The 82360-nt window shown below is 53.5% G+C and carries 67 protein-coding genes and 1 pseudogene (1 of these 68 only partly in view); 43 read left to right on the top strand and 25 right to left on the bottom strand.

What is annotated here, in order from left to right; genetic code table 11:
• Positions 1–481 precede the first annotated feature (481 nt).
• The gene (gene mdtD, locus BTJ39_RS10420; RefSeq protein WP_078002623.1) at positions 482–1888 is read left to right on the top strand and encodes a multidrug transporter subunit MdtD; all 1407 of its coding nucleotides are present in this window, start codon (positions 482–484) and stop codon (positions 1886–1888) included.
• On the opposite strand, the gene rbsR is transcribed toward mdtD, so the two are convergent.
• The 9 genes from rbsR to budA form a co-directional block, all read right to left on the bottom strand.
• Complete coding sequence (gene rbsR, locus BTJ39_RS10415; protein ID WP_422386035.1) at positions 1885–2886, bottom strand: ribose operon transcriptional repressor RbsR; 1002 nt, start codon at positions 2884–2886, stop codon at positions 1885–1887. The genes mdtD and rbsR overlap by 4 nt on opposite strands.
• A 5-nt stretch (positions 2887–2891) precedes the next feature.
• Positions 2892–3821 carry a ribokinase gene (gene rbsK / locus BTJ39_RS10410; RefSeq protein WP_078002621.1) on the bottom strand — a complete coding sequence of 310 codons (930 nt, stop codon included), beginning with the start codon at positions 3819–3821 and terminating at the stop codon, positions 2892–2894.
• Between the two features lie 58 nt (positions 3822–3879).
• Positions 3880–4758 carry a ribose ABC transporter substrate-binding protein RbsB gene (gene rbsB / locus BTJ39_RS10405; protein WP_078002620.1) on the bottom strand — a complete coding sequence of 293 codons (879 nt, stop codon included), beginning with the start codon at positions 4756–4758 and terminating at the stop codon, positions 3880–3882.
• A gap of 65 nt (positions 4759–4823) precedes the next feature.
• Positions 4824–5795, bottom strand: coding sequence for a ribose ABC transporter permease (rbsC, locus tag BTJ39_RS10400; protein WP_078002619.1), 972 nt, complete (start codon positions 5793–5795; stop codon positions 4824–4826).
• 1 nt (position 5796) lies between these two features.
• On the bottom strand, positions 5797–7299 hold the full coding sequence (gene rbsA, locus BTJ39_RS10395) for a ribose ABC transporter ATP-binding protein RbsA (RefSeq protein ID WP_078002618.1): 1503 nt from the start codon (positions 7297–7299) through the stop codon (positions 5797–5799).
• A 7-nt stretch (positions 7300–7306) separates the two neighbouring features.
• Entirely contained in the window at positions 7307–7726 is a 420-nt protein-coding gene (rbsD, locus tag BTJ39_RS10390; protein ID WP_078002617.1) for a D-ribose pyranase, read from the bottom strand.
• Between the two features lie 188 nt (positions 7727–7914).
• Positions 7915–8688, bottom strand: a complete 774-nt coding sequence (locus BTJ39_RS10385; RefSeq protein ID WP_078002616.1) for a (S)-acetoin forming diacetyl reductase — start codon at positions 8686–8688, stop codon at positions 7915–7917.
• 22 nt (positions 8689–8710) lie between these two features.
• Positions 8711–10390: an acetolactate synthase AlsS gene (alsS, locus tag BTJ39_RS10380; RefSeq protein ID WP_078002615.1), complete on the bottom strand. Its 1680-nt coding sequence runs from the start codon at positions 10388–10390 to the stop codon at positions 8711–8713.
• Positions 10391–10408: 18 nt separating this feature from the next.
• Positions 10409–11188 (bottom strand): acetolactate decarboxylase, encoded by a 780-nt coding sequence (gene budA, locus BTJ39_RS10375; protein WP_078002614.1) that lies wholly within the window; start codon positions 11186–11188, stop codon positions 10409–10411.
• A 103-nt stretch (positions 11189–11291) separates the two neighbouring features.
• Between budA and BTJ39_RS10370 the strand changes: the two genes are divergently transcribed.
• The gene (locus tag BTJ39_RS10370; RefSeq protein WP_078002613.1) at positions 11292–12170 is read left to right on the top strand and encodes a LysR family transcriptional regulator; all 879 of its coding nucleotides are present in this window, start codon (positions 11292–11294) and stop codon (positions 12168–12170) included.
• A gap of 3 nt (positions 12171–12173) precedes the next feature.
• Here BTJ39_RS10370 and BTJ39_RS10365 read toward each other — a convergent pair whose 3' ends face one another.
• Positions 12174–12587: a YgiW/YdeI family stress tolerance OB fold protein gene (locus tag BTJ39_RS10365; protein WP_277869771.1), complete on the bottom strand. Its 414-nt coding sequence runs from the start codon at positions 12585–12587 to the stop codon at positions 12174–12176.
• A 195-nt stretch (positions 12588–12782) separates the two neighbouring features.
• Between BTJ39_RS10365 and qseB the strand changes: the two genes are divergently transcribed.
• On the top strand, positions 12783–13445 hold the full coding sequence (gene qseB, locus BTJ39_RS10360; protein ID WP_078002611.1) for a quorum sensing response regulator transcription factor QseB: 663 nt from the start codon (positions 12783–12785) through the stop codon (positions 13443–13445).
• Positions 13442–14791, top strand: a complete 1350-nt coding sequence (gene qseC, locus BTJ39_RS10355; protein ID WP_078002610.1) for a quorum sensing histidine kinase QseC — start codon at positions 13442–13444, stop codon at positions 14789–14791. The genes qseB and qseC overlap by 4 nt, the downstream gene beginning before the upstream one ends.
• Before the next feature lie 103 nt (positions 14792–14894).
• Here the strand turns inward: qseC and kup are convergent, their stop codons facing one another.
• Complete coding sequence (gene kup / locus BTJ39_RS10350) at positions 14895–16763, bottom strand: low affinity potassium transporter Kup (protein WP_078002609.1); 1869 nt, start codon at positions 16761–16763, stop codon at positions 14895–14897.
• 256 nt (positions 16764–17019) lie between these two features.
• Between kup and ravA the strand changes: the two genes are divergently transcribed.
• The 18 genes from ravA to glmS all read left to right on the top strand — a co-directional run bounded on the left by ravA (position 17020) and on the right by glmS (position 37958).
• Positions 17020–18510: an ATPase RavA gene (gene ravA / locus BTJ39_RS10345; RefSeq protein ID WP_078002608.1), complete on the top strand. Its 1491-nt coding sequence runs from the start codon at positions 17020–17022 to the stop codon at positions 18508–18510.
• Entirely contained in the window at positions 18510–19967 is a 1458-nt protein-coding gene (gene viaA / locus BTJ39_RS10340; RefSeq protein WP_078002607.1) for an ATPase RavA stimulator ViaA, read from the top strand. The genes ravA and viaA overlap by 1 nt, the downstream gene beginning before the upstream one ends.
• 84 nt (positions 19968–20051) lie before the next feature.
• Complete coding sequence (gene ovoA, locus BTJ39_RS10335) at positions 20052–22181, top strand: 5-histidylcysteine sulfoxide synthase (RefSeq protein WP_078002634.1); 2130 nt, start codon at positions 20052–20054, stop codon at positions 22179–22181.
• Positions 22182–22364: 183 nt separating this feature from the next.
• A complete protein-coding gene (gene asnC, locus BTJ39_RS10330; RefSeq protein WP_078002606.1) occupies positions 22365–22826 on the top strand; it encodes a transcriptional regulator AsnC in 462 nt (153 codons plus the stop codon).
• A 181-nt stretch (positions 22827–23007) separates the two neighbouring features.
• The gene (mioC, locus tag BTJ39_RS10325; RefSeq protein WP_078002605.1) at positions 23008–23451 is read left to right on the top strand and encodes an FMN-binding protein MioC; all 444 of its coding nucleotides are present in this window, start codon (positions 23008–23010) and stop codon (positions 23449–23451) included.
• A gap of 400 nt (positions 23452–23851) precedes the next feature.
• Entirely contained in the window at positions 23852–25741 is a 1890-nt protein-coding gene (gene mnmG / locus BTJ39_RS10320) for a tRNA uridine-5-carboxymethylaminomethyl(34) synthesis enzyme MnmG (protein WP_078002604.1), read from the top strand.
• A 126-nt stretch (positions 25742–25867) separates the two neighbouring features.
• Entirely contained in the window at positions 25868–26482 is a 615-nt protein-coding gene (gene rsmG, locus BTJ39_RS10315; RefSeq protein ID WP_078002603.1) for a 16S rRNA (guanine(527)-N(7))-methyltransferase RsmG, read from the top strand.
• A 679-nt stretch (positions 26483–27161) separates the two neighbouring features.
• Positions 27162–27545, top strand: a complete 384-nt coding sequence (gene atpI / locus BTJ39_RS10310; protein ID WP_078002602.1) for a F0F1 ATP synthase subunit I — start codon at positions 27162–27164, stop codon at positions 27543–27545.
• Between the two features lie 8 nt (positions 27546–27553).
• A complete protein-coding gene (gene atpB / locus BTJ39_RS10305) occupies positions 27554–28372 on the top strand; it encodes a F0F1 ATP synthase subunit A (protein WP_078002601.1) in 819 nt (272 codons plus the stop codon).
• Between the two features lie 48 nt (positions 28373–28420).
• Complete coding sequence (gene atpE, locus BTJ39_RS10300) at positions 28421–28660, top strand: F0F1 ATP synthase subunit C (RefSeq protein ID WP_003849523.1); 240 nt, start codon at positions 28421–28423, stop codon at positions 28658–28660.
• Positions 28661–28752: 92 nt separating this feature from the next.
• Entirely contained in the window at positions 28753–29223 is a 471-nt protein-coding gene (gene atpF, locus BTJ39_RS10295; RefSeq protein WP_078002600.1) for a F0F1 ATP synthase subunit B, read from the top strand.
• Between the two features lie 14 nt (positions 29224–29237).
• A complete protein-coding gene (gene atpH / locus BTJ39_RS10290; RefSeq protein WP_078002599.1) occupies positions 29238–29771 on the top strand; it encodes a F0F1 ATP synthase subunit delta in 534 nt (177 codons plus the stop codon).
• Positions 29772–29785: 14 nt separating this feature from the next.
• Positions 29786–31327: a F0F1 ATP synthase subunit alpha gene (gene atpA, locus BTJ39_RS10285; RefSeq protein ID WP_078002598.1), complete on the top strand. Its 1542-nt coding sequence runs from the start codon at positions 29786–29788 to the stop codon at positions 31325–31327.
• A gap of 53 nt (positions 31328–31380) precedes the next feature.
• Positions 31381–32253, top strand: coding sequence for a F0F1 ATP synthase subunit gamma (gene atpG, locus BTJ39_RS10280; RefSeq protein WP_078002597.1), 873 nt, complete (start codon positions 31381–31383; stop codon positions 32251–32253).
• A 55-nt stretch (positions 32254–32308) separates the two neighbouring features.
• On the top strand, positions 32309–33706 hold the full coding sequence (gene atpD, locus BTJ39_RS10275; protein WP_078002596.1) for a F0F1 ATP synthase subunit beta: 1398 nt from the start codon (positions 32309–32311) through the stop codon (positions 33704–33706).
• 84 nt (positions 33707–33790) lie between these two features.
• Entirely contained in the window at positions 33791–34210 is a 420-nt protein-coding gene (locus tag BTJ39_RS10270) for a F0F1 ATP synthase subunit epsilon (protein ID WP_078002595.1), read from the top strand.
• Positions 34211–34526: 316 nt separating this feature from the next.
• Positions 34527–35897: a bifunctional UDP-N-acetylglucosamine diphosphorylase/glucosamine-1-phosphate N-acetyltransferase GlmU gene (gene glmU / locus BTJ39_RS10265; RefSeq protein ID WP_078002594.1), complete on the top strand. Its 1371-nt coding sequence runs from the start codon at positions 34527–34529 to the stop codon at positions 35895–35897.
• A 228-nt stretch (positions 35898–36125) separates the two neighbouring features.
• The gene (glmS, locus tag BTJ39_RS10260) at positions 36126–37958 is read left to right on the top strand and encodes a glutamine--fructose-6-phosphate transaminase (isomerizing) (protein ID WP_078002593.1); all 1833 of its coding nucleotides are present in this window, start codon (positions 36126–36128) and stop codon (positions 37956–37958) included.
• An 86-nt stretch (positions 37959–38044) separates the two neighbouring features.
• Here the strand turns inward: glmS and BTJ39_RS10255 are convergent, their stop codons facing one another.
• The gene (locus BTJ39_RS10255; protein WP_078002592.1) at positions 38045–38764 is read right to left on the bottom strand and encodes a helix-turn-helix transcriptional regulator; all 720 of its coding nucleotides are present in this window, start codon (positions 38762–38764) and stop codon (positions 38045–38047) included.
• Between the two features lie 588 nt (positions 38765–39352).
• Between BTJ39_RS10255 and gcvA the strand changes: the two genes are divergently transcribed.
• The 3 genes from gcvA to BTJ39_RS10240 all read left to right on the top strand — a co-directional run bounded on the left by gcvA (position 39353) and on the right by BTJ39_RS10240 (position 41656).
• Positions 39353–40258, top strand: coding sequence for a transcriptional regulator GcvA (gcvA, locus tag BTJ39_RS10250; protein ID WP_078002591.1), 906 nt, complete (start codon positions 39353–39355; stop codon positions 40256–40258).
• Between the two features lie 74 nt (positions 40259–40332).
• The gene (locus tag BTJ39_RS10245; protein ID WP_078002590.1) at positions 40333–41160 is read left to right on the top strand and encodes a DMT family transporter; all 828 of its coding nucleotides are present in this window, start codon (positions 40333–40335) and stop codon (positions 41158–41160) included.
• 91 nt (positions 41161–41251) lie between these two features.
• Positions 41252–41656, top strand: a complete 405-nt coding sequence (locus BTJ39_RS10240) for a GFA family protein (RefSeq protein ID WP_078002589.1) — start codon at positions 41252–41254, stop codon at positions 41654–41656.
• Positions 41657–41759: 103 nt separating this feature from the next.
• Here the strand turns inward: BTJ39_RS10240 and BTJ39_RS10235 are convergent, their stop codons facing one another.
• The gene (locus BTJ39_RS10235) at positions 41760–42962 is read right to left on the bottom strand and encodes an MFS transporter (RefSeq protein ID WP_078002588.1); all 1203 of its coding nucleotides are present in this window, start codon (positions 42960–42962) and stop codon (positions 41760–41762) included.
• 61 nt (positions 42963–43023) lie between these two features.
• On the opposite strand from BTJ39_RS10235, the gene BTJ39_RS10230 reads away from it, so the two are divergent.
• A complete protein-coding gene (locus BTJ39_RS10230; RefSeq protein ID WP_078002587.1) occupies positions 43024–44016 on the top strand; it encodes an AraC family transcriptional regulator in 993 nt (330 codons plus the stop codon).
• Positions 44017–44294: 278 nt separating this feature from the next.
• Here the strand turns inward: BTJ39_RS10230 and BTJ39_RS25290 are convergent, their stop codons facing one another.
• Positions 44295–44564: a helix-turn-helix transcriptional regulator gene (locus BTJ39_RS25290; protein WP_277869772.1), complete on the bottom strand. Its 270-nt coding sequence runs from the start codon at positions 44562–44564 to the stop codon at positions 44295–44297.
• Positions 44559–44933: pseudogene (locus tag BTJ39_RS25285) on the bottom strand (autoinducer binding domain-containing protein); the annotation flags it as partial. The pseudogene BTJ39_RS25285 and the gene BTJ39_RS25290, both read right to left, overlap by 6 nt.
• 1202 nt (positions 44934–46135) lie before the next feature.
• Here BTJ39_RS25285 and BTJ39_RS10220 point away from each other — a divergent pair.
• The 5 genes from BTJ39_RS10220 to BTJ39_RS10200 all read left to right on the top strand — a co-directional run bounded on the left by BTJ39_RS10220 (position 46136) and on the right by BTJ39_RS10200 (position 58586).
• The gene (locus BTJ39_RS10220; protein ID WP_078002585.1) at positions 46136–52738 is read left to right on the top strand and encodes an Ig-like domain-containing protein; all 6603 of its coding nucleotides are present in this window, start codon (positions 46136–46138) and stop codon (positions 52736–52738) included.
• Positions 52739–52790: 52 nt separating this feature from the next.
• The gene (locus BTJ39_RS10215; RefSeq protein ID WP_078002584.1) at positions 52791–54287 is read left to right on the top strand and encodes a TolC family protein; all 1497 of its coding nucleotides are present in this window, start codon (positions 52791–52793) and stop codon (positions 54285–54287) included.
• 74 nt (positions 54288–54361) lie between these two features.
• Entirely contained in the window at positions 54362–55168 is an 807-nt protein-coding gene (locus BTJ39_RS10210) for an efflux RND transporter periplasmic adaptor subunit (RefSeq protein ID WP_078002633.1), read from the top strand.
• The gene (locus BTJ39_RS10205; RefSeq protein ID WP_078002583.1) at positions 55165–56481 is read left to right on the top strand and encodes an efflux RND transporter periplasmic adaptor subunit; all 1317 of its coding nucleotides are present in this window, start codon (positions 55165–55167) and stop codon (positions 56479–56481) included. The genes BTJ39_RS10210 and BTJ39_RS10205 overlap by 4 nt, the downstream gene beginning before the upstream one ends.
• Positions 56482–56483: 2 nt before the next feature.
• Complete coding sequence (locus tag BTJ39_RS10200; protein ID WP_078002582.1) at positions 56484–58586, top strand: efflux RND transporter periplasmic adaptor subunit; 2103 nt, start codon at positions 56484–56486, stop codon at positions 58584–58586.
• Between the two features lie 114 nt (positions 58587–58700).
• On the opposite strand, the gene BTJ39_RS10195 is transcribed toward BTJ39_RS10200, so the two are convergent.
• Positions 58701–58994, bottom strand: coding sequence for a YrhK family protein (locus tag BTJ39_RS10195; protein ID WP_078002581.1), 294 nt, complete (start codon positions 58992–58994; stop codon positions 58701–58703).
• A gap of 424 nt (positions 58995–59418) precedes the next feature.
• On the opposite strand from BTJ39_RS10195, the gene BTJ39_RS10190 reads away from it, so the two are divergent.
• The gene (locus BTJ39_RS10190; protein ID WP_422386034.1) at positions 59419–60162 is read left to right on the top strand and encodes an FCD domain-containing protein; all 744 of its coding nucleotides are present in this window, start codon (positions 59419–59421) and stop codon (positions 60160–60162) included.
• A gap of 4 nt (positions 60163–60166) precedes the next feature.
• Here the strand turns inward: BTJ39_RS10190 and BTJ39_RS10185 are convergent, their stop codons facing one another.
• Both BTJ39_RS10185 and BTJ39_RS10180 read right to left on the bottom strand, forming a co-directional pair.
• Complete coding sequence (locus BTJ39_RS10185) at positions 60167–60865, bottom strand: fimbria/pilus chaperone family protein (RefSeq protein ID WP_176110287.1); 699 nt, start codon at positions 60863–60865, stop codon at positions 60167–60169.
• Positions 60866–61200: 335 nt separating this feature from the next.
• Positions 61201–61434 (bottom strand): hypothetical protein, encoded by a 234-nt coding sequence (locus BTJ39_RS10180; protein WP_078002578.1) that lies wholly within the window; start codon positions 61432–61434, stop codon positions 61201–61203.
• Between the two features lie 449 nt (positions 61435–61883).
• On the opposite strand from BTJ39_RS10180, the gene BTJ39_RS10175 reads away from it, so the two are divergent.
• The 3 genes from BTJ39_RS10175 (at position 61884) to BTJ39_RS10165 (ending at position 67087) form a co-directional block, all read left to right on the top strand.
• Positions 61884–63038 carry a MerR family transcriptional regulator gene (locus BTJ39_RS10175; RefSeq protein ID WP_078002577.1) on the top strand — a complete coding sequence of 385 codons (1155 nt, stop codon included), beginning with the start codon at positions 61884–61886 and terminating at the stop codon, positions 63036–63038.
• A gap of 1 nt (position 63039) precedes the next feature.
• Positions 63040–63549 (top strand): GNAT family N-acetyltransferase, encoded by a 510-nt coding sequence (locus tag BTJ39_RS10170; RefSeq protein WP_078002576.1) that lies wholly within the window; start codon positions 63040–63042, stop codon positions 63547–63549.
• Positions 63550–64429: 880 nt separating this feature from the next.
• On the top strand, positions 64430–67087 hold the full coding sequence (locus BTJ39_RS10165) for an autotransporter outer membrane beta-barrel domain-containing protein (RefSeq protein WP_078002575.1): 2658 nt from the start codon (positions 64430–64432) through the stop codon (positions 67085–67087).
• A 149-nt stretch (positions 67088–67236) separates the two neighbouring features.
• On the opposite strand, the gene BTJ39_RS10160 is transcribed toward BTJ39_RS10165, so the two are convergent.
• Both BTJ39_RS10160 and BTJ39_RS10155 read right to left on the bottom strand, forming a co-directional pair.
• Positions 67237–67734: a GNAT family N-acetyltransferase gene (locus BTJ39_RS10160; protein ID WP_078002574.1), complete on the bottom strand. Its 498-nt coding sequence runs from the start codon at positions 67732–67734 to the stop codon at positions 67237–67239.
• 22 nt (positions 67735–67756) lie between these two features.
• Positions 67757–68059, bottom strand: coding sequence for a hypothetical protein (locus BTJ39_RS10155; RefSeq protein WP_078002573.1), 303 nt, complete (start codon positions 68057–68059; stop codon positions 67757–67759).
• A gap of 145 nt (positions 68060–68204) precedes the next feature.
• Here BTJ39_RS10155 and pstS point away from each other — a divergent pair, with 145 nt between their 5' ends.
• The 7 genes from pstS (at position 68205) to BTJ39_RS10120 (ending at position 75077) form a co-directional block, all read left to right on the top strand.
• Positions 68205–69227 carry a phosphate ABC transporter substrate-binding protein PstS gene (gene pstS / locus BTJ39_RS10150; RefSeq protein WP_078002572.1) on the top strand — a complete coding sequence of 341 codons (1023 nt, stop codon included), beginning with the start codon at positions 68205–68207 and terminating at the stop codon, positions 69225–69227.
• Between the two features lie 131 nt (positions 69228–69358).
• Complete coding sequence (gene pstC / locus BTJ39_RS10145; RefSeq protein ID WP_078002571.1) at positions 69359–70321, top strand: phosphate ABC transporter permease PstC; 963 nt, start codon at positions 69359–69361, stop codon at positions 70319–70321.
• A complete protein-coding gene (gene pstA, locus BTJ39_RS10140) occupies positions 70318–71205 on the top strand; it encodes a phosphate ABC transporter permease PstA (protein ID WP_078002570.1) in 888 nt (295 codons plus the stop codon). Before pstC ends, pstA begins: the two co-directional genes overlap by 4 nt.
• Positions 71206–71249: 44 nt before the next feature.
• Entirely contained in the window at positions 71250–72017 is a 768-nt protein-coding gene (pstB, locus tag BTJ39_RS10135; RefSeq protein WP_078002569.1) for a phosphate ABC transporter ATP-binding protein PstB, read from the top strand.
• Positions 72018–72100: 83 nt separating this feature from the next.
• Complete coding sequence (gene phoU / locus BTJ39_RS10130; protein WP_078002632.1) at positions 72101–72832, top strand: phosphate signaling complex protein PhoU; 732 nt, start codon at positions 72101–72103, stop codon at positions 72830–72832.
• Positions 72833–72954: 122 nt separating this feature from the next.
• Positions 72955–74190, top strand: a complete 1236-nt coding sequence (locus BTJ39_RS10125; RefSeq protein WP_078002568.1) for an MFS transporter — start codon at positions 72955–72957, stop codon at positions 74188–74190.
• A 128-nt stretch (positions 74191–74318) separates the two neighbouring features.
• On the top strand, positions 74319–75077 hold the full coding sequence (locus tag BTJ39_RS10120; protein ID WP_078002567.1) for a MurR/RpiR family transcriptional regulator: 759 nt from the start codon (positions 74319–74321) through the stop codon (positions 75075–75077).
• Here BTJ39_RS10120 and BTJ39_RS10115 read toward each other — a convergent pair.
• From BTJ39_RS10115 to yieH, 3 genes are all read right to left on the bottom strand, one after another.
• Complete coding sequence (locus BTJ39_RS10115; protein ID WP_078002566.1) at positions 75061–76440, bottom strand: family 4 glycosyl hydrolase; 1380 nt, start codon at positions 76438–76440, stop codon at positions 75061–75063. The two genes, BTJ39_RS10120 and BTJ39_RS10115, sit on opposite strands and share 17 nt — an antisense overlap.
• Positions 76441–76451: 11 nt before the next feature.
• A complete protein-coding gene (locus BTJ39_RS10110; protein WP_078002565.1) occupies positions 76452–78023 on the bottom strand; it encodes a PTS transporter subunit EIIC in 1572 nt (523 codons plus the stop codon).
• Between the two features lie 212 nt (positions 78024–78235).
• Positions 78236–78901, bottom strand: a complete 666-nt coding sequence (yieH, locus tag BTJ39_RS10105) for a 6-phosphogluconate phosphatase (protein ID WP_078002564.1) — start codon at positions 78899–78901, stop codon at positions 78236–78238.
• Positions 78902–79054: 153 nt separating this feature from the next.
• Here yieH and BTJ39_RS10100 point away from each other — a divergent pair, with 153 nt between their 5' ends.
• Positions 79055–80362 (top strand): NCS2 family permease, encoded by a 1308-nt coding sequence (locus BTJ39_RS10100; protein ID WP_078002563.1) that lies wholly within the window; start codon positions 79055–79057, stop codon positions 80360–80362.
• A 9-nt stretch (positions 80363–80371) separates the two neighbouring features.
• On the opposite strand, the gene BTJ39_RS10095 is transcribed toward BTJ39_RS10100, so the two are convergent.
• Both BTJ39_RS10095 and mnmE read right to left on the bottom strand, forming a co-directional pair.
• A complete protein-coding gene (locus BTJ39_RS10095; protein WP_078002562.1) occupies positions 80372–81112 on the bottom strand; it encodes a 4'-phosphopantetheinyl transferase family protein in 741 nt (246 codons plus the stop codon).
• A 444-nt stretch (positions 81113–81556) separates the two neighbouring features.
• Positions 81557–82360: the 3' portion of a tRNA uridine-5-carboxymethylaminomethyl(34) synthesis GTPase MnmE gene (mnmE, locus tag BTJ39_RS10090; RefSeq protein WP_078002561.1), read on the bottom strand. 561 nt of this gene lie beyond the right edge of the window; only the last 804 of its 1365 coding nucleotides appear in the window; its start codon lies off the right edge, out of view; the stop codon is at positions 81557–81559.

The following is an 82360-nucleotide window of genomic DNA, read 5'->3' as shown; positions in this document are numbered from 1 at the left end:
TAATTAAAACCTGACGGTTACGTAATGAATTTACGTGTTCACTCTTCAAGACTTGATACATCAAATAGTTTTGCGATATCAATCCTGCGAGTGCCCACACAGATTGTCTGATAAATTGTTAAAGAGCGTGCGACGCGGCGTGCAGCCTGCTGTCGCGAGGTGGCGTATATTACGCTTTCCTCTTTCAGAGTCAATTCATTTTTCAGAATTTTTCTCCGCTCCGGCGCCTGCCGGACTGACCTGCCAGCGTTGCCGCCGTGCCGTGTCAGTGGGTGCGCATTATAGGGCGCAGCGAGCCGCTGACAAGGGTTATTTGCAAAAAAAAGCGTAACAGCTGCTTTTTTATGCTTAAACGATTAAAAGGAACGCTTTATGGCTTATATATGCACAATACTACCGGCGGAAGCAGCGACATTTCCCTTGCTATCAATGCTATGATGTTACGATTGGCATTTCATATTGACGAGAAGGATGAGGTCAGATGATTAAATCCGCGCGCAGTATGGCCGGACTCCCCTGGATCGCTGCGATGGCTTTTTTTATGCAATCGCTGGATGCGACTATCCTGAATACCGCCATACCAGCCATCGCACGAAGTCTGAATCACTCCCCCCTGGCTATGCAGTCTGCGGTTATCAGCTATACGCTGACCGTGGCCTTACTCATACCGATTAGCGGCTGGCTGGCCGATCGCTACGGCACCCGTCGGGTTTTTGTTATCGCCGTATCGCTGTTCAGCTTCGGCTCCCTGCTATGCGCGCTCTCAGGCACCCTGACGATGCTGGTTGTTTCACGCGTAATTCAAGGGGTAGGCGGTGCAATGATGATGCCAGTCGCCAGGCTTGCTTTATTACGCGCCTATCCGCGCAGCGAACTGCTGCCGGTTTTGAACTTTGTCACTATGCCCGGCCTGGTAGGACCGATAATGGGCCCGCTGCTGGGCGGTATTCTGGTTACCTGGGCAACCTGGCACTGGATATTCCTGATTAATATTCCCATCGGGCTAATCGGCATCTTTTACGCCCGTCGCTACATGCCCAACTTCACCACGCCTAAGCGTCGTTTCGATCTGCTGGGCTTTTTACTGTTTGGCCTGGGACTGGTGTTTATATCCAGCGGACTGGAGCTTTTTGGTGAACGGATTGTCAGCTATACGGTGGCTTGCGCGGTGTTGTTTAGCGGCATTGTTTTACTACTGCTTTATATCGTGCATGCCCGCCGTCACCCCACCCCGCTGATAGGGCTGCCGATGTTCAAAACACGCACCTTTTCCGTGGGTATCGCCGGCAACATCGCCAGTCGTCTGGGTACGGGAGCTATTCCATTTTTGATGCCGTTGATGTTGCAGGTAGGCTTTGGCTATCAGGCAATTATTGCCGGCTGCATGATGGCGCCCACGGCGATTGGCTCAATAATTGCCAAATCAACGGTCACCCAGCTTCTTCGCTGGCACGGCTACCGTAAAACGCTGGTTGGCATCAGCATCATTATCGGCATCCTGATCGCAAGTTTCTCGCTGCAATCGCCGCAAAATAGCGTGATCTGGCTGCTACTGGCGCTGTTTGTGCTGGGTATGGCAATGTCGACGCAGTTCACCGCGATGAATACCATCACCCTGGCCGACCTGACGGACAATACCGCCAGCAGCGGCAACAGCGTGCTGGCCGTCACCCAGCAGCTCGCTATCGGCTTTGGCGTTGCGGTTAGCGCCGCCGCTCTGCGCTTTTACGAAAACTTTGACGCCACCACCGTCCAGCAATTTCATGCAACCTTTATCACCATGGGCGTCATCACTGTTCTGGCTTCGGCGGTATTTTTACTGCTGAAAAAAGGCGATGGTCGCAATTTGATTAGCGACAGTGAAAAGAAAAGCAAAAAGGAAGCCTAACGCACCGCTACCGAACCACGCACAACGAGTTCCGGCGTCAGCACTAATACCTGCCGGCTGGCGCCAGGATCAGCCAGCCGGTGCAGTAAAGTATCAATTGCCAGCTCACCTAAATCATCTTTCGGCTGATGAATAGTCGAAAGCGGTGGGCAAAGATAGCGCGCCAGCTCAATATCATCGTAGCCCATTACGGCAATATCGCCGGCGACAACCAACCCAGCCTCATGAATCGCGTGATAACCGCCTACCGCCATCGCATCATTACTGGTAAAAACGGCATGTGGCGGCCGTTTCAGCGCCAGCAGCTGCTTCATCGCGCTATATCCGCCAGAAAATTCGAAATCGCCATATACCAGATATTCAGCTTTAACGGGCAGGCCCGCCGCCGCCATCGCGTTTTGAAACCCCTCAAGGCGCAGCCGGGCTGGCGTTTTGTCCTGAGGCCCGGCAATGCACGCAATCTCCCGATATCCATTTTGGATCAGAAAGCGCGTGGCAAGCTCACCGCCTAGCAGAGAATTGTCCTGAATAATATCGCTGTCGCCATCAAACGGCGCCCAGTCCATCATCACGCTGGGAATTGAAGGGTAGCGCGTAAGAATATCGCGTGAAGGAGGATGACTTTCCGTACACATAATTAGCAAGCCATCCACGCGCTTTTGTAAAAGCGATTCCAGGCTGCGGTTCATGCGATCTTCATCGCCTTCGGTATTACACAGAATCAGACTGTAGCCGCGCTCATAGCAGCAGCGTTCTACACCGCGAACCACTTCAGAATAGAACGGGTTGCTACTGGCCGACAGCAGCATGCCGATAGTGCGCGTCTGGTTCATTTTCAAGCTGCGAGCCAGCGCAGAGGGGGCATAATTCAGCGCGCTGATCGCCTCCTCAACCTTTTCCCGCACCGCTTCGCTGACAAAGCGGTTGTTGTTAATGACATGCGAAACCGTCGATGTGGACACCCCAGCCTTGCGGGCGACATCCTTCATGGTAGCCACGCAAGTCACCCCTGCTGCTGCAGAAAACGATCGATCTCTTCACGTCGGGGCACTGAAGGCTGGGCACCTGAACGCGTAACGGCAATGGCGGCGGCGGCGTGAGCGAAGATAATCGCCTGATCCAGCGGCTGCGACTCCAGCAGAGCGGTAATCAGCGCGCCGTTAAAGGTATCGCCGGCCGCAATAGTATCCACGGCATCGACCTTAAACCCGGCGATCCGTTTACCCTCACCCTGTTCACTCAGCCAGACGCCACGGCTGCCAAGGGTGATAATAACCGTCGCAATACCTTTGCTGTGCAACGCTTCAGCCGCACGAGCCGCGCCGTTATCGTCGCTGACTTCAATCCCCGTGAGGATCTGCGCCTCCGTTTCGTTGGGCGTAATAATGTCTATCAGCGCCAACAGCTCGTCGCTAAGTTTTGCTGCCGGCGCCGGATTCAGAATCACCTTACCGCCGTGTTTCACTGCGATTTCTGCCGCCAGCTGCACGCTTTCAATCGGTGACTCCAGCTGCATTAGCAGCGCGTCAGCATCAGCAATGGTTTGCCGCTGCTTTTGCACTCGCTCCGGCGTCAAGGCGCCATTAGCGCCAGCATATATACCGATCGCGTTTTCGCCGTCACCGTTGACGTAAATCAGCGCTACCCCCGTGGCCTCGCCTTCAACCTCTTCAATCGCGGTAACATCTATTCCATCACGGCTGAACTGTTCACGCATCTGACGGCCGATATCGTCACTGCCAATGCAGGCGACAAAAGTAACATCTGCTCCCGCCCGCCCGGCAGCCACGGCCTGATTAGCGCCTTTGCCGCCGTAAGCAACCTGATATTGTTTACCGATCACCGTTTCTCCCGGGCGCGGGAACTGCGCCAGATTCAGGATATGATCGGCATTAATGCTGCCAAGTACAGCCAGTTTTCCGCGTTTCGTCATTACAGGACCGTCCAGGATAAAATTGAGCCGCCCGAGGTGCGAGCGGCAGATTAAATCGTTATTTCTGCGTAACCAGATTCAGATCAACCGGGATGATTTTTTGCACTTTTTCGCCTTTAAGCACTTTATCTGCGGTATCTACGCCAATAACGCCAATCTGATCGGGACGCTGCGCCACCGTAGCCGTCATCTTACCGCCTTCAACCGCTTTCACGCCATCAGCGGTACCGTCAAAGCCAACCACGATAACATCGGTTTTGCCTGCGGTCTGCAAAGCACGTAAGGCACCCAGCGCCATTTCATCATTCTGAGCAAACACCGCCTGCACGTCCGGATGAGCGGTCAGCAGGTTCTGCATGACGTTGAGCCCCCGGGTGCGATCGAAATCTGCAGGCTGGCTGGCGAGCACCTTGAAGTTATGCGCTTTAACGGCCTGGGCAAAACCTTCACCGCGCTCACGCGCCGCAGAAGTGCCGGCAATCCCCTGCAGCTCAATAATGCGGGCGCCATCACCCAGCTTTTTAGCGATAAAATCACCGGCCATTTTCCCGCCAAAGCGGTTATCGGAGGCCACGTGGCTGACCACCTCGCCTGCAGAAGCTACGCGATCGAGGGTTATTACCGGAATGTTGGCCTGATTTGCCATTTTAACGGCATTGCCCACCGCATCGGAATCCGTCGGGTTAATCAGCATCACTTTAGTTCCGCGCACCGTCAAATCCTGCACATTGGCTAATTCTTTGGCCGGATTGTTTTGCGAATCCAACACAATCAGGTTATAGCCAAGCTTATCGGCTTCCTTTTGCGCCCCCTCTTTAAGGGAGACGAAGAACGGATTGTTCAGCGTTGAAACGACCAGCGCAATGTTATCTTTTGCTAACGCACTGGCGCTAAAGGCCAGAGACAGAAGGACAGCCAGTGATGTCAGTTTTTTCATTTTGTACGTTCCTGTCAGGGTAGAACCCGGTCTGTATACGCAGTGACACAGAAACCGGGTAAGGTTTATTTGCTACTTTTGTTATCGATCAGAACCGCCACCAGAATCACCGCCGCTTTGACGATCATCTGGTAGTAGGAAGAAACGCTGAGAAGATTAAGACCGTTATTAAGAAAGCCGAGGATTAGCGCGCCAATCAGCGTACCGACAACCCGGCCTTTCCCACCGGCGAGACTGGTGCCGCCGAGCACTACAGCGGCAATCGCATCCAGCTCATAGCCGGTGCCCGCCGTGGGCTGCGCAGAAGAAAGTCGCGCCACTTCGATGGTGCTTGCCAGCGCAGCCAGCAGGCCACAAAGGGAATAAACGACTATTTTGACCCGATTAACGCTAATGCCAGAAAGACGCGTTGCGGCTTCATTACCGCCAAGTGCATAGATGTAACGCCCAAGACGGGTATGGTGCAGCATGTACCAGGCCAGCAGGAATACCAGCGCCATCAGCCAGACCGGAACCGGGATCCCCAGCAGCCGGCCAATACCAAACCAGCCAAACAGGTCGGCGTTTGCATCGAAGCCGGTATTGATCGGACTCCCATTGGTATAAACCAGCGTGGCGCCGCGCAGCAGTAACATCATGACCAGCGTAGCGATAAAAGCCTGAACTTTACCCTTTGCCACAATAATGCCGGTTACGGCACCGACCGCGGCGCCCAACGCCAGAGACGCAGCAACGGCCAGCAGGGCATTAACCTCAATGCCCACCAGCGACGCGGCAACGGCGCCGGTCAGCGCCAGCAGCGAACCTACGGAGAGATCAATACCCGACGTCAGAATAACCAGCGTCATGCCAACGGCCATAATGGCGTTTACCGAGGTCTGCTGCAGAATATTGAGCAGATTGTTTACGGTAAAAAAGTTGGGGCTGAGAAACGCTACGATGGCAATCAATACCAACAATGCAATCAGTGATTTCTGCTCAAGAAGCCAATCTTTGCTCAACCAGCGACGCTGAGAAGTAATAATTTGTGCGCTCATATCAGACCAGCTCCTCAGGTTGTTTACCGACCGCCGCCGCCATCAGGATTTCCTGAGTGGCTTCCTTTCTGGAAAAATTGCCGCTTAAGCGACCTTCATGCATGACCAGAATTCGGTCACTCATTCCCAATACCTCCGGCATCTCCGACGAGATAAGCAAAATACTCAACCCTTCGTCTTTGAATTGATTAATCAGCTGATAAATTTCTTTTTTTGCTCCCACGTCGACGCCGCGGGTCGGTTCATCAAGAATCAGCACTTTTGGCCTGGTCATCAGCCCACGGGCGATAGCGATTTTTTGCTGATTGCCGCCAGAGAGCAGGCCAACAGGCTGATCCATCGACGGCGTTTTAACATTGAACAAACGAATAAAATCGCCAACTGCCAGCTGCTCCTCGGCATGTTTCAACTGACCGCCGACGCGGCTGAAATAGCGCAGCGCCGTCAGCGACATGTTTTCTTTCACCGACATGCCGAGTACCAAACCGTCACGCTTACGATCTTCCGAGATATAAACGATACCGTTCTCCAGCCCCTCTTCAGGCGTACGCGTCTGCACGGCTTTTCCGTTCAAACGCATGGAGCCCGCGCTTTGTGGCAGCGCCCCGTAAAGTATTTTCATCAGCTCAGTGCGTCCGGCGCCCATTAGCCCGGAAATACCAAGAATTTCCCCCTGACGAAGGGAAAAGCTCACTGAATCAACGCCCGGTCCGCTAAGATTTTCAACTTCCAGCAGCACCTTACCCGGCGCTTTTTCGAGATGGGGATATTGATCTTCCAGCTTGCGCCCGACCATCATCTCAATTAGCGACTCTTCACTTAGTTCACTCACCGCCCGTTCAGCAATAAACTGCCCGTCGCGGAAAACGGTAACGTCATCGCAAATTTCAAAAATCTCTTTCAGGCGATGTGAGATATAAACAATGCCGCACCCCTGAGCCTTCAGATCGCGAATAACGTTAAATAGCGAAGCGGTTTCAGCATCCGTCAGGGCATCGGTGGGTTCATCCATGATGATGACGCGCGATTCAAAGCTGAGCACTTTGGCAATTTCAACCATTTGCTGATCGCCAATCGATAAATCCCCCACCAGCCGACGACTGCTAAAGCGCAGGTTTAACCGCTTTAGCAGGCTATCCGCCTGCTGATACATAGAAGTCCAGTTAATTTTGCCAAAGCAGTTGGTCGCCTCGCGGCCGAGAAAGATATTCTCGGCGACGGTGAGCTGAGGAATAAGATTAAGCTCCTGGTGAATAATGCCGATGCCGGCATCCTGCGATGCTTTTGGCCCGCTGAAGGCAGTTTCTTCACCCAGCCATTTCAGCGAACCGACATCGCGCGTATAAATGCCGGTAATGACTTTCATCATGGTGGATTTACCCGCTCCATTTTCCCCCACCAGCGCCATAACCCGTCCGGGATACACGCTGAGAGAGGCGCCGGAAAGGGCCTTCACGCCGGGAAAAGATTTTTCAATTCCGCTGAGCTGCAGTAACGGCTTCATCGCTACCTCAAAAAGTCACACCTGCATGAAGCAGGATATTGGCATAGGGCGTACATTCCCCGCTGCGAACCACGCCCAGGCTCTGACGGCTCTGCTGTTTGAAGGATTCGTGGCTGATGTACTCAATACTGATGGTGTTTCCCTGACGCTGCTGTAAGTCATCAATCAGCGCTAAAAGCTGGCGATGGATTTCCTCATTATGCTGACAAATTTCATGCGCCAGCGTAACGCGCTCAACCTGCATTTCGGTGGTGATCTGCTCAACCACCTGTAAAAATCCGGGAACACCCTGCGTCAGAGCCAGATCAATACGCTGCGGACCGGCGGGAATTGGCAGCCCGGCATCGGCGATGACCAGAGTATCTGTGTGGCCCATTCGGGCAATAAGTGCGGAAATATCGGCTTGTAGCAGGCTGCCCTTTTTCATTATCGACTCCTGAGCGAAACGTTTCGCTGACGCAGAGTGTCCGCCAATATACTCAGGCGAACAATGCACAAATAATGAATTTGTGATCGCCATCGAAACGTTTCGCTCGCGACAAATAACGCTATCAGGACAGGGGGAACTGGCAGGAAATACAAAGCAGACCGGAATAACCGGCCTGCCGGGGGGAATTAATTAAAAACCATACCGCCGTCGATGAGCAGCGCCTGGCCGGTCATATAGTCTGAATCCGGGCCGGCAAGATAAGAAACGCAGGCCGCCACGTCCTCAGGTTCAGAAAGGCGTCCCAGGGTAATACGTTTAGCAAATTCCGCAGTGCCGTAGCCGGCTGGCTTGCCAGCGGCGGCGGAGACTTCTCTGTCGATTTTGTCCCACATTGGCGTTTTAACAATGCCAGGGCAGTAGGCGTTAACGGTGATACCTGACGAAGCAAGATCGCGGGCGGCGGTTTGCGTAAGACCGCGCACGGCGAACTTACTTGAGCTGTAAACTGCCAGTTCAGGATTTCCGACATGGCCTGCCTGCGAGCTGGCATTGATGATTTTCCCGCCGTGGCCCTCGGCGCGAAATGCTTTGACCGCCGCCTGGATGCCCCAAATCACCCCTTTTACGTTGATATCGTAAACCTTATCGACAATTTCAGGCGTGATGTCTTCGATCAGCGTGGTAGGCGCAACGCCGGCGTTATTGACGATAACGTCAAATCCACCCAGCAATTCTCTGGCTTGTTCAACGGCGGCAAAAACCTGATCGCGCTTTGAGACGTCCGCGTTCAGCGCGCAGGCCTTACCGCCGGCGCGGGTAATTTCCTCGGCGACCTGATGCGCCGTTTGCGGGTTATAATCCACCACCGCAACCGCAAAACCGTCATGCGCCAGGCGCACGGCGATCGCTTTACCAATTCCCTGTCCTGCTCCCGTAATTAAAGCGACTTTATTTTTCATCTCTTTCTCCTTAGAGGTGCTTTCATAGAATCTGATCTAAATGCAGCTGGCCCATTAATAGCGGGTTATCGGCATAATCAACCGGAATGGCTACCAGCGCCGGGCCCTGCGTATCCATGGCTTTGCGCAGCGTCGGCTCAAGCAATTCCGCGCTTTCTACGGCAAATCCCGCCGCGCCAAACGCCGAGGCATACAGCTTGAAATCAACAGCGCCGAAATTGACGCCGGACACGCGCTGGTATTTCTTCTCTTCCTGCATCGCCACCATGTTGTATGCCTGATCGACCCAGATGATATGCAGGATATTGGCCTTCAGCCTGACCGCCGTTTCCAGCTCCATGCTGGACTGCAAAAAGCCGCCGTCGCCGGATACCGAGACAACTTTGCGGCTGGGATCAACCAGCCAGGCGCCGATGGCCCAGGGTAGGGCAACGCCCATCGTCTGCTGCCCGTTAGAAATCATTATCTGGCGCGCCCTGAAGCTATATAAATAGCGGGCAATCCAGATATGGAAGCTGCCCATATCGACGGTAAGGGTGACATCGCTGTTAATAATGTCCTGCATCGCCCGTACGATACGCAGCGGATGCAGAGCAAACTGGCTCAGCTTTTGCCCCTGAACCGACAGCAGATGGCGCTGTTTATGCCGATCCTCGAGAATGGCTGCGCTCTCGCTGCTCAGCGTCAGAGGGCTGCTAATACGCGCCGTCAGCTTATCCAGCGTCGCGCTGATATCACCGACCAGTTCGGTATCTGGCAGGTAACTGTTGTCGATCTCCGCTGGCTGAACGTCAATATGTACCAGGGTGGCGCCGCCCGAATTCCACATTGCCGGCTCATATTCAACCGGACTGTAGCCAATGGTGATGATCAAATCCGCCTGGCGCAGCAGGCGATCGCCCGCCTGATTATTGAACAATCCAATGCGCCCGGCGAAGTAGGGAAAGTGCTCTTGACCAACGGCGCCCGCCGCCTGGTAAGTGCTGGTAACAGGAATATGGCTTTTCGTTAGCAGGCGTCGGATGGCCGCACTGTTCTCGCACTGGCTTGCCATCAACCCCAGAAGTAACACCGGATTCTTTGCCCGACCGATATAACCGGCAACCGTCTCTATCGCGCTATCCGGCGCCGCTCCCAGCAGCACCGGATGCTTAGGAAGAATCGGCAGTCCGCTCACCGGATTATCCACAATGTCCTGCGGCAGGCTGATAAAAGCACCGCCGCCGCGCCCCTGCTCTGCGTGACGAAAGGCATTTGACACCACTTCCGTCAAAGCGCAGCCCTCGGTGACCTCAACGGCAAATTTGGTCACCGGACGAAACATGGCGACGGTGTCCATACTTTGATGCACCAATTTTGCGCTATCGGCGCGCTTCACGGCGCCTCCCAGCGCCACAACCGGATCGCCTTCGGTGGTTGCCGTCGCCATGCCGGTCACCAGGTTAGAGCAACCCGGCCCGGAGGTGACCAGCGCCACGCCCGCACGCCCGGTCAACCTGCCGACTGCGGCGGCCATAAAGGCCGCGTTAGCTTCATGACGTACCGGAATAATTTGGATGCGGGAATCCAGCAGAGAATCGAAGACCTTATCGATTTTTGCGCCGGGAATACCAAATACATGGTTAACGCCCAGCGTTTCGAGCTGTGCGACCAGCAGATCGGCACCGTGCTGCCATACGGGTGTTTCAGTCGGATTTTTCATTATCACTCCCTGAACAAACTAGCTCTCTACCGAACGAATCGCGGAATCAAGATTTTCAGGCGTCAGATTGGCCTGCAGGAAATCGCTGTCCTGCGGCAGGTCGATAACCAGCTTGCTGATTACCCCAAAGGTCAATACGCCCTCTTGCAGGCTGTAATCGAGCAGATGACCACCGCCCCGCCGATCGTCAGTAATAAAATGCTCGTGATAGCCCGCAACGTTAATTCCCTGCATATACTGGGGCGTGCGAAAACCGATCACCACACCGTGGCGCCGGTTAAAATTAAACACCGGCTGGTCGCCAAGTATTTCAGGCATTGAACGATAGGGCCGATGCTGGCAGGGTACGGTACGGGTGTCGGCCGAAAACAGGCCGTCGATGCGCAGCGCGCAAAACTTATTATCAGACTGCAGCTGCCGATCGATAACCTGATGAACATCCTGTCGGCTTGCCGGCTGGCTGAAACAATGGCGGTATTCAGGCTTAAAAAAGGTCATTACCGCAAACGGGGTTTTCTGATCGGGACGGGCGGTAGAGGCGCTGCCGTCGGCGCGCAGCTGGTAGACCCGGCTGTCGAAGGCGATCAGTTCGCCGTCGAGTTGATTAAAGGTCCCAAGGCCGAAATCCCCTTTGGTCAACAGGCTGGCAACGGTGGTATTTCCGTCATAGACCCCGCTCAACAATGCGCTCATTAATGACGTCTGATAGATAACGCTTTCTGGCTTAGCATTACTAAATGCATTAACGGTGGAAACTAATTGTTTCTCACATAAACAATCAGTTAATGGATAATTCATTTTATCCCTCGCGAACAAAATATAAGCTTTATTGCTTAAATCTTGACGCGATTAGGTGCAGGATACCAATATAAAAAGGCCCTAATTTGGAGACGTTTTTGATATGGAACTTCGCCATCTGCGCTATTTCGTTGCCGTTGCACAAACCGGCAATTTTACCCGCGCCGCAGAAATTCTCGGCATATCTCAACCCCCTCTCAGCCAGCAAATACTCCGGCTTGAGCGTGAAATAGGGACGCCGTTGCTAAAGCGACTTACCCGACGAGTTGAGATGACCGAAGCGGGAAAAGCGTTTTATGAAGACGCCCGGCATATCCTGGAACTTGCCGGGCTGGCGCTGGAGAAGGCCAAGGGCATTGCCCGCGGCATCAGCGGCGAGCTGTCGCTGGGATTTGCCAGCTCGGTCGCCTTTCATCCCGCCATATTCACGCTACTGACGGCATTTCAGACGCGCTATCCGGCAGTGACGCTATTAACCCATGAAGACAATATGGCCGCGCTGATGCATGACTTACAGGAAGGATTATTAGACGCGGCTTTCGTTCGCCTGCCCTGCGAGAGCAGTAACGCTTTCAATCTTACCCTGCTGGCCAGCGAGCAGATGCGGCTGGTGCTGCCTCAGGGCCACCGGCTTGGCGAGCGGCCGCGCCTGGCGCTCGGTGAAATGTCCGCAGAGAAGCTGGTGCTTTTCCCTCATCAGGTGGCGCCCAGCCTGCACGCCATGATTATCAGCGCCTGCGTGCGCGCCGGTTTCCAGCCAACGCTGGGCCAGCAGGCGCCCCAGGTCTTACCGGCTATCAGCATGGTCGCCGCAGGCTTTGGCTTTACCATCGTTCCGGCCTCGTTGGTAAATATCAGCTGCCCGGGAGTGACCTTTCATCAGATAGAAGACGCCACGCTCAGTACCGACATTGCCCTGGCGTGGCGCCGCTTTAACCGTTCGCCGGCGGTGAACCACCTGGTTTCCACCTTAGCGAGGTAAAACTTATCCCTGAACCTTGATAATCTGCTTAACATCAAGCTCTACAGAGTTGAAATCCTTATCGATTTTACCTTTAAGCTGCACTTTGTCCTGCGGGGTGATGGTTTGCCCCATCCAGCGCTTATGGTCTATTTCCACCAGCAGATTGCCGGTATTGTCGCGGAAAATATACTTATCGTCGCCGACGCGTTTCTCAATATGACCAGTGACGGAAACCCAGCTGTCATCGCTCATCTCACCAGCTTTAGCCGCAGTAATCGCACTGCCGTCCGGCCCGGCAAAACCGCCCTGAGTACCAACCTGCGTATGGGATGCATTCGGATCGACAAACCCACCTTGCTGCGCTGCGTAAAGGGGGGCGGAAGTCACAGCAATAATGGCCAGTGCGGCGGCGGTTTTCTTTAAAGATTTCATCATGTTCATCCTTTTAATCAAACTATCTCTTTGTTGATAGCGCCCATTAAAACATTCACTTCTTAACAACTTCTTAAGGCTGTCGGCCAGAGGGTGTTTTTTTTATAAATTGACTTATTACGCTAAAAACCAATGCTTAATGCTGTACAACTAAGCGGATCACTACGTATAACGCCGGCACTGACATGGAGAGCAACGATGCGCATCTTACTCATTGAGGACGATAGTTTGATTGGCGATGGCACCAAAGCAGGCTTAACCAAACTGGGTTTTAACGTCGACTGGTTTAGCGATGGCAAACAGGGTTATCACGCCCTGAGCGCAGCCCCTTACGATGCGGTGGTATTGGATCTCAGCCTGCCAGAAATGGACGGGCTCGACATCCTGGCACAGTGGCGTAAAACCGGCGCCGACATTCCGGTACTCATCCTCACCGCCCGTGACGCGCTGGAACAGCGCGTGGAAGGCCTGAGATGCGGCGCCGATGACTATCTGTGTAAACCTTTCGCATTAACGGAAGTGGGTGCCCGCCTGCAGGCGCTAATCCGCCGCCGCTATGGTCAGCTGCAACCGCAGCTCAGACATGGCGAGGTAACGCTGGATCCGGCGGCGCATACCGTGACCGTTGGCGGGGAGGCGCTGGCGGTAAAACCCCGCGAGCTGGCGCTGCTTGAGCTGTTTATGCGTAATCCCGGACGCGTACTGACCCGAACCCAGCTTGAGGAGAAACTCTATAGCTGGGACGACGATGTCTCCAGCAACGCGGTGGAAGTGCATATCCATCATCTGCGTAAAAAGCTTGGCAGCGATTTTATTCGTACGGTACATGGCGTCGGTTATACCCTGGGGCCTGGCGGATGAAAAAAATGAGCCTGCGCCTGCGACTTGTTGTCGGCTTCATACTGATTATTCTGCTATGCGGCGGCAGCGCCGCTTTGCTCTCCTGGCTGCAGACGCGGGAAAACGTCAATGAACTGTTTGATACCCAACAGCTGCTGTTCGCCCGCCGGCTGGCAACCCTTGACCCACATAATCTGACGCCGGACAGCCTTTCGGCAAAAAAAAGTAAAAAACTTCTGCACCATAACCGCGGCGACGTTGATGATGACGTGCTGACATTTGCGATCTTTACCCGCGACGGGCAGCGCGTCGCCGACGACGGCGATCACGGCCGAAAGATCCGTTTTGCGGCCGATAAGCGTGGCTTTACCGAAAGTCGCTTGATTAACGATGACGATCGCTGGCGTATCGTCTGGCTGAACAGTGCTGATAATCAGTACCGGATAGCGGTGGGACAGAAAGAGGAATACCGCCAGGATATGACCGCAGATATGGTTTCCGCCAGCCTCTATCCCTGGCTGTACGCTCTGCCGCTGATGGTCATATTGCTATTCTGGTTACTCACGCGCGAACTATCCCCGCTGCGCCGCCTTACCTACGCGCTGGAAAATCGCCCCCCCGATGCAGCGCAGCAGCTGAAAGCCGGGGGAATACCAAAAGAAGTTCTGCCGCTGGTTCAGGCTCTTAACGGCCTGTTTGCGCGAACTTCGCAGATGATTGCTCGCGAGCGCCGTTTTATTTCCGATGCCGCTCACGAGCTGCGCAGCCCGCTGGCCGCGCTGCGGGTACAAGCAGAGGTTGCCCAGCTGGCCGGTGAAGACATCGCCGCCCGTATGCGAGCGCTGGATAATCTGACCGGCGGGATCGACCGCGCCAGTCGCCTTGTCGATCAGCTTCTTGCCCTGTCGCGGCTGGATAACACCAACGATCTGGAAACCGCGCCAGCGGAAATGCAGAATTTACTCCAGCAGGCGATTGTCGAACAATATCAGGCGGCGACCCAGGCTGAAATCCAGCTATCGCTGGAGGCGCCGCCGCAGCCGGTCATGGTGCAAGGCAATGGGCTGCTGCTGTCATTACTGGTGCGCAACCTGCTGGATAACGCCATTCGCTACGGCCGCGTCGGCGGTAGCGTGCGGCTAGTGCTCAGCGCAAACCAGCTGCGGGTTCTTGATGATGGACCCGGCATCGACGAAGCGATGATTGAACGGATTGAAGAGCGCTTTTTCCGGCCGCCGGGCCAGCAGCAGCAGGGGAGCGGGCTGGGCCTGTCGATCGTCAGACAAATTGCCCAGCAGCATAATATGCAGATGTCGCTGGCGAATCGCGATGAAGGCGGGCTGAGCATAACGCTTAGCTGGACATAATGCGCCGCGTAACCGTCAGCGCCAGGCACTTAACCAGCGAGCGCGTAAAATAGCCGCCAGGTCTTCATCCCCGCCGGGTGGGGTGAAGGCCCGCTAAAGCGCTTTACACTTCGATTTGCGTACCCAGCTCAATCACCCTGTTGGGCGGGATCTCAAACTGATCGGGCGCGCGCAGCGCATTACGCTGCAATGCAAGAAACAGCTTGCCGCGCAAGCGCAGATACCAGGGACGCTTACCGATAATCAGTGATTCATGAGACATAAAGAAGGAGGTTTCCATCATCCGGCAGTTAAGCCCTTCCAGACCGCAGCGATGGAATATCTCCTCAACGTTCGGCGTTTCACGCCAGCCGTAGCTGGCGACCACCCGCCAGAAGGTTGGGGATAGCTGTTCAATGGTCACGCGCCGCACGTTATGCACATAGGGCGCATCTTCTGTACGCAGGGTGAGTAACACCACCCGCTCATGCAATACCTTGTTATGCTTAAGATTATGCAGTAAAGCAAAGGGGATAACATTCAGCGCGCGCGACATATAAACCGCGGTGCCCTGCACGCGCACCGGCGGTGATTTCTCCAGCGAGGCGATCATCGCCTCAAGCGAGTTACCGTGTTCGTTCATCCTGCGCAGCAGGCGGAAGCGTTCGCTTTTCCAGGTGGTCATGACGATAAACATCATCATGCCCAGGGTAAGCGGCAACCAGCCACCGGAGAACACTTTCACCAGGTTGGCAGAGAACAACGACACATCGATACACAGCATACCGACCAGAATCAGCGTCACCAGATAGCGATTCCAGCGCCAGTTTTTAATCGCCACCGTGCTGCACAGGATAGCAGTCAGCACCATCGTACCCGTCACCGCGATACCGTAGGCTGCCGCCAGGTTGCTGGAGTGTTTGAAACCGACAATAACCAGCACCACTGAGAGATAAAGCAGCCAGTTAATAAAGGGCACGTAGATCTGGCCGGACTCTTCTTCAGAAGTGTGGATGATACGCATCGGCGGCAGATAGCCGAGGCGCACCGCCTGACGGGTTAAAGAGAAAACGCCGGAAATAACCGCCTGCGAAGCAATTATCGTGGCAAGCGTTGCCAGAATCAGCAGTGGAATCAGCGCCCAATCCGGAGCCAGCAGGAAAAAGGGGTTTTTAATAGCCTCAGGGTGCTTTAACAACAATGCCCCCTGACCAAAATAGTTAAGTACCAGAGAAGGCAGCACCACGCTGAACCAGGCCAGGCGGATCGGGAATTTGCCAAAGTGCCCCATATCAGCATACAGCGCTTCCACGCCGGTTATCGCCAGCACCACCGCGCCAAGGGCAAAGAAAGAGACCGACTTATATTCAATAAAAAAGTTAACCGCCCAACTCGGGTTCAACGCCAGCAGCACTTCGGGATTAGTTGCAATCGCCCGGGCGCCAAGAACCGCCAGTACGATAAACCACAGCAGCATAACCGGCGCAAACATCTTGCCGACAATGCCGGTTCCGTGTTTCTGTATGACAAACAGCAGGGTAAGAACGCCGATAGCCATAGGTATGATGTAAGGGCTCAGCGAGGGGGAGGCAATCTCCAGGCCTTCAATGGCGGAAAGCACAGAAACCGCCGGTGTAATCACCACTTCGCCGTAGAAAAAGCTGCCGCCAATTAGCCCCATAATCACCAAAACGGCGGTAGCGCGGGCGCCGGTATTACGACCAGCCAGCGACATTAGCGTCAGGATCCCACCTTCACCTGCGTTATCCGCACGCATCACATAGCTGATATATTTCAGGGAGACGACTAATATCAATAACCAAAAAATTAACGAAAGGAAGCCAAACACGGCCTCACGTTCTACGCCGAAACCAAACTGGCCGGAAAGACACTCGCGTAAAGTGTAAAGGGGGCTGGTGCCAATATCACCATAAACGACGCCGATGGCAGCGACGGTAACAGCACCAAGGGACTGCTTTTTATCAGAACTCATAGACTCTTCTTTTGTTGGCGCTCACGGGCGCAAAAATGCGCAACAGGAGCCATCAAAAAGCGCACAGTATGCCTGAATCAACGTAAATGCCTACCCTTAAAAGTACTCAAGGCAGCGCAATCCCCTTCATGTTAACGTTTTAACACTAAAAAGCTGTCTGGTATCCACTATTTCAAGCATCATAGCCAGTAGTTTGTGCCGTCGCCAGCGTCGGGGGCGCAGGAGAGCTTAAAAGAAACAGGATGAATTACAGATTATGGCTGACTCTTCTTTATTAGCTGAACGTATCGCAAAATTAAGTAACGCGCTGGAAAAAGGGTTATATGAACGTCACCACGCCATCCGCCTGTGCTTGCTGGCGGCACTGTGCGGCGAAAGCGTATTCTTGCTCGGCCCGCCAGGCATCGCCAAAAGCCTGATTGCTCGCCGGCTCAAATTTGCCTTCCAGAATGCCCGCGCCTTTGAATATCTGATGACGCGCTTCTCCACGCCGGAGGAAGTTTTTGGGCCGCTTTCAATTCAGGCCTTAAAAGACGAAGGCCGCTATCAGCGGCTAACCAAAGGGTATCTGCCCAGCGCTGAAATTGTTTTTCTCGATGAGATATGGAAAGCCGGCCCGGCAATCCTTAATACGCTGCTGACCGCCATTAATGAACGTCGCTTTCGCAATGGCGACGTTGAAGAGCCGATCCCAATGCGGCTGCTGGTAACTGCCTCAAATGAGCTGCCGGAGGCCGACAGCGGGCTGGAAGCGCTCTATGACCGTATGCTTATTCGCTTATGGCTGGATAACGTTCATGAGAAGCATAACTTTCGCAGTATGCTGACCCATCAGAGCGACGAAAGCAGCAATCCGGTTTCGCCCTCACTGTGTATTACCGACGACGAGTATCAGCAATGGCAGTCAGGGATCGGCAAAGTTATTCTCCCTGATAACGTATTCGAACTTATCTTCCAGCTGCGCCAGCAGCTGGAAACCCTGCCGGATGCGCCCTATATTTCCGATCGCCGCTGGAAAAAAGCGATCCATCTTTTACAAGCCAGCGCCTTTTACAGCGGACGCAATGCCATCGCGCCTATCGATCTTATCCTGCTGAAAGACTGTTTATGGCACGATTTAGCCTCGCAGTCGCTACTGGAGCGGGAAATTGACAATCTGATAACCCAGCAGGCCTGGCAACAGCAGTCAATGATCCTGCATCTCCAGCAAATCAATGCCCGTCATCTGGCGCTGCAACAGCAACATAATCTCGGTCAGGCTATCCACCTGGAAAAGCACAGCAGCCTGTTCAGCCGTAAATCCAACTACGAACTACCGGAGAGCATCTCCGGCGATACGCTGGTGTTTATGCTGCAAAAACCGCTAAATCTGCACGATCTACAGGTAACTCATCTGACAATTGAGCGTGAAAGCCTGCAAAACTGGCTGCAAAAAGGTAGCGAAGCGCGCGGTAAGTTGAATGGCATCGGCTACGGCCAGCAGCTGGATTTGGCGGTCGATGCGCAGAACTGCCTGACGGTGCGCGATCTCAGCCTGCAATCTTCACGCCTTAACCTGCCGGATGCAACGGCACACACTATACCCACAGAGATAAAAGAAGCGCTCGACGAGGTTGAGACGCAGCTACGCGCTCAGCGGGCGCTGTTTGGCCAGCATCAGCGCTGTCTGTTTATCAGCGACGACTGGCTGGCGCGCATTGAAACCAGTCTGCAGCAGGTAGCTGAACAGCTTCAGGCCGCCCAGTGATGATCTCACTGGACACGCTCAGCGTATTTCTGGCAATCAGCGAACAGGAGCTGATTGACGAGCTGATAGTGGTCCTGCTGGCGTCGCCGCAGCTGGCGGCTTTTCTCGATAAATATCCCGGTCTAAAAAACGCCCTGCTGCGTGACGTACCGCGCTGGAAGGCTGAAATTCTCGATCGGCTGCAAACCACGTCGGCACCGCAAGCGCTGGCGCAGGAGTTCCATCTTTTCCAACAAAGCCAGACCGTTGATGCCGCTGCGTTCAACCAGCAGCTGCCAGCTATCCTCAACGCGCTGCAAAGCAATAGATCGCCGTTTGCTGAAGAAGCCGGCAAGCTGGTGGAAAATAGCGGTGGCACGGCTTTCAGTAGCGCTCAGCGCACCCTGTTTATACAACGCTGGCGCCTGAGCCTGACGCTGCAAACCCTGAGCCTCGATCAAACGCTGCTGGAGCAAGAGCGGGAAAAGCTGCTGGCGGAGCTGCAGCAGCGGCTGGCAATGAGCGGCCAGCTGGCGCCGGTACTGGCGGAAAACGAAACCAGCGCCGGGCAGCTGTGGGATATGAGCCGCGGCTCTCTGCAGCGCGGCGACTATCAGCTCATTTTGCAATATGGTGATTTTCTTAGCCACCAGCCGGAGCTATCGGCGCTTGCCGAGCAGTTAGGACGCAGTCGGGAGGCGAAGTCTACACCGGTACGCGATGCGCAGATGGAAGTTTTTCGCCAGATGGTTCGTGAGCCGGCCAGCGTTCCGGAAGAGGTTAACGGAATCCATCAGAGCGATGACATTCTGCGACTTCTGCCCCCAGAGCTGGCGACGCTCGGCATCAGCGAGCTGGAGATTGAATTCTACCGTCGGCTGGTTGAAAAGCGGCTGCTCACCTATCGTTTACAGGGCGAAGCCTGGCGGGAAAAACAGATCCTGCGCCCCGCGCACCATAATCAACGCCAGCAGCAGCCGCGCGGTCCTTTTATCATTTGCGTCGATACCTCAGGTTCGATGGGCGGTTTTAACGAACGCTGTGCGAAGGCTTTTTGCCTGGCGCTGTTAAAAGTGGCGCTAAGGGACCGCCGCCGCTGCATGTTAATGCTATTTGCGCATCAGGTTATCGTTTATGAATTAACCGCAGAGGATGGCATCAGCCAGGCTATACGCTTTCTCAGCCAACAGTTTCGTGGCGGCACTAACCTGGCCGCCTGTCTGGAGCAGGTGTTAAAACGCCTTGCAACGCCGGGATGGCAGGAGGCCGATGCCGTGGTCATTTCCGATTTTATCGCCCAGCGCCTGCCGGAAAAGCTTAGCGATGAAGTGAAACATCACCAGCTGCGGCTGCAGCAGAAATTTCACGCTGTGGCGATGTCCGATCACGGAAAACCCGCTATTTTGCGTATCTTCGACCATATCTGGCGTTTCGATACCGGCATCAAAAGTCGTTTGTTTCGTCACTTACGCCGCTGAATGACACAGAGAGGTCAAACGACTTTGCTATAGTCATGTTTGTGCTTTAAACAGATAAAAACGGAAAAAGCCATGACAGACGCAATGACACCAGCGGACAATTTGCCCCTTCCCACCCGTACTCTGTATCTCAGCGGGAAAAGTAGCGCTGAAAAGCGCCAGCAGTTGCTGAATTACTTCAACCAGACCTGGGAGCTGTATGAAAGCCTGTTCAGCTGCCTCAACGATCCCCGGGCCTGGTATACAAAAGCAATCCCGCTGCGCCACCCGCTGATCTTTTACTACGGCCACACCGCCACCTTTTATATCAATAAGCTGATGGCCGGCCAGCTTATTGATAAGCGCCTTGATGCTCATATAGAAGCGATGATGGCCATCGGCGTAGATGAAATGAGCTGGGATGATCTTGATGACAACCACTATGCGTGGCCGGACATTGCCCAGCTACGCGATTATCGTGCCCAGGTGAAAGGTCTGGTCACGGAAATCATCACAACCATGCCGCTGGAGCTGCCGATAAGCTGGAACAGCCCGGCATGGGTAATCCTGATGGGCATCGAGCATGAACGTATCCATCTGGAAACCTCCAGCGTGTTAATTCGCCAGCTGCCGGTTGAATGGGTGCAACCTCAGCCTCACTGGCCCTCTTGCCCGCAGGCGCGACACCGGCAGCAGGAGGTTCCGCAAAACCGCCTGCTGCCAGTCGCCGGCGGGCGCGTCACCCTGGGCAAAACCGATGATACCTACGGCTGGGACAATGAGTATGGCCGCCAGGTCCATGATGTCCGCCAATTTCAGGCCAGCCAGATGCTGGTCAGCAATGCCGAGTTTCTGCATTTTGTGCAGGATGATGGCTATCACAACGCTCGCTGGTGGGACGATGAAGGTCAGGGCTGGCGCGCGTTTTCTCAGGCCGTTATGCCAACGTTCTGGGTGGGACAACCTGAGCAGCCTGACACGCTCAAACTGCGCTTGATGACTGAAAACGTCGCGATGCCGTGGGACTGGCCGGTAGAAGTCAATCAGCTGGAGGCGGCTGCGTTTTGCCGCTGGAAGGCCGCGCAGACCGGACTGTCAGTCCAACTACCGAGCGAAAGCGAGTGGTATCGCCTGCGCGAAGCCGTGCCGGGCGATCAGCCTGAATGGCAGCTGCCGCCAGGTAATATAAATCTGGCCTGGTGGGCATCATCATGTCCGGTAGATACCTTTCGCCAGGGCGAGTTTTACGATCTGGTGGGCAACGTCTGGCAGTGGACCACCACGCCAACCAATGGTTTCGAAGGATTCAAAGTTCATCCGCTTTACGATGACTTCTCGACGCCAACCTTCGACGGCAAACACGCGCTGATCAAGGGCGGTAGCTGGATATCCACCGGCAACGAAGCCTTAAAGTCCTCGCGCTACGCCTTTCGTCGTCATTTTTTCCAGCACGCAGGCTTTCGCTATGTGGTTTCCGAACACCAGGAGAGCATGGCGCTTAATCCCTATGAAACGGATGCCATGGTGTCGCAATACCTTGAATTCCAGTACGGCCCGGAATATTTCAGCATCGCTAACTACGCCCGGCAGCTGGTAGAAATAGCTCTGCCGCACGCGCAGCAAAGAGGCCACGCCCTGGATATCGGCTGCGCAACCGGACGTGCCAGCTTTGAACTGGCCCGGCATTTTGACCAGGTGACCGGAATGGATTACAGCGCCCGCTTTATCGACGTGGCGCTGCAGCTGATAAGCGGGGAGGATTTCCGCTACGTCACGCCGACGGAGGGCGAGCTGGTAGAATATCGCCAGCTGCGTTTGAAAGAGGTGGGTATTGACAGCATCACCGCCGATAAAGTGCAATTTATTCAGGGCGACGCCTGTAACCTCAAGCCTCAACCACGGCATTACGATTTGGTTCTGGCCGCGAATTTACTCGATCGCCTACGCCAGCCGCGTCGCTTCCTGCAAGATATCGCAGCGATGATCCGCCCAGGCGGCGTGCTGCTGATCTCCTCGCCCTGGACCTGGCTTGAAGAATATACCGAGCGCAGCCAGTGGCTCGGCGGTCTGCGTGAAAACGGTGAAGCGCTGAGCAGCTACCAGGCATTGCAACGTCTTCTGGCCGCTGAGTTTGAAGAAATCGCGCCGCCGCAGGACGTTCCTTTTGTTATCCGAGAAACCGCCCGCAAATATCAGCATTCGCTGGCCCAGGTCAGCCTGTGGCGTAAGCGTTAAGACGATAAATGCGGTTAGCGGCAGTAAACGGCCCCGGCGCGATGGCGCAGACGAACGTTCTGTGACCGGGCGCCGGACTTACCAACGTCAGCGTTACAGGCAAGCGCTTTTTTCTTGCCTGTAACCTGTCGATCGCGCAAATTTAACCTGAATAAAGCGACAAATAACCAGGAAATTTGCTCCATGGCTGAAAATACGCAAATCGACGATCTGGATCGCGGCATCCTCAATGCGTTAATGGATAACGCCCGCACCGCCTATGCCGAACTGGCAAAGCAGTTTCATGTTAGCCCCGGCACCATCCATGTACGCGTTGAGAAAATGCGCCAGGCGGGCATTATTGAAGGCACCCGCGTTGAGATTAACCCCAAAAAGCTCGGCTATGACGTTACCTGTTTTATCGGCATCATTCTGAAAAGCGCCCGCGATTACCCTTCCGCACTCGCCCGGCTGGAAAGCCTCGACGAAGTCGTTGAAGCCTATTACACCACGGGTCACTACAGCATTTTTATCAAGGTGATGTGTCGTTCAATTGATGCTCTGCAGCAGGTGCTGATTAACAAAATACAGACCATTGAAGAAATTCAGTCTACCGAGACGCTGATTTCATTACAGAACCCAATCACCCGCACCATTAAGCCCTGAAGGGAATAAATTTATCCACATCAGCCCTTCAGCATAGAGGCAACCAACCCCTTTAATCATGGGGTTTTTCTTTATCCTGCGATGATCAACCGGCCGTAATAACCCCAATTATCCACAGGTAGATCTGAGCTTGATCACAGCTTACAATACGCTCCTTTATTAGCAGGATCCTGGGGCAGTTATGGCAGATATCACCTTCATTAGCGGTAGTACGCTCGGCAGCGCCGAATACGTGGCAGAGCACCTGGCAGAAAAACTTGAGGTGCAAGGCTACTCAAGTGAGATGTTACATGGTCCGGAGCTGAGTGAACTGCCCGCTGAAGGCCTGTGGCTGATAGTGACATCAACCCACGGTGCCGGCGATCTGCCAGATAACCTGCAACCGCTGGTGGATGAGTTGGTTGAGCAGAAACCCGATCTCAGCCGCGTACGCTACGGGGCAATCGGCATTGGCAATCGCGAGTATGATCTTTTTTGCGGCGCTATCGAGAAAGTAAATGAAGCGATGCAGGCATGTGGCGCGACGCTGCTGGGGGAAACGCTGAAGATCGATGTGCTGGAACATGAAATACCGGAAGATCCGGCCGAGGCCTGGCTGGCGGTCTGGCAGCAGCATCTGCAATAACGATACGATCGCAAAATCAAAGCGCCTTTTTGTGCGATCCTTTAACCTTTATCTGTGGATAACCCTGTCTTTTAACGGCTTAAAACCCGTTATTATCCAAAGAATAACTTTTACCTCCCCCTGTGGCTGTGAATAACTAGCCATTTAGATCCCAGCTTATTCCGGTTGGGATCACCGATCATTCACAGTTAATGATCCTTAATATCAGCTTGATCAAAAAGCCCTTTTTTCGCTTATCCACAGAGTGTCGCGATCCTAATAGAAGATCTAATAAAGAGATCTTTAAATAAAAAGATCTTCTTTTTAATACCTACGATCCTGGTGCTTTTACCGGTGAAGGAATTTAAGTAGAATCCACGGCCCGGGCATCGATCTCCCCATCGCTATGAGGTGCAGTACCATGTTTTATCCAGATCCTTTTGACGTCATCGTTATCGGTGGTGGTCATGCGGGCACAGAAGCCGCCATGGCTGCAGCCCGAATGGGTCAGCAAACCCTGTTATTAACCCACAATATCGACACGCTGGGACAAATGTCCTGTAACCCGGCGATCGGTGGGATAGGCAAAGGCCATCTGGTTAAAGAAGTGGATGCTCTTGGCGGGTTGATGGCAGCGGCAACGGATAAAGCTGGTATTCAGTTCAGGATACTAAACGCGAGCAAAGGTCCGGCGGTACGGGCAACCCGCGCTCAGGCCGATCGCGTGCTGTATCGCCAGGCTGTACGCAGCGCACTGGAAAACCAGCCCAACCTGATGATATTTCAGCAGGCAGTTGACGATCTGATCGTGGAAAACGATCGGGCGGTCGGGGTGGTTACCCAGATGGGGCTTAAATTCAGAGCCAAAGCCGTGGTGCTTACCGTGGGGACTTTCCTTGACGGAAAAATTCACATCGGTATGGATAACTATAGCGGCGGTCGCGCTGGCGATCCGCCTTCCATACCGCTGGCGCGCAGATTGCGCGAATTGCCTTTACGGGTTAGCCGCCTGAAAACCGGTACCCCGCCGCGTATTGATGCCCGAACTATTGATTTCAGCATGCTGGCCACCCAGCACGGCGATAACCCGATGCCGGTATTTTCATTCATGGGCAGCGTGGATCAGCATCCGCGGCAAATGCCGTGCTGGATGACTTATACCAATGAACAGACGCATGAAACGATCCGCAATAATCTCGATCGCAGTCCCATGTATGCCGGGATCATCGAAGGGATCGGTCCGCGCTACTGCCCGTCGATCGAAGATAAAGTGATGCGCTTTGCCGATCGCAATGCGCATCAGATCTTCCTTGAGCCTGAAGGGTTAACCAGCAACGAAATTTATCCTAATGGTATTTCCACCAGCCTGCCTTTTGACGTTCAGATGCTGATCGTTCGTTCGATAAAGGGCCTGGAAAATGCCAGGATCGTGCGTCCGGGCTATGCCATTGAGTATGACTTTTTCGATCCACGTGATTTGAAACCAACGCTGGAGAACAAGTTTATCCACGGCCTGTTTTTTGCCGGCCAGATAAACGGTACTACCGGTTATGAAGAAGCAGCCGCTCAGGGCCTGTTGGCTGGTCTGAACGCCGCGCGTTTCTCTGCCGACAAAGAGGGCTGGGCACCACGACGAGACCAGGCCTATCTCGGGGTACTGGTTGACGATCTCTGTACCCTCGGCACCAAAGAGCCTTATCGCATGTTCACTTCACGCGCGGAATATCGTCTGCTGCTGCGGGAAGACAACGCGGATCTGCGCCTGACCGCAACCGGCCGCGAGCTGGGGCTGGTGGACGATGCGCGCTGGGCGCGCTACAACCAGAAGCTGGAACAGATCGAACAGGAACGTCAGCGTTTGCGTGATACCTGGCTGCATCCAAAATCCAGCAACGTGGAAGAAGTTAACGCCTTGCTGAGCGCGCCGTTGACAAAAGAAGCAAACGGCGAAGATCTACTACGCCGGCCGGAAATGACCTACCAGCAGCTGATGACTCTTAGCTGCTTTGGCCGTGCGCTTGCGGATGAGCAGGCGGCGGAACAGGTTGAAATTCAGGTCAAGTACGAAGGCTATATTGCTCGCCAGCAGGAGGAAATCTCCCGCCAGCTGCGCAATGAAAATACCTTACTGCCTGTCGACCTTGATTATTTGCAGGTCAGCGGCCTTTCTAATGAAGTCAAAGCCAAGCTCAACGATCATAAGCCAGGCTCCATCGGCCAGGCTTCGCGGATCTCCGGGATTACCCCGGCGGCGATTTCCATTCTGCTTATCTGGCTAAAAAAGCAGGGGCTGCTGCGTAAATCCGCCTGACGAAACGTCTGAAGCCTCGGTCGTGGCAGTGCTCGTCTTTCTGCGGGGATTTGCATCCTCTCAGATGTTCTGAGCACTGCGCGGGTTTATTATTTTTAGTCAGTTCATAAATACCGGATTACATCAGTGATTGAAAAACTTTCCCGCCTGCTTGATGCCGCCCATATCTCGCTTGCCGATCGGCAAAAGCAGCAGTTGGTTGGCTACGTTGAGTTACTGCACAAGTGGAACAAAGCCTATAACCTGACCTCGGTGCGCGATCCCCAGCAAATGCTGGTTCGTCATATACTCGACAGCATTGTGGTGGAGCCTCATCTGCAGGGAGAGCGCTTTATCGACGTTGGCACCGGGCCGGGCCTGCCGGGTATCCCGCTGGCCATTGTGCGTCCTGACGCGCATTTTACCCTGCTGGACAGCCTGGGTAAGCGCGTGCGCTTTCTGCGCCAGGTGCAGCACGAGCTGCAGCTGGCAAATATCAATCCGGTACAAAGCCGGGTTGAGCAGTTTGACGAGCGTGATTTTGACGGCGTTATCAGCCGGGCTTTCGCTTCCCTGAATGACATGCTTAGCTGGTGCCAGGCATTACCTGCTGAAAAGGGGGCATTTTATGCACTTAAGGGACAGCTGGACGACAGCGAGCTGGCGGCCATGCCTCATGGGTTTCAGGTTGAGCGTATTGAACGTTTGCGGGTACCGGAACTTGATGGCGAACGTCACCTGATCGTTATCCGCAGGGGGTAGTTGATCGCTGAATCTGCAGATTTTCTTTCCCTAAACGTGCCAAATTTACCGGCTAAACGCCGCAAGTTTTGACCTCAAAGGCGCGAGGAAAAGTTAAAATCAGCGGCTGAAATTATCTGACACGCATGGCAACATTTAACTTTAATTTTACAATTAAGTATCATGTTAATTACTTTTTCCCCGTGGATGAAGCGTCGGGATAATCACGTGGTAAAATATTTTTTCCGCCCGGCTGCGCTTTTTATCGCTGAAAAATCGCCTGGAAATCTTGTGCTGGATGTCAATGCGCGCTTTTTATTATGAATAAAGGCCGTTTTGCGCGGTTATTTCTTTAACTGATTGTTTTTATTATATACAGATTATTCTTAACGGTAATTAATCCTAAAAATCTTTTATTTCTTACGATCTTTTCATTATAGAAGTGTGATCTTAAGCACGCTTTTGTGGCTGTTTTGCCGCGTATTAGCAGTAATTTTCAGTTAAAAGGCTAATATGTCAGTTTTATAAAACGCGGCTGTCGAAAGAAATTTAAATAATTGTTCACCTTTTCGCTACTTATCGATTGTAATCACAGGTGCGCCCCGTATAATTTGCTCGTTTTTTGCTGCTTGACTCAAAAGGACAAAGGCAGTGTCATACATCCCGTGGGGTAGCCAAACGGGCAGGAGAGTTCAGCGACATGTCTGCACCTCTGTATAGCAAGAGTTTAACCCGCAGGCTGCTGGGTACGCAGCTGGTAACTCTGATAATCATTGGCGCGCTGTTTTATGCCTTCAAAGGCGTAACCTGGGGAGCCTCCGCATTAGCGGGCGGCGTAGCGGCCTGGTTGCCGAACGTCGTTTTTGTACTTTTAGCCTGGCGCCTGCAAGGTCAGTCACCTGTTAAAGGACGCGTTGCCTGGACATTTGCTTTGGGCGAAGCCTGTAAGGTGCTACTGACCATTCTGCTTCTGATTGTGGCGTTGGGCGGTTTTAAGGCGGTATTTATGCCGCTTGGATTAACCTGGTTATCGGTGCTGATAGTGCAAATTGTCGCGCCGGCTGTAATTAACAACAAAGGGTAAGAGGCATCATGGCTGCAGGAGAAATCTCTACGCCGCAGGAGTACATCGGTCATCATCTGCATAACTTACAGATAGACCTGCGTACCTTCCAGCTGGTGGACCCAAGCCACGTCCCGGCGACGTTCTGGGTTCTGAATATCGACTCCATGTTTTTCTCCATCGTCTTAGGTCTGCTTTTTCTGGGGTTGTTTCGCAGGGTAGCGAAATCGGCCACCAGCGGCGTGCCGGGCAAATGGCAGGCGACGGTTGAGCTGGTAGTGGGCTTTGTCGATAGCAACGTGCGTGATATGTACCACGGTAAAAGCAAAGTGATTGCCCCTCTGGCTCTGACGATCTTCGTCTGGGTTTTCCTGATGAACCTCATGGACCTGTTGCCGATTGACCTGCTGCCATACATCGGCGAGCACGTTTTTGGTCTTCCCGCATTGCGCGTGGTGCCTTCTGCTGACGTGAACATCACGCTCTCAATGGCGCTGGGCGTATTTATTTTGATTCTGTTTTACAGCATCAAAATGAAAGGCATCGGCGGCTTTGCAAAAGAGCTGACGCTGCAACCGTTTAATCATCCTATCTTCATTCCAATCAACCTGATTCTTGAAGGCGTGAGCCTGTTGTCCAAGCCGGTTTCTCTCGGCCTGCGACTGTTTGGCAACATGTATGCGGGTGAGCTGATTTTTATCCTGATTGCCGGCCTGTTGCCATGGTGGTCACAGTGGATTCTGAATGTGCCATGGGCCATTTTCCACATCCTGATCATTTCGCTGCAGGCTTTCATTTTCATGGTCCTGACGATTGTCTATCTGTCGATGGCATCTGAAGAACATTGATTTTTTATCAACACTACTGCGTTTAACTGAAACAAACTGGAGACTGTCATGGAAAACCTGAATATGGATCTGCTGTACATGGCTGCCGCTGTGATGATGGGTCTGGCGGCAATCGGTGCTGCGATCGGTATCGGCATCCTCGGAGGTAAATTCCTGGAAGGCGCTGCGCGTCAGCCGGATCTGATTCCTCTGCTGCGTACGCAGTTCTTTGTTGTAATGGGTCTGGTGGATGCTATCCCGATGATCGCTGTTGGTCTGGGTCTGTACGTGATGTTTGCCGTCGCCTAGTAAACGTGTTCATCGCCGAACGGCTTACCGCAAGCGATGAACGGATTCTTGCCCGTGGGCAGAAAAGTTAACTTAACAAGAGGTATTGTGCTGTGAACCTTAACGCAACAATCCTCGGCCAGGCTATCGCGTTCATCCTGTTTGTCGCATTTTGTATGAAGTACGTATGGCCGCCGATTATGGCTGCCATTGAAAAACGTCAGAAAGAAGTTGCTGACGGTCTTGCTTCTGCTGAACGTGCCAAAAAAGATCTGGATCTCGCGCAGGCTTCTGCGACCGATCAGCTTAAAAAAGCGAAGGAAGAGGCTCAGGTTATTATTGAGCAGGCGAACAAGCGCCGCGCTCAGATTCTGGACGACGCGAAAGCGGAAGCCGAAGCTGAACGCACTAAGATCGTGACTCAGGCTCAGTCTGAGATCGATGCTGAGCGTAAACGTGCGCGTGAAGAATTACGTAAGCAGGTTGCGCTGCTAGCCGTTGCCGGTGCCGAGAAAATTATTGAACGTTCTGTGGATGAAGCTGCTAACAGCGACATCGTCGATAAACTGGTCGCTGAACTGTAAGGAGGGCGGGGCTGATGTCTGAATTAGCTACGGTAGCTCGCCCCTACGCCAAAGCCGCTTTTGACTTTGCTGTTGAGCATCAAAGCATTGAACGCTGGCAGCAGATGCTGGCTTTTGCGGCTGAAGTCGCCAGCGATGACCAGATGGCAGATCTCCTGTCCGGCGTTTTGGCGCCGGAAGCCACATCTGCAACGTTCATCGCTGTTTGTGGCGATCAGCTGGATGAAGCCGGTCAGAACCTGATTAAGGTTATGGCAGAAAATAAACGTTTAACCGCGCTGCCTGCGGTACTGCAGCAGTTCATCCAATTTCGCGCTGCCCATGAGGCGAGCGCTGAAGTGGATGTCATCTCCGCCAGTACGCTGAGTGACGAACAGCTGAGTAAAATCAGCGCCGCGATGGAAAAACGTCTGTCACGCAAAGTTAAGCTGAATTGCAAAATCGATAAGTCTGTAATGGCAGGCGTTATCATCCGTGCGGGTGATATGGTCATTGATGGCAGCGTGCGCGGCCGTCTTGAGCGTCTTGCAGACGTCTTGCAGTCTTAAGGGGACTGGAGCATATGCAACTGAATTCCACCGAAATCAGCGAACTGATCAAGCAGCGCATTGCTCAGTTCAATGTCGTGAGCGAAGCTCACAACGAAGGTACTATCGTATCCGTAAGTGACGGTATCATCCGCGTACATGGCCTGGCCGATGTCATGCTGGGTGAGATGATTGCCCTGCCGGGCAACCGTTACGCTATCGCCCTGAACCTGGAGCGCGACTCTGTTGGTGCGGTTGTCATGGGGCCCTACGCTGACCTCGCTGAGGGCACGAAGGTCAAATGTACCGGCCGTATCCTCGAAGTTCCGGTAGGCCGCAGCCTGCTGGGCCGCGTGGTTAACACCCTGGGTCAGGCCATTGACGGTAAAGGTCCGATTGAAAGCGACGTTTACTCGCCGATCGAAGTTATTGCCCCGGGCGTTATTGATCGTCAGTCGGTTGATCAACCGGTTCAGACTGGTTACAAATCCGTTGACTCAATGATTCCAATCGGCCGTGGCCAGCGTGAGCTGATCATCGGTGACCGTCAGACGGGTAAAACGGCGATGGCTATCGATGCCATCATCAACCAGCGCGACTCCGGCATTAAATGCGTCTACGTCGCGATTGGCCAGAAAGCCTCCACCATCTCTAACGTGGTGCGTAAGCTGGAAGAGCACGGCGCCCTGGCTAACACCATCGTCGTTGTGGCCTCCGCCTCTGAATCTGCCGCGCTGCAATATCTGGCGCCGTATGCCGGCTGTGCGATGGGTGAATTCTTCCGTGACCGCGGCGAAGATGCGCTGATCGTCTATGATGACCTGTCAAAACAGGCCGTTGCTTACCGTCAGATTTCTCTGCTGCTGCGTCGTCCGCCGGGCCGTGAAGCTTTCCCTGGCGACGTGTTTTATCTCCACTCCCGTCTGCTGGAGCGTGCTTCCCGCGTGAGCGCCGATTACGTTGAGCGTTTCACTAACGGTGAAGTTAAAGGTAAAACTGGCTCGCTGACCGCTCTGCCGATTATCGAAACTCAGGCTGGCGACGTTTCCGCGTTCGTTCCGACCAACGTAATTTCAATTACCGATGGTCAGATCTTCCTGGAATCCAACCTGTTTAACTCAGGTATTCGTCCGGCAGTTAACCCGGGTATTTCCGTATCCCGTGTTGGTGGTGCTGCACAGACCAAGATCATTAAGAAACTGTCCGGCGGCATCCGTACCGCGCTGGCGCAGTACCGTGAGCTGGCCGCATTTTCCCAGTTCGCCTCCGATCTGGACGAAGCGACCCGCAAACAGCTAAGTCATGGTCAGAAAGTGACCGAACTGCTGAAGCAGAAACAGTATGCGCCGATGTCCATCGCGCAGCAGGGTCTGGCGCTGTTTGCCGCTGAGCGTGGTTTCCTGAACGACGTTGAGCTGGCGAAAATCAGCAGCTTCGAAGCCGCACTGCTGGCGTTTGCCGATCGCGACCACGCCGAGCTGATGCAGAAAATCAACCAGTCTGGTGATTACAACAACGAAATCGAAGAGCAGCTGAAAAAGCTCCTCGAAACGTTCAAAGCAACCCAGTCCTGGTAACGTCTGGCGGCTTGTCTGAAAAGGCAAGCCGCAAGGCTTTGAGGAGAAGCTAAATGGCCGGCGCAAAAGAGATACGTAACAAGATTGGAAGCGTGAAAAACACGCAGAAAATCACTAAAGCGATGGAAATGGTCGCCGCCTCCAAAATGCGTAAAACGCAGGAACGCATGGCGGCCAGCCGTCCGTATGCAGACACCATGCGCAAGGTGATTGGTCACATCGCGCTTGGTAATCTGGAATACAAGCACCCTTACCTGGAAGAGCGCGACGTCAAGCGCGTCGGCTATCTGGTCGTTTCTACCGACCGCGGGCTTTGTGGTGGTTTGAACATTAACCTGTTCAAAAAATTGCTGACAGACATGAAAAGCTGGTCCGATAAAGGCGTTGAGTGCGAACTGGCGATTATCGGTTCGAAAGGCCTGTCTTTCTTCGGTGCTGTTGGCGGCGATATCGTCGCGCAGGTTACTGGCATGGGGGATCACCCTTCTCTGTCCGATCTTATCGGGCCGGTAAATGTGATGCTGCAAGCCTATGACGAAGGGCGTCTGGATAAGCTGTTTATCGTCAGCAACAAGTTTAACAACACCATGTCGCAGTCACCGGTGATCAGTCAGCTGCTGCCGTTACCGCCAGCAAAAGGCGAAGAAGAAGCTGAACTGAAAACCAAGACCTGGGACTACCTGTACGAACCCGATCCGAAAGCGCTGCTGGATACTCTGCTGCGTCGTTACGTCGAATCGCAGGTATATCAGGGTGTTGTAGAAAACCTGGCCAGCGAGCAGGCCGCGCGTATGGTGGCGATGAAAGCTGCAACCGATAACGGCGGTAACCTGATCAAAGAGCTGCAGTTGGTTTACAACAAAGCTCGTCAGGCCAGCATCACCCAGGAACTTACCGAGATCGTCTCGGGGGCCTCCGCGGTTTAACAGGTATATCCGGCCTGCGCGGCCTGATATGAACGAATTAGGTAGAGGATTCAAGATGGCAACTGGAAAGATTGTCCAGATTATCGGCGCAGTAGTTGACGTCGAATTCCCTCAGGACGCGGTACCTAAAGTGTACAACGCCCTGCGGGTTAAAAATGGTGACGTGACCCTGGTGCTGGAAGTTCAGCAGCAGCTGGGCGGCGGCGTAGTGCGTACTATCGCCATGGGCTCTTCTGACGGCCTTAAGCGTAGCCTGCCTGTAGAAGACCTGGCCGAGCCGATCAAGGTTCCGGTAGGTAAAGCGACCCTTGGTCGTATTATGAACGTGCTGGGCCAGCCTATCGATATGAAAGGCGAGCTGACCGAGGAAGACGGTAGCGCAGTCGAAGTTTCTTCTATTCACCGCGCCGCGCCGAGCTATGAAGATCAGTCAAACTCGCAGGAACTGCTGGAAACCGGCATCAAGGTTATCGACCTGATTTGTCCGTTTGCGAAAGGCGGTAAAGTGGGGCTGTTCGGTGGCGCAGGCGTAGGTAAAACCGTAAACATGATGGAGCTTATCCGTAACATTGCGGCTGAGCACTCAGGTTACTCGGTATTCGCCGGCGTGGGTGAGCGTACTCGTGAGGGTAACGACTTCTACCACGAAATGAGCGAATCCAACGTTCTGGATAAAGTTGCGCTGGTGTATGGACAGATGAACGAGCCGCCGGGCAACCGTCTGCGCGTAGCATTGACCGGTCTGACCATGGCGGAAAAATTCCGTGATGAAGGCCGCGACGTACTGCTGTTCATCGATAATATCTACCGTTACACCCTGGCGGGTACGGAAGTATCAGCACTGCTGGGCCGTATGCCTTCAGCGGTAGGCTACCAGCCGACGCTGGCGGAAGAGATGGGCGTTCTGCAGGAGCGTATTACCTCCACCAAAACCGGTTCAATCACCTCGGTACAGGCCGTATACGTCCCTGCGGATGACTTGACTGACCCGTCTCCGGCAACCACCTTTGCTCACCTTGACTCAACCGTTACGCTGAGCCGCCAGATTGCGTCTCTGGGTATATACCCGGCCGTTGACCCGCTGGATTCCACCAGCCGTCAGCTCGATCCGCTGGTTGTTGGTCAGGAGCATTATGACGTAGCGCGCGGCGTGCAGTCTCTTCTGCAGCGTTATCAGGAGCTGAAAGACATCATCGCCATTCTGGGGATGGATGAGCTATCTGAAGACGATAAACTGCTGGTGTCACGTGCGCGTAAGATCCAGCGCTTCCTGTCTCAGCCGTTCTTCGTCGCAGAAGTATTTACCGGTTCTCCCGGAAAATACGTCGCGCTGAAAGATACCATTCGCGGCTTTAAAGGCATCATGGACGGTGAATTCGACCATCTGCCAGAGCAGGCGTTCTACATGGTTGGCGCCATCGAAGAAGCCGTGGAAAAAGCGAAGAAACTGTAATTCTATACCCTGAACTACTCAGGCCACGCGGCGAACGCCCGGCGGCCTGAAGTATAAAGGGAATAGTTTTTCTGGAGGTTGGTTATGGCTAACACATTTCATCTGGATGTGGTCAGCGCGGAAAAACAGATGTTTTCCGGGCTGGTACAAAAAATCCAGGTGTCTGGCAGCGAAGGTGAGCTGGGCGTATTCCCGGGACATGCACCGCTGCTGACTGCCATTAAACCTGGTATGGTGCGCATCGTTAAAGAGAAAGGTGAAGAAGAGTTCATTTACCTTTCCGGCGGCGTACTGGAAGTGCAGCCGGCTATGGTAACCGTACTGGCTGACACGGCGATTCGTGGTAAAGACCTCGATGAAGCGCGGGCGCTGGAAGCGAAACGCAAAGCTGAAGAACGCATCAATGGTTCGCACGGCGATGTGGATTACGCTATGGCGTCGGCAGAGCTGGCGAAAGCGCTGGCTAAGCTACGCGTTATCGAGCTGACCAAAAAAGCGATGTAATCAGGTTCAGGCTGATAAAAGCCAGTCCCCAGGGGCTGGCTTTTTTATGGCTGCCGTTTACTCAGCGCCTGCTGTATCCTGCGAGAAAATAAATGCGCCTCAGGTTGCTTTGGCACATACCTTGTTTATCAGCTAAAAATAAGCGTAGTCTTAGGTTAGCGTTTTTGCGGTGACATCAGGCGGCTTATCTATCAGATGCGCCCTTTTTCAGCCCTTGTGGCACAAGGATCGCGGCTAATTTTGCCGTAAGAAAAATGTCGAATTTTCACCGCATAACTGGTTTACTCACAACATTCCATTAATGGACAGGAATCCTATGTCAAACAGCGCGATGAGCGTGGTGATCCTTGCGGCTGGCAAGGGAACTCGTATGTATTCTGACTTACCCAAAGTTTTGCACCCGCTGGCCGGAAAGCCGATGGTCCAGCATGTGATCGACGCCAGCCTGGCTCTTGGCGCACGCAAGCTAAACCTGGTATACGGGCACGGTGGCGATCTGCTGCGGTCAACGCTGAATGATAAGAGACTTAATTGGGTGCTTCAGGCTGAACAGCTGGGTACCGGCCATGCCATGCAGCAGGCCGCCCCGCATTTTGCCGATGATGAAGATATCCTGATGCTGTACGGCGACGTGCCGCTGATTAGTACCGACACCCTGCATCGTCTGCTGGCGGCTAAGCCGCAGGGCGGTATTGGCCTGCTGACGGTTATTCTGGACGATCCCAGCGGCTATGGTCGCATCGTGCGCGAGAACGGTGCGGTAACCGGCATCATCGAGCATAAAGATGCCAGCGACGCGCAGCGAGAGATCAATGAAATCAATACCGGTATCCTGGTCGCCAACGGCGCCGATCTGAAACGCTGGCTGAGCAAGCTGACCAACAATAACGCGCAGGGCGAGTTTTATATTACCGATATTATCGCTTTCGCCCATCAGGAAGGGCGTGAAATCGCCGCCGTTCATCCGGCGCGTAGCAGCGAGACCGACGGCGTTAATAACCGCCTGCAGCTGGCGACGCTCGAACGTATTTATCAGCGTGAGCAGGCGGAAAAACTGCTGCTGGCTGGCGTTATGCTGCGCGATCCGGCGCGTTTTGATTTACGCGGTACCCTCGAATGCGGCCGCGACGTTACGCTCGACTGCAACGTCATTATTGAAGGCCGCGTGGTGCTGGGCGATCGGGTTACCATCGGCGCCGGCTGCGTGCTGAAAAACTGTACCATAGCCAGCGATAGCGTTATCAGTCCTTACAGCATCATTGAAGATTCCCGGCTGGCGAACGAGGTCACCGTCGGGCCTTTTGCCCGCCTGCGTCCTGGCAGCGATCTGGCTGAAAAATCGCACGTCGGCAACTTTGTCGAAATGAAGAAAGCCTCGCTGGGCAAAGGCTCGAAAGCCGGTCATCTCAGCTATCTTGGCGACGCCGACATCGGCAGCAACGTGAACATTGGCGCCGGCACCATTACCTGTAATTACGATGGCGCGAACAAATCGAAAACCGTTATCGGCGACGACGTGTTTGTCGGCTCGGACACCCAGCTGGTGGCGCCGGTCAGCGTGCCGGACGGCACCACCATTGCTGCTGGCACTACCGTAATGAAGGATGTTCAGGCGCCGGGCCTGGTTTATAACCGTAAAGAGCAAAATTTAAACACCGCCTGGCATCGCCCGGTGAAAAAGAAATAAGCATTAAAAAACCCTCCGCGAATGAGAGGGAAAAATAAGCCCGCAGCTTTCAGGCTGCCGCACCTGGCTAGGGGACAGCATCCTTGAAGACATTGCTTCAGGCTGTGGTCCCCGCAAGGCGGCGCAAAGAAAAATGCAGGCGGCCCCAACTCTCTACAAGGCTCGGGGCGATCGGGTTGTCGGATAACGCAAATGGCGATTAACGCCATTTTGTCAGGAACATAAAACATGTGTGGAATTGTTGGCGCTGTAGCTCAGCGCGATATCGCCGAAATCCTGATTGAAGGATTGCGTCGACTGGAATACCGCGGTTACGACTCCGCTGGGATAGCGATTGTTAATGCCCAGGGCGACGTTGCTCGCATCCGGCGGCTAGGGAAGGTGCAGAAGCTGGCCGAGGCCGTTGGCGAAGCGCACCCTGCAGGAGGAACCGGCATTGCCCATACCCGTTGGGCTACGCACGGCGAGCCTTCTGAAACGAATGCGCATCCGCATATTTCTGAACATATCGTTATTGTGCATAACGGCATTATTGAAAACCACGAGCCGCTGCGCGAGCAGCTGTTGGCCCGCGGCTATAAATTTGCCTCAGAAACCGACACCGAAGTGGTGGCGCATCTGGTTCACTGGGAGCAGCAGCAAAACGGCGGTAGCCTGCGTGAAGTGGTGCTGCGGGTTATTCCGCAGCTGCGCGGCGCCTACGGCATGGTGATAATGGATAGCCGCGATCCTGGCTCGCTGGTGGCAGCGCGTTCCGGCAGTCCGTTGGTCATCGGGCGAGGCGTTGGTGAAAACTTTATTGCCTCCGATCAGCTGGCGCTGCTGCCGGTGACCCGCCGCTTTATTTACCTCGAAGAGGGCGATATCGCCGAGATTAGCCGCCGTAATGTCACGGTTGTCGATCGCCAGGGGCAGGTAATAAACCGTCCGGAAATTGAATCTAACGTGCAGTATGACGCGGGTGATAAAGGCATTTACCGTCACTACATGCAAAAGGAAATTTTCGAGCAGCCCAACGCCATTAAAAACACGCTGGCCGGACGCCTGAGCCACGGCAGCGTCGATCTCTCTGAGCTGGGGACCGAAGCTAACAGTTTACTGTCTCAGGTCGAGCATATTCAGATTGTCGCCTGCGGCACCTCTTATAATTCCGGCATGGTAGCGCGCTACTGGTTCGAAGCGCTGGCTGGCGTTCCCTGCGATGTCGAGATCGCCTCGGAATTTCGCTATCGCCGCTCGGCGGTGCGAAAAAACAGCCTGCTGATCACCCTGTCGCAATCGGGTGAAACCGCCGATACGCTGGCTGCGCTGCGTTTGTCAAATGAGCTTGGCTACCTCGGCTCGCTGGCTATCTGCAACGTTGCCGGTTCATCGCTGGTGCGAGAGTCCAGCCTTGCGCTGATGACCAAAGCCGGCACTGAAATAGGCGTTGCCTCTACGAAGGCCTTTACCACCCAGCTGACTGTACTGCTGATGCTGGTGGCGAAAATAGGGCGTCTGAGAGGGATGGATGCGGCAATGGAGCAGGAGATTGTTCACGGCCTGCAAGCGTTGCCTAACCGTATCGAACAGATGCTGTCCCAGGATAAACGCATTGAAATGCTGGCGGAGGATTTTTCCGACAAGCATCATGCACTGTTCCTTGGGCGCGGCGATCAGTATCCGATCGCGATGGAGGCGGCGCTAAAGCTGAAAGAAATCTCCTATATTCACGCAGAAGCTTATGCGGCGGGCGAGCTTAAACATGGTCCGCTGGCGCTGATTGATGCGGATATGCCGGTAATCGTAGTGGCGCCTAACAACGAGCTGCTGGAAAAACTGAAGTCCAATATCGAAGAGGTCCGCGCCCGCGGCGGCTTGCTGTATGTTTTTGCCGATCAGGACGCCGGTTTCGCCGATAGCGAGGGAATGCGTATTATCTCTCTGCCGCACGTTGAAGAGGTGATTGCGCCAATCTTTTATACCGTTCCGCTACAGCTGCTCTCCTATCACGTTGCCCTGATTAAAGGCACGGATGTTGACCAGCCGCGCAACCTGGCGAAGTCAGTTACGGTTGAGTAATCCACGCATCGCAGCGAGGTTAGCGACGCGTTAGCGCTGAAAATGTAAAAAGTCCGGTAAAAGCTACCGGACTTTTTTATGTCGGATCACCAGAAAAAATTGACACCCTCACGCAGAAATTTTTTCGGCAGGTAATTTTTTAATCCGGTCGCCTCGCTGAATTCGATTAAGTCCTTCAATGAGTGGCCGCCGATTTTCCCATAAATTACCTGAAGACGGTTTTCAATGGTTCTCTTTGACAGGTGCAATGTTTTTGCTATCTCATTCGCAGTGAGCTTTTGCAGCGCGTAAAATATAATATCCAGCTCTTTTTCTGAAAAGTCATCTACCGGCGGGTTCAGGGAAATGACCGAAGGCTTTAAATTTTTAAAAAAATCATATACCGAGATGAAGTTAAACTTCTTACCGTAAAAAACCGTCCCTAAAACATCACCCCGGTGGTTATAAATAGGAAATTTTGGGAAATACCACGGCGCCATTATCTGCTCTCTTCCGAAAGTAGAGGTTGTGATTATTTCAGCGCCGTCTCTGGATTGCTCTGCTTTCCTGTCATGGGATTTAAAATCATCGCTGAAATCTGACCATTGGCATGGCATCTCTTCATCCATGCGTCCTTCAAAGTCAAAGCCTTGTCGAATATTAAATAAATCAAGACAAGAATCATTTAGATAAACGAATCTGGATTGATTATCCTTTATTGCCCAGGGAATGCTGGCTTTTTCCATAATGGAAATAAGAGGTATATTGTTAATTGAATCAATGACTAAGTTGGATTCTTTGTCAGAAAGGTTTTTTTTCTCGTCCATGTATATCAACTCCTGTGCTGTTACATATAGCTTTAAACAAGCGAAACGAATCTAATTTCTCTATCGGTAGCGGTATAAACTGGCCGATATATTTGGTACCATAGTCTCTCTCTATACCACGGTAGTTTAGATTAACTTATATTTTCTGGTAAGCGCAATCTTATTGTTAGCATTCAGGCCTGGAGTTGTCTGCGTTAAGTGGAGTAATGATTACTCTATTTAAAATGAGATAAATAACTAAGAATCAATGAAGCAAAGTTGATTCATTTATAAAGGTCAGCACCAGGGAAGTTTTACCATCGAATAAATAGATAGAACATAATAAAAATATAATATTTTCATAGCATTAAAATTATCCATTATAGTGTAATGAACATTGAGCGATCTGTGTTCAGGCAAGATACTGATCGTGCTATTAATAAGCCAAATTCCAATCCGACCCTCACGACTATTTATCTTACCTTCCTGACATCTGATTGCGCATTTCTATAAATAATAAGCTGATTATCTTTGGTGAGACGTTAAACTATTTTACTATGAGTTTTTACTCATTAAGAATATCGACAACGCCACCGGAGAAACGCCAGTATGCGCGATCTGCCCCCGACTGCCACGCTACGCGCCTTTGAGGTCGCCACCCGACACGCTACCTTTACCTCTGCCGCAGAGGAGCTGCATATCACGCAAAGTGCCGTCAGCCACCAGCTTAAAAATCTGGAAGATATGTGGGGCGTTCAGCTATTCCAGCGAGGAAAGACCTTAAGTCTGACGCCAGCCGGCGCCACATTAGCGCCGATTGTGCGTGAATTCTTCATTAATCTGGAATCCACCCTTGCCGGATTGAGAGAGCAAAAGGGCCGGACCCGGCTTAAGGTCAGCACCAGCTATTCCTTTGCGCTGAGGTGGCTACTTCCCCGGCTTCCGGACCTGTCGCGACAGCATCCGGAAATTCTGGTCTCGCTGGAGACCATAAACAAAATCATCAATTTTTCACAGACAGAATCCGATGTTGCCATCCGGTTTGGCAGCGGTAATTATCCGGGCTTGTTTTCGGAGCTTTTATTAAGAGAGCAAATATTTCCCGTCGCCAGCCCTGGTCTGCTGCAGCGCTTCGGCACGCCCCATGAGCCGGTCGAGCTGTTACGCTTTCCGCTGCTGATGCGTGACGGTTCCGACCTGGTGCCAAAATGGGAGCAGTGGTTTCAGCAAAGTGGCATCAGCGTTCCCGCCAGCGCGGAAAGCGTCAGATTTGCCGATAGTAATATGACGATTGAGGCAGCGCTGCTGGGGCAGGGGGTCGCTCTGGCACGCAGCGGGCTGGTTGAAAAGGAGATGGTTAACGGCAGCCTGATCAGGCTGTTTGACCTGCCGTTCCCTTCGCCAGTCGCTTACTATTTTGTCTGTCCAAAAGGTATCGAAGCCCAGCCTCACATCATCAACTTTCGCGGCTGGCTGCGGGCGCAAGCTAACCTTGCTCAGCAAGAGTGGCTGTGAATGATGAGTATTTATTCATGGTGAAGTGAGAAGACTTTGCTTTGATAATAGCCATTAGTTACTTAGGATGAGGAATGCCTGTTTATATCATTTCACTCATTCTTTTTGCCGCCCTGCTGCATGCCAGCTGGAACGCGCTGCTGCGCGGAGGGGCGGACAGACTCTGGTCAATGACCATCATGTGCGTGGCGGTAGCGCTCGTCAGCGTGATCATTGCGCTTTTTCTACCGCCACCGGCCAAAGCCAGCTGGATTTATGCCTTGCTGTCGGCAGCGCTGCACGTTGGCTATAACCTGTTTCTGGTTCGAAGCTATCAGGTTGGCGATCTCGGGCAAACTTACCCCATTGCTCGCGGTTCTTCACCCATATTAATTGCCATCGCTGCCGCCGTTTTCGCCGGAGAGAGGGTGGAGATAAGCACCCTGCTGGGAATTATTCTGGTATCAGGCGCGATTATCTCTCTGGCATTCAAAGGACGAAAGCTCTCTGCTCCGGGGCTGCCATACGCACTGGGAACCGGGTGCTTTATTGCGGCTTACAGCGTGACTGACGGGATCGGCGTGCGTCTGGCCGGCGATCCAATGGCCTATACAGCGTGGATGTCCGCCCTGTGGGGAATTATGATGCCGCCGGTATATGTTGCTTTACGCGACGCGAAGAGCCTGTTAACCCCGCGCCCCGGATTCGTAACCGCCTTTGCCGGCGGCCTGGTTTCTTTGCTGGCCTACGGCATTGTTATTTACGCCATGACTCACGCACCGATGGGGGCCGTCTCAGCTTTACGTGAAACCAGCGTGCTGTTTGCCGCGCTGATCGGCTATTTTTTCCTCGGGGAGCGGCTAAGCGTACGTAAGTTACTGGCGTGCATGGTTATTGCCGTCGGTACTGTCATCATTGGCTAGATGTTGGGTCAGCTAATGGCCTGAGTATTACGCGTGAAATTGTCTGTTAGCTAAAATGCCGGACCGACCGGCGAACCAGGTGGAGAAAGTCATGCCAGATAATATGTCTGCCCAGTGCCACTGTGGCGCGGTAACCTTTGACGTTGAGCTTATCGAAGGGTTGAACGGCGCGCTTCGCTGCAACTGCTCATTATGCCGCATGCGTGGCGCGGTGGTGCTCTCAGCCCGGCGTATTAAAGTGACCGCAGGAAGCGATAAGCTTACGGAGTACCGTTTTAACAGCAAAGAAGTCGCGCATTATTTTTGCGCGCTATGCGGTATCTATACCTTCCATCAGCGTCGTTCTAATCCCGAACTGTATGGCGTCAACGCTGCTTGCCTTGAGGGCATCTCCCCCTTTGATTTTGCCTCTGTAAAGGTGATTGATGGCAATAACCATCCTAAAGATGGCGGTGCGGGCGGCGTGGCAGGCTACCTGAGCTATACAGCAAAGTGATATTCAGCGAAATGGCGCTTACTTGCCCGTCCTTCCCGATCTGACAGGGTCGCAGTAAAGCGCTTATCACCTGTCGATCGGGGGCCTTCGGTCAGATCGGCATTTAATTCTGCGTCGCCGGGCAGCAGGGTAATCGGGTGCTAACGCGCAGTGCAATCAGCGCGGCGGCCGTTAGCATGATTGCGGAAGCAGTAATAAAAACCGTCGTCACGCCGCCTGCGCTGAACATGATACCTCCGAGCGCCGCGCCTGAGGCGATGGAACATTGTACCGAGGCCACCACCATACCGCCGGCGCTTTCTGCCTGATCGGGCAGCACGCGGGTAACCCAGTTCGACCAGGCCACCGGCACGCCGCCAAAAGCCAGACCCCATAGCGCGACCAGTATCATCAGGCCGTTTAACGTGACCGGCAGCAAAATGATACTCAGCGCCGCGACGCCAACCAGGGCTGGCATCACTATCAGCGTCAGATGCAGGCTGCGCTCCATTAGCCATCCTGCCAGCAGCGTACCGGCAAAATTAGCGACGCCAAAACCCAGTAGCAGCAGAGAAAGCTGGTCGATTCCGACCGCTACCACGCTTTCCAGCGCCGGTCGAATGTAGGTGAAAAGCGCGTACTGGCCGGTATGCGCCAGGACGCAGCCCAGCATCCCGATGCCAATGCCCGGTCGGCGTAGCAATGCAACAACCGAAGCCGTTTGTGTAACGCGCCGTGGCGCCATGCGGGGAAGGGTGAGTAGCTGGAAGCTCAGCGTCACGCCGCCAACGGCGGCGGCGGCCCAGAAAGCGCTGCGCCAGCCGTACAGGCCGCCTAAGTAACTCCCGAGCGGAATTGACACTACGGTTCCCACCGCGATGCCGCTGAAAATAATCGCCAGCGCGCGCGGCAGGCGCTTTTCCGGTACCAGCCGCATTGCGACGGCGGCCGCCATGCTCCAGAAGCCACCGAGGGCGATGCCCAGCAGGGTGCGCATTGCCAGCAGCATTAGCAGGCTTGAAGACAGCGCCACCAGCAGGTTAGAGACGATCATTAACAGCGTGAAGCTCAGTAGCACCCTGCGCCGATCGAAGCGGCGCGTTAGTGCCGGTACCAGCAGCCCGGCCAGCAGGGCAGAGACCGCTGTGACGGTAACGGCTTGGCCCGCCAGCGCTTGCGGGACGCCGAGCTCGGCGGCCATTGGCGTCAGCAGGCTGGCCGGCAGATATTCCGCGGTTAACAGCCCGAATACGCCCATCGCCAGTGAAAAAACCGCCAGCCATGCCGGCTCGGCGTTAACCGTGGTCGAAAGATCCTCATTACTCATCGTAATCACCCTTAAACGTTAGTGCAGCGCAAAAGTCTAAGCAGGCGGGACAGGATGATCTATGATTGTCAGTCCCGATATTTTGACTGAAAAGCCGGAAATGAAGACTCAGATGCCCTTTGCTTTATCGTCAGAGCTGATTAGCGAGTTACTGACCGGAATGCGCCTGAACGGCGTTCAGTATCGCCGCATTCAGACCGGACCTGCGTTTGGTATGAGCTTTGCCGCCAGGCCGGGATACGCATATTTCCATTATCTGGCCGTGGGTTCGGTTATCCTGCGCACCGCCGACGGCGAGGAATACCGGCTTGCGGCCGGTAACGCGGTGCTGCTTCCACACGGCGGCGCCCACCAGCTGCTTTCCGGCGCCGACGTGCCGGCGCGGGACATCAATAGCTTCGACGCCGCGCTGCTTGGCGATACGGTAGGGGGAGTCAATACCTGCCCAAGCCAGGATACGGTTCCCGGCGCTATTTTATTTTATGGCTGTATGAGCTTCGATCTGGGGGCAATGCATCGCCTCGGCAGACTGATGCCTGAAGTAATGGTGGCGGATGCCAACGGCGACTTTTACCCGGGCCTGCTGCCGATTCTGGATGCGATGAAACAGGAGATTTGCTCCGGGCGCATTGGTTTTGCCGGTATCCTTGCCCGCCTTGCTGATGTGGTTGCGGCGATGATTGTGCGCGGGTGGGTGGAAAGCGGCTGCAATAATGCCTCAGGGCTGGTTGCTGCGCTGCGCGATCCCCGGCTGGCGCGCGCGCTGCTGGCGCTTCACCGCCATCCGGGGGAGAGCTGGACGGTTTCCTCGCTGGCGGCGCAGTCGCATCTTTCCCGCTCGGTATTTGCCGGGCGTTTTCAGGCCACAATTGGCATATCGCCATTACGCTACGTTACCGAACTACGTATGCGACTGGCGCGGCAATGGCTTATCCACGACAGGCTTTCGATCGACGCCGTGGCCCTGCGGCTGGGCTACACCTCGCAGGCTGCCTTCAGTCGCGCTTTCAAACGCATTACGGGCTATTCGCCTGGTGCGAGTCGGAAAAGCTAATAGAAGAGCTTGGGCGGGCGCTGTTACGATCAGCATTCCATCAGGCCGACAGCGGCTAGCTGGAATGGTAGACCTTTTTTCATCGGTGATATTAGAAAAGAAAACTAGTTTCGTTTAGAGTTTTTCTCTTAACATATAGTTAAATTCAGAAGAGTTATTTTCCATTCTTGTTGAATAATTACTCTGTCAGGTTTTAATTGTTTATTTAATTTATCATCTTGTGATTAATTTTAATGTGTTTGTTATTGTTAATTTTGACCATGTATAACGTATTTTTCTCACATGTTTGATATAAGATCTAGTTCTTCGCTTAATTTTATAGCGTGTTTTGCATTACTAACATCGAGCTTTCTTACTATGTTAGCAATGTGGAATTTTACAGTTCTTACTGAAATGCTAAGAATGATAGCGACCTCTGGATAGGTCTTTCCTAAACCTATCCAGTAGAGAACCTCTTTTTCTCGATGTGTTAAATTTATATTCGGTTTTATTGGGTCTTCTTTTTTTTCATAAAAATAGCTGAATATTTCGTAACAATGGATTACCATTCCGTGTATTTCATTTTTGTCTTTTCTGATATTTTCAATAACTTCCGGGTTGGTTAATTTATTTACGTAGAATGATAGTAGTACCATGATATTTTCCGGACAGTGTAAGATAAACGTCTGGCCGCTAACTATGTCGTGATAAGGTTGAATGGATTTTATTATTTTATGAATATGCCACTCTGGATTTTCTTTCATATTTTTTTCCCAAAAAAATGGGGAAACGAGTTTCATTGATGTCGCGATAACAGGATCTATGTTCTGGTATCTTTCTTTGAGATAAATATCTAAAAAATAGTCCTCAATATTACTAATTATGATCATGTCTTCCGTTTTTCTTTTTTTATTACTGCATATGCATACTTTATATCTCCGTACTTTGAGATTTTTTGATCGAGGTAATTCCTTATATGAACGTTTTTTTCTTCGTCAGAATCAAAGTTGATGCTCATGTTAAGTTCCTTCTAAACTGGGATTGACTACCAGTGATGTTTCTAGTCCTTCATCCTTTAGCATAATAGATGTTACAGTATAATGCGCGGATGATACCAATAAAATTGGCTGCTTAATTAAAAATTGGTGGTCGTTATCCTCGCGGAATTGCTTAAGGCTTTTCAGCAAATATGGGGGATACCACTATTCAGCGAGGATTAGTGCGAACGGCATTAATCGCCTCTGGCAGATAACCGCAAAGCCGATCTACCGCCAGATCTTAGCCATCGCGGGCGTTTGTGTTCCGGGTATTTCAGAAAGTGGGTGGGGGAAAGGCTGGTAACGATTTGAATAGTGAAAATTGATAGAAAGTCAGTAATGATGTCTGCCGGCTATCAATCTGCTGGCGCTGATCCTCCTCCCTCTTTCAGACTGTTCTCTCTATACAGTATGAACCCGGCCTTAATCCTGATTGTTCTGCTTACACGTTAGTTGGTGGCGATGACCTTGTTAAGCCCGGGTCAACCAGCACCCGAATAGCGACCCTGATCGGTGCAGCTGCCAGCCTTTTATCTGCCGGTGTAGGGAATTCACTCTATTTTTTTAACCTGTTATTTTAAAAACAGAAAAGGCAACCATCAGCGGGGTTCATGACTCAATACTCCTGAATTGTTGAACGATATGACGTAAGTTTTGCAACATAAATGGCGTTTCCCTCCCTCACGATTGGCATATCAATCGCTAAAAAAGTAAGCATTTTTAATCTTTTTTCTCCGCATAAAGATCACTTCCCGTGCGCCGATAATGTATCAGGAAGATTTCCATATCTTTAGGATTAATCCGCTGTTTTTCCTTGTTAAGTGGTATTGGTTTCGGCGGTTGGTGATTTTAATTGTATGTTATTTATCTGTTATTTGACTTTAAGTAAATTTTTTAATCCGTAGCTTAAAATTTTCACAGTTGCACTTTAGTGTTAATAATTGTGAATATTCGTAAAGTTAGACGATAGTGTACTTAATACAGCCCTCTTTTTGCAGAAGTTACTCTGACTAAAAGGTGAAATCAGGCTTAATCATTTCCCGTCTGGCAATACATTAACAATTCTAATCTTAATTTTGACGCACTGCTCCGGGAGCAAATTTATGACATGGCGTAATTGGTTTATGCGCAATTCCAGCGTGGGTGGTGCGGACAGTGAACGAACTCAACCGACCCCGGTGGCTTCTTCTCCCACGGCCTGGATGCTGGAGCCGCGCGTTCTTTTTGATGGCGCCATCGCGGCCACCGTTGCTGAAGCCGCAACCACCACCGCAGAGCATCCGGCGCAGAGCGAAGCCAGCGCTGCCGATAGCAGTAATAATGATAGCCACGGCGCCAGCCAGGATAATGCGCACCAGGCTGCGAGCGCGAATAACAGCAGCGAGGCCCATAGCGATGTGGCTGCCGTTGCCGGCGGTGAAACGCACGATCGTAAAGAAGTCGCCTTTGTTGATACCTCGGTGAAAGATTACCAGCAGCTGGTGGCGGGGATTAAACCCGGCACCGAAGTGGTGCTGATTGACGGTTCTCAGGATGGCTTAAAGCAGATTGCCGACTGGGCAGCCAGCCATCAGGGTTACGATGCCATTCATATTTTTTCTCACGGCTCTGAAGGCAAGCTCAACCTGGGCACGCTGGAGCTGACCGATGCTTCGCTGCAAAACGCCACCGTACAGAGCGAGCTGGCCACCCTTGGCAAGGCGTTAACCGCCGACGGCGATCTGCTGCTTTACGGCTGTGATGTGGCCGGCGGCGATAAAGGCAGCCTGTTTTTAACCGATCTGTCAAACGCCACCGGCGCTGACGTTGCGGCCTCGATTGATGCCACCGGCAGCAGCCTGATCGGCGGTAACTGGACGCTGGAAAAGCATAGCGGCAGCATTGAAACCGCCGCGATGGAGGTTGACTGCTATAGCGACCTGCTGACGGTCATTAACTTCAGCTCCGACGATGGTGATTTGGATTACAGCAGTATCTCGGTGACCCGCCAGATCGATGGCTATACCATGACCTTCTCGTCGGGCAGCGATACCGCCGAAGGTTACGGTATTGGAGCGGATGGTTCGCCGGAGGGCCTTTATGGTCTGAACGCCTCAATTAACGGCAGCAATACTAAAATTGTCATCACCCCGCCCAGCGGCTACACCTTTGATCTCACCGGCCTGAGCGCCAAAGCGAATACCCAAACGCTGCATTTTGTTCTCACCTATGCCGATGGCAGTACCGCCCAATTTGATAAGTCGGTGGCATACGATTCTGATGACTACAGTGTCGTTTCCTTTTCTGCAGGCCAGATTAACGATGTCACCCAGTTGGTGATTACTTCTAATGGCTATTCGGCGCTGCGCGATATCAATATCACCGATATCAAGATGGCGGTGGTTAAACCGTCGGTCACCTCGGCCAGCTACGATGCCAGCAGCCACGTGCTGACCGTTACCGGCGCCAACATGGTGGCCGGCGACACCATCGACGTTTCTAAGCTGACGCTAAAAGGCGAAAACGGCGCCAGCTACACCCTGACCAGCGCTAACGTTACCGCTACCAGCGCGACCAGCTTCAGCATCACGCTTAACGGCAGTGACTGGCTGAACGTTGGCGGATTACTGGATAAAAACGGTACGACTTCCGCCAGCAGCGGCACCGTTTTTAACCTCAGCGCGGCGGCCGGTTGGGACAGCTCCCAGGCCTCGACCCCTGCCGACCTGAGCGGCAACGGCGTCACCGTCAGCAACGTACAGACGCCCACCATCAGCTCTTCAACCTATGACAGCAGCACTGGCCTGCTGACGGTGACCGGCAGCAACCTGGTGAGGCAGAGCGGCGCGAACAACGATATTGACGTCACTAAGCTGACGTTTACCGGCCAGAACGGCGGCACCTACACCCTGACCAGCAACACCAGCAGCGTTGAAATTACCAGCGCCACCTCGTTTAGCGTACAGCTGGGCGCGACCGATAAAGCCATGCTGGCACAGCTGTTAAATCAGAACGGCACCAGCGCCAGCAGCGGCAACACCTATAACCTGGCGGCGGCGGATGACTGGAACGGCCCGATTACCGGCGGCAACATCGCCGATCTTAGCGGCAATGCGATAACCGTCAGCGGCGTGGATGCGCCACCGGTTATTACCAATCTGAACGGCGATAGCGTGGCCTATACCGAAGGGGCTGCGCCGGTACTGCTGGATGTGGGAAGCGATGCCACGGTCAGCGACAGCGATTCAGCCGATTTTAACGGCGGCAACGTTACCGTTGCGATTATCGGTAACCGCAGCGCCGGCGAGGATGTGCTGGGCGTGGTTAATCAGGGTACCGGCGTTGGTCAGATAGGCGTTGCCGGCAGCGTAGTCACCTACGGCGGCCTGGCGATAGGCACCCTGTCCGGCGGAACGGGCAGCACTAACCTGACGATTGCGCTTAACGGCAACGCAACCCCGCAGGCGGTACAGGCGCTGATTCATGCCCTAAACTATCAGAACAGCAACGGCGCCGATCCCTCCACGCTAACGCGCAGCGTTAACGTTAGCGTCGATGATGGTGACGGCGGCGTCACCACGGCAACCCTGTCGGTGAGCGTCATTGGCGTCAACGATGCGCCAACCCTGACGGCAACCGGCGGCAGCGTTACTTATACTGAAAACGGCAGTGCAGTTGCGCTGTTCAGCGGCGCGGCGGTTAGTACCGTCGAGGCCGGACAAACCATTACCGCCATGACGCTTACGGTCAGCAACCTGAGCGATGGCAGCAGCGAACTGCTGCGCATTGACGGTAGCGATATTACGCTGGTCAACGGTGCCAGCGGCACGACGGCAGGCAATGGCCTGAGCTACAGCGTCAGCACCCTCGGCGGCGTGGCGACCGTAAGCTTAAACAAGCCGGCTGGCATTAGCGCCGCCGCCGCTGCGCTGCTGACCAACGGCATCAGCTATCGCAACAGCAGTGAAAACCCCACCGCGGCCAGTCGCACCGTGACGCTGACCAGCATTAAAGACAGCGGCGGTACGGCAAACGGCGGTGTTGATACCACCGCACTGTCGCTCTCTGCCAGCGTTAACGTTGTGGCGGTGAACGATGCGCCGACGATTAGCGCCCCGGCAACCCTGAGCGTGACGGAAGACGTAGCAAGCGGCCTGAGCGATATCAGCTTTAACGACGTTGATGCAGGCAGCGCCAGCGTAACGGCGACTTTCTCGGTCGGCAGCGGCGTATTGACCGCCATCAGCGGCGCCGGCGTTAGCGTTAGCGGCAGCGGAACCGGCAGCCTGGTGATGCAGGGCGCGATTGCCGATATCAACGCGTTTATCAGCGCAGGCAAGCTGGCCTTCACCACCGCCAGCAATGCGACCGGCAGCGTAACCCTGAATATTTCGATTGATGATGGCGGCAACAGCGGTATCGATCCGGGCACCAGCGGTACGGCCAGCTCTGAGGCTGCCTCCACCAGCGTAACGCTTAACGTTGCTGCCGTTAATGACGCGCCGGTCAATGCCGTGCCCACGGCCCAGCTGGTGCAGCAGGATGGTGTGCTGGTGTTTAACGACGCGAACGGTAATCGCATTGCGGTAAGCGATGTTGATATCGGCAGCGGTGCGATGCAGATAACCCTGACGGCGACCCACGGCGTGCTGACGCTAAGCTCGACCAGCGGCCTGACCTTCAGCGTTGGCAGCGGCAGCGGCGTGCAGACCATGACCTTCAGCGGCAGCATTAGCGCTGTTAATAATGCGCTCAACGGCCTGATTTATACCCCGGTTGAAGGCTACAGCGGCAGTGCTACTCTGCAAATCGTTAGCAACGATCAGGGCAACACCGGTTCCGGCGGCGCGCAGAGCGACAGCGACGTTATCGATATTAACGTTAACCCGAACGTGCCTTATATCACCAGCGTCAGCTCCTCCGCGCCAAATGGCACCTATAAGGTGGGTGACGTGGTGGATATTACCCTGACCTTTAGCTCAGCGGTTACCGTGAACGGCGGTACCCCGGCCCTGCTGCTGGAAACCGGCGCGGTTGACCATCAGGCAAACTATATTTCCGGCTCCGGCAGCAACACGCTGACCTTCCGCTACGTGGTACAAAGCGGTGACGCCAGCGGCGCCCTTAACTACGCCAGCACCTCGGCGCTACAGCTTAACGGCGCGACGCTGCGCGATGGCAACAGCCAGGATGCTTCTGCGCAGCTGCCGGCGCTGGCCTCGCTAAACTCCCTCAGCGGTCAGAAAGAAATTACCATTGACGGCGTGGCGCCGACCGCCAGCATTACCCTTGCCGACAGCGCGTTAAAAAGCGGCCAGACGACTACGGTGACCATTGCTTTCAGTGAAGCGGTGACCGGCTTCAGCTATGACGACCTTGTCGTCTCCAACGGCACGCTGAGCGGCCTCAGTTCGCAGGATGGCGGCCAGACCTGGACGGCGGTTTTCAGCCCGACGGCGGATATTACCAGCGGCGTTAACTATATTACCCTTAGTGCTGCGGGCGTGACCGATCTGGCTGGCAACGCAGGCCAGGGCATGACGACTTCCGCCAGCTACAGTATTGATACCCAGCGTCCAACGGCGACCGTGACCGTTGCTGACGGCAGCCTGAACGCCGGACAAAGCACCACCGTCACCTTCAGCTTTTCAGAGCCGGTTACCAACTTCAGCAATCAGGATATCATCGTGGTTGGCGGCAGCCTCAGCGGCGTGACTTCGGCGGATGGCGGCCAAACCTGGACGGCGATTTATACCCCGTCAGCGGGCATTACCAGCGCCGCTAACCAGATAACACTCAATGCCTCCGGCGTGAACGATCTGGCCGGTAACGAAGGCTTCGGCGAAATTGACTCGAATAGCTTTAGCATTGATACCGAGCTTCCCTCCGCCAGCATCGTGGTAAGCAGCAGTGCGCTCAAGTCTGGCGATCAGGCGCTGGTTACCGTGACCTTCAGCGAAGCGGTGAGCGGCTTTAGCAGCGCCAATCTGAACGTTGCCAACGGTACGCTCGGCGCCATGAGCAGCAGCGATGGCGGCATCACCTGGACCGGCGTCTTTACGCCTGCTGATGGGCTGAACGGCGTGAGCGGCCAGATTTCGCTGAATACCGGCAGCGTGACGGATTTAGCCGGAAACCACGGCGAAGGAACGGTCCACTCCAACAGCTTCAGCGTGGATACCCGCCCGCCGGTTGCCACTATCGTGGTTGGCGACAGCGCCCTGCGCCAGGGGCAGAGCGCGCCGGTGACCATTACCTTCAGCGAGCCGGTCACCGGATTTAGTAATGCCAGCCTTAACGTTAGCAACGGGACGCTGTCGAACCTGACTTCTGAAGATGGCGGTATTACCTGGACGGGCAGCTTTACCCCGCTCAGCGGCATTACCAGCAGCGCCAACCAGATCGGCATGGACACCAGCACCTTAAGCGATCTGGCCGGCAACCACGGCGCGGGCACCGTCACTTCCAATAGCTTTAGCATCGATACCCGGCCACCGGAAGCCGTCAGCCTGACGTTGAACGCGACGCCTGGGCCGCAGACTCTGAGCTATAACCTGGTGTTCTCCGAGCCGGTAACTGGTGTCGATATCCATAACTTCGTGGTACGCACCAGCGAAGGCACCAGCGCGACGATTCATTCGGTGACGGCGATCAGCCCGACGACCTACCGCATCGATCTCACTGGCGTAACCGGCGTTGGCGCCGTGCGCTTAGATTTCAACGGCGCTGAAAGCGACATCCGTGATCTTGCGGGCAACGGCCTGGAGCAGGGCACCGTTCACGGCGATATTCACGTCAACACCGCGCCGATCGCCAATCCGGGTAGCCTGCAGAACCAAACTGCCACCGGCGGCCAGCCCTTTAGCTACGTGCTGCCGGCCAACGCTTTCGTCAATAAAGACAGCGGCGACACGCTGCGCTACAGCGCCACCCTGGCCGACGGTTCGCCATTGCCCGGCTGGCTGACTTTTAACACGCAGACCGGAACATTATCCGGTAATCCGCAAAATAATGATGCCGGTACGCTAAATATTCGACTTACTGCAACCGATAACAATAACGTGACGGCCTCCGGGTTGCTGACGCTCAGTGTTAATAAGAGCGTTGCCACGCCGTCATTACCCACCAATACCAGCACGCCGGATGGTCGTAATCTGATGCAGCAGCCTGACGGCGGCGCGGATATGAAAGCGATCGGCAGCCACGGCGCCGCGCTGTCGACCTCCGCCAGCGGATCCCATAGCCAGATGGCGACGCTGACGGCAGTTGTTAACAACCAGAGCCCGCTGGCAGCGCCTGGCGGCTTTAACGGCAGCGTAGTCAGCAGCGTAAGCAGCGTGGCAGGCGTGTTTGCCAACGCCGGTCGGGATGGCGGCACGGTGGCGCCTTCGCTGGTGGCCTCGGTATTTGCCGATCATGGCGTCAGCCGCTACGAGACGGGCGTTGTCAGCAGTAAAGTCGCTGATTTCAATCAGCCCCAGGGTGGGAAATCGGTACTGGCCGGCATGTTTGGCGATATTCCGCTGCCAGGCAGCACCGCGCTGGAAGTGTTTAACGGCGGCAGCTGGCATTCGGTGTCACCGGGCAATACGCGTTCTCTGGTTTCGCCAGCGTCGGTATTTGGCGCACCGGTATTCAGCCAGCAAATCAAGTCGCTGGATGAATATCAGCACCTGCAAATCGCCGCGCTGAAAGCGGCGTTGCAAAACGGTAAGAAAACATCCTGAAGCCGCAGTGGCCGGGTTTAACAAACGATAAATTATTAAGCAGGTGATAAACATGCAACGGTGCCCAAAAATCCTCAGCATCGCAATCCTGGCGCTGCTGGCCAGCGGCTGTGCGGTCTCAACGCAGCCGATCGACAAGGCGGAAAGCAGCCGTCGCGCGCAGTCCGATCTGCGCGTGATGTTCAGCAATCAGGAGCCGGTGACCAGGCCGATAACCTTACACGATGCCATGGCCAGGGCGCTGAAGTACAACCTGGAAGCGCGCCTGCGGGTGATGGAGCAGGCGATGGCGCAAAAACAGGTAGACCTGGCCAGCTTTGATATGCTGCCGCGCATGGCCGCTGAAGCCGGTTACGTCACCCGCGATAACGTCAGCGCCTCCAGCAGCCGTAGCGTAGAGCGCGGCGTAACCTCGCTTGAACCTTCAACTTCACAGGATCAGACGCGCCGCGTGGCTGATTTGACCATGGTCTGGAACATTCTCGACTTCGGCGTCAGCTATATCACCGCGCACCAGCAGTCGGATAAGCGCTGGATCGCTGAGGAAGAGCGACGCAAGGTGACGCACACCATCGTACAGGACGTGCAGTCAGCCTACTGGCGCGCCGTTGCCGCCGAGCGCCTGTTACACCGCATTGATGCCCTGATCGACCGCGTCAACATGGCGCGTGAAAACAGTGAGCGTATGTCGGCGCAGAAAGTGGGCGATCTGGTTGAGTCTTATACCTACCAGCGCGCGCTGCTGGATGCGACCCGCCAGCTAGAGGAACAGCGCCGGGCGCTGACGCTGGCGAAAACCGAGCTGGCTACCCTGATGAACCTGCCGCCGGACACCGTATATACCCTGGCGCTGCCGGATGAAGCGAGCCTGACGGTACCGCAGCTGAAGGTGAATTTTACCGAGCTGGAAGAGGCGGCGCTGGTAAACCGTCCTGAGCTGCGCGAGCAGGATTACCAGACGCGCATCAGCGCGTCGGAAACCCGTAAATCGCTGCTGCGCATGCTGCCGGGCATTGAGCTGTCGGTGGGCGGCAACTATGACAGCAACTCGTTTTTGGTTAACCAGAGCTGGGCTGATGCCGGGGTAAAAGTGACCTGGAACCTGTTTAACCTGTTCTCCGGCCCTGCCGCCTACAACATGGCAAAAGCGGGAGAAACCGTTGCTGAAGTACGTCGCCAGGCAATGTCGATGGCGGTGCTGGCGCAGCTGTATGTCGCCCGGGCTAACTATGACGAAGCGCTGCGCCAGTATCGCACCGGCAAAGAACTGCAGAAGCTTGACGTCAATATTCTTGATCAGCTGAACAACCGCTATAAAGCGGGCAGTATCGGCGAGCTCCAGCTGATTCAGGGTGAACTTAACGCACTAAATACCTCGCTGCGTAACGATCTGGCCTATGCTGAACTGCGTAACGCCTATAGCCAGATTTTTGTCACCGCCGGTCTGAATCCGCTGCCGGCTAATCAGAAAATGAATGATATTCCCTCGGTGGAACAGGCCCTTGCTCAGACGGAAAAACGTTGGGCGACCGGTAATATCGCCATGTAAATGTATCGCACTGTGCGCTGAAGCTGATGTTCAGCGCACGGCGAACAGATCTAAGCAGCTGGATGATACCCATGATGAAAAACGCCTTTGATCGCATCTTCCGTCGTCGCACCGCGCTTGCTCTGCTGCTGCTGAGCTGCACGGCGTTCTACGCCCAGGCCGATGAGATAGAAAAAGAATTAAGCCTTCCTCTGGCGGCGTCTACGGCGACCGGCGCGGAAAAACAGGCCAGAGGCGTATTGCGCGCGATCGATCAGGCGGTTCTTTCCAGCGAGCTGAATGCCAAAGTGTTAGAAATGCCGTTCCGCGAAGGCGAAGCCTTTCAGAAAGGCGATCTGCTGGTGCGTTTCGACTGCTCCGCCTATCAGGCGCAGCTGGCTGCCTCTCAGGCGGCGGTGCGCGCTTCGCAGCAGGAATTAAGTCAGAATCGCCAGCTGGCGGAGCTGAAATCGGTCGGTCGCAATGCGGTGGCGGTTGCCGAAGCGCATATGGCGCAGGCGATTGCCGAAAGCCAGGTCTATCAGATCCAGACCAGCCGCTGCCGGGTAACCGCGCCTTTCTCTGGTCAGGTGGTGGCGCGCAAAGTTCAGCAGTCTGAATACGTACCCCAGGGCAAGCCGCTGCTGGAGATCGTCAACAACCAGCATCTGGAAATTAACCTGCTGGTGCCGTCCAAATGGCTGGCGACGCTGAAGCCGGGGCAGAAATTCACCTTTACCCCGGATGAAACCGGCGTAGCGTTGCAGGCGGAAGTGGTTCGCCCCGGCGCGCTGATTGATGAAAGTAGCCAGACACTGTCGCTGACCGGGCGGTTACTTAAGCCGGAAAACGGTTTGCTGGCCGGCATGAGCGGCAGCGCCCGCTTTTCGGGGCAGCCATGAATCAGCAGGCGGCCAGCGCCGAACAGGTTTTGCTGGAAGTTCTGCGGCTGGAAGGCCTGGCACGCCGCGCGGAAAACAGCGAAACCCTGGCCTTTACCATGGTTAATGACAGCCAGACGCTTTTTGGCTTTCGCCATGCCGCGCTGATTATTAATGGTCGGGTGCGGGCGGCGACCGGCGTATCGGTGCCCGATCCGCATTCTCCCTTTGTGGCGTTTATTGAGCGGGCGGGCAGGCAGCTGCTGGCGGCCGGCAAAGCCGATAGCGCCGGTGAAGTTAGCGCCGAATGGCTTGACCAGCAAACGCGCAATGACTGGCTGGCGCTATCTGCGCCGCAAGCCTTCTGGCTGCCGCTCAAGGATCGCCAGCAGCGACCGATCGGCGGCCTGTGGTTTGCCCGTGATGCTGGCTGGCAATCGGCGGAAAGACAGCTTCTGACTCAGCTGGGGGAAACCTACTCTCATGCCTGGCAGGCGCTGGAGCCGCGCGGCGTATGGCGCGTGGGCCTGCCGAAAAAGCGGTTGTTGATTATCGTCGCCGTGGCCGTCTGTGCGCTGTTTATTCCGGTGCGTCAGTCGGTGCTGGCACCGGCCGAAGTAGTGCCGCTCAACGGCCGTATCATCACTGCGCCGCTGGATGGTGTGGTTGCCGACGTGCTGGTAAAACCCAATCAGCAGATCAAAAAAGATCAGCTTTTACTGCGCTTTGATAGCACCACGCTAAAAGCGCAGGCCGACGTCGCCGAGCGGGCGCTGGGCGTTGCCGAGGCGGAGCTGCGCTCGGGGTCACAGCGTGCCTTTCAGGATACGGAGTCTAAAGCCCGTCTCGATCTGCTCACTGCCCAGATGGAGCAGAAAAAATCTGAATTAATGTATGCCAACGAGCTGCTGTCGCGTACTGAAGTGCGCGCCGCGCGCGACGGCATTGCGGTGTTTGCCGATGATGACAGCCTGCGCGGTCGGCCGGTGAAAACCGGTGAAAGGCTGATGGAGCTGGCCGATCCGCAGCAGGCGGCGCTCAAGGTTGAGCTGGACGTCGGCGATGCGATACGGCTTCCGGATAAAGCCACGGTGGCGCTGTTTCCAGACAGCGACCCGCTGTCACGCTATGAGGCGGTGCTTGAGCGTAGCGCCTATGAGGCGACGCTGACGCCGCAGGGCACCCTCTCTTATCGACTGGATGCGCATTTTATTGACGCCGCGCCGCGCATTGGCTTACGCGGTACGGCGAAAGTTTACGGTCAATACACCCCGCTGGGTATCTATTTGTTCCGCCGCCCGGTTGCGGCGCTGCGTAAAGCGCTTGGAGTGTAACCATGACGCAGCTCCCTTTACTGCGTGAAGATTTACAGCTGACGGTCGCCGCGCCTGCGCGCGATGGCTCACCGCAGTGGACGCTGGCTGATAGCCTCTCCGGTCGCTACTTCAAGCTGAGTCATACCGCCATCCGCCTGCTGCGTCACTGGGCGCTGCGGGAGCCCGTGCAGGTGTTGGATGCCGCGAATCGCGAACCCGGCCCGCCGGTTACCCCCCTCGATCTGGAGCAGTTTTTGCGCTTTGTTCGCGGCCACGATCTGGTCGCTGCCAGCGACGCGGAGCAACGCAGCAGCTATGCCATCAAGGCGGCGGCGCGGCGTCAGGGCTGGTTAAAAACCCTGCTGCATCAGTATCTTTTTTTTCGTATCCCGCTCTGGCGCCCGGACCCGTTTCTCAACCGCAGCTGGCCGTGGCTACAGCGCTACGGTAAAGGCTTTGTGCGCCTGGCGCTGCCGCTGATTCTGCTGGCTGGCTTGTTTCTGGTCAGCCGCGACTGGCCGCACTATATCAGTTCGCTGCCTGAGCTTTTCAGCTTTGAAGGCATGGCTACGTTTGGCTGCGCACTGGTATTTACCAAATTTATTCACGAGCTGGGTCATGCCTGGATGGCGAAGAGGGCCGGCTGCCGGGTGCAGAGCATGGGCGTGGCGTTTATCGTCATGTTTCCCATGTTTTACACTGACGTCAGCGATGCATGGCGCGTGTCCAGCCACCGCGCTCGTCTGCTGATTGACGCCGGCGGCGTGCTGGCAGAGCTAATGCTGGCCGCGCTGGCCCTGCTGGCCTGGTCGCTGTTGCCCGACGGCGCGCTGCGATCGGCGGCGTTTATGCTCTCCAGCGCGACCTGGCTGACCACCGTTGCTGTTAACATCAATCCGCTGATGCGCTTTGACGGCTACTTTATGCTGAGCGATTACTGGCGCGTGGATAATCTGCAGGGGCGCGCTTATGCACTGTGCCGCTGGCATCTGCGCGAAAAGCTGTTTGGCTATGGCGAACAACCGCCGGAGCGCTGGGCGGCGCCAATGGAAAAGCGGCTGCTGCTGTGGGGTTATGCCTCCTGGCTATGGCGTTTTTTCCTGTTTTTCGGCATCGCACTGGCGGTTTACCATTACTTTTTCAAAGTGCTGGGCATTTTTTTGATGCTGGTGGAAATTGGCTGGTTTATCTGCCTGCCGGTCGTCAATGAGTGGCGCCACTGGTGGCAGCAGCGCCAGCGCTCGCGGCGGCGCAATCTGCTATTTTCCGCACTGGGATTGCTGCTTCTGGCGCTGCTACTGCTGATCCCCTGGCGTAGCCAGATAACGATTCCCGCCGTGCTGGAGGCCTCCCATGTTGATACCTATTACCCGCCGCTGGCCTCGCAGGTGTTACAGCTAAAGGTTGTCGATGGTCAAAAGGTCCGGGCGGGGGATTTGCTGATGACGCTGACCTCAAGCGACGTGGATTTTAAGCTCGCCATTGCCCGCCAGCGTATCGCCATTTTGCAGCTGCAGCTGCGCCGCCTCTCCGCGGTGCGTGATACGGTTGGCGATACGCTGATCCTCGACCAGCAGCTGGCCGAGTCGCTGGCGCAATACCGCGGGTTAAAAGCCCAGCAAAAGCGCCAGGAGATACGGGCTTTGCAGCCCGGCGTGGTGAGAGATATTGCCCTTGATTTAACCTCCGGGCGCTGGGTGTCATCCGACACGGCGCTGCTGCGCGTGGTTGATGAGGGTGGCGGACGGGTACGCGGCTATCTGCGGGAAGATAACCTCAATCGCCTTGCCGCAGGGGCAAAAGGTCGCTTTATTGCCGACGATCCGGCGCGCTCTGCCACCACGGTAACGCTGAGTGCGATAGATCCCACCGGTGCGCGTTTTATCGACCGGCAAATGCTGGCTTCGGAGCACGGCGGCCCGATTGCCGTTCGTCGTGATGAGGACAAGCATCTGCGCCCTGAGCAGGGCTGGTACGGCGTTGCGCTGACGGTTGCTGCCGGACAAAAGCTACCTGAGCAGCCGCTGCGCGGCGTGGTGGTGGTGCAGGGCAAGCCAGAGTCATTATTGATGAACCTCTGGCGACGATTGGCGGCGCTCGGCGTGCGCGAAAGCGGTTTTTAACCCATTGCCGTCGGAAAAACCGCGCAGCGAACCATCACGCTCCTCTTTGGGCGGCGTACGTGATGAGGACAATCCCCCACACAGCGCGGTGAATGAAAACAGCGGCGGCCGGGGCTAGCTATCGCAGTCAAAACCCTGCGGGTTATACTGCGTGCTGCTTCTCCGGTAGAGGCGGCGCACGTGAATAAGCTTTGATAAGGTGATGGCCGGTTTTAATATCAGCTGGATGCTACCCGCGACAAAAAGCCAGGTGCCGCTTTCCATTAGCGTCTCACTGAAAAAAAACATGCTTCCAATTAAAAACCATACGGCGATTAGCAGGTCGTTGACGGCGCCCAGTGCTTTATAGCGATGCCTGATAATGACGTGCTGCGGGCCAAAGGTGAGTGAGGTATTACTCTGTTTCATTCGGCTGTTTAGCTCAAATTACGTCCTGAGACGGATAATTAATACCGACAGATTGGGCGGGGCAGCCTAATCAATGGGCTTACGGCGATCTTATTTTCATTATTTAGTTTTAAAATTGTAGTTGCGCAAGAGGTTTATTCAAGGTGCATTCAGTGACTTTCAGCTCAAAGAGGCGGTTATTTTTTAGATGCCAGTTTTAAAAAGACGCGGGTATTAATTAACAAAAGCTCAGCTCTTAGATAAGCGACCAGCGTAAATAAATATTCATCTGCATTAATAAGTGAGCGAATAATGAATTTGCTGCTGTTTAAATGACGCTTAGCGCACAGTGCTGCTCATGGCATGACATGGCGCCAGCTTTGGTTGACCGGCTGTGCGCCTTTCCCTACCATCATGACGATAAAGTCATTGGCGGCAGCGGTGAATGATGAGCGTGGAAATTAAGCGTCAGTATCGTGAAGTGGGCGAGCTTCTGAAGCAGGAGCTGGCTTCGGGAAAATATCCGCCGGGTTCGCGCCTGCCGCCGGAGCGGGATATCGCCGAACGTTTCGGCGTGGGCAGGGCGGTGGTGCGCGAAGCGCTGATTATGCTGGAGATCGAAGGCTATGTGGCGGTGCGCAAAGGCTCCGGCATCTACGCGCTGACGATGCCTGCTACTCTGCAGCAGCAAAGCAAAGCGTTGATGATTGGTCCCTTCGAGCTGCTGCAGGCGCGTCAGCTGCTGGAAAGCAATATAGCGGAATTCGCCGCGCTGCAGGTTACGCCGGCAGATATTAAAAAGATGCGCGCTGCGCTGGACGCGGAAAGGCAGGATATTGAAAGCGGCGGCGGGGAAGATGGCGATAAACTGTTTCATCAGGCCATTGCCGAAGCGACCCATAACAATATGCTGCTGGCGCTATGGAAGCAGTGCTGGAACAACCGGGAAGAGAACCCGATGTGGCGCCAGCTGCATGAGCGCATCACCAGCAATGCTTATCGTCGCGAATGGCTTAACGATCACCAGGCGATACTGGCGGCGCTGCAAAAGCGCGACGCGACGGCGGCAAAGCTGGCGATGTGGCGCCACCTTGAGAACGTAAAACAGCGGCTGATGACGCTGTCAGACGTTGATGCGCCGGAATTTGACGGCTATTTGTTTGAATCCTGGCCAGTACAAATAAAATAAGCTGTCAGCGTGACAGCGCCATTGTCTGGTCGCCAACGCTGTTACCGGCGCGTGACAGCGGGGCGATCACCACCGAAGTTTGCGTTGGCAGGTGGTGCTTGCATACGCCGTATACCACCAGGGTCTCACCGGGCAGAATGTAAGGTTTTTCCAGCGTGCCCGGCATACTATCCGGCATTAAGGTGATCTTTGTATTTAAACGCACCACGTAAGGACCGTTATTGGTTACCGTCAGCGTATTGTTTTTGGCCGACCAGATGAGGTCGTTCCAGCTGTCGGGCTTCGCGGCCAGATCTTTTGGCACGATCAGTAAAGGAAGCTCCTGACGACTCACTGCCCCAAGATGATTTTTCTCGTCTTTGACTGCCGGGATAGCTTCAAAGGTTACCTGCTTAAGATGTTCGTGCTTAAGCGGGGCACTGCTGTTTAGCGTAAAGTGGACGCTTTGCGTCTGGTTACTCTTAATGTGGATTACCGGCTGAGTGATAACCACCTGGGGGGAAGCATCATCTTTCAAATCGACTATTTTGCTGTGCAGCGTAATGGGCGTTTTATCGCCGTTATGGATATTAATGCTGCTACCGCCCTCAGCCTCGTTAATAACGATGATTGATGAATCAGCTGCTATGCCTGCGGCATGAGTAAATGATGTAACCAGCAGGGCGCATAATGCGGTGCCGATAAGCGTTTTATTAATTTTCATGATATGAATATTCTTAAATATTATCATCCCCACTCTTCATGGAGCCGGTTCCCCTGCCAGTCAGGGGAGCTAAATAATAAATAATTTTTTATGATCGTCAATCTGGTGTAAATTATCGCTGTTGGTTTTTTTAGTGGGTTGTTTTTATAATTACATGATTCTTATTGTTTTTATTTTCAGAGTAATGGGTTTTTGGAGAGATTTCTCAAGAGAGTCGAGATATTTCTACAAAGATGTCCGGTAATTCTTATTATTAATTCTATTATTCACTGCTGGTTGCCGGTTTATTTTACGCGTTACATAAAAATAAATACGACTTATTGATAGCATACCCGTCAGCGCGGCATCGTTGACAATGCCGCTGCGTCAGCCGCCGCGCCAATCACGACGCCTTCAGGATCGGCAGCGATGCTGGCACCACCTTTAATACCGTTGGCAACGACCGTTCCGGCTGCACATGCCGCTGCGCCTTTTACCACAGCCCTTACGCAACTTTGACCTTCATAATTTGAGTTAGCATTATCACCAGCGACAAAGCGCAGTTCTTTTTCGTTGAGTTCTCTGGTCATTTCACTTTTTCCTTAATGACAGTGAGGTAACAATAAACTGAGAAACAAACATAAATACAACAACTAATACAGTCGTTGCGGTAGGATGAAACTGATAGGCACCATTGCCAGCCATGGCAAGAAAATAAATAATAATTGATGAAAAAGTACGAGAATAATAAACGAGCATAGATTCATTTTCATGAGTGTTCCATATTAAATTAGTGGGGTGATCTATAAAAATAAAAAACCTTCTGGACAGATAAACGGATATTTAGCAAATTATTAATATAATAAAGGAATTTCTGTTTTAAGGGGTCGGGAAATATTACTATTAACTGGCATAACCCAGCCATTTTTTCCCGGATTTTTTTCCACATCAATATTTAAAAATTTATTGTTTGCCCTGCATTGATGTGTTGACCTGTCTACTACTTCATAGTTCAGACTTTGGTTTCAGGAGGTAAGGAATGTACCGGATATCAGAGGTTGCCGCGCTGGTGGGGCTGTCACGCACGACGCTACTTTACTATGAAAAGCTCGGTATCGTTAAAGGCATCAGGTTACCAAATGGTTATCGTAGCTACAGCGAACAAGATGTCCGCAGGCTGCGGCTGGTTACCCATCTGCATGTCGCAGGATTGACCCTCCGTGAATGCATGGCTTGTATCGACCAAAAGAACGATAAAAAACTGTTAACCGGAAGATTACAACAGCTGGAAAAAGAGATAGCGATTAAGTTGCAGGCCAAAAAATTGCTGGAGGCGATGCTCGGCGTGTCAGAAAGCCGTACCTGGCATCATTCTCTGGAAAAAGCTTCTCCGGATGCGCATTTGCATTGGATTAAGACGCAAGGATTTAATGAAAAAGAGGCGCAGAGGGTCCGCCTTCTGTCAAAAAACATGTATGAGCATGACTCCTATATGGCTGACTTTAATCATGTATTTTCCGGACTGACTCGTCTTGGTCCGGGTTGTGCCAGCGATACGTTACGCGCGTTAAACTCGCTGCCTGATTTACCGAAGAAAATTCTCGAAATCGGCTGTGGTCGGGGTGCTGCAACCCGCTTGCTGGCAGCCAGTACTCAGGCGCAGATTATTGCGCTGGATAATGAGCTGAGCTATCTGGACGCATTAGATGACATGAGCAACAGAGTGGTGCGCTGCTGCGCCAGTATGAGCGCACTGCCTTTTGTTAACGGCGCGTTTGACCTTATCTGGTCAGAAGGCAGCGCTTATATCATGGGTTTTAGCAATGCATTACAGGCATGGAAAAAATATCTCAAGCCGGAGGGATACCTTGCGGTCAGCGAGATGGTCTGGCTGAGTAAAAAGCCAGATAAACGGGCGCAGGCATTCTGGCTAAAAAATTACCCCGCCATGATGACGGTGGAACAAAACAAAATGCTTATTAAAAATTCCGGATATGAACTTCTGACTAGTTTTGAAATGAGTAAAGAGGCATGGGCGCTCTATCTTACGCCGTTAAAAGAGCGTGTTGCGGCGCTGCAAAACCAGCTTAGTAATAAGGTTGCCTGGCAGGATCTGAAAAATGAAATCGATATTCATGAATCCTGTCCCGGTGAATATGGATATCAGTTTTTTATTATGCAAAAGAGACATTGAAATGATTATCAGAGAAGAAAAAAATCAGGACATCAACGCGATTGAAACGCTGACCTTGCTGGCATTTACCGATCACCCTCATTACAAGCCCGGAGAGGCGCCTGTCGAACATCTTATTGTTAACCGCTTACGTGACGCACGGGCCATGACGTTATCATTAGTCGCAGAAGATGACAGCGGCATTATTGGTCATCTGGCTTATTCGCCGATCAGCATTGATGGCAGAGCAACCCACTGGCATGCGCTGGCGCCGGTATCGGTTTCTCCATCCCGACAGAGGCAGGGTATTGGCAGTCGCTTGATCCGTAAATCCATCGCCATGCTTGCCGGGCGAAATATTGATGGCCTGGTGGTATTAGGCGATGCGGAATATTACCTCAGATTTGGTTTTCATCATCACCATCATCTTAAGGTGGAAGGCGTGCCCGCTAATTATTTTATGGCTCAGGTGCTCACTGAAGGGGCTGCATTGCCAGAGGGCGTCGTTACTTTCCATCCGGCTTTTGGCTGATCGGCCCGATTATCTTACGTGTCAGGCTTTCTGCAAGTCAGATCTTGTCAGATGATAAAATTCGGGCTGATTCAAGCGTGACTTGATAGTCAGGAAATCCAATCGTATTTTCAGAGCGCCCCAAAATGCGGCTCGTTGTTAACGGTATAGCCGGATGGCGGGGTTTTGCGCTGATTTGTATTTATAAGCCTATACATGACGCATTTTAATCTAAAGCTCAAATTCCAAGCTTACTCACCCAACAATATATTTCCTCTGCAAAATTTTTATCAGTACCGCAAAATCCGGCCTCTTCGGTGCCATTTTCAGGGCTTCATAAACTTTTGGCAGCAAAGAGCCCCGCTTGCGGCTGGATAAAAAACCATAATAACACACCATTTTAAAAGGATGGACAGGGATGTGGCTGATGCAGCATCCGATAATCTCTTCTTATTAACATTTATCGTTTGTGTTGATGGTCTCATTTCATGATCGGGGAGGACCCAATAAGTTCAGTATTCCATTCAGCCCCAAATCTAAACTCTGAAAGCATAAAGCCGCTGGGACAAAATTAAAATAATTGCTTACACACTAAACAATAATTAAACGAAATTGTTTCTGTCCTGCCTGGTCTCACGGCACGTAATCCAGAGTGAAAATATAATTTTTTCTTTAAAATCAATAAGTAATATCATATGTTTGTTGATTTTTAGTTTTTTATTCTGCATTTTTGCTTTTAATTGAGTTGAAATAACTGCCTTTTTTCTAATAATCCACATTCTGAACTATTTATACATAGTTAGAAACATATATCAGTAAACCATTTATCTTCACTGTCGCGTCTTCACTAAAGATGAATGATCAAGCTGGTTCTTTTAAATGCACATTCTGGTAACAAATTATGCCAAAACTGACTAAATTATTTCTTCTTAGGGTTGCCGTCGCTACGGCTGTATGGGCTCCAGGGGCTGTGTTGGCCGCCAGTTATAATGATGGTCAGGTGCATGATGTGACCGATAACCTCAATGGTCAGGACGTAAGTGTTTCTGACCGGAGCACGCTGCATTTGAATTCTGCCGGAGGTAGCGGCTTTGGCATTAACCAGTTCACAGTGAATGATGCCTCTGCCCATGTTACCGGCTCAGGATTAATGAACAGACTTAGCCTTAGCGGCAGTACGGTCAATTTTGAAGGCACTACCGGAGATAATATAACTATTCAGACTCAGGACCAGCCTGCTCTGAATATTTCCGGAAGTGGCGGAACATATAATTTCAGCAATGTCAGCATTGAAAGTGAAGCGAATAATACCACCACATCCACTATAGCCCTGCAGGGAACAGCCAATGACGTCAGCCTGAAAAACTCCCGGATAATGCTGACAGATAACAGGCCAGATGCTGTGAGCCGGGGACATCTCTTATCTCTGACAGACTACGTTGGCACGCTGTCACTTGATAACGTGGAATTATCCGTAAACGGAGCCATTGGAAGTCTTATAACAGTCAGGAATAATGCCAGTGACTACAGTAGGCTGAATTTATCCCGGATGACCGGGTCTGCCGATAATACTTTCATGGACGTCAGTGGGAATACATTAGTTAATATTCAGGACTCTTCTTTAACCACTAATCTGAATATTTTGGATTTTTCATCTTCCCTCGTAGGCAGCAACACACCCAGTGATATACAGCTGGCCGTCCGTGGCTCCCGGCTTACGTCTGAGGGAAATGGTGACGCGGTGGTTTTTTCAGGCAGAAGTAATCATCTGCTGAACTTCAGTTCCACAATATCTGATTCTGAACTCAGTGGCGGCAATTTCGGAATTGAAATCGCAGATAATGCTTCGGGTGAAATAACCCTCAGTAATTCGTCAGTACATGGATCGAGATCTGCGATCTACAAAAATGGAAATGGACAGGCGACAGTAAATGTTCTGAATGGCAGTCAGCTTCTTGCAAACAGCGGTGGCCGACTGGTGAGAAACGATGGAGAAAACAGCGCCCTTAATATTAACGCTGATGGGGTCGGTCTGGTGGGTGATGCTTATAATGACACCGGAACCATGAATATTAATCTGACCGGCGGTACTAACTGGCAGGGGACAATGACGGGAGTGACTACCATGAATCTGGCCTCAGGTACCTCGCTGTCATTGACTCGTGATTCATCTGTTACAGATACGCTGAGCAATGCAGGTAACGTATCGCTTTCCGGTTCTTCACCAGGTACGATCCTGACTGTTGGAAATTATGTGGGAAATAACGGTAACCTGAATTTCCGTTCAGTTTTGGGAGGAGATAATTCCCTGTCAGATAAACTCATCGTTAACGGTGATACATCAGGGACAACAAGCGTAACTGTGACAAATGCTGGCGGAAGTGGTGCCAGCACTATCGACGGAATTGAGCTTATTCATGTCAATGGCAATTCCGATGGTGTCTTTAATCAGAACGGGAGAATTGTGGCGGGTGCTTATGACTACAGGTTGTTGAAGCGTGAGAAAAACTGGTATCTGGACAGCAGCCTGAAACCGGACCCGACACCAGACCCGACACCAGACCCGACACCAGATAATCACATTGTTCGCCCGGAGGCCGGGAGTTACATTGCAAACCAGGCAGCGAATACCATGTTTCTGACCTCACTGCGTGACCGCGCAGGTGAAAATCGCTATATGAACGTTGAGGGACCGGATGGCGATTTTTCCAGCCTCTGGCTGAGACAGGCAGGTGAGCATACTCGCTTTCGCGATAGTTCAGGTCAGACCCGTACTCAGGCAAATACTTATGTTGCACAACTGGGAGGAGATCTGGTGCAGCGAAGCAGTTCAGAGCATGGACTGTTCCACCTGGGGGTAATGGCTGGCTATGGCAACAGTAAAAACAATACCCGGTCTTCCATAACAGGCTACTCATCAAAAGGCTCAGTTGATGGCTACAGTGTGGGGGTGTACGGCACCTGGTATCAGAATGACGTAGACAAAACCGGCGCATATGTGGACAGTCAGTTGATGTATAGCTGGTTTAATAATCATGTGAACGGGGAGGGCGTTTCTTCAGAGAGCTACAAATCCCGGGGGCTGACGGCATCGCTGGAAACTGGCTACACTTTCGCAGCAGGTCAGTTTGGTGCAACTGATAATCCGGTCTACACATTCCTTGAGCCCCAGGTGCAGGTAACCTGGATGGGCGTTAAGGCGGAAGACCATACTGAGGATAACGGTACCCGTATCAGTTTGCAGGGTAACGACAATGTTCAGACCCGCGTAGGTATGCGTGCATTTATTCAGGGCCAGAAACGTACAGACAAAGACAAGGGGCGTTTTTTCCAGCCATTTGTTGAAGTTGACTGGTTACATAATATAAAACAAAACGGTGTTGCTATGAACGGAGTGTCGCTGAAACAGGCCGGAGCAAGAAATCTGGCAGAGATTAAGCTGGGGGTTGAGGGTAAGATTAGCAGCCAGACAGCCTTGTGGGGAAGCGTGGGGCAACAGCTGGGTGCTAATGGTTACAGCAGTTCAGAGGCAATGCTTGGAATTAAGTACAGTTTCTGATGCGTGAGCGTAAATCACAAACCTCTACAGGGTCATTAATGTGGCAGTTATATGCTGCCGCATTAATGCTACCGGGACTCTATTTTGGACATCCCTGGCCATGAGAATCTGCGTAGTAGTGCCTCTCACGACGCATGTGTGCTACGTTCTTAATCCAGGTCCAGCCGCATCAGCAATTCATCAAGGTATACGCCATCTCTACAGAGCGCAGCGCTATCCGTCGCCCATACTTTGAAGCCTGACGAACGATAAAGCGCCTGCGCTGCATGATTGCTGGCGCCTACCGAAAGTTTAATCGTTTTGCTGCCATGAGCCGCTTGTATCGCTGCGGCAACAAGTTCTCTGGAAAGCCCGCTACCGCGCATTTCAGCCCGGACGTACATACCCCAGAGGTGGGTAATGTGGCGCATTTTAGGCGAGGGGCTGACATTGAGACCAATGATGCCCTGTAGCCGGTTTTCGCTATCGTAGCCAGCAAAAACGCGGTTGGACGTCAGGCGTGCGGCAAAGAAGGATTCCGGCTGCTGGGTTTCATTTTCAAAGGATGCGCCGAATGCATCAGGATGAAGCCGTAGCGCTTCAAGTCTGATTTCGCGGTAAGCCGCGGCGTCGCGACTGCTGAGTTCACCTATCCTGAAGCTATTCATAATTTCCCTAAAAGGTTGGCTGTTAGCCGGCAATAATAACCCGGTGGCTTGATTCAATCGCGGCGATAATCTGCTGGCGCGGCCCGCAAAGCCAGGCCTCGCTGGCGTAAAAGGCCTCAAGGGATGCGTGCATCTCTTCGACGGAGTTAAACTCTCTTATCAGGCAATAGCGATCTTCATCAATCAGCGAAATACCGCTATATTTCAGCTCAATTCCCGCCGCGCGGTGTAGCGGCAGGCTTTGTGTCAGCATGATCTGATGAAAAGCCGCGCCCGCACCGGCCTTAAGCTGGTACTGCAGTATCTCACGAACCGTTCCGCTCATTGTTTTACTCTCCACTGGCTGTCACAAATCTGTAATATTAGGTACATTTTACTGTCACTAAACTGTCCTATTTTCCCTCCTGCAGCAATTCCTAATTATTCTGAAACGGCACAAAAATATTAAACATCACTCCCGTGGAGGGAACATGACACTGATGCAAAAAAACCTGGCGCAGATCGTTGCAGTTTCTCTTTCTATGAGCGCGGCTTCGGCGTTCGCAGCAACGAATCTGACAGGTGCCGGCGGTACTTTCCCGGCGCCAGTCTATAACCAGTGGGCCGCGGCTTACAACAAGGCTACTGGCAACCAGGTAAACTATCAGGGAATCGGTTCTTCTGGCGGCGTTAAGCAAATTATTGCTAAAACCGTTGATTTTGGTGCGTCAGATGCGCCGATGAGCGATGAAGATTTACAGAAAAACGGCCTGTTCCAGTTTCCGACCGTTATCGGCGGCGTGGTACTGGCGGTTAACGTTCCGGGCATCAAACCGGGCGAGCTGACGCTGGACGGTAAAACCCTCGGCGACATTTATCTGGGTACGATTAAAAAGTGGAACGACCCGGCAATCACTAAGCTCAACCCGGGCGTAAAACTGCCGGACAGCAATATTAACGTGGTTCGCCGCGCTGACGGCTCCGGTACCTCTTTCGTATTCACCAGCTACCTGTCTAAAGTCAGCAGCGACTGGGCGAGCAAAATCGGCAAAGGCAACACCGTAAACTGGCCGGTCGGCGTGGGCGGTAAAGGCAATGATGGCGTCGCCGCCTTCGTACAGCGTTTGCCTGGCTCCATTGGCTACGTAGAGTATGCCTATGCTAAACAGAACAACCTGACCTACACCAAACTGGTTGATGCTGACGGCAAAGCCATTTCTCCGAGTGAGAAGAGCTTTAGCGATTCGGCCAAAGGCGCTGACTGGAGTCAATCTTTTGCTCAGGACCTGACCAACCAGAAAGGCGACAACGCCTGGCCTATCTCCTCAACGACTTTCATCCTGGTTTATAAAGAGCCGCAGGATAAAGCGAAGGCGGCCGAAGTGCTTAAATTCTTCGACTGGGCTTACAAAAACGGCGGCGAAGCGACGACTAAGCTGGATTACGCCTCTCTGCCGGAGTCGGTGGTTAAACAGATTCGCGACGCGTGGAAAGCTAACGTTAAAACGCAGTAAGTCGTCTCTGCTGACTGAACCATCATCCTCTGCGCCGTTGGCAGGGGATGAGCCGGGGAGAAGATACGTGCGCTACCTTCTCCCCCTCTCCCGCTTACTGCGGGAAATTATTCATCAAAATCGGAAATTTTATGGCTGCATCCAAGCCTGCAATTAAAGCCCCTGGTAAGCAAGGCGACATTCTGTTTGGCGCGCTGGTAAGACTGGCAGCGCTGATTGTGCTTTTACTGCTTGGCGGCATTATCGTCTCGCTGATCTTCTCCTCCTGGCCGAGTATGGAAAAGTTCGGCTTTTCGTTTTTGTGGAGCAAAGTCTGGGACGCGCCGGGCGACCAGTTTGGCGCGCTGGTGCCGATTTACGGCACCCTGATGACATCGCTTATCGCACTGATTATTGCCGTACCGGTTAGCTTCGGTATCGCCCTGTTTTTAACCGAGCTGGCGCCGGGTTGGCTGCGCCGTCCGCTGGGTACCGCCATTGAGCTGTTAGCCGCGGTGCCGAGTATCGTTTATGGCATGTGGGGATTGTTCGTTTTTGCCCCGCTGTTTGCCAATTATTTTCAGACGCCCGTTGGCGACCTCATGTCTAATATTCCCATCGTCGGCGCGCTGTTCTCCGGCCCGGCGTTTGGTATCGGCATCCTGGCCGCCGGGGTTATCCTCGCCATTATGATCATTCCCTACATTGCCTCGGTAATGCGTGATGTTTTTGAGCAGACCCCGGTGATGATGAAAGAGTCCGCTTACGGCATCGGCTGCACCACCTGGGAGGTGATGTGGCGTATCGTCCTGCCGTTTACTAAAAATGGCGTTATTGGCGGCATTATGCTTGGCCTTGGTCGTGCGCTGGGCGAAACCATGGCGGTGACCTTTATTATCGGCAACACCTACCAGCTGGATAGCGCCTCGCTGTTTATGCCGGGCAACAGTATTACCTCGGCGCTGGCCAATGAGTTCGCGGAGGCGCAGTCCGATACCCACGTCGCGGCGCTGATGGAACTGGGCCTGATCCTGTTCGTAATTACCTTTATCGTGCTGGCTATCTCCAAACTATTAATTCTGCGTCTGGCGAAAAAAGAGGGGGCGCGTTCATGACAACCCTGGAACTTCAGCATCGTGAACAGCTGGATGCCTCCCGGCGCAAAATGCAGGCATGGCGGCGGCTGAAAAATCGTATCGCGCTGACGCTTTCGCTGCTGACCATGGCGTTTGGTCTGTTCTGGCTGATCTGGATATTGTTTACCACCGTGACTAAAGGCGTGGGGGGACTCTCTATTGATTTGTTCACCCAGGATACGCCGCCGCCGAACGTTGATGGCGGCGGGTTAGCTAACGCCCTGATGGGTAGCGGGCTGTTGATTTTATGGTCAACGCTGGTGGGAACCCCTCTGGGCATTATGGCGGGGATTTATCTGGCGGAATACGGCAGAAAATCGCTGCTGGCGGAGTTTATTCGCTTCATTAACGACATTCTGCTGTCCGCGCCGTCGATTGTGGTCGGGCTGTTTGTTTACACCATTGTCGTGGCCCGGATGCAGCACTTTTCCGGGCTGGCCGGCGTGGTGGCGCTGGCGCTGCTGCAAATCCCGATTGTTATCCGCACGACGGAAAATATGCTGAAACTGGTGCCGGACAGCCTGCGTGAAGCGGCTTATGCCCTTGGCACGCCGAAATGGAAGATGATTGCGTCGATCACCGTGAAAGCCTCGGTATCCGGCATTATTACCGGGGTGCTGCTGGCCATCGCGCGTATTGCTGGCGAAACCGCACCGCTGCTGTTTACCGCACTCTCCAACCAGTTCTGGAGTACCGATATGATGCAGCCTATCGCCAACCTGCCGGTCACCATATTTAAGTTCGCCATGAGCCCGTTCCCGCAGTGGCAGTCGCTGGCCTGGGCGGGGGTGCTGATTATTACCCTGTGTGTGCTGCTGCTGAATATTCTGGCGCGCATCATTTTTGCTAAAAGCAAACACTAATTGATAAGCGCGGCTGCGGCGGCGCTAAGACGAGAGACGAGAGAATGGCTGATATCAATTCCGGAAAGCTTCGGGTACGCGATCTGAACTTCTATTATGGAAAGTTCCATGCCCTGAAAAACATCAATCTGGATATTGCCAAAAATCAGGTGACGGCTTTTATCGGCCCGTCAGGCTGCGGTAAGTCGACCCTGCTGCGTACCTTCAACAAGATGTTTTCGCTTTATCCGGAGCAGCGCGCGGAAGGTGAAATTCTGCTGGATGGAGAAAACATCCTTACATCGCACCAGGATATCGCTATCCTGCGCGCGAAAGTCGGCATGGTGTTTCAGAAACCGACGCCGTTTCCGATGTCAATTTATGACAATATTGCCTTCGGCGTGCGCCTGTTTGAAAAGCTTTCCCGCAGTGAGATGGATGAGCGCGTACAGTGGGCGTTGACCAAGGCGGCGCTGTGGACAGAAACCAAAGATAAGCTGCAGCAAAGCGGCTACAGCCTCTCCGGCGGCCAGCAGCAGCGTTTGTGCATCGCCCGCGGCATTGCTATTCGTCCGGAGGTGCTGCTGCTGGATGAGCCTTGTTCAGCGCTGGACCCCATTTCCACCGGGCGCATCGAGGAACTGATCACCGAGCTGAAACAGGATTACACCGTGGTCATCGTTACGCACAATATGCAGCAGGCGGCGCGCTGTTCAGACCATACGGCATTTATGTACCTCGGCGAGCTGATTGAGTTCAGCGACACCGATACGATTTTCACTAAGCCGGCGCAGAAGCAAACTGAAGATTACATTACTGGTCGCTATGGCTGAGTAGCATTGGCGGTTGCTGTTGGTTAAGGTCCGCCGTGAGCGGCGCTGATTACGCCTGTGAATGGGACAGGCTTGGAGAGATGATGGATAGCTTAAATCTGAATAAACACATCTCCGGCCAGTTTAATGCTGAGCTGGAAAATATTCGCACCCAGGTCATGACCATGGGCGGCATGGTAGAACAGCAGCTGTCGGATGCCATTCTTGCTATGCACAATATGGATGCGGTGCTGGCTCAGCAGGTGATTGACGGCGACCAGAAAGTCAACATGATGGAAGTGACGATTGATGAAGCCTGCGTGCGCATCATCGCTAAGCGCCAGCCGACGGCGGTTGACCTGCGGCTGGTGATGGCGATTATTAAAACCATCTCCGAGCTTGAGCGCATCGGCGACGTGGCGGAAAAAATCAGCCGCACCGCGCTGGAAAAATTTACTCACCAGCATCAGCCGCTGCTGGTGAGCCTGGAATCGCTCGGCCGTCACACTATTGAGATGCTACACGACGTACTGGATGCCTTTGCGCGTATGGATCTCAACGCGGCGGTTGATATCTACCGCGAAGATAAGAAAGTCGACCAGGAATATGAGGGGATAGTCCGTCAGCTGATGACCTATATGATGGAAGATCCGCGCACTATCCCCAGCGTGCTGACGGCGCTGTTCTGCGCGCGGGCGATTGAGCGTATCGGCGATCGCTGCCAGAATATCTGCGAAATTATCTTCTATTTTGTTAAGGGGCAGGATTTCCGTCACGTCGGCGGCGACCAGCTGGATAAGCTGCTGGCCGGTGACGACAGCGTGAAGCCCGAGTAACCCTCCTCCGGGCGGCAGGCCGCGCTTGCCGCCCTGATTCCCTCTTCCCTTCAGCCGGGCCTGGATTGTTTGCGCGGCGCTTCTTATAATCGCCCCTGGTTTTTACCTGCAGGGAACTCTTCATGTCCTCGTCTGAAAATGTGCGCGGCGTTACGCCGGGCAGAGCAATGCTGGCTGCCATTAGCGGCTACGCAATGGATGGTTTTGATTTACTGATCCTGGGCTTTATGCTGCCGGCCATCAGCCTGTCGCTGGGTCTGGCTCCGACGCAAGCCGGATCGCTGGTTACCTGGACGCTGATTGGCGCGGTGGTCGGCGGCATCCTGTTCGGCCATCTGAGCGACCGGCTGGGGCGGGTAAAGGTGCTGACTTTTACCATCCTGATGTTCTCACTGTTCACCGGGCTGTGCGCTATTGCCCAGGGCTACTGGGATCTGCTGGCATACCGCACGCTGGCGGGGATGGGACTGGGCGGCGAGTTTGGCATCGGTATGGCGCTTATTGCCGAGGTCTGGCCTGCGCACAAGCGTAATCGCGCATCCGCATGGGTCGGTATTGGCTGGCAGCTTGGCGTGCTGCTGGCAGCTTTTATTACGCCATTCCTGCTGGGGGTCATTGGCTGGCGCGGCATGTTCCTGGTGGGTTTGCTGCCGGCGCTGGCGTCTTTTATCATCCGTCGCAGTATGGGGGAACCGGAAGCGTTTACCCGTGAAGTCCAGGCGGCGCCGGCAATTTCCTTTTACCGCCGCCTGCGTATGCTGGTGGCCGATGCGCGCACGGCGCGTGCCAGCCTGGGGATTTTTATTCTCTGCTCGGTGCAAAACTTTGGCTACTACGGGCTGATGATCTGGATGCCAAGCTATCTCTCATCCAGCTTTGGTTTTAGCCTGACTAAGTCCGGCCTGTGGACGGCCGTGACGGTTATCGGCATGACCTTCGGAATCTGGCTGTTCGGCGTGCTGGCCGACCGCTTCGCCCGTTGGAAAATCTTTCTGTTCTATCAGCTGGGCGCGGTGGCGATGGTGGTGGTCTACGCTCAGCTGAAAGATCCTACCGTTATGTTATTTACCGGCGCGCTGATGGGCATGTTTGTCAACGGTATGATTGGTGGCTACGGCGCATTGATTTCCGATACTTTCCCGGTGCAGGCGCGGGCAACGGCGCAAAACGTTTTATTCAATCTGGGGCGCGGCGTCGGCGGCTTCGGTCCGCTGGTGATCGGCCTGCTGGTGAGTCATCTCTCGTTTGCTGCCGCCATTACCCTGCTGGCGCTGATTTATCTGCTGGATGTTATCGCCACCCTGTTTTTATTACCTAAACGGCAGGGCAAAGAAGATACCCTCGGCGCAATCGGCTAACAGATATTGTGGCAGTCAGCCCTGTTTTCACCGCAGGTGCTGACTGCTTCTGCCCCTGTTAGTGACAGGGCAGGCATACAGGCAGCGCGAATTATTGTAATGTCACCGGAATTAACCGGGGACGATTTATGATATTAGAAAATATTTTTCGTGACGTAAATTTAAATAAAACCGAAATAAACGTCCTGCGCTATATTCAAAACGATCCTGAAAAATGCGTGCGTCAGGGGATCAGGGCGGTTGCCGAGTGCTGCTACAGCAATCCATCATCACTGGTGCGCCTGGCAAAAAAGCTGAAGTTTACCGGCTGGCTGGAGATGGTTTATTTCATTAAATTTAATATCACTATGCCAAAAATGGATGTGACCAATGATATAGATTTCATGAACATCCAGCCACCTGAGCGACTTGAAAGCGTATTAAAAGGATTGCAGGACAAGAGAATTCTCATCCACGGTAGCGGCTTCTCTCAGCTTATTGCCCAGTATATTTATAATAAGTTTCTGGTGATCGGCGTTAATGCCAGCCTGGCGCTCTGGCCGGATTATGAAATTCTTGAGCAGAAAAACACCGCTAAATTCGACGCTATCTGGATTATATCTAAATCCGGACGCAGCAGCTCGGCGCTAAACTGGCTGAACGCGCTGCAAGGAAAGGGTATCGAGCTGGTGAGTTTTACCGGCGATCACCAAAGTCCGCTGGCGCAGGCGGCGGATATCTCCTTTATTCTTCACGACCCGCAAAAATATGATGATGATATTTACTGGAGCAATCCTTTTTTTGGTTACTGTATCTTAGGGTTTGAACATATTCTTAAACTCTGGTTTATGCAGATGTCAGCGGGAGCACCGCCTGATGCTCCCGTATCGTTTATTTCCAGTCAGTAAACCGGCTGTCGCTGAGGTAGGCCTCCACCAACTTTTGCGCCAGCGACCAGGACCCTACCAACGGATGGGCCATCAGCGCGCGCACCGCCAGCGCGCGGTCGCGCTTGAGGATCGCCGCGACGGCCAGCCGCTCATACTCTTTCACGCAGGAAATCATATTTTTCTGCGCTAAAGGCACCTGTTGCGGCGTGACCGGCTTCAGGCCGGATTTGCTGAGATCGCAGCTGATTTCAATCACGTCATCCGGCAGCAGGAAATCCAGGGTGCCGTTGTTGGCCAGCGACACCACGATGCGTTTGCTGGTATCACTGTTAACCGCCTCCAGAATATCCAGCGCCACGCCGGCATAGCCGCCGCTGTCCGGCTGTTCAATAAACTGCTGCAGCGTAAGCGGTTCGCGAACGTTGAATTTCTCCTGCTGCGACTCGTTTTGCATATAGCTGTTTTCACGACGCAGATAGTGCTTCATCCAGATATCAAAGGCGGCAGCAGGGTTGGCTTTAACATCGATGGCCGCCAGCTCCTCGCGCATATCCCGGTTGATGCGGGCAATCTGCTCACCGCGCGTCTCAGGGGCATCCTGAATGGCTCTTAAGGCGATTTCCCGATAGTAATAATAATACAGATACTCGTTCAGCAGCTGGTTATCACAGAGTTCAACCAGCTGCGGCGAGAAATACTGCATCGCGGTTTTGCTGTATAGCTCCGGCATCTTAACCAGACGCTCGGTGACGTCTTCACCGTTAACGGTAAAGTGGGTAAACCAGGAAAAATGGTTCAGGCCGTAGCATTCAACTTTCAGCGCCTGCTCGTCGCAGCCGAGAATATGAGGTAATTCGCGAATAAGCTCCGAAGGGGCGTCGCATATGCCATAGACCCGGCGCTTAAAGCCGGACTTGATGATAGCCTCGGTAACCAGCCCGGAGGGATTGGTAAAGTTAAATAAGATAGCGTCCGGCGCCGCGTGCAGCTCAATCAGCTGGCAGTAATCAAGGATCGCCGGAATAGAGCGCATCGCCATGGCAAAGCCGCCAGCGCCGGTGGTTTCCTGGCCTAAGGTGTTGTGCTCAAGCGCAATACGTTCGTCGCGAATGCGGCTCTCATCGCCACCAACGCGCAGGGTGGTAATGACAAAATTGGCCCCTTTCAGGGCGGAAACCGCGTCGCTGGTCAGGGTAAAATGGATATCCGGGCGAATGGTATCAAAGACATAGCGAGCAATTTCACCAAAGATCGCCAGATTGTCAGCTTCGCTGTCAAGGAAGACCACTTCCTTTAATCCAATACGGTGCGCATTATAGGCCAGCGATTTTGCCAGGAATGCTGAACGGACGCCGCCGCCACCCAGTACGGTAAGTTTCATTACGCCTCCAATCAATTATTTTCCAGCCAGGTATCAACGTGGGAACGAACCTGACCGACACTAACACCATAAATAACCTGTACTTCGTTACCGCTGCGAATTACGCCGTTTGCCCCGGTATTTTTTAACTGTGCCTCATCAACAATATCAGGGTTGTGCAGAGCGACGCGCAGCCGGGTAAAACAGTTATCTACTGAGATAATATTAGCTTTGCCGCCCAGTCCATTAATTATGTCATTGGCGACCAGGCCATTTTTGTCCGCATGCTTATTGATCTTTTTACGATAATCCTGCTTGTTATAGAGCTTCACGTCCTCATCATCTTCACGGCCTGGCGTTTTCAGATTTAGTTTCAAAATCAGCGTGCGGAAAATAACGTAGTAAACGGCGAACTGTCCGATACCAATGATTACGTAGAGCGGCCAGCGCGTTAATGAAACCGGCAGCGGCAGGTTATAAATAATAAATTCAATTAAGCCGGATGCACCCCATGGGCGAACAGAGAATATGTCGCAAATGGCTTGAGATGCGGCGGTTAACAGCGCATGGATAAACCATAGCAGTGGGGAAATAAATAAGAATGTAAACTCAATCGGCTCGGTGATGCCGGTGAGTATTGAGGTAATGATGGCGGGTAACAGTACCGCCTTAGCTAACATTTTCTTTTCCGGTTTTGCGGTGTGATAAAACGCCAGCGCGGCGCCGGAAAGGCCAAAGATAGTGGTCATGCCTTGCTGTGAGAAGCGCAGCGCTTCGTTCATCAGCGGCGTTAAATCCGGGTGACGCATGTAAGCAAGGAAGATCGCCTGCGAGCCGGCAACGGTCTGACCATCAACGTTCAGCGTGCCGCCGATCGGCGTCAGTTGGAACGGTGACCATACGAAGTGATGCAGGCCGGTTGGAATCAGGAATTTTTCAAAGAAACCATAGACAAAAACGCCGGCGACCCCGGCATTTTTCATAAAGCCGGTCAGCGCGGTAATACCGTGTGTCATGAAAGGCCAAATCCAGGTAAAGGCGATGGCATAGAACACAATCACAGGCGTCATGGCGACCAGCGTCAGCTTGGCTCCGCCGTACATGGATAATGCGCCAGGTAGCGCAATGGTCGATACCTTATTGTGAACCCATGCAATGGTGCATCCCAGAATAATGCCAAGAAATACGCCCATATCGACAACGACAAAACCTAATAATTCAGTTTGTCCGGTGCCGTAATATTCATCGTTAATTTTTCCTGCGACCTGATGTGTATATTCAAGCCATGAGTGATTGGCGCCAAGAAACATAATAAAACACATGACGGCAACCAGCGTTACTTCGGTTTTTTTATCCTTCGCCAGGCCATAGCTTATGCCGACGCAAAATAGTAGTCCCAGGTTGCTGAATAACGGCCAAAAGGTATCACCTAATAGTTGTCCGAGGTAATGAAGAAAGCTGGTTTCTGATATCAGAGTAGGATTGGTTAATACAGAACTTAATGCCAGTATCAGACCGATCACCGGTAAGAACAAGACTGCGCCGATCATTGCTCTGGAGAATCTTTGCATGTTCTCCAGAATACGTTGACGTATTCCAGACATAGTGGCTGTTCCTTTATTGTAGGGGATTTTAATTATTTGAATGCACTTCCAGCAAAGATGTTATAGCAATTAAAAATAGCGGGAGAAACATGTAGCGGAAAATAGGTACAAACAGCCACAAAATGCACACAGGTTTCCACGATAAGGTACTTTGCCGCGTATATAGCGCTGGATACCGCGGCGTACAGGTGCTCAGTTCGTACCTGGGACCATCAGCAATGGGTAAGCTGCCAGCCGCGCTGATGCCAGAGCGCGGGCAGCGCACTCAGGTCATAAAAGGGTGTAACCAGCGGGTGGTCGAGCGGCGGATTGTGAGCATCGGCGCAGTAGTAGAATACCGGAATGCCAGCGGCGATCCCGGCTTTAGCGCCGGCTTCGGAGTCATCGACCAGGATACAGGCCGATAGCGGAACGTTCATACTACGCGCCGCATGGTGCATCAGCTCAGGGTCGGGCTTCCATGCGTTGATGTCATAGCCGCTGTACAGGTTGTCGCCAAAGTGTGGCAGCATGCCGGTCAGCCCCAGAGAATGCTGCATTTTCTTTACGGTGCCGTTAGACACCACGCATTTTTCTACTTTGATTTGCGCCACCAGCTCCCTGGCGCCGGCGATCGGCTGCAATTGCAGATCGAACAGGCGGGCTACTTCAGCCCGGTAGAGCGGCTCAAAGCTCTCCAACGGCACGGATGTGCCATGGCTGGCACAAACATCGTCAACGATGTCGTAGAGTTTCACGCCTTTATATTTTTCGAACATCGCCTGTAATGACAGCGTAATGCCGTAATGACCAAAAGTATTAACATAGGCCTGCGTACAGATCGTCTCGCTGTCTACCAGCGTGCCATCGCAATCGAAAAATATGCATGAAATAGTCATCGGACTTATCCTTTTTATTCAGCGCTAAGTGCTAACACTTTAGCCTGACGGATAAAGATTGCGACCGATAACTTGCTTTTGCGGAAAAATCCTCAACCGGCGAATTTTGGTATAGGATAGCGAGCGCAAAATCTACCAGTGCGGAATCCAATTATGAATAATCAAGGGCTGCTGCAGCGCCTGTTTAAATTGCAGGAACATGGCACCACCGTTCGAACTGAAGTTATCGCAGGGATTACGACCTTTCTGACGATGGTGTATATCGTCTTTGTAAACCCGCAAATCCTTGGCGTTGCCGGTATGAATACCCAGGCGGTATTCGTCACAACCTGCCTGATCGCCGCGTTTGGCAGCATCCTGATGGGGCTGGTGGCCAACTTACCGGTGGCGCTGGCGCCCGCGATGGGCCTCAACGCTTTTTTTGCCTTCGTGGTGGTTGGCGCCATGGGGATATCCTGGCAGGTGGGCATGGGCGCTATTTTCTGGGGCGCTTTCGGTCTGCTGCTTTTAACACTTTTCCGCGTTCGTTACTGGATGATTGCCAATATCCCGCTGAGCTTGCGTGTTGGCATCAGCAGCGGTATCGGCCTGCTGATTGCGATGATTGGCCTTAAAAATGCCGGGATCGTAGTGGCAAACAAAGACACGCTGGTGGCCGTGGGCGATCTGACCTCCCATGGCGTTATCCTCGGCGCGGTGGGCTTTTTTATCATCGCGATCCTTGCTTCGCGCAACGTACACGTCGCGGTGCTCATTTCGATTGTCATCACCACCTTTATCGGCTGGCTACTGGGTGACGTGAAGTATGGCGGGCTGTTTTCTCTGCCGGGTAACGTCGGCGAGGTACTGGGGCAGGCCGATCTCAAAGGGTCGCTTAACCTCGGCATGGCTGGCATCATTTTTTCCTTTATGCTGGTTAACCTGTTCGACTCTTCGGGAACGCTGATCGGCGTAACCGATAAAGCCGGCCTGACCGATGAAAAGGGCACCTTCCCGCGTATGAAGCAGGCGCTTTACGTCGACAGCCTGAGTTCGGTCGTGGGTGCTTACGCCGGTACGTCTTCCGTTACCGCGTATATTGAAAGCTCTTCCGGCGTTGCTGTGGGCGGGCGTACGGGGCTGATGGCGGTGGTAACCGGCATGTTGTTTCTGCTGGTGATGTTCCTGTCGCCGCTGGCCGGTATGGTTCCGGCCTATGCCGCTGCCGGCGCGCTTATCTACGTTGGCGTGCTGATGACCTCCTCTCTTTCGCGCGTGCGCTGGGATGACCTGACTGAGGCGGTGCCGGCTTTTGTTACCGCCGCGATGATGCCGTTCAGTTTCTCAATCACTGAAGGCATTGCGCTGGGCTTTATCAGCTACTGTGTCATGAAGTTAGGCACCGGCCGCTGGCGTGAAATTAGTCCTTGCGTAGTCGCCGTCGCCATCTTGTTTATCCTGAAGATAGCGCTTATCGGCTAGCTCCCCGCCTTACAAATGCAGCGTACGCTCGGATGGCAAACTGGTCAGCCGCAGCGTACGCGGTCCCATGTTCTGCTGATGTACGCGAATATCCCGCAGTTCGTTCCAGCCATAGCGCTGACTGAATTCCCACAGGCGCAGCCGATCGCAGTCAGGGGAGAGGGCGCACGACCATATCATTAGTGGCTCAACGTCGCAGATGGCCTGAATATCTGGCAGTGTTACCGAACGCAGTCGCCCCGACGCCGGATGCAGGCGTAACGAATGCATTCCGCTGGCGCCTTCGCCGGTAAGTTTTAGTACGCTTTGCCGTAACGTCCATATCTGCGTTGCCGCTTCAATCGGGTCCTGCTGGGCGTTAATCCACGCCTGTTCGCCAGAAGAGAGCATCTCTGCCTGATGCTCTCGAGCTTGTCGGCTGTGGGCGCGGATCATTTCCATATCCAGCCCGGCGCGACAGCCTTCATCAGCCAGCAGAACGCCGACCATGTTACCGGCATAAGCCAGGCTAAAATCAGGCAGGCGCGGGTCAGCAAAGCAGGGGCGGCCTGAGCTGGTAGTGATCAGGTCGGGCAGGCTGGAGAAGCCGTAAACGTGCTGCATAAGTTCGGCAAGTAGCGCTCTGGCAGCCAGAAAGCGCTCGCGTCGGCGTTCAGAGAACCGATAGGTGTGGGCAATCAGCTCTGCGGAAAGTCGGTGGGTATTGGTTGTTCCTGGTGAAAAAATACATTTTGCAAAATGACTGGCCACCTGTCGCTCCGTGAAAATGGACTAATATCATTACCCGTATTGTAGGAATTTTCTTAGCTGAATGCATCCTCTCATGACGGCTAAAAGCTATTTTAGGATTTATCGATATTACGCTGTCTTAATCAGATTCGTCTGGTCATTCAGGAATGTTAGCGCTCAGAATTATGACAATCTGATATCGGAATGACGGGGGGAGGTATTAAATCCGGGTTAAATGATTTTATTTAATTTTTTGATTTAGTTGAATAAAATATGAAGTGAGTAACTACTATCATTATTTTCAATAGATTGCCAGAAGCTGCCTGCCGCCGAAATTCTCTTTAGGCTATGCGTGGGTATGAGAAAACGGCAGCTTGCTTAACGAGGGCGTCAGCGCGGGTCTGCTTCTGAGCCCGGGCAATCCGTTATTGGGCATAAAGCGCGTCCCGGTGTGTAAACTGCGCGCTACTTGCCAATGCAGAAGCTGGAAAAAATGCGACCCAGCAAATCATCGGCGGTAAACTCACCGGTTATCTCGCCCAGCGCCAGCTGCGCCAGCCGCAACTCTTCAGCCAGCAGCTCGCCGGCCCTGGCGCCCAGCAGCTGATCTTTACCCTGCTGAAGGTGAGTGGCCGCTAACTCCAACGCCTGTAGATGGCGACGCCTTGCAAGAAATCCGCCCTCGATGTTACCGGCAAAACCCATGCTTTGCTTCAGATGATCGCGCAGCACATCGATGCCTTCGCCGGTACGTGCTGACAGGCGAATAAGTGTGTGACCACTCACTTCTTTTAAACCTAATGATTCGCCGGTTAGATCCGCTTTATTACGCACCACGGTGACCGGAAGCGTCGCGGGTAAGCGGGCAATAAAGTCCGGCCAGATTTCTGCCGGCTCGGTGGCATCGGTAGTGGTGCCGTCCAGCATGAACAGCACGCGATCGGCCTGTTCTATTTCCTGCCAGGCACGAGCAATACCAATACGCTCCACCTCATCGCTGGCCTCGCGCAGACCGGCAGTATCGATGATATGCAGTGGCATGCCGTCAATGTGGATATGCTCGCGCAGCACGTCGCGGGTGGTACCGGCAATTTCAGTAACGATTGCCGCTTCGCGTCCGGCCAGCGCGTTCAGCAGGCTGGATTTGCCGGCGTTAGGACGACCGGCGATCACCACCTTCATTCCCTCTCGCAGCAGGGTTCCCTGCTGCGCCTCGGCGCGTACGTTTTCCAAATCGGCGATGGCGGCGAGCAGCTGCGCTTCAATTTT

Origin of the sequence: Izhakiella australiensis, from assembly GCF_002006995.1 — a bacterium.
In the GTDB taxonomy this organism is placed as follows: domain Bacteria; phylum Pseudomonadota; class Gammaproteobacteria; order Enterobacterales; family Enterobacteriaceae; genus Izhakiella; species Izhakiella australiensis.
This window is presented reverse-complemented; position numbering and strand designations above follow the sequence as displayed.

Coding starts and splice junctions, on each gene's coding strand:
- BTJ39_RS10245 (WP_078002590.1), top strand. CDS start 40,333: ATGCCTGTTTATATCATTTCACTCATTCTTTTTGCCGCCCTGCTGCAT.
- BTJ39_RS25290 (WP_277869772.1), bottom strand. CDS start 44,564: ATGGTAATCCATTGTTACGAAATATTCAGCTATTTTTATGAAAAAAAA.
- gcvA (WP_078002591.1), top strand. CDS start 39,353: ATGCGCGATCTGCCCCCGACTGCCACGCTACGCGCCTTTGAGGTCGCC.
- BTJ39_RS10165 (WP_078002575.1), top strand. CDS start 64,430: ATGCCAAAACTGACTAAATTATTTCTTCTTAGGGTTGCCGTCGCTACG.
- ravA (WP_078002608.1), top strand. CDS start 17,020: ATGGCTGACTCTTCTTTATTAGCTGAACGTATCGCAAAATTAAGTAAC.
- ovoA (WP_078002634.1), top strand. CDS start 20,052: ATGACACCAGCGGACAATTTGCCCCTTCCCACCCGTACTCTGTATCTC.
- BTJ39_RS10385 (WP_078002616.1), bottom strand. CDS start 8,688: ATGAAAAATAAAGTCGCTTTAATTACGGGAGCAGGACAGGGAATTGGT.
- phoU (WP_078002632.1), top strand. CDS start 72,101: ATGGATAGCTTAAATCTGAATAAACACATCTCCGGCCAGTTTAATGCT.
- BTJ39_RS10160 (WP_078002574.1), bottom strand. CDS start 67,734: ATGAATAGCTTCAGGATAGGTGAACTCAGCAGTCGCGACGCCGCGGCT.
- viaA (WP_078002607.1), top strand. CDS start 18,510: ATGATCTCACTGGACACGCTCAGCGTATTTCTGGCAATCAGCGAACAG.
- atpH (WP_078002599.1), top strand. CDS start 29,238: ATGTCTGAATTAGCTACGGTAGCTCGCCCCTACGCCAAAGCCGCTTTT.
- atpB (WP_078002601.1), top strand. CDS start 27,554: ATGGCTGCAGGAGAAATCTCTACGCCGCAGGAGTACATCGGTCATCAT.
- BTJ39_RS10240 (WP_078002589.1), top strand. CDS start 41,252: ATGCCAGATAATATGTCTGCCCAGTGCCACTGTGGCGCGGTAACCTTT.
- rbsD (WP_078002617.1), bottom strand. CDS start 7,726: ATGAAAAAGGGCAGCCTGCTACAAGCCGATATTTCCGCACTTATTGCC.
- BTJ39_RS10205 (WP_078002583.1), top strand. CDS start 55,165: ATGAATCAGCAGGCGGCCAGCGCCGAACAGGTTTTGCTGGAAGTTCTG.
- BTJ39_RS10210 (WP_078002633.1), top strand. CDS start 54,362: ATGAAAAACGCCTTTGATCGCATCTTCCGTCGTCGCACCGCGCTTGCT.
- BTJ39_RS10175 (WP_078002577.1), top strand. CDS start 61,884: ATGTACCGGATATCAGAGGTTGCCGCGCTGGTGGGGCTGTCACGCACG.
- BTJ39_RS10110 (WP_078002565.1), bottom strand. CDS start 78,023: ATGTCTGGAATACGTCAACGTATTCTGGAGAACATGCAAAGATTCTCC.
- BTJ39_RS10215 (WP_078002584.1), top strand. CDS start 52,791: ATGCAACGGTGCCCAAAAATCCTCAGCATCGCAATCCTGGCGCTGCTG.
- BTJ39_RS10230 (WP_078002587.1), top strand. CDS start 43,024: ATGATTGTCAGTCCCGATATTTTGACTGAAAAGCCGGAAATGAAGACT.
- kup (WP_078002609.1), bottom strand. CDS start 16,763: ATGAGTTCTGATAAAAAGCAGTCCCTTGGTGCTGTTACCGTCGCTGCC.
- BTJ39_RS10195 (WP_078002581.1), bottom strand. CDS start 58,994: ATGAAACAGAGTAATACCTCACTCACCTTTGGCCCGCAGCACGTCATT.
- BTJ39_RS10180 (WP_078002578.1), bottom strand. CDS start 61,434: ATGACCAGAGAACTCAACGAAAAAGAACTGCGCTTTGTCGCTGGTGAT.
- BTJ39_RS10155 (WP_078002573.1), bottom strand. CDS start 68,059: ATGAGCGGAACGGTTCGTGAGATACTGCAGTACCAGCTTAAGGCCGGT.
- atpG (WP_078002597.1), top strand. CDS start 31,381: ATGGCCGGCGCAAAAGAGATACGTAACAAGATTGGAAGCGTGAAAAAC.
- rbsK (WP_078002621.1), bottom strand. CDS start 3,821: ATGACGAAACGCGGAAAACTGGCTGTACTTGGCAGCATTAATGCCGAT.
- asnC (WP_078002606.1), top strand. CDS start 22,365: ATGGCTGAAAATACGCAAATCGACGATCTGGATCGCGGCATCCTCAAT.
- alsS (WP_078002615.1), bottom strand. CDS start 10,390: ATGAAAAATCCGACTGAAACACCCGTATGGCAGCACGGTGCCGATCTG.
- glmS (WP_078002593.1), top strand. CDS start 36,126: ATGTGTGGAATTGTTGGCGCTGTAGCTCAGCGCGATATCGCCGAAATC.
- BTJ39_RS10200 (WP_078002582.1), top strand. CDS start 56,484: ATGACGCAGCTCCCTTTACTGCGTGAAGATTTACAGCTGACGGTCGCC.
- BTJ39_RS10255 (WP_078002592.1), bottom strand. CDS start 38,764: ATGGACGAGAAAAAAAACCTTTCTGACAAAGAATCCAACTTAGTCATT.
- BTJ39_RS10365 (WP_277869771.1), bottom strand. CDS start 12,587: ATGATGAAATCTTTAAAGAAAACCGCCGCCGCACTGGCCATTATTGCT.
- atpE (WP_003849523.1), top strand. CDS start 28,421: ATGGAAAACCTGAATATGGATCTGCTGTACATGGCTGCCGCTGTGATG.
- BTJ39_RS10190 (WP_422386034.1), top strand. CDS start 59,419: ATGATGAGCGTGGAAATTAAGCGTCAGTATCGTGAAGTGGGCGAGCTT.
- rbsB (WP_078002620.1), bottom strand. CDS start 4,758: ATGAAAAAACTGACATCACTGGCTGTCCTTCTGTCTCTGGCCTTTAGC.
- pstS (WP_078002572.1), top strand. CDS start 68,205: ATGACACTGATGCAAAAAAACCTGGCGCAGATCGTTGCAGTTTCTCTT.
- BTJ39_RS10100 (WP_078002563.1), top strand. CDS start 79,055: ATGAATAATCAAGGGCTGCTGCAGCGCCTGTTTAAATTGCAGGAACAT.
- BTJ39_RS10125 (WP_078002568.1), top strand. CDS start 72,955: ATGTCCTCGTCTGAAAATGTGCGCGGCGTTACGCCGGGCAGAGCAATG.
- atpA (WP_078002598.1), top strand. CDS start 29,786: ATGCAACTGAATTCCACCGAAATCAGCGAACTGATCAAGCAGCGCATT.
- atpI (WP_078002602.1), top strand. CDS start 27,162: ATGTCTGCACCTCTGTATAGCAAGAGTTTAACCCGCAGGCTGCTGGGT.
- BTJ39_RS10270 (WP_078002595.1), top strand. CDS start 33,791: ATGGCTAACACATTTCATCTGGATGTGGTCAGCGCGGAAAAACAGATG.
- glmU (WP_078002594.1), top strand. CDS start 34,527: ATGTCAAACAGCGCGATGAGCGTGGTGATCCTTGCGGCTGGCAAGGGA.
- atpD (WP_078002596.1), top strand. CDS start 32,309: ATGGCAACTGGAAAGATTGTCCAGATTATCGGCGCAGTAGTTGACGTC.
- BTJ39_RS10235 (WP_078002588.1), bottom strand. CDS start 42,962: ATGAGTAATGAGGATCTTTCGACCACGGTTAACGCCGAGCCGGCATGG.
- BTJ39_RS10120 (WP_078002567.1), top strand. CDS start 74,319: ATGATATTAGAAAATATTTTTCGTGACGTAAATTTAAATAAAACCGAA.
- BTJ39_RS10115 (WP_078002566.1), bottom strand. CDS start 76,440: ATGAAACTTACCGTACTGGGTGGCGGCGGCGTCCGTTCAGCATTCCTG.
- mnmG (WP_078002604.1), top strand. CDS start 23,852: ATGTTTTATCCAGATCCTTTTGACGTCATCGTTATCGGTGGTGGTCAT.
- rbsA (WP_078002618.1), bottom strand. CDS start 7,299: ATGAAGCCGTTACTGCAGCTCAGCGGAATTGAAAAATCTTTTCCCGGC.
- qseC (WP_078002610.1), top strand. CDS start 13,442: ATGAAAAAAATGAGCCTGCGCCTGCGACTTGTTGTCGGCTTCATACTG.
- qseB (WP_078002611.1), top strand. CDS start 12,783: ATGCGCATCTTACTCATTGAGGACGATAGTTTGATTGGCGATGGCACC.
- BTJ39_RS10170 (WP_078002576.1), top strand. CDS start 63,040: ATGATTATCAGAGAAGAAAAAAATCAGGACATCAACGCGATTGAAACG.
- mdtD (WP_078002623.1), top strand. CDS start 482: ATGATTAAATCCGCGCGCAGTATGGCCGGACTCCCCTGGATCGCTGCG.
- BTJ39_RS10370 (WP_078002613.1), top strand. CDS start 11,292: ATGGAACTTCGCCATCTGCGCTATTTCGTTGCCGTTGCACAAACCGGC.
- pstB (WP_078002569.1), top strand. CDS start 71,250: ATGGCTGATATCAATTCCGGAAAGCTTCGGGTACGCGATCTGAACTTC.
- rbsC (WP_078002619.1), bottom strand. CDS start 5,795: ATGAGCGCACAAATTATTACTTCTCAGCGTCGCTGGTTGAGCAAAGAT.
- BTJ39_RS10220 (WP_078002585.1), top strand. CDS start 46,136: ATGACATGGCGTAATTGGTTTATGCGCAATTCCAGCGTGGGTGGTGCG.
- budA (WP_078002614.1), bottom strand. CDS start 11,188: ATGAATTATCCATTAACTGATTGTTTATGTGAGAAACAATTAGTTTCC.
- BTJ39_RS10185 (WP_176110287.1), bottom strand. CDS start 60,865: ATGAAAATTAATAAAACGCTTATCGGCACCGCATTATGCGCCCTGCTG.
- pstA (WP_078002570.1), top strand. CDS start 70,318: ATGACAACCCTGGAACTTCAGCATCGTGAACAGCTGGATGCCTCCCGG.
- yieH (WP_078002564.1), bottom strand. CDS start 78,901: ATGACTATTTCATGCATATTTTTCGATTGCGATGGCACGCTGGTAGAC.
- mioC (WP_078002605.1), top strand. CDS start 23,008: ATGGCAGATATCACCTTCATTAGCGGTAGTACGCTCGGCAGCGCCGAA.
- pstC (WP_078002571.1), top strand. CDS start 69,359: ATGGCTGCATCCAAGCCTGCAATTAAAGCCCCTGGTAAGCAAGGCGAC.